The sequence below is a fragment of the Methylobacterium sp. J-067 genome (assembly GCF_022829465.1).
In the GTDB taxonomy this organism is placed as follows: domain Bacteria; phylum Pseudomonadota; class Alphaproteobacteria; order Rhizobiales; family Beijerinckiaceae; genus Methylobacterium; species Methylobacterium litchii.
In genome coordinates, this window is sequence record NZ_JAKSXZ010000050.1 from 1 (window position 1) to 104,608 (window position 104,608).

96 protein-coding genes, 2 tRNA genes, 1 pseudogene and 2 riboswitches are annotated in these 104,608 nt (G+C 68.7%); of the genes and pseudogenes, 52 read left to right on the forward strand and 47 right to left on the reverse strand.

Annotation, left to right across the window (positions count from 1 at the left end; all coding sequences use genetic code 11):
- Positions 1–41: 41 nt before the first annotated feature.
- Positions 42–118 (forward strand) — tRNA-Met (locus MKK52_RS04090).
- A 73-nt stretch (positions 119–191) separates the two neighbouring features.
- Positions 192–1,067, forward strand: coding sequence for a polysaccharide deacetylase family protein (locus MKK52_RS04095; RefSeq protein ID WP_243952487.1), 876 nt, complete (start codon positions 192–194; stop codon positions 1,065–1,067).
- Between the two features lie 33 nt (positions 1,068–1,100).
- Here the strand turns inward: MKK52_RS04095 and MKK52_RS04100 are convergent, their stop codons facing one another.
- Positions 1,101–1,904: a TrmH family RNA methyltransferase gene (locus MKK52_RS04100; RefSeq protein WP_243952488.1), complete on the reverse strand. Its 804-nt coding sequence runs from the start codon at positions 1,902–1,904 to the stop codon at positions 1,101–1,103.
- Positions 1,905–2,529: 625 nt separating this feature from the next.
- Here MKK52_RS04100 and MKK52_RS04105 point away from each other — a divergent pair.
- Entirely contained in the window at positions 2,530–3,642 is a 1,113-nt protein-coding gene (locus tag MKK52_RS04105; RefSeq protein ID WP_243952489.1) for a replication protein RepA, read from the forward strand.
- Positions 3,643–3,725: 83 nt separating this feature from the next.
- A complete protein-coding gene (locus tag MKK52_RS04110) occupies positions 3,726–4,232 on the forward strand; it encodes an HTH domain-containing protein (RefSeq protein WP_243952491.1) in 507 nt (168 codons plus the stop codon).
- A 63-nt stretch (positions 4,233–4,295) separates the two neighbouring features.
- Here MKK52_RS04110 and gspG read toward each other — a convergent pair whose 3' ends face one another.
- Positions 4,296–4,736 (reverse strand): type II secretion system major pseudopilin GspG, encoded by a 441-nt coding sequence (gene gspG, locus MKK52_RS04115; protein ID WP_243952492.1) that lies wholly within the window; start codon positions 4,734–4,736, stop codon positions 4,296–4,298.
- A gap of 196 nt (positions 4,737–4,932) precedes the next feature.
- On the opposite strand from gspG, the gene MKK52_RS04120 reads away from it, so the two are divergent.
- Positions 4,933–5,709, forward strand: a complete 777-nt coding sequence (locus tag MKK52_RS04120) for a hypothetical protein (protein WP_243952494.1) — start codon at positions 4,933–4,935, stop codon at positions 5,707–5,709.
- 5 nt (positions 5,710–5,714) lie between these two features.
- Positions 5,715–6,167 carry a prepilin peptidase gene (locus tag MKK52_RS04125; RefSeq protein ID WP_243952496.1) on the forward strand — a complete coding sequence of 151 codons (453 nt, stop codon included), beginning with the start codon at positions 5,715–5,717 and terminating at the stop codon, positions 6,165–6,167.
- A gap of 52 nt (positions 6,168–6,219) precedes the next feature.
- Here the strand turns inward: MKK52_RS04125 and MKK52_RS04130 are convergent, their stop codons facing one another.
- On the reverse strand, positions 6,220–7,434 hold the full coding sequence (locus MKK52_RS04130; RefSeq protein WP_243952498.1) for a type II secretion system F family protein: 1,215 nt from the start codon (positions 7,432–7,434) through the stop codon (positions 6,220–6,222).
- Positions 7,434–9,164, reverse strand: coding sequence for a GspE/PulE family protein (locus MKK52_RS04135; RefSeq protein WP_243952499.1), 1,731 nt, complete (start codon positions 9,162–9,164; stop codon positions 7,434–7,436). The genes MKK52_RS04130 and MKK52_RS04135 overlap by 1 nt, the downstream gene beginning before the upstream one ends.
- Before the next feature lie 187 nt (positions 9,165–9,351).
- Between MKK52_RS04135 and MKK52_RS04140 the strand changes: the two genes are divergently transcribed.
- From MKK52_RS04140 to MKK52_RS04150, 3 genes are read left to right on the forward strand one after another with little or no spacing between them, the layout of a single operon-like run.
- Entirely contained in the window at positions 9,352–10,437 is a 1,086-nt protein-coding gene (locus MKK52_RS04140; protein ID WP_243952501.1) for a hypothetical protein, read from the forward strand.
- The gene (locus MKK52_RS04145) at positions 10,434–10,964 is read left to right on the forward strand and encodes a hypothetical protein (protein WP_243952502.1); all 531 of its coding nucleotides are present in this window, start codon (positions 10,434–10,436) and stop codon (positions 10,962–10,964) included. The genes MKK52_RS04140 and MKK52_RS04145 overlap by 4 nt, the downstream gene beginning before the upstream one ends.
- Complete coding sequence (locus tag MKK52_RS04150; protein WP_243952504.1) at positions 10,961–11,461, forward strand: hypothetical protein; 501 nt, start codon at positions 10,961–10,963, stop codon at positions 11,459–11,461. The genes MKK52_RS04145 and MKK52_RS04150 overlap by 4 nt, the downstream gene beginning before the upstream one ends.
- Positions 11,462–11,473: 12 nt before the next feature.
- Here the strand turns inward: MKK52_RS04150 and MKK52_RS04155 are convergent, their stop codons facing one another.
- Positions 11,474–12,448 carry a DMT family transporter gene (locus MKK52_RS04155; protein ID WP_243952506.1) on the reverse strand — a complete coding sequence of 325 codons (975 nt, stop codon included), beginning with the start codon at positions 12,446–12,448 and terminating at the stop codon, positions 11,474–11,476.
- An 80-nt stretch (positions 12,449–12,528) separates the two neighbouring features.
- Positions 12,529–14,943: a type II secretion system secretin GspD gene (gene gspD, locus MKK52_RS04160; protein ID WP_243952508.1), complete on the reverse strand. Its 2,415-nt coding sequence runs from the start codon at positions 14,941–14,943 to the stop codon at positions 12,529–12,531.
- 536 nt (positions 14,944–15,479) lie between these two features.
- Here gspD and MKK52_RS04165 point away from each other — a divergent pair.
- Positions 15,480–18,176, forward strand: a complete 2,697-nt coding sequence (locus MKK52_RS04165) for an RICIN domain-containing protein (protein WP_243952510.1) — start codon at positions 15,480–15,482, stop codon at positions 18,174–18,176.
- Positions 18,177–18,192: 16 nt separating this feature from the next.
- Here the strand turns inward: MKK52_RS04165 and MKK52_RS04170 are convergent, their stop codons facing one another.
- On the reverse strand, positions 18,193–19,548 hold the full coding sequence (locus MKK52_RS04170; RefSeq protein WP_243952511.1) for an HlyD family type I secretion periplasmic adaptor subunit: 1,356 nt from the start codon (positions 19,546–19,548) through the stop codon (positions 18,193–18,195).
- Positions 19,548–21,287: a type I secretion system permease/ATPase gene (locus MKK52_RS04175; protein ID WP_243952512.1), complete on the reverse strand. Its 1,740-nt coding sequence runs from the start codon at positions 21,285–21,287 to the stop codon at positions 19,548–19,550. The genes MKK52_RS04170 and MKK52_RS04175 overlap by 1 nt, the downstream gene beginning before the upstream one ends.
- A gap of 533 nt (positions 21,288–21,820) precedes the next feature.
- On the opposite strand from MKK52_RS04175, the gene MKK52_RS04180 reads away from it, so the two are divergent.
- Positions 21,821–22,525 (forward strand): sugar transferase, encoded by a 705-nt coding sequence (locus MKK52_RS04180; protein ID WP_243952513.1) that lies wholly within the window; start codon positions 21,821–21,823, stop codon positions 22,523–22,525.
- Positions 22,526–22,908: 383 nt separating this feature from the next.
- Positions 22,909–23,202 (forward strand): hypothetical protein, encoded by a 294-nt coding sequence (locus tag MKK52_RS04185; protein WP_243952514.1) that lies wholly within the window; start codon positions 22,909–22,911, stop codon positions 23,200–23,202.
- A 5-nt stretch (positions 23,203–23,207) separates the two neighbouring features.
- Here the strand turns inward: MKK52_RS04185 and MKK52_RS04190 are convergent, their stop codons facing one another.
- Positions 23,208–24,815 (reverse strand): acyltransferase family protein, encoded by a 1,608-nt coding sequence (locus tag MKK52_RS04190; RefSeq protein WP_243952515.1) that lies wholly within the window; start codon positions 24,813–24,815, stop codon positions 23,208–23,210.
- Positions 24,816–25,012: 197 nt separating this feature from the next.
- On the opposite strand from MKK52_RS04190, the gene MKK52_RS04195 reads away from it, so the two are divergent.
- Entirely contained in the window at positions 25,013–25,246 is a 234-nt protein-coding gene (locus MKK52_RS04195; protein WP_243952516.1) for a hypothetical protein, read from the forward strand.
- A gap of 7 nt (positions 25,247–25,253) precedes the next feature.
- On the opposite strand, the gene MKK52_RS04200 is transcribed toward MKK52_RS04195, so the two are convergent.
- Complete coding sequence (locus MKK52_RS04200) at positions 25,254–25,994, reverse strand: DUF3750 domain-containing protein (protein WP_243952517.1); 741 nt, start codon at positions 25,992–25,994, stop codon at positions 25,254–25,256.
- A gap of 73 nt (positions 25,995–26,067) precedes the next feature.
- Positions 26,068–26,487: an RNA polymerase sigma factor region1.1 domain-containing protein gene (locus MKK52_RS04205; RefSeq protein ID WP_243952519.1), complete on the reverse strand. Its 420-nt coding sequence runs from the start codon at positions 26,485–26,487 to the stop codon at positions 26,068–26,070.
- 92 nt (positions 26,488–26,579) lie between these two features.
- On the opposite strand from MKK52_RS04205, the gene MKK52_RS04210 reads away from it, so the two are divergent.
- Positions 26,580–27,074 (forward strand): CBS domain-containing protein, encoded by a 495-nt coding sequence (locus MKK52_RS04210; protein WP_243952521.1) that lies wholly within the window; start codon positions 26,580–26,582, stop codon positions 27,072–27,074.
- On the opposite strand, the gene MKK52_RS04215 is transcribed toward MKK52_RS04210, so the two are convergent.
- On the reverse strand, positions 27,075–27,446 hold the full coding sequence (locus tag MKK52_RS04215) for a hypothetical protein (RefSeq protein ID WP_243952523.1): 372 nt from the start codon (positions 27,444–27,446) through the stop codon (positions 27,075–27,077). It abuts the gene before it with no gap.
- Between the two features lie 30 nt (positions 27,447–27,476).
- Between MKK52_RS04215 and MKK52_RS04220 the strand changes: the two genes are divergently transcribed.
- Both MKK52_RS04220 and MKK52_RS04225 read left to right on the forward strand, forming a co-directional pair.
- Positions 27,477–27,668: a hypothetical protein gene (locus tag MKK52_RS04220; protein ID WP_243952525.1), complete on the forward strand. Its 192-nt coding sequence runs from the start codon at positions 27,477–27,479 to the stop codon at positions 27,666–27,668.
- The gene (locus MKK52_RS04225) at positions 27,665–29,428 is read left to right on the forward strand and encodes an SLC13 family permease (RefSeq protein WP_243952527.1); all 1,764 of its coding nucleotides are present in this window, start codon (positions 27,665–27,667) and stop codon (positions 29,426–29,428) included. Before MKK52_RS04220 ends, MKK52_RS04225 begins: the two co-directional genes overlap by 4 nt.
- Positions 29,429–29,445: 17 nt before the next feature.
- Here the strand turns inward: MKK52_RS04225 and MKK52_RS04230 are convergent, their stop codons facing one another.
- Entirely contained in the window at positions 29,446–30,144 is a 699-nt protein-coding gene (locus MKK52_RS04230) for a glutathione S-transferase family protein (protein WP_243952529.1), read from the reverse strand.
- A 73-nt stretch (positions 30,145–30,217) separates the two neighbouring features.
- A complete protein-coding gene (locus MKK52_RS04235; protein ID WP_243952531.1) occupies positions 30,218–30,601 on the reverse strand; it encodes a hypothetical protein in 384 nt (127 codons plus the stop codon).
- A 292-nt stretch (positions 30,602–30,893) separates the two neighbouring features.
- Between MKK52_RS04235 and MKK52_RS04240 the strand changes: the two genes are divergently transcribed.
- From MKK52_RS04240 to MKK52_RS04265, 6 genes are all read left to right on the forward strand, one after another.
- Positions 30,894–30,970, forward strand: a tRNA-Arg gene (locus MKK52_RS04240).
- A gap of 387 nt (positions 30,971–31,357) precedes the next feature.
- A complete protein-coding gene (locus MKK52_RS04245; RefSeq protein WP_243952532.1) occupies positions 31,358–31,636 on the forward strand; it encodes a hypothetical protein in 279 nt (92 codons plus the stop codon).
- Positions 31,637–31,822: 186 nt separating this feature from the next.
- A riboswitch (cobalamin riboswitch) is annotated at positions 31,823–32,020 on the forward strand.
- A 112-nt stretch (positions 32,021–32,132) separates the two neighbouring features.
- A complete protein-coding gene (locus tag MKK52_RS04250) occupies positions 32,133–34,259 on the forward strand; it encodes a TonB-dependent siderophore receptor (protein ID WP_409564617.1) in 2,127 nt (708 codons plus the stop codon).
- A complete protein-coding gene (locus MKK52_RS04255) occupies positions 34,259–35,440 on the forward strand; it encodes a DUF1624 domain-containing protein (protein WP_243952536.1) in 1,182 nt (393 codons plus the stop codon). Before MKK52_RS04250 ends, MKK52_RS04255 begins: the two co-directional genes overlap by 1 nt.
- A gap of 106 nt (positions 35,441–35,546) precedes the next feature.
- Positions 35,547–35,945, forward strand: a complete 399-nt coding sequence (locus MKK52_RS04260) for an NUDIX hydrolase (RefSeq protein ID WP_243952538.1) — start codon at positions 35,547–35,549, stop codon at positions 35,943–35,945.
- Positions 35,946–36,146: 201 nt separating this feature from the next.
- The gene (locus tag MKK52_RS04265; protein ID WP_243952539.1) at positions 36,147–37,637 is read left to right on the forward strand and encodes a PAS domain-containing protein; all 1,491 of its coding nucleotides are present in this window, start codon (positions 36,147–36,149) and stop codon (positions 37,635–37,637) included.
- A 71-nt stretch (positions 37,638–37,708) separates the two neighbouring features.
- On the opposite strand, the gene MKK52_RS04270 is transcribed toward MKK52_RS04265, so the two are convergent.
- Positions 37,709–38,029: a hypothetical protein gene (locus tag MKK52_RS04270; RefSeq protein WP_243952540.1), complete on the reverse strand. Its 321-nt coding sequence runs from the start codon at positions 38,027–38,029 to the stop codon at positions 37,709–37,711.
- A 783-nt stretch (positions 38,030–38,812) separates the two neighbouring features.
- Here MKK52_RS04270 and MKK52_RS04275 point away from each other — a divergent pair.
- The 3 genes from MKK52_RS04275 to MKK52_RS04285 all read left to right on the forward strand — a co-directional run bounded on the left by MKK52_RS04275 (position 38,813) and on the right by MKK52_RS04285 (position 41,134).
- Positions 38,813–39,181 carry a hypothetical protein gene (locus MKK52_RS04275; RefSeq protein WP_243952541.1) on the forward strand — a complete coding sequence of 123 codons (369 nt, stop codon included), beginning with the start codon at positions 38,813–38,815 and terminating at the stop codon, positions 39,179–39,181.
- Between the two features lie 29 nt (positions 39,182–39,210).
- Positions 39,211–40,320, forward strand: coding sequence for a helix-turn-helix transcriptional regulator (locus MKK52_RS04280; protein WP_243952542.1), 1,110 nt, complete (start codon positions 39,211–39,213; stop codon positions 40,318–40,320).
- Between the two features lie 337 nt (positions 40,321–40,657).
- Entirely contained in the window at positions 40,658–41,134 is a 477-nt protein-coding gene (locus tag MKK52_RS04285; protein ID WP_243952543.1) for a hypothetical protein, read from the forward strand.
- Positions 41,135–41,166: 32 nt separating this feature from the next.
- On the opposite strand, the gene MKK52_RS04290 is transcribed toward MKK52_RS04285, so the two are convergent.
- The 3 genes and pseudogenes from MKK52_RS04290 to MKK52_RS04300 form a co-directional block, all read right to left on the reverse strand.
- Positions 41,167–41,454 (reverse strand): hypothetical protein, encoded by a 288-nt coding sequence (locus MKK52_RS04290; RefSeq protein ID WP_243952544.1) that lies wholly within the window; start codon positions 41,452–41,454, stop codon positions 41,167–41,169.
- Positions 41,455–41,493: 39 nt separating this feature from the next.
- The gene (locus MKK52_RS04295) at positions 41,494–41,655 is read right to left on the reverse strand and encodes a YqaE/Pmp3 family membrane protein (protein ID WP_243952546.1); all 162 of its coding nucleotides are present in this window, start codon (positions 41,653–41,655) and stop codon (positions 41,494–41,496) included.
- A gap of 89 nt (positions 41,656–41,744) precedes the next feature.
- Positions 41,745–41,936: pseudogene (locus MKK52_RS04300) on the reverse strand (transposase); the annotation flags it as partial.
- 359 nt (positions 41,937–42,295) lie between these two features.
- Between MKK52_RS04300 and MKK52_RS04305 the strand changes: the two are divergent.
- From MKK52_RS04305 to MKK52_RS04320, 4 genes are all read left to right on the forward strand, one after another.
- A complete protein-coding gene (locus MKK52_RS04305; RefSeq protein ID WP_243952548.1) occupies positions 42,296–43,309 on the forward strand; it encodes a Hint domain-containing protein in 1,014 nt (337 codons plus the stop codon).
- Positions 43,310–43,354: 45 nt separating this feature from the next.
- Entirely contained in the window at positions 43,355–44,248 is an 894-nt protein-coding gene (locus MKK52_RS04310) for a class I SAM-dependent methyltransferase (protein ID WP_243952550.1), read from the forward strand.
- An 81-nt stretch (positions 44,249–44,329) separates the two neighbouring features.
- Positions 44,330–48,064, forward strand: a complete 3,735-nt coding sequence (locus tag MKK52_RS04315; RefSeq protein ID WP_243952552.1) for a glycosyltransferase — start codon at positions 44,330–44,332, stop codon at positions 48,062–48,064.
- A 124-nt stretch (positions 48,065–48,188) separates the two neighbouring features.
- Positions 48,189–48,944, forward strand: a complete 756-nt coding sequence (locus tag MKK52_RS04320) for an FkbM family methyltransferase (RefSeq protein ID WP_243952554.1) — start codon at positions 48,189–48,191, stop codon at positions 48,942–48,944.
- Positions 48,945–48,994: 50 nt separating this feature from the next.
- Here MKK52_RS04320 and MKK52_RS04325 read toward each other — a convergent pair whose 3' ends face one another.
- Complete coding sequence (locus MKK52_RS04325) at positions 48,995–49,219, reverse strand: hypothetical protein (RefSeq protein WP_243952556.1); 225 nt, start codon at positions 49,217–49,219, stop codon at positions 48,995–48,997.
- Between the two features lie 319 nt (positions 49,220–49,538).
- Here MKK52_RS04325 and MKK52_RS04330 point away from each other — a divergent pair, with 319 nt between their 5' ends.
- Both MKK52_RS04330 and glxR read left to right on the forward strand, forming a co-directional pair.
- Entirely contained in the window at positions 49,539–50,309 is a 771-nt protein-coding gene (locus tag MKK52_RS04330; protein WP_243952557.1) for an HpcH/HpaI aldolase family protein, read from the forward strand.
- Between the two features lie 27 nt (positions 50,310–50,336).
- On the forward strand, positions 50,337–51,236 hold the full coding sequence (gene glxR / locus MKK52_RS04335; protein WP_243952558.1) for a 2-hydroxy-3-oxopropionate reductase: 900 nt from the start codon (positions 50,337–50,339) through the stop codon (positions 51,234–51,236).
- Positions 51,237–51,250: 14 nt separating this feature from the next.
- Here the strand turns inward: glxR and MKK52_RS04340 are convergent, their stop codons facing one another.
- The 9 genes from MKK52_RS04340 to MKK52_RS04380 all read right to left on the reverse strand — a co-directional run bounded on the left by MKK52_RS04340 (position 51,251) and on the right by MKK52_RS04380 (position 63,508).
- Entirely contained in the window at positions 51,251–52,345 is a 1,095-nt protein-coding gene (locus MKK52_RS04340) for an ABC transporter ATP-binding protein (RefSeq protein ID WP_243952559.1), read from the reverse strand.
- A gap of 1 nt (position 52,346) precedes the next feature.
- Positions 52,347–54,068: an ABC transporter permease gene (locus MKK52_RS04345; protein WP_243952560.1), complete on the reverse strand. Its 1,722-nt coding sequence runs from the start codon at positions 54,066–54,068 to the stop codon at positions 52,347–52,349.
- Between the two features lie 10 nt (positions 54,069–54,078).
- Complete coding sequence (locus MKK52_RS04350; protein WP_243952561.1) at positions 54,079–55,173, reverse strand: ABC transporter substrate-binding protein; 1,095 nt, start codon at positions 55,171–55,173, stop codon at positions 54,079–54,081.
- A gap of 103 nt (positions 55,174–55,276) precedes the next feature.
- Positions 55,277–56,254, reverse strand: coding sequence for a 2-hydroxyacid dehydrogenase (locus MKK52_RS04355; protein WP_243952562.1), 978 nt, complete (start codon positions 56,252–56,254; stop codon positions 55,277–55,279).
- 188 nt (positions 56,255–56,442) lie between these two features.
- Positions 56,443–57,573, reverse strand: a complete 1,131-nt coding sequence (locus MKK52_RS04360) for an L-talarate/galactarate dehydratase (RefSeq protein ID WP_243952563.1) — start codon at positions 57,571–57,573, stop codon at positions 56,443–56,445.
- A gap of 32 nt (positions 57,574–57,605) precedes the next feature.
- Positions 57,606–58,970: an MFS transporter gene (locus MKK52_RS04365; RefSeq protein ID WP_243952564.1), complete on the reverse strand. Its 1,365-nt coding sequence runs from the start codon at positions 58,968–58,970 to the stop codon at positions 57,606–57,608.
- Between the two features lie 299 nt (positions 58,971–59,269).
- Complete coding sequence (locus MKK52_RS04370) at positions 59,270–60,685, reverse strand: class II fumarate hydratase (protein WP_243952565.1); 1,416 nt, start codon at positions 60,683–60,685, stop codon at positions 59,270–59,272.
- A 68-nt stretch (positions 60,686–60,753) separates the two neighbouring features.
- The gene (locus tag MKK52_RS04375; protein WP_243952566.1) at positions 60,754–62,094 is read right to left on the reverse strand and encodes a cation:dicarboxylate symporter family transporter; all 1,341 of its coding nucleotides are present in this window, start codon (positions 62,092–62,094) and stop codon (positions 60,754–60,756) included.
- A 118-nt stretch (positions 62,095–62,212) separates the two neighbouring features.
- Entirely contained in the window at positions 62,213–63,508 is a 1,296-nt protein-coding gene (locus MKK52_RS04380) for an adenylosuccinate lyase family protein (RefSeq protein WP_279597637.1), read from the reverse strand.
- Between the two features lie 200 nt (positions 63,509–63,708).
- On the opposite strand from MKK52_RS04380, the gene MKK52_RS04385 reads away from it, so the two are divergent.
- Positions 63,709–64,470, forward strand: a complete 762-nt coding sequence (locus tag MKK52_RS04385; RefSeq protein ID WP_243952568.1) for a GntR family transcriptional regulator — start codon at positions 63,709–63,711, stop codon at positions 64,468–64,470.
- A gap of 198 nt (positions 64,471–64,668) precedes the next feature.
- Here MKK52_RS04385 and MKK52_RS04390 read toward each other — a convergent pair whose 3' ends face one another.
- Positions 64,669–65,820 (reverse strand): DUF2336 domain-containing protein, encoded by a 1,152-nt coding sequence (locus MKK52_RS04390; protein ID WP_243952570.1) that lies wholly within the window; start codon positions 65,818–65,820, stop codon positions 64,669–64,671.
- Positions 65,817–66,629: a response regulator gene (locus MKK52_RS04395; RefSeq protein ID WP_243952572.1), complete on the reverse strand. Its 813-nt coding sequence runs from the start codon at positions 66,627–66,629 to the stop codon at positions 65,817–65,819. The genes MKK52_RS04390 and MKK52_RS04395 overlap by 4 nt, the downstream gene beginning before the upstream one ends.
- A gap of 401 nt (positions 66,630–67,030) precedes the next feature.
- Here MKK52_RS04395 and MKK52_RS04400 point away from each other — a divergent pair, with 401 nt between their 5' ends.
- The 6 genes from MKK52_RS04400 to MKK52_RS04425 all read left to right on the forward strand — a co-directional run bounded on the left by MKK52_RS04400 (position 67,031) and on the right by MKK52_RS04425 (position 69,018).
- The gene (locus MKK52_RS04400) at positions 67,031–67,273 is read left to right on the forward strand and encodes a hypothetical protein (protein ID WP_243952573.1); all 243 of its coding nucleotides are present in this window, start codon (positions 67,031–67,033) and stop codon (positions 67,271–67,273) included.
- Positions 67,274–67,325: 52 nt separating this feature from the next.
- Positions 67,326–67,508 carry a hypothetical protein gene (locus tag MKK52_RS04405; protein WP_243952574.1) on the forward strand — a complete coding sequence of 61 codons (183 nt, stop codon included), beginning with the start codon at positions 67,326–67,328 and terminating at the stop codon, positions 67,506–67,508.
- A gap of 89 nt (positions 67,509–67,597) precedes the next feature.
- Positions 67,598–68,041: a DMT family transporter gene (locus MKK52_RS04410; protein WP_243952575.1), complete on the forward strand. Its 444-nt coding sequence runs from the start codon at positions 67,598–67,600 to the stop codon at positions 68,039–68,041.
- Positions 68,042–68,090: 49 nt separating this feature from the next.
- The gene (locus tag MKK52_RS04415) at positions 68,091–68,276 is read left to right on the forward strand and encodes a ribosome modulation factor (RefSeq protein WP_243952576.1); all 186 of its coding nucleotides are present in this window, start codon (positions 68,091–68,093) and stop codon (positions 68,274–68,276) included.
- Between the two features lie 110 nt (positions 68,277–68,386).
- On the forward strand, positions 68,387–68,653 hold the full coding sequence (locus tag MKK52_RS04420) for a hypothetical protein (protein WP_243952577.1): 267 nt from the start codon (positions 68,387–68,389) through the stop codon (positions 68,651–68,653).
- Between the two features lie 83 nt (positions 68,654–68,736).
- Positions 68,737–69,018 (forward strand): hypothetical protein, encoded by a 282-nt coding sequence (locus MKK52_RS04425; RefSeq protein WP_243952578.1) that lies wholly within the window; start codon positions 68,737–68,739, stop codon positions 69,016–69,018.
- Here the strand turns inward: MKK52_RS04425 and MKK52_RS04430 are convergent.
- The 3 genes from MKK52_RS04430 to gmd form a co-directional block, all read right to left on the reverse strand.
- Positions 69,015–71,300, reverse strand: a complete 2,286-nt coding sequence (locus MKK52_RS04430; protein WP_243952579.1) for a glycosyltransferase family 4 protein — start codon at positions 71,298–71,300, stop codon at positions 69,015–69,017. The genes MKK52_RS04425 and MKK52_RS04430 overlap by 4 nt on opposite strands.
- Positions 71,301–71,463: 163 nt before the next feature.
- Complete coding sequence (locus tag MKK52_RS04435) at positions 71,464–72,444, reverse strand: NAD-dependent epimerase/dehydratase family protein (RefSeq protein WP_243952581.1); 981 nt, start codon at positions 72,442–72,444, stop codon at positions 71,464–71,466.
- A gap of 7 nt (positions 72,445–72,451) precedes the next feature.
- Positions 72,452–73,435, reverse strand: coding sequence for a GDP-mannose 4,6-dehydratase (gene gmd, locus MKK52_RS04440; protein ID WP_243952583.1), 984 nt, complete (start codon positions 73,433–73,435; stop codon positions 72,452–72,454).
- A gap of 269 nt (positions 73,436–73,704) precedes the next feature.
- Between gmd and MKK52_RS04445 the strand changes: the two genes are divergently transcribed.
- From MKK52_RS04445 to MKK52_RS04455, 3 genes are all read left to right on the forward strand, one after another.
- Complete coding sequence (locus MKK52_RS04445; protein WP_243952584.1) at positions 73,705–74,943, forward strand: class I SAM-dependent methyltransferase; 1,239 nt, start codon at positions 73,705–73,707, stop codon at positions 74,941–74,943.
- A 133-nt stretch (positions 74,944–75,076) separates the two neighbouring features.
- Positions 75,077–77,266: a glycosyltransferase gene (locus MKK52_RS04450; RefSeq protein WP_243952585.1), complete on the forward strand. Its 2,190-nt coding sequence runs from the start codon at positions 75,077–75,079 to the stop codon at positions 77,264–77,266.
- A gap of 107 nt (positions 77,267–77,373) precedes the next feature.
- Complete coding sequence (locus MKK52_RS04455) at positions 77,374–80,019, forward strand: glycosyltransferase (protein ID WP_243952586.1); 2,646 nt, start codon at positions 77,374–77,376, stop codon at positions 80,017–80,019.
- A gap of 9 nt (positions 80,020–80,028) precedes the next feature.
- On the opposite strand, the gene MKK52_RS04460 is transcribed toward MKK52_RS04455, so the two are convergent.
- The 7 genes from MKK52_RS04460 to MKK52_RS04490 all read right to left on the reverse strand — a co-directional run bounded on the left by MKK52_RS04460 (position 80,029) and on the right by MKK52_RS04490 (position 88,671).
- Positions 80,029–82,137: a TonB-dependent receptor gene (locus MKK52_RS04460; protein ID WP_409564618.1), complete on the reverse strand. Its 2,109-nt coding sequence runs from the start codon at positions 82,135–82,137 to the stop codon at positions 80,029–80,031.
- A gap of 132 nt (positions 82,138–82,269) precedes the next feature.
- Positions 82,270–82,466, reverse strand: a riboswitch (cobalamin riboswitch).
- A gap of 237 nt (positions 82,467–82,703) precedes the next feature.
- Positions 82,704–83,045 carry a monovalent cation/H(+) antiporter subunit G gene (gene mnhG / locus MKK52_RS04465; protein ID WP_243952587.1) on the reverse strand — a complete coding sequence of 114 codons (342 nt, stop codon included), beginning with the start codon at positions 83,043–83,045 and terminating at the stop codon, positions 82,704–82,706.
- Complete coding sequence (locus MKK52_RS04470) at positions 83,042–83,326, reverse strand: K+/H+ antiporter subunit F (protein ID WP_243952588.1); 285 nt, start codon at positions 83,324–83,326, stop codon at positions 83,042–83,044. The genes mnhG and MKK52_RS04470 overlap by 4 nt, the downstream gene beginning before the upstream one ends.
- The gene (locus tag MKK52_RS04475; RefSeq protein WP_243952589.1) at positions 83,323–83,808 is read right to left on the reverse strand and encodes a Na+/H+ antiporter subunit E; all 486 of its coding nucleotides are present in this window, start codon (positions 83,806–83,808) and stop codon (positions 83,323–83,325) included. The genes MKK52_RS04470 and MKK52_RS04475 overlap by 4 nt, the downstream gene beginning before the upstream one ends.
- Complete coding sequence (locus MKK52_RS04480; RefSeq protein ID WP_243952590.1) at positions 83,805–85,409, reverse strand: monovalent cation/H+ antiporter subunit D; 1,605 nt, start codon at positions 85,407–85,409, stop codon at positions 83,805–83,807. The genes MKK52_RS04475 and MKK52_RS04480 overlap by 4 nt, the downstream gene beginning before the upstream one ends.
- Entirely contained in the window at positions 85,406–85,759 is a 354-nt protein-coding gene (locus MKK52_RS04485) for a Na+/H+ antiporter subunit C (RefSeq protein WP_243952591.1), read from the reverse strand. Before MKK52_RS04485 ends, MKK52_RS04480 begins: the two co-directional genes overlap by 4 nt.
- Positions 85,759–88,671 carry a monovalent cation/H+ antiporter subunit A gene (locus tag MKK52_RS04490; protein ID WP_243952592.1) on the reverse strand — a complete coding sequence of 971 codons (2,913 nt, stop codon included), beginning with the start codon at positions 88,669–88,671 and terminating at the stop codon, positions 85,759–85,761. Before MKK52_RS04490 ends, MKK52_RS04485 begins: the two co-directional genes overlap by 1 nt.
- A gap of 142 nt (positions 88,672–88,813) precedes the next feature.
- On the opposite strand from MKK52_RS04490, the gene MKK52_RS04495 reads away from it, so the two are divergent.
- The gene (locus MKK52_RS04495) at positions 88,814–89,107 is read left to right on the forward strand and encodes a hypothetical protein (RefSeq protein ID WP_243952594.1); all 294 of its coding nucleotides are present in this window, start codon (positions 88,814–88,816) and stop codon (positions 89,105–89,107) included.
- A gap of 4 nt (positions 89,108–89,111) precedes the next feature.
- Here the strand turns inward: MKK52_RS04495 and MKK52_RS04500 are convergent, their stop codons facing one another.
- The 4 genes from MKK52_RS04500 to MKK52_RS04515 all read right to left on the reverse strand — a co-directional run bounded on the left by MKK52_RS04500 (position 89,112) and on the right by MKK52_RS04515 (position 92,130).
- Complete coding sequence (locus MKK52_RS04500; RefSeq protein ID WP_243952595.1) at positions 89,112–89,594, reverse strand: hypothetical protein; 483 nt, start codon at positions 89,592–89,594, stop codon at positions 89,112–89,114.
- Between the two features lie 126 nt (positions 89,595–89,720).
- On the reverse strand, positions 89,721–90,575 hold the full coding sequence (locus MKK52_RS04505; RefSeq protein ID WP_243952596.1) for a MipA/OmpV family protein: 855 nt from the start codon (positions 90,573–90,575) through the stop codon (positions 89,721–89,723).
- 132 nt (positions 90,576–90,707) lie between these two features.
- Entirely contained in the window at positions 90,708–90,986 is a 279-nt protein-coding gene (locus MKK52_RS04510; RefSeq protein ID WP_243952597.1) for a hypothetical protein, read from the reverse strand.
- 103 nt (positions 90,987–91,089) lie between these two features.
- The gene (locus MKK52_RS04515) at positions 91,090–92,130 is read right to left on the reverse strand and encodes a helix-turn-helix domain-containing protein (protein WP_243952598.1); all 1,041 of its coding nucleotides are present in this window, start codon (positions 92,128–92,130) and stop codon (positions 91,090–91,092) included.
- A 351-nt stretch (positions 92,131–92,481) separates the two neighbouring features.
- Between MKK52_RS04515 and MKK52_RS04520 the strand changes: the two genes are divergently transcribed.
- The 3 genes from MKK52_RS04520 (at position 92,482) to MKK52_RS04530 (ending at position 94,909) form a co-directional block, all read left to right on the forward strand.
- Positions 92,482–92,943, forward strand: coding sequence for a MucR family transcriptional regulator (locus MKK52_RS04520; RefSeq protein ID WP_243952599.1), 462 nt, complete (start codon positions 92,482–92,484; stop codon positions 92,941–92,943).
- Between the two features lie 12 nt (positions 92,944–92,955).
- The gene (locus tag MKK52_RS04525; RefSeq protein ID WP_243952600.1) at positions 92,956–93,378 is read left to right on the forward strand and encodes a thiol-disulfide oxidoreductase DCC family protein; all 423 of its coding nucleotides are present in this window, start codon (positions 92,956–92,958) and stop codon (positions 93,376–93,378) included.
- 103 nt (positions 93,379–93,481) lie between these two features.
- Entirely contained in the window at positions 93,482–94,909 is a 1,428-nt protein-coding gene (locus MKK52_RS04530; RefSeq protein ID WP_243952601.1) for a phosphomannomutase, read from the forward strand.
- Here MKK52_RS04530 and MKK52_RS04535 read toward each other — a convergent pair.
- Positions 94,898–97,840 (reverse strand): bifunctional [glutamine synthetase] adenylyltransferase/[glutamine synthetase]-adenylyl-L-tyrosine phosphorylase, encoded by a 2,943-nt coding sequence (locus tag MKK52_RS04535; RefSeq protein ID WP_243952621.1) that lies wholly within the window; start codon positions 97,838–97,840, stop codon positions 94,898–94,900. The genes MKK52_RS04530 and MKK52_RS04535 overlap by 12 nt on opposite strands.
- A 390-nt stretch (positions 97,841–98,230) precedes the next feature.
- Here MKK52_RS04535 and MKK52_RS04540 point away from each other — a divergent pair, with 390 nt between their 5' ends.
- Entirely contained in the window at positions 98,231–98,674 is a 444-nt protein-coding gene (locus tag MKK52_RS04540) for a hypothetical protein (RefSeq protein ID WP_243952603.1), read from the forward strand.
- A gap of 343 nt (positions 98,675–99,017) precedes the next feature.
- Here MKK52_RS04540 and MKK52_RS04545 read toward each other — a convergent pair whose 3' ends face one another.
- Positions 99,018–100,010: a class I SAM-dependent methyltransferase gene (locus tag MKK52_RS04545; RefSeq protein WP_243952604.1), complete on the reverse strand. Its 993-nt coding sequence runs from the start codon at positions 100,008–100,010 to the stop codon at positions 99,018–99,020.
- 438 nt (positions 100,011–100,448) lie between these two features.
- On the opposite strand from MKK52_RS04545, the gene MKK52_RS04550 reads away from it, so the two are divergent.
- Positions 100,449–100,673 (forward strand): hypothetical protein, encoded by a 225-nt coding sequence (locus MKK52_RS04550; protein WP_243952606.1) that lies wholly within the window; start codon positions 100,449–100,451, stop codon positions 100,671–100,673.
- Between the two features lie 76 nt (positions 100,674–100,749).
- On the opposite strand, the gene MKK52_RS04555 is transcribed toward MKK52_RS04550, so the two are convergent.
- Positions 100,750–100,923: a hypothetical protein gene (locus tag MKK52_RS04555; RefSeq protein ID WP_243952608.1), complete on the reverse strand. Its 174-nt coding sequence runs from the start codon at positions 100,921–100,923 to the stop codon at positions 100,750–100,752.
- Between the two features lie 196 nt (positions 100,924–101,119).
- On the opposite strand from MKK52_RS04555, the gene MKK52_RS04560 reads away from it, so the two are divergent.
- From MKK52_RS04560 to MKK52_RS04580, 5 genes are all read left to right on the forward strand, one after another.
- The gene (locus tag MKK52_RS04560) at positions 101,120–101,365 is read left to right on the forward strand and encodes a hypothetical protein (protein ID WP_243952610.1); all 246 of its coding nucleotides are present in this window, start codon (positions 101,120–101,122) and stop codon (positions 101,363–101,365) included.
- Between the two features lie 363 nt (positions 101,366–101,728).
- Positions 101,729–103,006: a tyrosine-type recombinase/integrase gene (locus MKK52_RS04565; RefSeq protein ID WP_243952611.1), complete on the forward strand. Its 1,278-nt coding sequence runs from the start codon at positions 101,729–101,731 to the stop codon at positions 103,004–103,006.
- Positions 103,003–103,560: a hypothetical protein gene (locus tag MKK52_RS04570; protein ID WP_243952613.1), complete on the forward strand. Its 558-nt coding sequence runs from the start codon at positions 103,003–103,005 to the stop codon at positions 103,558–103,560. The genes MKK52_RS04565 and MKK52_RS04570 overlap by 4 nt, the downstream gene beginning before the upstream one ends.
- Positions 103,561–103,653: 93 nt before the next feature.
- Positions 103,654–103,845, forward strand: coding sequence for a helix-turn-helix transcriptional regulator (locus MKK52_RS04575; RefSeq protein WP_243952615.1), 192 nt, complete (start codon positions 103,654–103,656; stop codon positions 103,843–103,845).
- A gap of 200 nt (positions 103,846–104,045) precedes the next feature.
- The coding region (locus MKK52_RS04580; RefSeq protein WP_243952617.1) for a hypothetical protein at positions 104,046–104,608 on the forward strand (563 nt) is incomplete at its 3' end.

The window sequence follows — 104,608 nt, forward strand, 5'->3', positions numbered from 1 at the left end:
CGCAAAGACAACACACCATTCCCTCTCACGACACCGCTTGGCGCGGGGTGGAGCAGTCCGGTAGCTCGTCAGGCTCATAACCTGAAGGTCGTTGGTTCAAATCCAACCCCCGCAACCAAACACACGAACAACCCGCCCGTCGAAAGACGCGGCGGGTTTTTCGTGTTCGGCCTGCGCCCTATCTTGGCCGCATGACATTTCCTCATCACGGCCGATACCCCTACAGCGCCCTGCCGGAGCGGCCGGTCTATGACTGGCCCGGCGGCAAGCGGCTTGCGGTCTATGTCGCCCTGAACCTCGAGACCTTCGATTTCGGATCGGGGCTCGGGGCGGAGCTGGCGCCGGGCGGGCCGCAGCCGGACGTGCTCAACTACGCGTGGCGCGATTGGGGGAACCGGGTCGGGGCTTGGCGGATGCGCGACCTGTTCGACGCGCTGCACATGCCGGTCAGCGTGCTGGCGAACAGCCGGCTCTACCGGGATTGTCCCGGCCTGATCGAGGCGTTCCGGGCGCGGGGCGACGAGATCGTCGCCCATGGCCGCAGCAACGCCGAGCGGCAGGGTGTCCTCGACGAGGCGGCCGAGCGGGCGCTGATTGCGGAGGCGACGGAGGTGCTCACCCGGGAGGAGGGCAGGGCGCCACAGGGCTGGCTCGGCCCATGGATCTCGCAATCACACGCGACGCCCGACCTCCTGGCCGAGGCCGGCTACCGCTACCTCCTCGACTGGTGCCACGACGATCAGCCGACCTGGTTCGCCACGCGCGGCAACCCGATCCTGGCGATCCCCTATCCGCAGGAATTGAACGACATCCCGGCGATCGTCGCGCGCAAGGAGACCGGCCGGGAGTTCGCGCAGGCGATTCTCGACGGGTTCGAGGAGATGCTGGCGCAATCCGCCTCGGCGCCATTGGTGATGGGCATCGCCCTTCACCCCTACATCACCGGCCAGCCCCACCGCCTGGGCCCGCTGCGCCGGGCGCTCGCCCACATCGCGTCCCACCGCGACAAGATCTGGCTGACGACGGCCGGCGCCATCGCAGCCCATCCGGGGATTCCAAAGGGCTAAGCCCTTTGGCGGGGTGTCGGGGCGGTGCCCCGACTACTTGCGCCCCAACGCGTACAGGGTGATGGCCGCCGCGTTCGACACGTTCAAGCTGCGGATGGCCCCCGAAAACGGGATCCGGGCGAGGGTATCGCAGCAACTGCGCGTGCGCTCCCGCAAACCCTTCCCCTCGGCCCCCAGCACGATGACGAGGGGCCGCGGCGCGTTGAGTGCCCCCAGCTCCACCTCCGCATCGGAATCGAGCCCGACTCGGGTGAACCCCCGCTCTCCCAATGTGATCAGCGCCTCCGCCAGATTGCGGACGGTGATGAACGGCACGTGCTCCAACCCGCCGGAGGCGGATTTCGCGAGCACGCCCGTCGCGCCGGGCGCGTGGCGCACGGTGGTCACGATGCCCGTAACACCGAAGGCGGCGGCGGTGCGGACGATGGCACCGACGTTATGCGGATCGGTGATCTGGTCGAGGGCGAGCAGCAGCGCGTCCTCCGGCATGGCGTCAAGGGCGGGGCCGGGGAGGGGATCCGCCTCCAGATAGAGTCCCTGGTGGACGGCATCGGCCCCGAGCAGCCGCCCGATCTCGGCGGGGCGCACGAGCTCCGGCGCGATGCGCAGGGCGTCCCCGAAGGCCTCCTGCAACCGGAGGATGGCGTTCTCGCTCGCGAGGAGGCGGCGCAGGCCGCGCTTCTCGTTGGCCAGCGCCTCGCAGACCGGATGCCAGCCATAGAGGACGATCGCGTCGTCGCCGGCAGGCCGGGGCGGGGGATCGCCGGGATGGGCCGGGCGGCCGTGATGACGGGGCCGGAAGGGCCGTCCGGGTTTGCGGGTGTCGGGTGGCGCCACGGGGAGGGCGGGCTCCTTCGAACCATGCCTGGAGGAATGAGCCTTGGGTGAAGCCTTCGCCTCGGGTTTCGTCAAGTCGGGGGTTCGTCCGGTCGCTTCACGCGCCCCGTTCTGTGGACGAAACGGGGTTATTCCCTTCAAAACATGTTCATTCCTTCCAACCGTTCCGTCCGGTTTGGCGAACGAGCCTCGCGCGCATTAGGAAAACTATCAAACCATCTTTATCAGAGAGTCTGTTCAGCAGGTTATATGCCCGCGCCGTTCCCCCTATCCAACCAAGGGGTTAAGGCCCGTTCCGGTATCCGACTCTGCGCGGATGCGTATGGAACTCTGCGCGGTGGCGTATGGGAGTCTGCGCCAGCCCGACGCCCCGGCGCATGGGATTCTGCGTGGCCGCGTATGCAATTCGGCGTCGATCGGCAGGGAAGGGTGTGAAGTCCGGGGACAAGGGGGCGTATCGAACTCTGCGTGAGGCTCGGAACGAGCCGGCCGCCTCGCCGCACCTGTGCGGGGAAACGTGGATTGCCGGGACAAGTCCGAAGCGGTCACGCCCCGCGCCCGCGAATCGTGCCATGTCCTGTCGGGGGTCCGTCCGATGCGGGCCGGGGTTCGAGCACGGGACGCAATGGGGATCGAGGCAATGGTCGCGGAGATCCGCGATCCCGACCTCCTGGCCGAGCTGGAGGCCGCCCGGGGCGGCTTCCTGTTCGCGCCGATCGTCGCCCACCTGCACCACCGGCAGCGGGAGCGCGACGCCACGCGCGCCGCCCAGGGCGAGGAGGAGGCCCGCCGGGCCGACCTCTCCCGCGACCAGAAGCGGCGGGACGCGGTGCGCCTCGTCATCGAGAACGAGCCCGCCCTGCCGGAGAACCTCCAGCACATCCATTCGGTGCTGGCCCTGTGCGGCCTGCCCTATCGCGATCCGGGGGCGGTGCGGGAATTCTCGCGGACCTACGGGCGCAACTCGCTGAACCTCATCGCCGGGCGGCTCAAGGACCCCACGACGGGCGCCTTCGCGCCCCAGGGCCTGCCCTACGGGCCGAAGGCGCGGCTGATGCTCCTGCACCTCTGCACGGAGGCCGTGCGCCAGCGCAGCGCCGTGGTGCAGGTGGCCGACACTCTCTCGGGCTTCATGCGCGAGATGGGCTTCGCCGTGACCGGGGGCGAGCGCGGCACGATCCGCCAGTTCAAGGAGCAATTGAACCGGCTCGCCGCCTGCACCATGCAGATCGGCCTCTGGGACGGGCGCGACAGCGCCACCACCCTCAACGTGCCGCCGTTCCGCAGCCTCGAACTCTGGCGCTCCCGCGCGGGCGAGGGGGACGAGGTGCAGGATGGCGGGCGCACCGTGCGCTTCGACCAGGAATTCTACGAGACCCTGATCCGCCACGCCCTGCCCGTCGACATGCGGGCGGCGAAGGCCTTCTCCGGCTCGGCGCGCAAGCTCGACCTGCTGTTCTGGCTCGGCTACCGCCTGCGGGCGCTGCCCCGGCCCCTGCGGCTCACCTGGAACAACCTGCACCAGCAATTCGGGGCGGAAAACGCCTCGATCCGCAGCTTCCGGCAGGGGTTCAAGGCCGACCTCGCCCACCTGCAGGAGGTGTTCCCGAAGCTGCCGGCGAGCCTCGATGAGAACGGGCTCGTTCTCTCCCCCGCCGACGAGACCGCCCTCCTCGTTCCGCCCCGGAAGGGAACGAAACGGAAGATCGCAGGGAAGATGATGGAAGATATGGAATAAGCGGAGGGAATGGCGTTCATTCCGTTGCGCCGGAGCCGTGTATTCCCTTATTCCATGCAGGGAATTGACGCGGTGGGAACGGAATGGGCCTCTCGGAACACGAGGCGGAAGAGCGGCTGGCGCAGCTGAGGCGCCAGCGGGAAACCCTCGACCGCGAGATCGCCGACCTCGTCCTCTACCTCGAACTCGGCCGGCGGCTGAATGCCGGGATCCCCCGGCCGGCGCCCACGCCCGCCCCCGCGCCCGCGCCTGCCCCGGAGCCCGTGGAGGAGAGGGAGGCCCCCGCTCCGCCGACCCGGGTCCGCCGCCCCGCCGCGCCCGAGCCCGTCGCCTTCGCCGAAGATCCCACCGGCGCCCGCCGCTACGGCCGCGCCCTCGTCGAGGCCGCCTGCGCCGTCCTCCACGAGGCCGGGCAGCCCCTCCATGCGCGGGAGATCCACGATGCCCTGATCGCGCGCGGCTTCGCCATTCCGGGTCGCGATCCCGTGGCGGCCCTCAACACCCGGCTGTGGAAGCGCTCGGGCGAGGGCGGGCCGCTCCGGCGGCACGGGGAGGCCGTGTACGGGCTGGCCGGTGAGGGGGACCCATAAAAAACAAAAGGCCCAGGGGCCTTGCCCCTGGACCCCACCAAAGGACTCGTCCTTTGGGATCCCTCAGTTGCTGGCGACGTCGGCGCTCTCGCCCGAACCGCCGGCCTTGCCGTCGCTGCCCAGCGAGTAGACCTCGTAGGGCGACGCGCCGAGGCCCGGTGAGCGGTAGAGGTAGGGGTGGCCCCACGGGTCCACCAGGCCGCGCGCGTCGCGCACATACGGGCCGCGCCAGCCGGGGCCGGTCGGCTGCACCAGCGCCTGGAGGCCCTGGTCGGAGCTCGGGTAGCCGCCGAGGTCGAGGTAATACAGCTCCACCGCCTGCGCGATGTTCTTCACCTGGATGCGCGCCGTCTCGCCCTTGGCCCGGCCGAGATAACCCAGCACCTGCGGCGTCACCATCGTCGCGATCATGCCGATGATCGCCAGCACCACCAGCAATTCCACCAGCGAGAAGCCCGCCTCCCCGGCCTCCTCGGCCTCGGCGCGGCTCATGCTCCCGTTCATTTCCCGGCTCCGATAATCACGACGTCTATAGGCCGGCATGATGGCCGGGCTTTCTAAAGATTTCGCTGGCGCGACAGGGGTCGATCGGTGGTTTTCGCGGCAGGTTCCGGCGGTGGTTTTTACCTTTGTTAACGCCGTCCTGCGACAAAACCCTCGTACTCTCGGAGGGACGGGCCCGAAAGGGCCGGCAGAGACGATGAGCGGTTTGCGCGCGAGCCTTGTTCTTCCCATCGGCGCCAGCCTTCTGCTCGGCCTCCTGGGCGCGAGCCCGGCGCTGGCGGAGCCGCTGACCCTCGCCCTGCCGGGTCCGCTGCCGCCGGTGCGGGTGCTCACCCTGCTGGTGGGGCTGCATCTCGTCGGCCTGTGCTTCGGCCTCGGCGGGGCGACGATGCTCGATTTCTGGATCCTGCGCTGGATGCGCTGGGGGAGCCTGCCGCCGGAGATCGCGCGGATCTTCCTGTTCGTCAGCAAGGTCTGCACGGTGGGCATCGTGCTGCTGTGGCTGTCGGGGCTCGGCTTCCTGGCGGTCTACGCGGCGGAATCGCCGGAGAAGTTCCAGAACCCGAAGCTCTGGGCGAAGATCACCGTGGTGGTGGTGCTCACCCTGAACGGGCTCATCATCCACAGCGCCGTCCTGCCCGGCATCCTGCGCGATGTCGGCCGCCCGATGCTCGACGGCATCTCGGGCGCGCGCACGGGCATCTTCCTCGTCTCCGGCGCGGTCTCGGGGGTGTCGTGGTACACCGCCTTCGTGCTGGGGCTGATGCGCGAATTGAACAACGTCGTCGCCTACGGGACGCTGATCGGCCTCTGGCTCACGGGCGTGGCGGCGGGCTCCGTCGGCGCCTACACCCTCTGGCTGCACCTGCGCGAATGGAGCGCCCTGCGCCGGGGCAGGGCGGTCCCGGCCGCGTCCCGTCCGGCACGCATCCCGGCGAGCCAGTTCGTACGGGTCGGCGCCGCCCGAGCCTGAGGCCCGTGCCCCCCGCCGACCTCCTTCTCGCCCTCGCGCCTTTACCGCTGACGCTGACGCTGCCGATCGCCTGGATCGACTGGCGGCGGCGGATCATCCCGAACGGGTTGAACCTCGCGCTGCTCGCCGCCGGGCTCGGGCTCGCGGCCTGGCATGATCCGGAATTCGTGTGGCTGCGCGTCGGGGAGGTCGCGGTCGCCTTCGGCCTGTTCTGGGGGGTGAGGGCGCTCCATGCCCGCCTGCGTGGCCGGATCGGGCTGGGGCTCGGGGACGTGAAGTTCCTCGCCGCCGCCACGGCCTGGACGGGCCTCGCCGGTCTCCCCTTCGTCCTCCTGGTGGCGAGCCTGTCGGCGCTTCTCGTGGTGGTGCTCGCCCGCCTCGACGCGCGGACGCGCCTGCCCTTCGGCCCGTTCCTGGCGCTAGGCCTGCACGCCGCCCTGGTCCTGACGCCGGCCTGAAAGGGGATCCCAAAGGGCAAGCCCTTTGGCGGGTGCAGGGCAGCGCCCTGCTCTACTGCGCCAACTGCCCGACGCTCAGGATCGCCGCCATCACCGACACGATCAGCCCGCCGATCAACCCGCCGATGGCGACGGTGACGAGGGGGGTGAACAGGGCGAGCATCCCGTCGATGCGCTGGCGGGTCTGGGTCTCGTGCATCTCGGCGGCGTGGCCGAGCACGCTGCCCAGCCGGTTCACCTGCTCGCCGCTGGCGATGAGGTTCAGGGTGGAGGGGGCATAGGGGCGCAGGCGTCCGAGGCCGGAGGCGAGGCTGCCGCCCTCGACGAGGCGCTGCCCGGCCTCGTCGAGGGCGAGGCGGAAGACGCGGTTGCCGGCGAGCGGCTTGGTGGCGGCCACGGCGTCGGGCACCGGCACCTGCGCCTGCAGGAGGGTGGCCAGCACCCGGCAGATCCGCCCAAGCTCGATGCCGATCACGACCTCGCGCACCAGGGGCAGGCGCAGGGCCAGGGCCGAGCGGGCGGCGGCGAAACCGGGCCGGCGCCAGCTCCGCGCCAGCAGGGCGAGGGCGGCGGCGAGTCCGCCGAGGAGCACGGGCCACCACGCGGAGACGAAATCCCCCAACGCCCCGGCGGCGCGGATGGCGAAGGGCGGGGCCTGCCCGCTGCCCTCGAACATCGGGGCGAGGGCCGGCACCAGCACGCCGACGATCATCGCGATCGTCCCGATCGCCATCAGCACCAGCAGGCCGGGATAGATCATCGCGGAAGCGAGGTGGCGGCGCACCGCGTCGCGGCGGGCGATGGAGGCGGTGAGCGAGGCGATGACGTCGGTGAGGGTGCCGGTGGCCTCCCCCGCCCGGATGATGTCGACCATGTCCTGCGGGAAGGCCTGCGGATGCGCGCCCATGGCCCGCGACAGGGAGGCGCCGCCGACGACCCGCTCCAGCAGGTCGGTGAGGATGGGTCGCAGGGCCTTGGAGGCCTGCCGTTCGGTGAGCCGGAGGGCGCGGTCGACGGTGAGGCCGGCGCCGAGCAGGGTGCCGAATTCCCGCAGGAAGGCGACGCGGGCGGCGTCGTTCACCCGGTCGCGGCCGAACAGGTCGCGCTTCCAGAAGGCGTCCGGCCCGGCGGCGGCGGCCTCGATGGCGAAGACCCGCAGCCCCTCGCCCTGCAAGAGCGCCACGGCCCGCTGGCGGGTCTCGGCCTCGACCTTGCCCGCGCGGGTGCGCCCGTCGGCGGCGTAGGCCCTGTAGGCGAAATGGCCCATCAGGCGATCCCCTCGAGGACGCGGCCGACCTCGTCGAGGCTGGTGCGGCCGGCCATCGCCAGCGCCCGTCCGCTCTGCGAGAGGGAGGTCATGCCCCCGGCCCGGGCATGGGCGGCGAGGGCCTGCTCTCCGGCGCGCTCTGCGATCATCCCGCGCAACGCCCCGTCGAGGAGCATCACCTCGGACACGACCATCCGGCCCCGGTAGCCGGTGCCGTTGCAGGCGGGGCAGCCGCAGGGGCGGCGCAGGGTCAGGGGGCTGCCGGGGGGCAGGCCCAGCGCGATCCGGTCCCGCGCGGTGCCGGGCACGGTCTCGGCGCAGTCGTCGCAGAGGCGGCGCACGAGGCGCTGGGCGACGACACCGTTCAGGGTCGCGGCGATGAGGTAGGGCTCGACGCCCATGTCCATCAGCCGGGTCACGGCGGCGGCGGCCGAGTTGGTGTGCAGCGTCGAGACCACGAGGTGGCCGGTCAGCGAGGCCTGCACGGCGATCCGCGCGGTCTCGCCGTCGCGGATCTCGCCGACCATGACCACGTCCGGGTCCTGGCGCAGGATGGAGCGGAGCGCGGCGGCGAAGTCGAGGCCGATGCCGGGATGGGCCTGCACTTGGTTCACCCCGGCCATCCGGTATTCCACCGGGTCCTCGACGGTGACGACCTTGAGATGCGGCCCGTTGAGGCGCTTGAGCGCCGCGTAGAGGGTGGTGGTCTTGCCCGAGCCGGTGGGGCCGGTGACGAGGACGAGGCCGTTCGGCCGGCTCGTCATAGCCTCGATCTGCGCGATGGCGGGGGCGTCGAAGCCGAGATCGGAGAAATCCTCCACCCGGCGGGAGCCGTCGAGGACGCGCAGCACCACGCTCTCCCCATGGGCGGTGGGCAGCGTCGAGACGCGGATATCGACCTCCTGGCCCCGGTCGGGGGCCTTCATGCGCCCGTCCTGGGGCAGGCGCCGCTCGGCGATGTTGAGCCCGGCCTGGATCTTGATGCGGGTGGTCAGCGCGAGCTGCACCGATTTCGCGAGCCGCTCGGATTCGATGAGCACGCCATCGACCCGGTAGCGCACCCGCATGTCGGCCTCCTCGGCCTCCAGGTGGATGTCCGAGGCCGAGAGTTCGAAGGCCTTGCGCACGAGGCGGGCGGCGAGCCTCACGATGGGCGCCTGGCTCGCCACATCCTGCAGGCGGGCGAGGTCGTCATCGACGGCACCGTCCTCCTCCGGCGCGGCATCGCCGTAGACGGCCCGGTGCGCCCGCTCGAACCCGCCGGGGCCGAGGAGGCGCCGCTCCACCGGCCGGTCGGCGAGGTGTTCCAGCGCCGGCACGGTCTCGGGGTCGAAGGGATCGACCACGGCCACGGTAAGCCCGTCCGGCCCGGCGGCGACGGGCAGGATGCGGGCGCGGGCGCAGTACTCGGCGCCGATCGCCTCCGGCAGGACGGGGGCGGGCGGGATCTCCTCGGGGTCGAGGATGGACAGGCCCGTCGCCTCCGACAGGGCGGTGACGAGGGTCGCCTCGTGGATCAGCCCGAGCTCCACCAGCAGGACGGGCAGGGCGCGCCGGCCGGGCAGGTCGAGGGCGGCCAGCGCCCGCTCGTGCCCGGCGGCATCCAGCGCCTCCCGTTCCGCGAGGAAGGCGATGAAGTCGCGCGCCGCGTCGCGGGCCCCGCGCCGGTCGCCGCGCCGGTCGGGCACCGCCCGCAGCGGGCGGCTCTTGGCGGCCCAGATGTTCAGCATCGCCCGGTCGTCCTGTCGTCGTGTCCCCGGCCGCCGGAGAGATCGTTGCGGAATGCGATGGGGCCCTCAACTCTCGGATCTCGCGGCGATCCCCACGCGGTGGAATCAGGTTTCGTCACTACAACCTTAAGCGGTTAGCAATACCGGAGGCTTAACGAAGGCTCATGCGATGAACCGGAGCCTGACCGTGAGCGCCCCATCCGCCGTTCCGTCCGCGTTCCGCCACTGGCTGGCCGGAGCCCAGGCGGCGCGGCTGCGGCCATTCCTCGATGCGGCGGTGCACCTGTCGGGCTTCTCCGAGCCCCGGGCCGACCGCCTGCCCACCGCCCTGACCGTGCGCCTCGGCGCGCCGGGGGACGAGGCGGTGACGGTGATCGACCGCCGCGAGGGCGAGGCACGGACCTACCGGTTCGAGGCCGGGGCGGCGGACCTGTCCGAGCGCATCGCGGCGGTGGCCGGCGGGCGCGGGGGCATGCGGGCCAAGGTGCTCCTCGACCCCGCCGCCTGCTTCATCCGCTGCCTCGACGTGCCGAGCGCCGCCCTGCCGCGGATGCGCGCGCTGCTGGCGGAGGAATTGGAGGCCGGCACGCCCTTCCGGGCGGCGAGCGTCTACAGCGACTGGTTCGTGGAGGGCGAGGATGTCGCCGCGCGCGCCCTGCGGGTGCGGCACGTGGTGGTCAAGCGGGCGCGGCTCGATCCGGTGCTCGACGCCCTCGCCGCGGCCGGGCTGCCGGTCGGGCCGGTGGCGGTGGGCCGCGCGGAAGACCAGACCCTGCCGGTCGATCTCTTGAGCCACGGGCACCGGGCCCTGCCGGCCCTGCTCGGGGGCGCGGGCAAGGGCGACGTCGCCCTGTGGCTCGGGGCGGGGCTGCTGCTCGCGGTGGCGTTCTGGGGCTGGCGGGCGCATCAGGACGCGACGCTCGCCGCCCTCGACGAGGGCTTCGCCGCCGCCCGGCACGCCATCGTGGGCGTGGCGCCGCCGGTCCAGGCAGGTCTCTCGACCATCCTCGCGAATCGCGCCCCGCCGCTGGCCCGGACCTGGGATGCCCTGGCCGCCGCCCTGCCGGAGGGCGCCTCGGCGGTGAGCCTCCATTGCGACGGGACGGGGGCGCTCGTCACCCTCTCGGTGCGGGACGAGGCGGGCGCGCTCGCCGCCCTCGGCCGGGTGCCGGGGTTCGCGCCGCCGGTCCTCCAGGGAGCGGTGGACGAGCCGGGGGGCACGCGGCGCCTCACCCTGCACCTGCCCCGCGCCGCCGGAGGAGGCCGCCCGTGACGCTTCTGCCGGACCTCGCCCTGCGGCCGCTGCTGGTGCGGCTCGCCGGATGCGGGCTGCTCCTCGCCCTCGGGGCGGGGGCGGTCTCGTCCTCCCTCGACGCCTCGTCCGCCATCGAGACCGCCCGCGACCGCCTGGACCGGGCGCGGGAGCGCGCCGCCCGGCCGGAATCCGTCCCGCCGCTGGTCGCGGCGAACGGGGATGCGCTGCTCGCCGCCTTCCGCGCCCGGCTCGACGCCCTGGCGGCGGACCGGGCGGTGGTGATCGACGCGGCGACCCTCGATCCCGATCCCGCCCGCCCGGACCTGCCGCGCCTGCGCGGGATGCTGCGCGGCACGGCCGAGGGCCTGCACGGGCTGGTTCACGCCCTGGAGACCGGCGCGCCCCTCGTCGCCCTGGAGGAGGCCGACCTCGGCATCGAGCGCCCGGCCGACGCGGAGATCGGCCGCCCGACGCTCATGCGCCTCACCCTCGTGGCGCGGGGCGTGGTCGCGCCGCCCGCCCCCTCGCCCCGGAGGACACCGTGACGGCCCTCACCCGGATGCTCGCCGCGAGCGGCTGGGGCGCGCGCTGCGCCTTCGGCCTGGCCGGTCTCGCGGCGCTGGCCGCCGTCGCGATGCCGGCGGAGGAGATCCCGGCCGTAGCGCGGGCGGCGTCCATCGCCGCCGCCCCGGCCGAGGGTTCGGCGGTGCGCCGCCCGCCCTTCGACCCCGAGCGCCGCCCCTGGACGGCGCAGGGCAGCCGCGACCTGATCCTGCGGCCGGATCCGGCGGTGCCGGTCCTGGTCCTGCGCGGCCTCCGCCTCGACGGCGGGCAGGCGAGCGCCTTCATCGACGACGGCAGCGGCGCCCAGGGCTGGCTCGCGGCGGGCGAGGGAAGGGGCGACTGGCATGTCGTGGAGATCGGGCCGGACCGCGTCTCGGTGCTCCAGCGCGGCCGCAGCTTCGAGGCCGAGTTCCTGGGCCGCCCGGCGACCCTACGCCCGGCCCCCTTCGAGGATGCCCCGGCCGCCCTGAGGCGCTGAATCCCCTGCGGTCTAGATGTCCCGTCCTTTGAAGGTGCCGGGGTCGGAGGGCCATGCCGGTTCGGATCGCGATCTCTGGACGCGCCGCAGGAGCCGGCCATCGATTGCCGCGAGGCCGCCGCCGATCAGGGCCATGCCCGCGTAGTGGCGGACGCCCAGATGTTCCCCCAGCACCACCGCCCCCAGCAGGATGGCCGAGACGGGGATGAGGAAGGTGACGAGCAGCAGGTTCGTTGCGCCCACGCTGCCCAGCAGGCGGAAATACAGCACATAGGCCAGGGCCGTGGACAGGCTCGCGGCGCCGAGCACCGCGCCCCATACCGGAAGGCCGGGCGATGCCAGATGCCATGGCCGGTCGATGACGAGGACGAGCGGCAGGAGGAGCAGTGTCGAGCCCGTGACCTGCCCCGCCGCTGTCGCGAGCGGGGTCACCCCCATGCGGGAAAACCTGCGACCGAAGATCCCGGCGAAGGCGTACGACAGGGCAGCGGCCAGGATGGCCAGCTGCGCGAGGACAGCCGCTCCGAATCCGACGAGGGCGGAAGGACCGACCATCACTGCGACGCCCAGGAACCCGATGACGACGCCGGTCAAGCGATGTCCCGTCATGCGCTCGTCGGTGGTGAGGAGATGCACTGCAACGACGGTGAAGAGCGGGGTCGTGGCATTCAGGATGGCGGCAAGGCCGGACGCGATGTGCGTCTGCCCCCAGACGATCAGGCAGAAGGGTACCACGTTGTTCAGCACGCTCATGCCCGCGAAGGCGGCCCAGATGCGCGGGCTGGACGGAAGCCGCGCGCCCACGAGCGGCAGGCTCACGTTGAGGATGAGTGCGGCGAGGCCGACGCGCAGGGCGACGAGCGTCAGAGGCGGCAGCGCCGTGAGTGCGACGCTCGTGAAGACGAACGAGCCGCCCCACAGGAGCGACAGGACGAGCAGGATCGCCCATTCGGCGGCGGACATGGCGTGGTTTGCGGCAGGTGGCACGGCGGGTCTCCCGAGGAGACCGCTGCCTACGTCGTCCCTGCGGCGACGGGCTTCCCGTTTCCTGCTCGGGAATCCGTCCGCTAATCCATCATCCGCCGGAGCACGCCCTCGGTGCCGGGCAGCGGCATCGCCATGGGCGGGGGCGGGGGGACCGGGCGCACCGGCATCATCGCCCGGAACTGCTGGCGGAAATCGTCCGCGATCTTGTCCGCCTCGGCGGCGCCGCGGATGACCTTCGGGCGGATGAACACGATCAGCTCGGTGCGCACCCGCTGGTCGCTGCGGTTGCGGAAGGCGGGGCCGATGAGGGGCAGGTCGCCCAGGATCGGAAGGCTCTCGTTCGAGAGCTGCGACTTCTCCTGCACGAGGCCGCCGAGCGCCAGGGTGTGGCCGTCGTTCACCGCCACGCTGGTCGCCACCCGCCGCTGGCGGATGGTCGGCGAGTTGATGGTCGAGGTGGTGGTCGGCACCACGTCGCTGACCTCCTGGTTGATGTCGAGCACCACGAGGCCGTTCTTGTTCACCCGCGGCGTCACCGAGAGGATGACGCCCGTGTCCTTCAATTCGATCTGGTTCAGGATCGGCGCGCCGGCGGCGAGCGCGCTCTGGCCGCTCTGCTTCACGATCGGCACCTGATCGCCGATCTGGAGCTTGGCGGTGCGGTTGTCGAGCACGGTGATGTTGGGCGAGGACAGGACATGCACCGTGGTGATGCCCTGGAGGGCGTTCAGCACCACGTTGAAGTTCGATCCGCTCATCAGGTAGCTGAAGCCGGGGATGGCCTGCGTCGCGGCGCTGATCAGCGCGGCGGTGCCGCTCACGGCGGTCCCCGTGCCGGTGACGGGCACGGCCGAACCCGCGAGGCCGGCGGTGGCGTTGGAGGCGAGGTTCAGCCGGTCGCCCCGGTTCTGCAGGAACCATTGCACGCCGAACTGCAACTGATCGTTCAGCGTCACCTCGGCGATGACGGTCTCGAGCAGCACCTGCGTCGGCATCGCGTCGAGGCGGCCGAGGATGCGCAGGATCTTGTCGTACTGGTTGCGGGTCGCGGAGATGACGAGGCTGTTGTTGGTCTCGTCGGCGACGACGCCGATCATGTCCCGGCGCGGCAGGCCGGCGGCCATTCCGCCTCCCACGCTCCCCGCCATTCCGTAGCCGCCGCCCGCATCGGCGCCGTAGCCGCTCGCGAAACCCGACGCGAAGCCGGCGCCGCCCGCCCCGCCGAAGCCGCCGCCGGCGCCGCCGTTCAGCCCGCCGCCCTGCTGCGGCCCGGCCCCCTGGCCGAACCCGGCGCCGCCCAGCGGCGGCGTCCCGGCGAGGCTCCCGCCGCCGCCCGCGAGGCCACCCGAGGCATTGCCGGAGAGGCCCGACGGCGCCCCGACCGCGCCGGACGAATCGCCGCCGAAGCCGGATGTCCCGAACCCGGCCCCGATCACCGACCCGTCCCCGCCGAAGCCCGCGCCGCCGGCGGTGGCGCCGAGCCCGCCCGCACCGAACCCGGCGCCGGAGGAGACGTTCACGCTCGCGCCGGTCTCGGCGGCGACGACGCCCTGAAGCACGGCGGCGAGTTCCTTCGCCGAGCGGTTCTGGATCCGGTAGACGAAGAGCTGCCGCTCCCGGTCGGCGGCGAGGGATTCCAGCTCGCCGAGCCAGACCCGGGCGCGGTCGAGATAGGCCGACCGCGAGGTGACTACGAGCACGGCGCTCAGGGCCTCGTTCGGCACGAAGCGGATGACGTCGCCGGTCCCGGCGGTCTCGCCGCCGAAGATCTGGGTGAGGTCGCGGGCGATGGCCCGGGGATTGGAGCTGCGCACCGGCAGCATCGCCGTCGACATGCCGCGCATCCAGTCGACGTCGAAGACCGCGATGGTCTGGCGCAGGGTGCGGATCTGGCCGGCATCCCCGCTGAGGATCAGGACGTTGCGCGCCCGGTCGGCCCGCAGCACCACGTCGCGCGGGGCGACGGCGGCCAGGATCGCCTGCATCTCGGCGGCCGAGATCCAGCGCAGGGGCACCACCACGGCGCCGGCCTCGGCGCCGACGCCGCGCACCGGCTGCAGGGTGCCCGCCCCCGCCGCCACGATCTGCGCCATGCGGCCCCGGCGCCTCAGGGCGAGGCCCCGGCTCGACAGGGCGCCCTCGAACAGCGAGAGCAGGGCGGCGCGGCTCACCGGGCCGCCGGTCTGGAGGGTGATCGGCCCGCCGGCCTCCGCGTCCAGGGTGTAGCCCCAGCCGAGGGTGTCGGTGAGCACCGCCTTGGCCGCCACGGCCAGGGGCACGTCCACGAGGTCGAGGCTCACCATCCCGGCGGGGAGGGAGTCCGGCGTGGCGCTCTCGCTGCCGACCAGCCGGTCGTTGCCTCGGACCACGATCCCCGCACTCCCGCGCAGCCCGGCCCCGGATGCGGGGATGTCCGAGAGGGGCTCGGCGGCCGGGGCCGCCGTGGCCGCGGCGCACAGGAGTGCCGCGCCGATCATCTGTGCGCGACCCTTCATACGACCCACGGTCCCCACTTCGGCTCTGCGTCCCAGGGACAGGTTTATGATTTCGTGGTTAATAAATCGCTTATCTGCAACTTACGAACGTTTCCAGCAGCGAGTAAGCTCCTAAAAAGACAGAGCAAGTCAAAATTGAGCGGAAACTGAGCGGGCGGCCGCGCTGTTTGGAGTTGCATCAACTCTCCGCCGAAGATGCAATCTCTGGTTACATCACGACGACAGTCCATCACCCCGCGACCCACCCGCAACGCGGTGCGGAACGGTCGGGATCGGGCGGCGCACCCCCGACTTACTTGCCGCACGGGCCTCGCGCGGGGGCCGTAGGACCCGCCGAATCGATTTACCCTGGCGCCGGGAATCGGCGGGAAGGGATAGTTTTCGACAATGGTCTTCGCTTAAAGCAAGACTGTTCATCGCGATCAAATTGTCTATTGCGCAATCCATTTGCCGCGAAAGCAGTTCATTCCGCTCAAGGCGCCGGGCGGAGATCCTGAAAGCAACGCGCCGTTCCATTCATTGCCCAGAGGAACACCATGTCCCGTGCCGCTCCCCGGCTCCGCAGCGCCCTGCTCTGCGCGACCGCGCTCGCCAGCGGCCCCGCCCAGGCCGCCCTGTACGGCATCGTCGTCAATCCGGTCGCCGACCCGCTGCTCGCGGGCCTGTCGATCCCGGCCTCGGCCCCGAGCGCGGGCCTGTTCTCGCCGGTGCGCGACTGGCCGATGAACGCCGTCACCCTCGGCCTGCTGCCGAGCGGCAAGGTCGTGTCCTTCGGCACGCCCGGCGGGAATCCCGGCGTGCAGGACGGCCGGACCTTCGACATCTGGGATCCGACCCTGGGCTTCGTCGGGGGCAGCCACAAGACCCTGCCGGGCATCACCGGCGTGAATAGCTTCTGCGGCGCGCAGGCCTTCCTCGGGGACGGGTCGCTGCTCGTGGCCGGCGGCATCTTCGACAACGGCAACGACAAGGGCAACGTCGTCCTGAACAACCAGGCCTCGGGCCTCGGCGCCCTGCCGGCCAAGCTCGCCAACGACCGCTACTATTCCACGATGATCACCCTGGCCGACGGGCGCCAGCTCATCATGGGCGGGTCCTATCCCTATCTCGGCGGGTTCAGCGACCCCCAGGGCAGCATCGACAAGGGCTACATGACCGGCATGACGCCGGAGATCCTGGCCGGGGGCCAGTGGAGCAGCCTGTTCGGCGCCAACAGCCGCGACGCGTTCGGGCCGGACAACAGCCGTTGGTGGTATCCCCGCGCATGGGTCGCGCCGAACGGGCAGGTCTTCGGCATCTCCGCCGACAAGATGTGGGTCCTGAACGCCTCCGGCACCGGCTCGGTGACGACGTGGGCCTTCAAGCAGCCGCAGCGCAGCGCCGCCAGCGCCACCGACGCGCCGAATGTCGGGCCGGTCTCGACGGCGGTGATGTACGACACCGGCAAGATCCTCCAGGTCGGCGGCAACAGCTACACGAATGGCGACGGGTTCCTGTCGTCGAGCCTCGCCACCACGGTCGACGTGAACGGCACCACCCCCGTCGTCGCGGACACGGCGCCGATGAGCGTGGGCCGGGCCTGGGCGCAGGCCACGGTGCTGCCCACGGGGCAGGTCGCCGTCACCGGCGGCAGCAAGTACAATGACCAGGCGGGGGACAACGCGGTCCTGCAATCGGAGATCTGGGATCCCCGCACCGGCAAATGGTCGGTCGGCGCCTCGGGGGCGGTCTATCGCGGCTACCACTCGACGGCGATCCTGATGCAGAACGGCGCCCTGCTGATCGCCGGGGGCGGCGCGCCCGGCCCGGTGAACAACCAGAACGCCGAGATCTACTACCCGCCCTACCTGTTCACCGCCGCCAACGGCACCGCCGCCCTGGCGACGCGGCCCCGGATCGTCAGCCTCGCCTCGATCACCCCGGGCTACGGCCAATCCCTGTCATTCGAGCTGAACTCGCCGAACGGCCTGTCGCAGGTGGTGCTGGTCGGGCTCAGCGCCGTCACCCACAGCTTCAACGCCACGCAGCGGCGCTACGTGGCGAGCTTCAGCGTCTCCGGCCAGGGCGTCACCGCCCGGATGCCGGCCTCGGGGGCCATCGCCCCCCCCGGCTATTACCAGCTCATCGCCATCGACACGAAGGGCGTGCCCTCGCCGGGGGTGATCGTCGGCCTCGGCGGCGTCACGGCGCCGGTCCAGGTGACGACCCCGGTCGCCCCCTCGGCCGTGGCCTCCAACGGCGGCGGCACCGGGACCGGCGGCACCGGCACGGGCGGGACCGGAACCGGCGGGACCGGCGGCACGGGCACCGGCACCGGGGGCAACGGCGGCACGGGAGGCCTCGGCGCCACGATCGGCCCGATCGGCCTCGCCCTCAGGGCTTCGCATTCGGGGCAGTGCCTCGCCGTCCCGGCGGGCAACACGGCCGACGGCGCCCCGGTGACGCAGCAGCCCTGCACGGGGGCGGCGGAGCAGACGTGGCAGGTCCAGGCCGGCAATGGCGGGCGGACCCTCGTCAACGCGGCGACCGGCAAGTGCCTCGACATGACCCTCGCGGCGGCGCCGGGGCCGGGCTCGCAGGTCTACCAGTGGACCTGCAACGGCGGCACCAACCAGGGCTGGAACCCGCGCGGCCAAGGGGCGGGGCAAGGGGCAGGGCAAGGGGCGGGTAACGCCCTCGTCTCGGCCTACAACGCCAACCTCTGCCTCGACGTGAGCGGCGCCTCCACGGCGGCGGGGGCGGGGGCCATCGTCTGGTCGTGCCACGGCGGCGCGAACCAGACCTTCACCCCCGGCCCGGCGCGGATCGCCCTGAAGGCCGCCCATTCCGGCCAGTGCCTCGCGGTCCCGGCGGGCAACGGCAACGACGGCGCCCCGGTGACGCAGCAGATCTGCACCGGCGCCGCCGAGCAGGCGTGGCAGGTGAAGCTCACCGGCGGCGGCCAGACCTTCGTCAACGCCGCCAACGGCAAGTGCCTGGACCTGACCCTGGCGGCGACGCCGGGACCGGGCTCCCAGGTCTACCAGTGGGGCTGCCACGGCGGCACGAACCAGGCGTGGCTCGGCCAGACGCAGGGCAACGGCTCCTCGCTCGCCTCGTCCTACAATGCCGGCCTCTGCCTCGACGTGAACGGCGCGGCGGTCACGAGCGGCGCGGGGACGATCGCCTGGACCTGCCAGGGCAGCGCCAACCAGACCTTCGGCGCGGTGGCGGTGACCTCCGCGACGCAATAGGCCCCGGCGGGGCCCCTCACCGTTCCTTCCAGGCCTTCGCGATCTGGTCGGTGAGGGGCTTCGTCAGATAGGAGAGCACCGAGCGGTCGCCGATCTGCATGTAGGCCTCCACCGGCATGCCCGGCACGAGGCGCAGGGCGCCGAGGGCCTCCTTGGCGCTCGGCTCCAGGCGGACGCGGGCGGTGTAGTAGGATTGCCCGGTCTTCGGGTCCTGGGTCACGTCGGCCGAGACCCGCACGACCTCGCCCGCCACCTCCGGCGTGGTGCGCAGGTTGAAGGCCGAGAAGCGCAGCATCGCGCTCTGCCCGAGGCGGACGTTGTCGATGTCCTGGGGCTGGACCCGCACCTCCACGAGGAGCTGGTCGGCCTGGGGCACGATCAGCATGGCGGGTTCGTTGGGGGTGACGAGGCCGCCCACCGTGTGGACCGTCAACTGGTGGACGACGCCGTCCTGCGGGGCGCGCATGTCGATGCGCGTCAGCTGGTCCTGCGCCGCCACCCGCTTCTCGATGAGCTCCGACCACTTGCCCCGGATCTCGGCGAGGTCCTTGCCCACCTCGGTGCGCATCTCCCGGTCGATCTGGTAGATCTGCAACTCGGTCTCGGCGATCTTGCCGCGCGAGGAGGCCGTGGCGGCGACGAGCTGCCCGCGCTCGCCCTCCAGCCGCGCCGCGTCGCGCTCCAGCCCCGTCACCCGCGAGATCGGCACGAGGTTCTTGGCGAAGAGGTCGCGCACGCCCGTGAGTTCCTGCTGGATCAGGGCGATCTCGCGGTTCTTGGCGGCGGCCTGCTCGCCGAGGCCCCGGATCTCCTGGCCCAGCTGCGCGATGCGCTCGGTCAACTGCGCCTTCTGGCCCTCGCGGGCGGCGACCCGCGACTGGAACAGCCGCGCCTCGCTCTCGATCAGGTGGGCGATGGCGGGGTTGCCGCGGGCGCGGGAGACGAGGTCGTCGGGGAAGACGACCGCCGTCGCCCCGTCGCGCTCGGCCTCGTCCCGCGCCCGGCGGGCGGCGAGCTCGTCCAGGGCGTTCAGGACGATGTCGAGGTTGGTGCGGATCTGCGTCCCGTCGAGGCGCACGAGGATGTCGCCCGCCTGGACCCGGCTGCCCTCGCGCACGAGGATCTCGCCGATCACGCCCCCGGTCGGGTGCTGGACCTTCTTCACGTCCGACTCGACCACGAGCAGGCCGGGGGCGATCACCGCCGCCGAGAAATGGGTCAGGGCCGCCCAGCCGCCGATGCCCGGCACCAGCACGAGGCCGAGGCCCAGCGCCGCGATGAGGTGGCGGCGGATCGAGGGGAGGGCCAGCGCCGGGGGCGGCGCGAGGGGCGCCCCGAGGGAGCCGATGGCGGGGATGGTGGTCGTGCTCATCACGCGCTCTCACGCAGGGACGCGACGGCCTGGGCCGGGGAGGGGGCGGGAACCGGGGTCGCCGGACGCAGGACGTGCTTCAGCACCTCCTCCTTGGGCCCGAAGGCCTGGACCCGTCCGTCCGACAGGACGAGCACCATGTCGAGGGCGGCGAGCGCGCTCGGCCGGTGGGCGATCACCACGCAGATGCCGCCCCTGCGGCGCACGCCGACGATGGCCTCGGTGAGGGCGGCCTCGCCCTCCGCGTCGAGGTTCGAGTTGGGCTCGTCCAGGACCACGAGGAACGGGTCGCCGTAGAGGGCGCGGGCGAGGCCGATGCGCTGGCGCTGCCCGGCCGAGAGGCCCGCGCCGTTCTCGCCGATGCGGGTGTCGTAGCCCTCCGGCAGGCGCAGGACCATGTCGTGGACGCAGGCCGCCCGCGCCGCCGCCAGCACCTTGGCCGGATCCGCCCCGTCCTCGAACCGGGCGATGTTCTCGGCCACCGTGCCGGGGAACAGCTCCACCTCCTGCGGCAGGAAGCCGAGATGCGGGCCGAGGGTCTCGCTCGACCATTGGTCGAGGGCCGCGCCGTCGAGGCGGACCTGGCCGCGCATCGGCGCCCAGATGCCCACCAGGGCGCGGGCGAGGGAGGACTTGCCCGAGGCGCTCGGGCCGATCATCCCGAGCCCCTGGCCGGCGGCGAGGGCGAAGGTCGCCTCCTGCACCGCCAGACGCCGGGAATTGGGGGGCGAGACGGCGATCCCCTCCACCGACAGCGAGCGCACGGGGGCGGGCAGGGCGTGGGGCCGGGGCGCCTCCGGCAGGCGGGCGAACAGGTCCGACAGGCGGCGCCAGCTCTGCCGTGCGGCGGCGAAGCCCTTCCAGTGGGCGATGGCGAGCTCGGCCGGGGCGAGGGCGCGGGAGACGAGGATCGAGGAGGCGATGATGATGCCGCCCGTGGCCTCGTTGTGGATCACCAGCCACGCGCCCAGCGCCAGCACGCCCGATTGCAGGGCGGTGCGGAACACCTTCGACAGGGCGCCGTAGCCGCCGACCGCGTCCGAGGCGCGCTGCTGGGTGAGGGCGTAATCGCGGTTCACGAGGCCCCAGCGCCGGCCGAGCCGGCCCTGCATGCCGAGCGCCGCCAGGGATTCGGCGTTGCGCCGGGAGACCTCCGCGAGGACGCTGCGCTGCTGGGCGTGGACGGCCGATTGCGCGGTGGGCTTGCGGGTCGCCCGGTCGTTGAGCAGCGTCACCGCCACCAGGACCAGCATGCCGACCACCGCCGCCACGCCGATGAGCGGATGGAACAGGAAGCAGATGGCGAGGTAGACCGGCATCCACGGCAGGTCGAACAGGGCGGACGGCCCGCCGCCGGACAGGAAGGCCCGCAACTGGTCGAGGTCGCGCAGGGCCATCGTCCCGTCCGGGCCCGAGCCGCCCCGCAGGGGCGCGCGCACGGTCACGTCGAAGACCCGCCCGCTCAGGGTTTCGTCCAGCGCCATGCCGATGCGGACCAGCACCCGCGCGCGGATCGCCTCCAGCAGGCCCTGCATCACGTAGAGCATGAGGGCGAGCACGCAGAGGCCGATCAGGGTCGGCACCGACCGGCTCGGGATCACCCGGTCGTAGACTTCGAGCATGAAGAACGAGCCGGTGAGATAGAGGATGTTCACCAGCGCGCTCATGCACGCCACGCCGATGAAGGCCATCCGGCAGCGCTCGAGCGCCGCGACGAGCGTGGGAGGACTGCCTGTCATCACAACCGTAACTCGCGTGGAGTGGCGTTTCGGGCGTATTACTTGTGCGGATGCTTGCAAGTACGCCGGATCGTCGCCGTTGCCGACGAATCGGGACCATGATCGCGATTGGTTAAGAATGTTCTGCGGCGGCTGCGCGTCGGCGCCGCAGGGGGACCGGACCCGGCCGGGCGCCCCAACCCGCTGAGAAACAGCCGAGTTTCCGGACGCCGAAAATTTTTTGGGCCAGAATGTTTTCCAAACCGGGCCGTGCGCGCCGGGCTGCCTCGGACCCTCCCGGGTCGTTCCCGAGCCGGAATACCGCAGTGCAACGTGGGCCTTGCGGGCGACTGCCGCAGTATTCAGCTAAGCTCTAGAATTTAAAGAATATAGTCCTGAAATTCTAAAGTTGCGAAACCGTTCCACACCCAAATTCGAAAAATTAGGCAAAATGCCCCAAGTCTCGCCTTGAGTTGTGCAACGCAATCTGGCATTCGAAACTTAATAACCGGTAAAATTTGACGGCCACATTTGTGCGTCGAGAAGGATGCGGCATGCTGCTTCACAACCTGCCTCTGGTCGCGTGGCGATCCCGCAAGGTCGCCGCCGACACACAGACCGAGGCTGGGTATGGCCGCAGCCTCATCCTGGACCGGGCGCCGAAGCGTCTGTTCGACCTCAGCGTCGCCCTGGCCTGTCTCTTCCTGCTGATGCCGCTCTTCGTGCTGGTCGGGTTCCTGGTCTGGGCCGTCGACCGCAAGTCGCCGTTCTACAGCCACCGCCGCCTCGGGAGAGGTGGAAAGACCTTCGGCTGCCTGAAGTTCCGCTCCATGCGCATGAACGGCGACGAGATCCTGCGCCGCCACCTCGCCGAGAATCCCGCCGCGATGGCGGAGTGGACGCAGAACCGGAAGCTCAAGAACGACCCCCGCATCACGATCATCGGCCACGTCCTGCGCAAGACCAGCCTGGACGAGCTGCCGCAGCTCATCAACATCCTGCGCGGTGAGATGAGCCTCGTCGGCCCGCGCCCGATCGTCGATGCCGAGCTGGAGAAGTACGGCGACGCGGCCTCCGCCTATTTCGCCGTGCGTCCGGGCCTCACCGGCGCGTGGCAGATCAGCGGCCGGTCGGACACGACCTATGACGAGCGCGTCCGCCTCGACCGCCAATACGTCGAGTCGCGCAGCTTCGCCGGCGACATCGCGATCATCCTGCGGACGGTCCCGGCGGTGTTCCTGGTCAAGGGCTCCTACTGAGCCCCACGCCCAGCTCGGATCCGGTTCGACAAACCCCCGCGCGGTCGCCCGCGCGGGGGTTTGTCGTTGCGCGGCCCGGCGCTTCGCGCCTGGGATACCGCATCATGAATGAAATCCATTCCACTGATCTATGTGATCGTGGCTGTGATCCGTTTTCCGTCATGTTGCAGGACGGGGGCGCGGCTCACGCCGTGGCACTGGTGTGAATTGTTTCGATGTCGTAAAATTGTCTTTCTTTTTGTAGGTCGATTACGGACGACACATACCTATATGAGTTTCTTTAAGGATGCGGCTCATGGTTGCCGAATCAGGCACGGATGAGACGCCCGGATCTCGCTGCCTAGCCGTCACGATGCCGTGGAATCGGAAGCCGGAGTAAACCGATGGAGACGACGGGAGTTCTGGGACTCTTCGGCCTGTTCGGGATCGTGTGCGGCTTCTACGTCTCCGTCGTGGGCTTCGCCGTGACCGCCGTGGCGATCGTGAGCGTGCTCGGCGTCATGGCCCTGTTCGTCGGGGGCCCGATGGGCGGCTGGATGCCGGCGGGCGCCTTCGTCGCCATGCAGGTGGGCTACTTCCTCTGCCTCGTCGGCACGGCCGTCGTCGGCCATCTCCGGGGCCTGTCGCCCAAGGATTCGCGCCGCACCCAGCGCGACCTGCACATCCACCACGAATAGGGGCCTCACCCCCCGGACGGGAGGGTGAGCACCGCCATCCGGCCCGATTCGTCGACCACCACCGGCACGAGCGGGCCCGCGCCGCAGGCCTCGGCCGGCACGCGCACCCGGTAGCCGATCCGCCGCTGGCCCAGGCCCGCGAAGCCCGGCTGCCCGGTCAGGTCCCGGCGCAGGCGGCGGGGCCGCTCCACGGCGACGCGCCGCCCGCCGCAGAACAGCGCCAGCTGCATCCCCCGCCCCGGCCGCGCCGGATCGAAGGCGTAGGCGCTCACCAGGATCTCGTTCGCCCCGATGGGCTCCAGGCTCTCGACCCGCGCCAGCAGGGTGTCGGGCAGGGCGAGGCCGCGCGCGGCGATGGCCGTGCCCGCGGAGGCGGGCGACGCGAACGCGTCGGGGGGCAGGGCGGCGAGGGCGCCCTTGGCCCGGAACTCGGCCCAGTCGTTGCGGGCGGTCTCGGTGCTGCCCCAGAGGGCGCAGGCCGTGAACACGACGAGGAAGGCGGTCACGCCCCGCGTCAGGGCCACCGGGCGCGCCCCGTCGAGGCGCGCGCGCAGGCGCCGGTACAGGGCGACGTCGAGGGGCCCGAGGAGGGCCGCGACCGCCAGCGCCCCGGCGAGGCTCACCGCCGCGTAGGCGGCCCCGTTCCAGTGGGGCGGGCAGGCCCAGTTGGCCAGCATCAGCACCGGCGGGTGGGCGAGATAGAGGACGTAGCTCCAATCCCCCAGGGCGATCAGCCCCCGCGCCGCCCGGCCCTCGCGGCGGATCGGCGTCGCGGTGACGGCGCCGCCGACCAGCAGCACCGCCGCGATGCCGCCGAGCCAGCGCGCGGCGGCGGTGTCCACGAAGAAGCACGCCGCCGCGAAGGGCAGGATGAGGAGCGCCGCCAGCGGGCGCACCCAGCCCGCCGCGATCAGGCGCGGCAGGAGCAGCCCGCCCGCGAAGGGCACGCAGGCGGCCGTCACCGGCACGAGGTAGAGCGGCGGCGGCATCATGTTGCGGCTGTCGGGGGGCAGCAGCGGGAAGGCCACGGCGAGCAGCACGAGCCAGCCGGCCGCGACCGGCACGAGGCGCCGCGCCTGCCCGGCCAGGGCGAGGAGGAACAGGCCGACGTAGAACGTCACCTCCAGGACGAGGGTCCATTCCACGTTCAGCGGGGACGAGCGCGGCCCCCCCGGCGCGAGGGACAGGGCGAGGACGGAGAGGCCGCCGAATTCCAGGCGCAGGGCCGCGAACACGGCCGCGAACAGGGCCACCACCGCGAAATAGGTCGGGAAGATGCGGCTCACCCGGTGGGCGAGGAAGACGAGGGGCGGATCGCGGGTGACGAGCCGCGCCATCAGGAACCCGGACAGGGCGAAGAAGATCGCCACGCCCCAGACGCCCATCAGCCCGTCGAGGGCGGCGAAGGGCCGCCCGGCCCCGCGCAGGGTCTGCCCGTAGACCGCGACGTGGTGGACGAGGACGAGGCCCGCCGCCAGCGCCCGCAGGAGCTGCAGGTTGGTGAGTTCCCCGCCCGCCCGCGCGATGCCCTCGGCCGGCGCCACCGCGCCGGGCGCGGAATGGGGCGCGGCGGCCGCGATCTCGGGAACGTCCCGGCTGAGGCGTGTCGGCATGGTCCTGGTCCCGGGCGGCACCGGTCCCCGGCCGCCGCGCCCGTGCCCGATGGGCAAGAAACATGGCTCCCGTGTGGTCGGCCCGGCCCGGGGATGGAGCGGGGATGGGGCGGCCGGCCGCACGGAACGTGATCGGCGCTGCCCGGTTGGCCTCCCACATCCACCCCGATCGACACCCGAAGGACCAGGACACGACCATGGCCAAGGCGAGCAAGCACAGCATCGGCTCGGGCGCGCAGGGCAAGGGCTCCGGCTCCGGCGCGATGACCGAGTTGCCGGACGGCGTCCTCCCCGAGAACATGGTGCTGAGCAACCGCGACAAGGCTCAGCACAGCGACGAGCGCGGCCTCGACGGCAAGAACGTCCAGACCGAGCAGTACCAGGACCATGCGGGCAACCGCCGGAGCGACGACGACCAGCAAGCCGGCTGAGCCCGGTTCAGATCCCGATCCGGCCGAGGCCGGGGAGCTTCAGGCCGGGGCGGCGCAGGTCAAACCCGGCCACCGCCCCGAGGAGGTTCACCTCGACCCCCTCCACCCAGGCCACCGTCAGCCCGACATAGCCGCCGAGGTTGATGCGGAAGCCGGTGCCGGAGGGGGTGGGGCCGACCCAGCGCCCGTCATAGGGGAAGTCCTTCCCGATGGCGGTCGCGGGCAGGCTCGCCCGCATCTCGGGCACGGCGCTCATCACCGTCGCCACGAAGGTGTTGGAGTTCGGCCCCGGCCAGAGCCGGTAATCGCCGATCTTCGCGTAGCGGTAGGTGGCGATGGTCTCGCGGATGCGCGGCAGCATCCGTTCCGCCTCCGCGCCGTCGGCGGCGAAGACCACCTCCGGCACGCTGCCGAACCAGCGCCCGTCCGGCACGAAGCGGTCCACCCAGATCGGCAGGCCCCAGGCGGTGTAGTCGAAGCGCCGGTAGGCGCGCTCGCCCGGCCCCTTCACGACGATCCAGCTATGGGTGGCGACGATGCCGCGCCAGCTCACCGTCCGCGCGGAGAACACGCGCACCACCGCCTCGGGCTTGCGCGCGGCGGGGGGCAGCAGCCCCGCGCTCGACCGGTCGGCCGAGCGCCAGTCGGCGATGTCGTTGCGGAGGTAGTAGCGCGCCGCCGAGACGGCGATCGGCGCGAGGAACACGATCACGAAGGCGAAGAAGGCGATGCGGAGCACGGATCTCATCCGGGGAGGGGGACCCGGCTGATCTAGGCACCCGCGACGGCCGGCGGCAGGGCCGTGCGACCGCGCGTGTGCCTCAGAGCCACAGCAGGATCGCCCCGATCACCAGCACCACCGCGAGCCCGGCGAACAGGACCACCCGGCCGACATCCTCGTCCCCGGGATCCGCGCGGCCCGGCCCCGGCGCCGGAGGCGGCTCCGCCCCGGCGGCGGGGCCGTCGCCACGCCCGGCCGAGGCGAGGGCGGGGGGCGGATCGGGGTCCGGCGCGGCGAGGGTGAAGCGCGGGGCGGCGACGGTCTCGCCGCGCGGGCCGAACGCGTCCGGCTCGACGCTCACCCCGGCTGCTTCCAGTTCGAGCATCACGAGGACGAGGGCGTCGACATCGAGGGCCTCGACCGGCAGGGCCGCCTGAAGCTCGCTGGCGGTGAGTTCCCCGCGCTGCCGCCCGAGGGCGATCAGCCGGTCCAGGGTCGCGCGGTCGATCGGTGCAGCCATGGACATCCGTCAGCGGGGTCGGGGAGGGGGCGTCTCGCCGGGAATGTAGGGCGGAGGGAGAACCCGGCCGAGGCTGCCCTAGATCGAGGACCATGCGCGACGGCCCCCGGCCGCCGCGCCCTGCCGAGAGCGCGATGCCCGACCTGCCCGCCGAACACCTGCGTGTCGCCGACGTGATGGCCCGCGACGTCGAATTCATCGAGCCGCAGGCGAGCGCGCAGGCGGCGGCCGTGCTGATGGGCGAGATCGAGGTCGGGGCCCTGCCGGTCGGCTCGGCCGCGCACTGCGTCGGCATCGTCACCGACCGGGACCTGCTCTACCGCGTCGTCGCCCGCGGGCGCGATCCGACGTCCGTCTCGGTGCAGGACGTGGCCTCGCGCCCCGTCCTGTCCTGCGCCCCGGACGACACGCTCCGCGCGGCCCTGGACGTCATGGGGGCGAACTATGTGCGGCGCCTCCCGGTCCTCGACGGGAACCGGCGCGTCGTGGGCTGGCTGACCCTCGCCGACGTCGCGCGCCACCTGCTCGTGAACGACGACGCGCTACAGGTCTCCCTGCGGGACCGCCTCGAAGGAACGGGGCGCTGATCACACCCGATACCGGCGCTCCGCCGCGCGGACCAGCGTCGAGGGCAGGGCGCGGGCGGCCGCGACGTAATCCGCGAAGGCCGAGGCCGCCGGCCCGGCCTCCCGCGCGGCGACCAGGCACAGGATGAAGGCGATCAGATCCGTCTCCGGCCGCGTCAGCCCGGCCAGGGCCGTGCTGAGGGGCGGCGGCGCGCGCAGGGCGTCCGCGAAGGCGCTCAGCGTCCCGTCGTCGGCTCCGGCGGTCGCGAGCCAGTCCCGCACCGGGCCCGGCGCCCCCGCCGCGCCGCCGGCCAGCGCGGCCACGGCGGCGAAGCGGGCGATGGCCGCCCGGTCCTCTCCAGTCAGCGCGGCGAGGTTGACGCTCAGGGGCATCAGGGTCTGATGCCGGTTCTGCAGGAAGCCATGAAGGACCTTCTGGCCGACCGCATCCAGGATCTGGCGACGGCCGGGGGCTATGTCGCGGTGGCGGCGATCGATCGCCTCGCGCTCCCCTGCGGTTGTCCGGTGGTCCTGTCGTCCCGCGACTCGCTCCAACGCCCGTCCCTTCCAGCCCGCGCCGCTGCGGCGGCGCCCCGAACAGGTGCTCCCGAATGACCGTCGATCAAGTGCTCGCCTTCGGCCTGATCGGCGTGACGGTGGCCGCCTTCGTCTGGGACCGCCTGCCCTACGACGTCGTGGCGCTGACCGCGCTCGCCGCGGGGATCGCGCTCGGCCTCGTGCCGGCGGACAAGGCCTTCTCGGGCTTCTCCGACGACATCGTCGTCATCGTGGGCTCGGCCCTCGTCCTCTCCGCCGCCATCGCCCGCTCGGGGGCGGTGGAGACCCTGATGCGCCCGCTCATGCCGCGCCTGACGAGCCCCGGCCGGCAGGTGCCGATCCTCGTGGCCGGGGTCCTGCTCCTGTCGATGGTGACGAAGAACGTCGGGGCGCTGGCGATCTTCATGCCCATCGCCCTGCAGCTCGCCCGCCGCAGCGGCACGCCCCCCTCCGCGCTGCTGATGCCGATGGCCTCCGCCTCGCTCATCGGCGGCATCGTCACGCTGGTCGGCACCTCGCCGAACGTGATCGTCTCGAAGGTCCGCGCCGACCTGACCGGCAAGCCCTTCGGCATGTTCGACTATGCCCCCGTGGGACTCTGCGTGGCGGCGGCCGGGTTCGCCTTCCTGTGCCTCGGCTGGCGCCTGCTGCCCCGGCGGGACGGCGGCACGCGCTCCATGGAGGCCGCCTTCACCCTGGAGCGCTACACGACGGAGGCGCGCCTGCCGCCCGGCCACCCGGCCATCGACGGCACGGTGGCCGCCCTGGAGGCGCAGGGGGACGGCGAGGCCGGCATCGCCACGATCCTGCGCGAGCGTTTCCGGCGCTACCCGGCGAGCCCGGATTTCCGCCTGAAGGCCGAGGACGTCCTCCTCCTCGACGGCGAGCCCGACGCCCTGGAGCGCTTCGTGGCCCGCACCGGGCTGACCCTGGCCGGGGCCGCGCCCACCGCCGAATCCGTGGTGATGGAGGGCGTGGTGACGGCGGAATCCGGCCTCGTCGGGCGCACCGCCGCCCAGCTCGACCTCGCCGACAGCGCGGGCCTCGCCATCCTCGCGGTCAGCCGGCGCGGCCGGCGCATCGAGCAGCGGCTCTCCTCCGTGCGGTTCCGGGGCGGGGACGTGGTCGTGGTGCGCGGGCGCGCCGCCGCCCTCGCCCCCGCCCTTGGCACCCTCAAGGTGCTGCCCCTCGCCGCGCGGGAGATCGCGCTGGGCCGCAACGACCGGAGCTGGCTGCCCGCCGCGATCCTGATCGTGGCGATGGGCCTCGTCGCGCTGCACGTCGTGCCGGTGGCGGTGGCGTTCTTCGGCGCCGTCGTGGCCGTGCTGCTCCTGCGCAGCATGACGCCCCACGAGGCGTATCAGGCCGTGGAATGGCCGGTGCTCGTGCTGCTCGGCGCCCTGATCCCGATCTCCGAGACGGTCAGCACGACGGGCGGCGCCGACCTGATCGCCGCCCACCTCACCACGCTGGTGCAGGGCTTCTCGCCCGTGACGGCGCTCGGCGCCATCCTGATCCTGGCGATGGCGGTGACGCCGTTCCTCAACAACGCCGCCACCGTGCTGGTGATGGGCCCGATCGCCGCCAAGCTCGCCACCAAGCTCGGGCTCAACCCCGATCCGTTCCTGATGGCGGTGGCTCTGGGCGCGGCCTGCGACTTCCTCACGCCCATCGGCCACCAGTGCAACACCCTGGTGATGGGCCCCGGCGGCTACCGCTTCGGCGATTACGCCAAGCTCGGCTTCCCGCTCTCGCTCATCGTGATCGCGGTGGGCCTCCCCATGATCGCCCTGGTCTGGCCCCTGCATCCGGCGTGAGGCAGGACCGCCCGGCGCTAGCCGGCGAGCCCCGCCAGTTCCTCGAGTCCGCCGCCGTCGGCGTAGGCCTTCCGGAAGCTGTCCCGCGCCTTCCACCGCTGCCAGAACCGGTCGAGCTGCTCGAAGCGCTCATCGAGCGGCGTGGCCACCGGCCCGAACTTCGAGAAGGCGATGGCGGTGCAGAGGGTGATGTCGGCGAAGGTCGGCTCGCCCCCGCCCAGCAGCCAGTCGCGGCCATCGGCGAGATGGCGATCGACGAGGGCCGCGTGGGACAGGGCCTCCTTGCGGCAATGCTCGCCCCATTGCGGGTTGTGCGTCAGTTCGAGCTTCGGCCCGAGCCCCTGGTGCAGCACGTGGAACTGGGTGGTGAGCCGGTAGAGGATCTGCACCCAGACGCGGTCGTCCCACATGGCATCGAGCCCCTGCTCCAGGGGCGTCGCGCCGGTGATCCTGCGGCCCTCGTGCAGGGCATCGAGGTAGCGCACGATCGCGGCCGATTCCGACAGGTAGGTGCCATCGGCCAGTTCGAGCGTGGGCGTCTCGCCCCACGGATTCATCTTGAGATGGCGCCAGCCGCGCTGCTCGCCGCCCGGCGCCATGTCGTAGATCACCTCGTCGTAGGCCTCGGCGATGCCCTTCTCATGCAGGAAGAGGCGCAGGCGCTGGGGGTTCGGGAAGGCGGACGGCGACGTGTAGAGGCGCGCTTTCGTCGACAAGGATCTTCTCCGCTGGATGGGGCACCCGGTGAAGCAGGGGTTTGGCTCACCGGATCAACCTTTCAAGGCGGTATCACGAAAAGTCGCAGGGCCGCGCCTCTGCGGTGGGTGCCCCCTCGGTGCTCGTCATCGCCCTCGGGGAGCCGTGATCCGATGCGCCGACGCAGCCCCCGTTCGCGGCGATGATCTCCTGCGCCGCCGCGATGGTCGCCGGGGCGCGCTGGCGGCCGAAGAACTGGGTCGTGCAGTTCGAGACGACCTGATTGTGGATGCCGCGCGGCACCTGCGTCGCGACAATCATCCCGAGCCCGTATTTGCGCCCCTGCGCCACGAGCTTGATGCCGCTGCCGAGGCTCGGCACCGCGCGCTGCGACGGCAGGAAGGTCTGGGCCTCGTCCACCCCGTAGAGCATGCCGCGCAGGGAGGGGGGCTTCTTGATCCAGCCGAACAGGGTCACTGCAGGCGGTTCACGAAATCCTCCCGGGCCGCGTCCGAGGCGAGAGCGGAACGACACTATAGCGGCAAAAACCACCGTCCGGCTCAAAACCTGTGTTGGGCCTCCAGCCGCGGCACATCCGCGGCGCACGTCTTGCGCCGTCCCTGCGCGGACCCATCGGATCACGCGACGCCGTGCGCACCCGACACGGACCTTTGCCTTTGGGCCGCTCGCGACTCCATAACGAGCCCGAGAGGGCCCCACACCACCGTTGCGCTCCCCGCGCGCTTGGGCTAGGTGAATGGCACGGTCAGCACCCGTAGCTCAGCTGGATAGAGCGTTGCCCTCCGAAGGCAAAGGTCACACGTTCGAATCGTGTCGGGTGCGCCAACAGTTCTATCGCGACATATTAATTGAAAACTGCCGCCGCCAAGTCGTAATCTGACTCTGGTATCGCAGCGCAAGATTAGTCCGTTAGATTGGCGGCCATCTTATAGCTGCAAGCCACTGACTGATCTTGGAATATGGTTATATTATCTAGCGAAATACAATAAATCCGCTTGCTTAAGGAGCGGTTGTAGTTATTCGACCTTCTCTGTCTTCCCGCATCTTGGGCCATCCTCGGTAGGGGTCTCACATACGTCCCGCATTCGCAGCCGTTCTCCTCGTCTCGTTGACGGCGTCAGCGGTCGCTGCCCCGCGACTGAGCATTGGTCGGCAACGAGCAAGACCGCGACTGCTATTACGGGCGATATCGACCTGTCCCCGACGAAGCTCGTGGCCGCGGGCAAGACCTTCCCGCTGACCGTCGCCGCCGACGTCGCGGCCTTCGGGACGAACGGGGGCCCAAAGCCCGCGCGCATCATGCGCGTGACCCGTGAAGTCAATCCTGTCCTGCTGAGCGGGAACACCCTGTGCTCGCCGGCGGCACGCTGGATCGCACTCTATCGGAGCGATGCCGGCAAGGGGCTCACCCTGGCGGTGTTCTCCGGCCAGATGCAGCCACAAGGCGAGAACGATCCCAACCTCTGCGCCACGTACTACTACACGCGCTGAGGGCGACCGCGAACGGACGTGCTGGCCGTTGACGTCACCGCCTTGGCGAGCGGCGTGGGCACACTCTAAGCCGCAGCCGACTGATCGATGTCACATCCTGGAACGAGGATGCAGCCCAGCGCGGGCAGCGACCGCCTCGGATCCGTATGGATGGATCCCCTCGCGTTGACTCACGGGTTCGTGAAGAGTTAGCTGGACCGTGACGGTTCCCTTCGGGGATCGAAAGGGAACGCGGTAGGGTGCAAGCCTGAAGCCGCGGCTGCCCCCGCAACTGTAAGCGGCGAGCCCTTCACCACCACGTCACTGGATGAGCCTCGTCCGGGAAGACGGTGCGAGGGCGACGACCCGTGAGCCAGGAGACCTGCCGTCAGCCGTGGTCACACGCGAAACACGTCGGGCGGGGTGTCCTGACGGGTGTCGAAGCGCCGCCCGTGGGGGTGGTCGCCCAGGCCTCGTTCGCGGTGACGTGCCACTGCCGTCCCGAGGTCTCAGGCCCGTGTTTCGTCCCACTCTGCCCTGGCGACGCTGCGCATCCGTCGCGTCGCTCGCACTCGCCCTTCAGGGGGTATCCCCCGCGACTGCCCAGGAGCCGCGAGCTGACGCCGCCCCGGCTTCGGTCGTGCTCGATCCGCTTTCGGTCGAGGGCAGCTACACCGCCGCGCCAACGTACCAAGTCAAGGATCTCTACAGCGGTACCAAGACGATCACACCGCGGCTCTCGCTGCCGCAGCAGGTCGACGTCGTGCCCCAGGAGGTGCTGCGCGACACCGCCGCGACCCGCGTCGAGCGTGCGCTCGACTACGTGCCGGGCGTCAACAAGCAGAACGACTTCGGCGCGCAGAACTTGGCGCTCTACTCGGTGCGCGGCTTCGCCACCCAAGACATTTTCTTCAACGGCTTCAACATCGCCCGCGGCTACAACGGCTCGCCGGACACCCAGAACGTCCAGTCCATCGAGGTGCTGAAAGGGCCGAGCGGGGCGCTGTACGGGCGTAGTGACCCGGGCGGCACCGTCAACATCCTGACCAAGCAACCCGTGGCCTTGCCCTTCGTCGAGATGGGCACACTGTTCGGCAGCTTCGGCACGGCGCGCACCACGGTCGATGCCGGCGGACCGCTGAACGAGGAGGGCACCGTCCTCTACCGCTTCAACGGCGCACTCGCCCGGCAGTACAGCTTTCGCGACTTCGTCGACGGCGACCGCGTCTTGGCCGCGCCCGTGGTGAGCTGGCTGATCAGCCCGGACACCAAGCTCACTGTCGAGGCGCAGTACCTGCGCAACCGCCAGACCTTCGACCGTGGCACCGTCGCGGTGAACAACCGCCTCGGCCTCGTCCCGCGCTCGCGCTTCTTCGGGGACCCGGGCGATAACTCCGTGTCGGAGGCCGGAATCGTACAGATCCGCCTGGACCACGCCTTCAATGCCGACTGGCAGCTCAGGGTCGCCGGGCACTTCAACACCGGCAGCCTGACCGGCCTGCAGACCGGCGCGACCGGCCTCTTCGATGACGGCCGCACCCTGCTGCGCGAGTTCCGCCGGCACGACTTCACCTGGGGCGTGGCCATCGGGCAGGCCGAACTCGTCGGGCACTTCGACACCGGGCCGTTCGCGCACACCGTGCTGCTCGGCCTGGAGCACGAGCGCTACAACAGCACCGAGAACCTCCTACGCTCGACCCCGCGGATCGACCCCTTCGCCATCGATCTGTTCAACCCGGTCTACGGCCAGCCCAAGCCGCCTTTCACGCGGCGCTACAGCGCGAGCGAGAACGTCGGGAACACCGCCGTCTACGCGCAGGATCAGATCGCGCTCAGCCCGGAATGGAAGCTGCTCCTCGGCAACCGGACCGACTTCTACAATCAGACTTTCCGCGACAAGGTCGGCAACGAGCGCACGGAGCAGGACCGGACCGGCTTCTCACCGCGAGCGGGTCTCGTCTACCAGCCGCTCTCCTTCCTCTCGTTCTACGGCAACGTGGCGGCCTCGTTTCGACCCAACACCGGCTTCGACATCGCGACCCGGCCTTTCGCCCCCGAGACCGGCTTCGGCTACGAGGCCGGGGTCAAGCTCGACCTCTTTACCGGCCTGAGCGTGACGGGCGCGGCCTTCCACATCGAGAAGGAGAACGTCCTCACCACCGACCCGCGGGACTTCTTCTTCCAGATCGCCGCCGGGGCCGTGCGCAGCCAGGGCTTCGACCTGAGCTTTGTCGGACAGGTGACGCCGGAGTTCCGGGTGATTGGCGGCTATGCCTTCATCGACGCCGCGGTCACGCGCGACGAGGTCCTGCGGGTCGGCTCGCCGCTCCTTAACATCCCACGCCACTCCGGCAGCCTGCTGGGCGTCTACGAGGTCCAGGCGGGTGACTGGAAGGGCTTTGGGTTCGGCGGCGGCGTTCGCGCCATCGGTTCGCGCCTCGGCGACAGCGGCAACGAGCGGTTCCGGCTCCCGGGCTACGTGCTGACCGACGCTCTGGCCTACTACCGCTACGAGAACCTGCGGTTCGGGCTGAACGTCGATAACATCTTCGACGAGACCTACTACGAGCGCTCCTACAACGCCTTCTGGATCGGCGTCGGCGAGCCCCGGCGGGTGACCGTCAGCATGACGGCGCGGTTCTGATGGGCGTGCATCCGGGAACGCTGGAGGCGGCGACCGAGGAATCGGCCAACACCGGACGCATCGCCTCCATCGATGCCCTCCGTGGGCTGGTGATGGTGCTGATGGTCCTCGACCACCTGCGTGAGACGTGGTTCCTGCACGTACCGGTCGCCGACCCGATGGATGGCAGGACCGCCCAGCCGGCCCTGTATTTCGCCCGCCTCGCGGTCAGCCTGTGCGCGCCGATCTTCATCGTGCTGACGGGGGTGTCCGCCTACCTGTTCAGCACCCGGCACACGCTGGCGGAAACGCGTTCCTACCTCGTGAAGCGCGGTCTCGTTCTGATGGCGCTGGAGGTGTTCTTCCTCTCGGAACTGTACTGGGGCGTCGCCAGCCCGACGCTGTGGCTTCAGGTGATCTGGTGCATCGGCGTGTGCATGATCGTCTTGGCGGCGCTGATTGGCCTGCCGCGGTGGTTTCTCCTCGCCGTCGGGCTATTGCTCGTTTGCGGGCACAACCTCCTCGACCCGATCCAGCTCCAGCCCGATGATCCCTTCTTCGTCATCTGGGCCATGCTGCACCAGCGCGACGTCATCGCGCTCCCATTCGGGTTGGTCGCGAAGACGACCTATCCGGTGCTCCCATGGATTGGCGTCATCATGCTCGGCTACGCCCTCGGTCCGTGGTTCCTGCCCGGCCTCGTGCCATGGACGCGCGAGCGCCGTTTCGCTGCCGTCGGCGTGGCGATGCTGGTCATGTTCGCGCTGCTGCGCCTTGCGAACGGCTACGGGGACAAGCCCTGGTACGTCGTCGACGAGGGCGTCTCGCGAACCGCAATGAGCTTCTTCGCACTGACGAAGTATCCGCCCTCACTGCTGTTCCTGCTCCTGACGCTTGGGATCGGAGCGCTGTTGCTCGACGCGTTGGAGCGGATGGGCGAGCGCCCGGTCGTCGCGGCGCTGGCGGTGTTCGGCGGTGCGCCGCTCTTCTTCTACTTGCTTCACTTGACAGCGCTGCGGCTGCTCTACCATGTCGCGTTCGCGATATGGGGTGCGACGCAAGGCACCCTGTTCGGCCTCAGCGATTATGCGTGGGTCTTGGTGTGGTACGCGGCGCTGATCGCGCCCTTCTACTTCCCGACGGCCTGGTTCTCGCGCCTCAAGGCGTCACGACGTGACCTCGCCTGGCTCAAGTACCTGTAGGGTCAAACCTATCAGCTTGGCTATGCGACAGTCTGCTTGCGACCCAATATGGCCATTCTCAGCGCGTCAGCGTGATCCCAGAGGCGTCCTTCGAGCGGGGATAGTCATGGGGGACGGTGCCGCGTTTCACGGAGCAAAACTGGCTCTACTATGCGACGGATCCATCCTCACTTATCTCCGTGATGACAAGGTCGGGATCCCGTTTCCAGGCTTTTGGGATCTGCCTGGTGGGGGCCGGGAGGGCACCGAAGGCCCAATCGAATGCGTGCTGCGCGAATTGGATGAGGAGTTTGCGCTACGTCTCTCGCCTGAACGGCTCAAGTGGAGCCGTTTCTACCCTTCAGCCGATCCGTCCGAAGCGGGGGCATTCTTCTTTGCTGGAGCGATCCGAGCCGATGAAATTGCTTCCATCCGCTTTGGTGATGAGGGCCAATGCTGGGGGATGATGGGCCTAGATGAATATCTGGCTCACGATTTGGCGGTCCCCGTTTGGTTTCACGTTTGAGGGATATGCTGAGGGAACAGCGACAGCTTTTGCGCGACGAATCCTCCTTCTGAAGGTGTTCCGCTCGATCACGCGCTGCCGACCTCGGTGTATCGCTCTGTGGATCACAAAGCGCCTAGGACGTTTCGTACCCTTCGTGGTCAAGTTCCCACGGGGTATACCGGCACGGCTCAGGGTGATCGTAGGTGGGGAAGGACCGCGTTGCCGAACTACACCGAGGAAGCCCGCATCATTCGCGAACTGACGCGAGCGGGCTCTGGGCCCGACCCGTTTTCATCGGCCGTTCGCGCCACGCGCATGCCGATGCTGATCACCGACCCGCGGCGGGACGACAATCCGATCGTCTTCGCGAACGCCGCTTTCGCTCGGCTGACAGGCCACGACCGCGACGCCATCATTGGGCGGAACTGCCGCTTCCTTCAGGGGCCTGAGACCGACCGTGCCGACGTCGCGCGGTTGCGGCAGGCGATCGAGGGCAGGGTCCCGATCGAACTCGAACTGCTGAACTACAGACGCGACGGCTCCACTTTCTGGAACCGCCTCCTCGTCTCCCCCGTCTTTGGAGAGGACGGCGAACTGACCTACTTCTTTGCATCCCAGTTCGACGTCACCCTGGAACGTGAGCGATTGGTTCGCCTCCAGCGCGACCGGGACGACCTGGAGGCGGAGGTCGCGCAGTGCAACGTCGCGTTGCAGGCGAGCGAGGAGCGTCTGCGCTTCGCCCTGGATGCGGGGCAGCTCGGCAGCTGGAGCCTCAACCTCGAAACGGGACATTTGACGGCGTCCGACAGCTGCAAGGTGATCTGCGGCCGCCAGCCGGGCGATCCATTCACACTCGCGGAGTTGCAGGCCTCCATTCATCCGGACGATCGGGCCGTCCAGAGGGACGCGATCGAGCGCGCCATCGCGAACCGGTCGCTTCTCGATGCCGAGTATCGCCTGACGACGCCGGCCGGTCAGGAACGGTGGGTCCAGATCAGAGGACGAGCGCACTACCGGGCGGACGGCACGCCGCTCCTCATCACGGGGACCTCGCAGGACATCACCGACCGACGGGCGATTCAGAGCCAGCGGGCACTGTTGACCCGCGAACTCCACCACCGGGTGCAGAACACGCTGGCTTCGCTACAAGCCATCGTCGCGCAGACCATGCGGCGGGCCTCCTCCATCGAGGACGCCGCCGCGACCCTGACGGCGCGCATTCAGGCGATGGCGGCCGCCAACACGCTCCTGATCACCGAGGATTTCGGCAGCGTCTCAATGCGAGACCTCGTCAAGCGCTCGCTCGCCCCGTTCGGCGTCGAGGATGCGGAGCGTTTTCGTCTGTCAGGGCCGGACCTGCGCCTGCCCCCGCAAGTGGTGGTCGCCTACGCGCTGGCCCTGCATGAGTTGGCCACCAACGCCACCAAGTACGGCGCGCTGTCCAACGCCGCCGGTGTCGTCGAAGTCGCGTGGAGCCTCACCGGCCAAGCCGACCATCCGCTCCTGCACATGATCTGGCGGGAGCACGGAGGTCCACCGGTCAAAGCACCCCGTCAGACGAACTTTGGAACGCAGCTCATCAAGCGCGTTCTGGCCACGGAGATCGGTGGGCGCGTCGACGTCGATTATCGCGTCGACGGGGTCGTCTTCACGGCTGTCGCTCCATTGGCCAACGCCATCGATGGGAATCGACACTCCCCGTCGAAGTAGCTCATTCGAGCTCACAACCAGTAGCCCCTCGTAGACCCCGGCGAAGAGCGTTCGCCGGGACTTCTCATGCGTTATTCGAATCCGCCGCCGGTCGTGTTGCCGAAGTGCATCCCGATCGGTTCGCGCTCGGGAAACTCGGCGTTGCCGAGGGCGCTGCTGCGCCGGATGTGAGCGACATCTCTCAGACCCGTCGAGACCGGCAGCGATCCTGTCTGAGCCGCTTCGGCCGGCTCCAGGGGCGCATCGACCGCGAGGATGTGTGTGTTGACCCGGAGCGGCTTTGCGGACGCCTGCAACGGCCCCATCGCTGTTGCACCTAATCCGATCAGAGCGATCAACGACGCAGAACGCACGATGAACTGAATTCGGTGATGAGTCATCGCATCCTCCATCTCGCAAGACGTCCGTCTTGCTTGCGGCCAGCAATCGATGCTGGGGGCATCAACATTGATGCCTCAGATTTAGAGTATCTCCGCCGAGATAAACTCGCGTACCCAGTTTTAGGTATATCGTCATCGACCCCAGGTTCGCTCGCTCACAAATTGGCGATCGCGCGATCAGGCTAGGACGGGGAAGCCGCCTCAATCGTAGATCTGCCGCCAATGGCCCTTGGTACTCACCTTGCCAAGTAAGCTTCGGTCGATGCGGCTCGCCTGGTTACCATAATCCACACTGCGAATTCCTGCGGCACCCGATGAGATCAGTCCTTCGTGCGAAACATGCGCGCGAATCCCTTCCACAATCCGCGTGCTCGTCGAAGATTGCCGATCCATCGCCGCCTCTTGGGCCGACAGACCGCTCGAAATAATAAATTATCTAGCATTCCTTCCCTTGAATACGAACAGAAACGGCAAATCACGATTTTTTGAGTTTCATCACAATTAATTTCATTTTTTCTTGTAACGAAGTTGTTCGCGCCCACGCCACGGAGCGATCTGATGCAGAGGCTTCGCACGCCCGTCTCGTATTGTTGTCTTCGCGGCGGCACGGCCCCGCCCAACAGTGTAACATCGAGGATTTTGGGTAGGCATTCCGCAAGTCGAAGACACGCGCGTCATGTCGGGAATTCGACGGCCCGGACCAATCGCGGACATGAGCGATCCGGCTCAAGGCTCCCTGTCGTCGGCCATGCTTCGTCACGTGAACCGCTTCGGATGAGATCAGGGAGCATGCCGATGGTCCGCCACGTCACTCTATCGCTCACCGAGATCGACAGTGATCGGGTCGAGGCCAAGGCTTCCGAAGTCGGCGTTGATATCCTCGCGGAGTATCGCACCCTTTCCCAGACCCTGCGCCAGAAGGGCTGGGCGGAAGCGGCTGCGGTGGACGCAGCCCGCGACCGAGGCGTGCGCGCCGTGCACCACTGTGTGTTCCAACTCTACGGGGCTGCGGCGACAGAATTGGACGCGATCATCGCCGAGCTTAGTCAGATAGTGGAACATCCCTATCGGGATACGCTCGACCCGCCGCGTTTGACCGCTGTCACCGAGGCATATCCCCGCGCGGGAAATGCCGATGAGGCCCGACTTCACGACGAGCGATGAACCTTACCCCTTCACCGACGGGCTTTACGATGACCCTGGACGATGCGGCCATCAAGGAAATCGAAGACGCCCTCATCAGGTCGGCGCTCAGTCACGAGGCCTGTACGTCGGCGATCGATCACATCGCAAAGCATACCCACTCACGGGGCGCAGCGATCCTGCCCATCAAAGGCCGCGTCCCTGGGTTGCCGATCAGCCCCTCCTGCGAAGATCTGATGCACGCGTATTTCAAGGCGGGATGGGCCGAGCACGACCATCGCATCAGCGGCATCCCAAAGCTCTTGAGCACAGGGATCTTGGTCGATCAGGATGTATCCTCGCCTGAGTTCATGAGAAAGAGCCCGTACTACAACGACTTTCTCGGTCGATTCGGGTTCAAGTGGTTCGCGGGTGTGCGGATCACGGCGGGAGACGATATCTGGTGCCTCACCCTCCAACGGTCGAGCGACGAAGGGTTCTTCACAGCAGACGAGCAAGCGACCGCGCTGCGCTTGAGCGCGCCGATTGAACGGGCGGCTCACTTTGCTCAGATCGTCGCCGAAGCCCGCTTCAACGGCATGACGGATACGCTGGATACGCTCACCGTCGCGGCCTTACTCGTGAACCGCGTCGGACGCGTGGTCCACGTCAATCGGTTGGCGGACCAACTCCTTGGATCGTTGTTGGATCTCGAACATGGGCAACTGTCCGTCCCCAACGACCGGCAGGCGACCGTGGCAGTCCGGAGACATCTCGAGGCGGCGATCTGGGACAACTTCAAGGCTCATGACGCGGCGCTTGCGCCCGTCACAGTGAGCGCTTCGGGGCGACCCGCTCTCGTGCTGAGCGCGATGCCCCTTCGCAGCAACGGGCTGGAATTTTTTCGCGGTGCACGCGTGATCGTGACGATCAAGGATCTGAGGAAGCCCCCCGAGTTCACACATGGCTCTCTCAGGACAACCTATGGATTGACCGGCCGCGAAATCGATCTCTGCCAACGGCTCATGAACGGCCACAGCATCAAGGCCGTCGCAGACGAGCTCGGTATCAGTCTCCTGACAGCGCGAACACATCTCAAGCGGATCATAGCGAAGACCGAAACCAATCGACAGAGCGAACTCATCGTCTTGCTCACTCAGTTCAGCCGCATGTCAGATTGACCGCGTTTCGACGTAACCCTCCGAGATCGTCTGTCGGAGCCCCATGATCATGCGATGCCCACACCAGGACACGAGGCGGTTCGAGATCGCGCTCGATCGCGACCAAGGTCCTGAGGGCGAGACCGTCAACTGTACGACGGACGCTCGTGATAGCGATTTCATCGCAGCGCCAAAACTTCGCGAACAGACACACTGGGAGATCAAAGCGCCCGATTGACGTCGAGAGTCGGCGCTACAGCATCACGGCGGAAACGGGAGGCCTGTTTTGTCCGACTTTGCAGCCCCTGCGATTGGCGATTGTGCCCCGTATACCTCGGACGCTTCTCGGCCTGTAGTGATGGGCGGAGCCGGAGCGCACCCGCGCGTCGGACGGCGAGGGCGCACCGCACTCGATCGGATCGCCGATGCGATCGCCCGCTTCCGGCTATCCTCGTCGCTTGTCACCGTCAGCCGCTTTGCGGTTCCGGTCTGCCTCTGGATGATCTTCGTCAACGTGGCGAGCCACTATCGTGACGCGGGCCGATTGCCCGACGACGCTCTTGCCGACGTCGTCCAAGCCGAACTGGCCACGCGTCGCTGTCCCGGACTTCGGCTCGATCCGGCCGGTTTTCATGAATACGCCCGGGCGCACGGCATCAATCATGCCGACCTCTACCAAAAGCGCTCGCCTCACCTCCAAAAAGTCGCGGAGCGCCTGGATCGAGCCCTTCGGGCCGACACCGAGACCCAATGCCAGCGGATGATCGAGCTCTATGAGACGGCCGCGCCGCACCTGATCAAGCCCGTTCAGGCCCTGTCTGCGACGCGTTCCTGAATGGCCGCGGCGCACCAGCGTTCGGGGCGCCGTCAGCCCGTGCCGAGGCGCCGACGGTTCGCCTGGACCTTCCGCCGGTAGCCGCGCACGACCTTGCGTGGCGTGCCGCCCATGGCGATGGTCAAGGCGGCCTCACCGGCGGCCTTGACCTTCTCGGTCACCATCAGGCGGGCTTCCTTTCGCGCCTTCGGACCGCCGAACATGAACAGCGTCATGCGCTGACCGATGACCATCTGCGCCTCGACGCCAAGCATCGCGAGTTCGGTGCCCATCGTCAGGAGCGATGCGGCCGTCTTCGATGATCTGCGGCTGGAGCGCATTGCACTTCTCTGGTTCCCGGTCTCTCGGATCAACGCGCGTCAGGCCGCTTCCTTCCGCGTGACCACCAGGGCCCAGATCGTCGCCGGGATCCAGCCGATCAGGGTGATGTGCAGAAGGATGCACAGGATCCCCTGGATGACTTTCCCGCGCAGGAACATGGCGAGCCATGGCGCGAGAATGCAGATGATGATCATAACCATAGAGTGTCGGTCTCCAGAACTGAGACCGAACATCCCCCAGGAAGGATCGTTCCTGGCCGATCAATCGTCGGTCACCAGCATCCGCACGGACGGTTCTCCTCGTCGAGCGCCTTCAGACACCGCGCGTCCGAGACCTTCAGGCCGCCGAAGCGCGAGCGCTACGTGGAGAACGTCGCGTCGCCGATGCCGTGGCGGCGACGGATCTCAGCCACCGGCAGCCCAGCCTGCGGCTGCTTCGGGATGCCGATGATCTGCTCTTCGCGGAACCGGCTCTTCTTCATGGTCCGTCTCCTACTCGACGGACCCTCGCTTCAGAATGAGGGCAGGCCAGGGGCAAGGTCAGGCGGGTAGCGGCACCTGATTCTTTGGGCCGACCGCATGCCTCATTTGCCTCTTATCAACAGTAGCAAAAAAGGCACTTTCTGTCGATTCTTTCATCTAACGGCTGCCTAGCAATCATGGCCACGAAGAGGATTGCCCAATTATCCCGAAACGTGCCGGGATAATCATCCCTTGACCTCGATAGCCGATTTTTGATGTTTCCAATTGTAGTCAACGATCCAAGCGTTGGCACTTTGCAAAAAGAGACGGTCGACTTATTCTGAGGTCGACTGTCCAAAGGAAACTTTGGGGAGCGCCGATGGCTATTACCTTCAACAACACCGTCTACCAGGCAGGCTTTGCCGGAACAGACGATGGCGCTCCGAGCGCATCCTTCCAAGTTGATGATGCTTCCACAAATCCTCTCACCGTAAATGGAACGGTGAGTGCCGCTGGTGATCCTATAACGGTTACTGGTATTCTGCCGGGCGCCACGACATCGTCGACGACGACGTTTTACGCGACGCAGTTCGACAACTCGTCCATGATCCAGTTTTCGGATACGCAGACCGGAGCAGATAGCTCCTCGACGCGCCTCATTCTGTCGAACTCACAGGTGTTCGGATCGGGTTCGGCGAACCGGACGCGGTTCACTTCTGACGGCGACACGTCACTCAACAGCTACGCCGCGCCCGTCTGCTTCACGACAGGTACGCTGATCCGCACCAGCCGTGGCGATGTGGCCGTGGAAGATCTCGTTGTCGGCGACCGTGCCGTCACGGCCTCGGGCGCCCTCCGGCCCATCACCTGGATCGGACAACGCAATCTCGACGGCGCCGGCAAAGCGCTACCCCACGACCAGCAGCCGGTCCGCATCCGCAGAGGCGCTTTCGGTCCTGGCCTACCCGCCCGCGATCTGCGTCTGTCCCCCGGACACCCCGTGCTCGTTGGCGCGGACGCCGACCACCATGGCGGCGCGCTTGTCCCGATCATGTGCCTAGTCAACGGCACGACCATCGCCCGCGAGCCGGCCACGAACGTGACCTACTGGCACGTCGAACTCGACGCCCATGACATCCTGCTTGCCGAGGGTCTTCCGGCCGAGAGCTACCTCGATTGGGGCGATCGCGATTTCTTTGCGGCGCAGTCCGACCATGCCCTGCACAACCCGGACTTCGTCGTGCCGGGCCTGTCCGCCCGCTGCCGCCCCGTCGCAGTGGACGGCGCCCTCGTCGAGGCCGAGCGTGGTCGGATCGATGCGGTGTTCGCGGGTGAACTCGCTGGGCATTGCGCTTGGGATGAGACTGCGACCCTCGGCGTCCTCGTCTCCTGATCAACACTTCGGGCAATGGGCGCGTCGGGCAGGGGATAAGGGCTTATGCAACCCGGATCACTCTCGCTCGACGCGTTCCTGGCGCGCCGGGCGAGCGACCGTCGGTTGGCGCGTCTCACGCACGATGTGGGCTTGCCGGAAGGTCGCGGCCTGGAGTTCGGCCCGGCCGACAACCCGATACCGCTGCCCGACGGTCTGTCCATCACCTACGTCGACCGCAGCCGTGATGTCGGTGCGGGCTTTGCCGGAGCGGTACCAATCGATCACGCTTGGTCCGGGTCGGGCGCGCTTACGGCTCTTCTCGGCCGCGATGATTACGACTTCGCGCTGGCCGCCCAGGTCGGCCAGTACGTCCCCAACCTGCTGGGGTGGCTGCGGGGGATCCACGCCGCGTTGCGCCCAGGCGGAGTGCTCAACCTGTCGCTGCCGGACAAGCGGTTCATGTTCGACGCCGCTCGGCCGGTCAGCACCTTGGCTGAGTTGATCGAGGCGGATCTGCTTGCCTATGAGCGGCCGAGCCCGCGTCAGATCTTCGGTCATACCCACGATGTGCGTGCCATCACGCCTGAGGGGATCTGGATGGGCGAGGACCCGGTGCATGCGCCGCGGATGGCAGGTGAAGCGGCCCTACCGCATGCCTATGCCGAAGCGGCCGCTGCGCTGGCCGCTGGCGCCTATGTCGCCTGCCACTGTTGGGTTCTCACGCCGCTTGCATTCCTTGATCTGGTCGAAGGCGCGACGCGACTCGGCCTGTTTCCCTTCGTGCTGAACCATGTCTCAGCCCCACAGCCGGATGGGTTCGAGTTCTACGTTTCGATGCGACGGGAAGCCCAAACGGAGGCAGGGGCCTTGCTCGGCTTGCAGGTCGGGGCAATCGACCATCTCCGGGGCTTGCTGGAGGCGCGACGCCATACCGCAAAGTTGATGGCTGGGTTCTAATCGACACTCGGCGGATATCCCCTCATCGAGACACACCCAACGGGCGCACCCCAGCGCTGATGCACCACTGCAGAACTAGATATGCTGATTGTTGCAAGAAATGCTGCGCGCCGCTCTTTCCAGTCAATCAAGCTAAAAATTAAAAGAAAGTACAAGAATTTAAAAGGATTTAACGCTCAGCTTTATATTTCTAAACTTGAAAAAAGATACGGTTCCCTGCCGGCTGATTTCATTCCAAGTCAGTATCGCGCGCTGCACAGTGATCTCAATCACATGAGACAGCCATGGGAGCTTGAGGCTCATTACCTTCTGCACGGACGCCGGGAGAAACGGACCTATCAGTTCGACCTGGGCGTGTATGAAGAAGAATTCAAGCAGCTCTTTGTCGGCGAGACCGCCGCGAATGATGCATCATCTCGGACTGTGCGGAACTGTAGCCTCAAAGGTATGCTCGACGCTGCGGGGGTATGGCCAGGGCCTTGGCTGGACCGTTTCATGCTGTTCGAGTTCGCGCTCCTGAATGCGGCGTGGCTCCCCCGTCAGCCCGTATCCCGCGCGGATGGGATAAGGCTGTTCCTCCAGCATGGTATCGAGCGCCTTGCGCCAATTGCCATTCGGGAGGCGTTTGACCCGGCATTTTATCGCGTCGCCGCGACCAGCCTGTCGCCCACGGCGAGCGATGCCGACCTCTACCGCGAATGGCTCAACCGAGGAATCCTACTCGGGGCCTTTCCCAACGAGGGTAGGGCGCTTTTCGCGTTGATTGGCGAAGACACGTTCCCAGCCGCCTTCGACGAGACCCTCTATCGCGCCCGAGTGCCGAGCAAAGCGGGCCGGCCAGGTTCAGGACGCTTCGCGGCCTTGGAGCATTTCATCACGACGGGGTTCGCTGTCCTCAAGGCCGAGGTGGTGCGGGGCCCAGGATCGGCCAAGCTATACGAGCAGATCGGGGAGCATCACCTCATGCGCGGCAACGCCGCGTTGGCGGTCGAGGCCTTCAACCGCGCTCTCGCGATCCGGCCTGATGTCCTCCGCATGCGCCATCGCCGCGGCGATTCCCTGCTCGTTCTGAACCGGAGGGAGGAGGCGGCCGAAGATTTCATTGCTGCTGCCGAAGCGCCTGATGCGAGTGTCTGGAGCCACATCCACGCCGCGGAATGTCTGGTGAAGAGGCCGGAGGGAGCGCCTGCGGCCCTCGATCGCCTGATGCGTTCGGCCCCGTCCTGCCGGAACTCCGTCGCGTGGCGCGCCGCAGGCCACCGCGTCATCTCGGAGGTCTTCGCTGCCGCCAGCCGCCGGGCGACAGATCTCTACGCCGAGGGCCGTCGCGCCGAAGCCGACACCTGCCTCACCGAATGTTTGGATCGCCTGACGCAGGTGATCCCGGTTATCGATCCCCTCCCAGCGCGGCTTCCGGGCCCGCCGGAGGGCGTCGTGGTCATCCTCGCCAACCGTAGCCTCCCACAATGCGACCATTACCGAGTCGTGCAGAAGCGCATGCAACTGGAGCGCATGGGCTGGACGGTGGAGATCTATGCGCAGTCTGAGGTCGAGGCGTGCAGGCTGGCTCTGGATCGGGCATGCGCGGTGATCTTCTACCGCGTCGTCGCTTTCCCCGCAGTGCTGCATGCAATCCTGTACGCACGTGCCCTTGGCATCCCGACGATTTACGAGATCGATGATCTCCTCTTCGATCCAGCTCTCTATCCCGATCCTTTCGAGAGCTTTGAAGGACAGATCACGAGCGCTGAATATATTGGACTGCAGTACGGGGTGCCTCTGTTTTGGTACGCCATGCGGCAATGCGAGGTCGGACTCGCGTCAACCCCGGCTCTCGCGCAGGCGATGCGACCTCTCGTGCGCTCCGGAATCTGCCACGTGCTCCGCAACGGATTGGACGAGCGCAATGCTCCGTTCCTCGACCGGCCCCCAATGCCGTTCTGCCCATCCACCGTGACGATCTTTTACGGATCTGGGACGAAGGCCCACAATCGGGATTTCAATGACATCGCGGCACCGGCTCTGCTCGACGTCCTAGGCCGCCAGCCGCATGTTCGTCTCGTCATCGCTGGTTATCTCCAGCTCGACAGGAGGTTCGCCCCCTTCGCCGATCGGGTCCTGCAGCTCGGCTTCAGTTCGGACGTCTCCGCGTATTGGGAGACCCTGTCCGGGGCCGACATCAACCTGGCGGTCCTGGCGCCCAGCCCGATGTCGGACGCCAAGAGCGAGATCAAGTGGCTGGAGGCCGCCATGTGCGGCATCCCCTCCGTCGTCTCCGCGACCCAGACTTATCGCGATATCCTCGTCGATGGCGAAGACGCGTTTCTGGCACAGACCCCAAAGGACTGGTCACGCGCCATCGATGCCCTGGTCCGGGACGCCGATCTGCGCGGGAGGGTCGGCCGGCAAGCCCGAGCCAAGGCCGTGCGAGAGTACGGGCTCGACGGGGCAACCGGAATTCTCTCCTGCTTCCTTCCGCCCCCCGCGAAAGCCCGCAAGGCCGGTGATCTTGCCAAGAGCGGACAAGCCCCGGGCATCGCGCGCGTGACGGCGCCGGTTGCCTCGACTGAGACCGGGTTACGGCGCAAACCGCGCCTTCTCGTCGTCGCTGTTTATTTCCCGCCGCAAACCGTCGGCGGTGCGACGCGCGTCGTGCGCGACAACGTCGATTACTTCCTCGACCACGCCGCCGACGCGTTCGAGATCGCGGTTGTCGCCACCGATCACGGTGTCGAACCGGCTTATCGAACCCGGATCGACGCCTATCGCGGCGTACCGGTCTATCGCATCGCGGCGCCCCAGTTGGAATACGGGGAGTGGCGCGGGTTCGATCCGGGAATGAAGGCGCCGTTCGAGGCTCTGCTTGATCGGTTCGAGCCGGATCTTGTGCATTTTCACTGCGTGCAGCACCTGACGGCATCGGTGGTGGAGGCCGTCGCCGAACGAGGCCTGCCCTATCTCATCACGTTGCACGATGCGTGGTGGATCTCGGATTACCAGTTCCTTGTCGATGAGGACGGGCAGTTGCGAACCCCATCCTTGGACCCCTTGCGGGACAGCCTGAACCGCCGCGTCACACCCATCGCGTCGGTCGCGCGCCGGCGCGGGCTGGCCCGCTTGATGGATGGCGCGGCCGGGCTCCTGACAGTCTCGAACACATTCGCTCAGCTCTATCGTGCCGCGGGCCATCCCCGAACGATCTCGGTTCCGAATGGCGTCTCGATCCTGCCACGGGTCGACCGCCGGCCAAGCGCGACCAGGCGCGTGCGCCTAGGGCAAATCGGCGGTCGCACGGTCCATAAGGGCGCGGTTCTGATTGAGGCTGTGCTGCGCGCGCACGCATTCGATCAGCTCTCGATGACCGTCGTCGATCACGCGCACGACGGCGACTACCTGCGCGAGGAGGTCTGGGGGACGACACCGGTCCGCATCATCGGGAGGGTGGCACAAGAGCGGATTTGCGACCTCTACGCGGACCTTGATGTGCTGCTGGCCCCCTCACTCTGGCCGGAGAGCTTCGGGCTCGTAACGCGCGAGGCCCGGACCGCCGGGCTCTGGGTGGTGGCGAGCGACCGCGGCGCTATTGGTGAGGAGATCGTCGACGACGTAGACGGCTTCCGCATCGACGTGAGTGGTCCCGACGCGTTACTGCGGGTGCTGAGGCTGATCGATAAGAACCCGCAGCGCTTTCTTCACAGTCCGCCTCCGCCCTCGGTATCGCCGCGAACCATGGCGGATCAGGGCGCGGACCTCGTGGCTCTCTACGCGGGGTTCTGGCCCGATCCGAGGGCGATCTGGACGGAAGCAACATCGTGAGGCGTCGTTTCGAGCCCCCGATTTTGACGTTACTGTGGAAGCGAGACCGATACGCATCTCCTCCTCCGACGAAAGTAAGAACTTGAGCTTTATAAAAATCGATTTCGCCGGACACTCGTTTCAGTTGGACGCCTCCGACGATATGGATCTCGTTGCCCGGCAGATCGCGTCCGGCGGTTACGAGGCTCCACTGCCCTTCCTGATGATGGCGACGCTCCTGCGCACGGAGGGTCTTTTCGTCGATGTCGGCGCCAACACCGGCGTCTACACGGTCATGGCCGGCACGGTAGTGCGCGACCGAAGGATCATTGCGTTCGAACCCCTGCCGACCGTCGTTGAGATCCTGAAGCGTAATCTCGCTGTCAACGATCTCACTGCACGGGTGACGCTTATCGAGGCGGCCCTGAGCGAGCATGCCGGCACGGCCGACCTTCATCTCCCCGATCCCGGACACGGACTGATCGAGACGAGTGCGTCTCTCGAACAGAGCTTCCAGAAGCCGCACTCGACAATTCAGGTTCCCGTAAAGCGCCTCGACGATTTCGCGATCACGGATACGATTGGCGTAATCAAGGTCGATATCGAAGGCCACGAACACGCCTTCCTACGTGGCGCCCGCGAGACCATTCTCCTGCATCGGCCCATTATCTTTGCTGAAGTCGTCAAGCCGGCACGGCGGAGTGCGATCGGCGCCTTTCTTCACGACGTCGACTACATCGATTTCCGGCTTAGGCCCGACATGGCGATCCATGACGGTGAGGTACTCTTTGACGATGCCGCCTGGAACCACGCCCTGGTTCCTTCCGAGCGCCTGACCAAGTTCAAGGAAGCCTGCGACGCCTGCAACCTTCCGATGCTGAGACGCTTCCAACTCGTATGATGGGACAAGGGCAAAACCTATACGGAAATCGCCCGGATCCTGACCTTGAACTACCGCAGCGTCGTGAGCACCACCGCCGTCATGCGGGTTCCGGGGCGAGGGCTGGGTGAGGGGCAGCGTGCGAGGAAGATCCCCGGGATGATCCGGCCCTTCTGGCCGAACAGCTCCACGGCCTCTCCGCAGCTTGCCGGCACATCCTTCTCGTAGGCGGCGAGGGAGGCGCGGGCCTGCAGCATCGGCGCGTCGCGATCGATCTCCGCGGGATCGACTCCCATCGACCGGATCGCGCCCTTGAAGCGTTCCGCGTCCGATTTGAGCGCGCTGCAATGGAGGTTCACGAAGCCGACAAAGCCGGCAAGCTTGGCCGCATTGCGCTTTTCCGCAGGGATGTCGCCGGCCTCCTGGCCCCGCGGCGTCCGACCCGTACGCGACGTTCGCCTGGATTGATGCACGTTTCACATTAATCAATCCAATTTTGGCGTTTGACCGAATACATCTCTCCATTCACGCTCGTCCGAGCAATGGCCGCATCGGGGGAGCCCCTGAAAGAATGGCCAGGCGCGAATTGCGCGACATCGTGGAGAGAAACAGACGATGATCCAGTGGAGGAACACGCTCAAGGGAGCTCTGCAGGCCGGCGAGCAGCAGATCGGTCTCTGGTGCAGCTTGGCCAACACCATTTCCACTGAGGTCGTCGCGGGGGCGGGGTTCGATTGGCTGCTCCTCGATATGGAGCATTCGCCGAACGACCTGCGGGATGTCTACAGCCAGCTTCAGGTCATGACCGGCGAGGGCACCCAGCCCATGGTGCGGGTGCCGAGCGCCGACCCGATCGTCATCAAGCGGATCCTCGACGCGGGCGCCCAGTCGCTCCTGATCCCGAACGTCGACGATGCCGAGCAGGCCCGCATCGCCGTGGCGGCCACCCGCTACGCACCGCGCGGCGTGCGCGGCTTCTCTCAATCGCCCCGGGCCGCCCGGTTCGGGCGCATCCCGGATTACCACGCGACGTGTGAGGCCGAACTCCTCGTGGCCGTTCAGGTCGAGTCGCGCCACGCGCTCGACAATCTCGAGCAGATCGCAGCGGTGGACGGCGTCGACTGCGTCTTCATCGGGCCCGGCGACCTCTCGATGAGCCTCGGCTATCTCGGCCAGCAGAATCACCCCGAGATCGTCCGCATCATCGAAGAGACGATCCGGCGCATCGTGCGCACGGGCAAGGTCGCCGGCATCCTGACCGCCAACGAGGACCTGGCCCGGCGCTACATCGCGGCGGGCACGCGCCTCACGGCGGTCGGCTCGGATGCAGGTCTCCTGGCCCGCGCCTCGGAGGCCCTGGCGGCCCGGTTCAAGGATGACGCCTGACCCGGCGCAACGAAGAGGACGACGCGCATGAAGATCGGATTTATCGGGCTCGGCATCATGGGCCGCCCCATGGCGGCGAACCTGATGAAGGCTGGCCACGACCTCTTCCTGAAATCCGGATCGAAACCGGTGGCGGAGGATCTGGTCTCGGCCGGCGGCCGCGTCTGCGAGAGCGCCCGCGCCGTGGCCGAGCAGGCCGACGTGATCATCACGATGGTGCCGGACACGCCGCAGGTCGAGGCGGTGCTGTTCGGTCCCGCCGGTGTCGCAGAGGGCCTGAGCCCCGGCAAGCTGGTGATCGACATGAGTTCGATCTCGCCGATCGCCACCAAGGACCTCGCCCGCCGCATCAACGAACGCGGCTGCGACTACCTCGATGCACCGGTCTCGGGCGGCGAGGTCGGGGCGAGGGCCGCCTCGCTCACCATCATGGTCGGCGGGCCCGAGGCCGCCTTCGCGCGGGCGATGCCGCTGTTCGAGGCGATGGGCAAGACCATCACCCTCGTCGGCGGGAACGGCGACGGCCAGACCACCAAGGTGGCCAACCAGATCATCGTCGCGCTGAACATCGAGGCCGTGGCCGAGGCGCTGGTCTTCGCCGCGAAGGCCGGAGCCGACCCGGCCCGCGTGCGCCAGGCCCTCATGGGGGGGTTCGCCGCGTCTCGCGTCCTCGAGGTGCACGGCGAACGCATGGTCAAGGGCACCTTCGACCCGGGCTTCCGGATCGAACTGCACCAGAAGGACCTGAACCTCGCGCTTCAGGGCGCCCGGACGCTCGGCGTGCCGCTGCCCAACACGGCGACCGCGCAGGAGCTCTTCAACACCTGCGCGGCGCAGGGCGGCCAGGGGTGGGACCATTCCGCGATGGTCCGGGCCCTGGAGCTCATGGCGAACCGCACCCTGGCCGGCCCGCCCGCGGTCGCCTGACCCCGCCGGGGAACTCAGTGTTCCAGCAGGATGCAATGGTCCGGGTCGGCCGACAGCGAGGCCGCCTGACCCTCCGACCAGGGTTGCATGCCGGTCTGGCGGACGACCAATTCACGGCCGCCCCACTCCACATGAACCTGGGTGAGGTCGCCCAGGAAGATGGCCCGCTTCACCGTCACCGGCCACACGTTCGTCTCATGCGCCGGGGCCTGCGGCGTCAGCTTGAGATGGACCGTCCGGACGGAGAAGCTCGGCCGGTCGCCGACGGCGCGGCCGTGGGCCGATCCGTGGATGAGGTGGCCGCCCGGGGTCTCCAGGGCGATCGCGTCGCCCCGGGTCAGGTCCGGCCTGATCCGGCCCTGGATGAGGTTGGCCGAACCGACGAAGTCGGCGACGAACTCGGTGCGCGGATAATTGTAGATCTCGGAGGGCGGGCCGCTCTGCTCGATCTGCCCGGCGCGCATCACGACGATCTTGTCGGACATCGCGAGCGCCTCCTCCAGGTCGTGCGTGACGTAGAGCGAGGTGACGCCGAGGCGGTGCTGAAGCTCGCGCAGCTCGATGCGCATGTCGCCCCGCAGCTTCGCGTCGAGGTTCGACAGCGGCTCGTCGAACAGCAGGACCGACGGCGAGAAGGCGCAGGCCCGCGCCAGCGCCACCCGCTGCTGCTGCCCGCCCGAGAGCTGCGAGGCGTGGCGGTCGGCGTACGGCCCCATCTGGACGAGGTCGAGGGCGGCGCCCACCCGCTCGCGGATCTCGGCCGCCCCCTTCTGGCGCACGCGCAGGCCGTACGCGACGTTCTCGAAGACCGTCATGTGCGGCCAGATCGCGTAGGACTGGAACACCATCGACAGCCCCCGCGCCTCGGCGGGAACGTCGATGCCGCGCGCCCCGTCGTAGACGGTGCGGCCGCCGATGCGGATCGCGCCCGCGCTCGGCTTCTCCAGCCCCGCGACCGCGCGCAGCGTCGTCGTCTTGCCGCAGCCCGAGGGCCCGAGCAGCGTGAGCTGCTGGCCGGCGGCGACCGTGAAGCTGACCGGACCGACCGCAGCCACCGCGCCGTAGCGGATGACAAGGTCCTCGACCTCGATGTGCTGTCCCGGGCTCATGCTAGGCTCCGATCCGCCCGTAGCGGCGGGTGATGGCGAGGAAGACGAGCATCGCGACCCCGACGAAGGCGGTCTGGATCAGCGCCATCGCCGCGGTGAGTTCACTCGAGGAGGAGAAGAACGCCTCCACGATGGCGGGGGTCAGCACCTTCGAATCGGGCCCCATCAGCAGGATCGAGGCGCCGAGCTCCCGCACGCTCGCCACGAAGATGAGCAGCCAGGCGGCGAACAGGCCGGGCTTCAGGAGCGGCATGGTGATGGTGCGCAGCCGCTGGCCCCAGCTCGCACCGCACACCTCGCCACATTCCTCCAGGCTCTTGTCGAGCTGGACCAGCACGCCGCTGATCGCCCGCACGCCGAGCGGCAGGAACACGGTGAGATAGGCGATCAGCAGGATCCAGATCGTGCCGTAGACCGGTATCGGGAACACCAGCCACGCCCACATCATGCCGAAGGCGAAGACCAGCCGCGGCACCGCCTGCGGGAACATCACGATGTATTCGAGCATGCCCCGCCCCGCGAGGCGGGAGCGCTGGATCAGCCATGCGAGCAGCCCTGTCACGACGACACCGATCGTCGCGGTCAGCACGCCGAGGAACAGGCTGTTCCAGATCGCCTGCCGCACGGCGTTGAGCGAGAGCGCGGTGCGGTAATGCTCCAGGGTGAAGTTGTCGGCCGAGGGCAGCGCCACCGCGAGCCGCTGGACCGAGGCGTAGCCCAGCGTCGCGATCGGCAGGACGACCGAGAGGACGACATAGGCGATGCACAGCGCGAACAGCGCCCAGCGCAGGCCCCCGACATCCATCGGGCGCGGCCGGAAGGCCTTGCCGGTCACGGTCACGTAGCTGCGGCCGCGGGTGACACGCCGGTAGGCATAGAGCATCGCGAACATCACGACGAACAGCGACACGCCCATGGCGGCGGCGAGCGGCAGCTTCGGGGGGTATTGGGAGACGAGCTGATAGATCGCCGTGGTGATCACGTAGAAGCGGTTCGGCGTCCCGAGCACCAGCGCGGCCGCGAACGACCCGAGCATCTCGGCGAAGACGAAGAGCGCGGCCCCGAGCACGCCGGGGGCGACGAGCGGCAGGGTTACCTTCAGCATGGTGCGCAGCCGGCTCCCGCCGAGGATCTGGCTCGCCTCCTCCAGCGACGGATCCATCGACTTCATCACGGCGCTGATCATCACGAAGGCGACGGAGCCCTCGAACAGCGCCATCACCCAGGCGATCCCGACGGGCCCCGTGATGTCGACGATCGCCCCGCCGCCGCCCAGCGCACGCCAGATCTGGTTGATGAACCCGCTCTCGGGCGCGCCGAGGAAGTTCCAGGCCAGCGCGCCGAGCAGCGGCGTGACGTAATAGGGCACCGCCATCAGCTGCTCCAGCGTGCCGCGGAAGGGCACGTTGGTGCGCGTCAGGATCCAGGCGAACAGGAAGCCGAACACCATCGCCATCGCCGTCGCGGCGAAGGCGACGACGAGGGTGTTGAGCATCACCTCCCAGTAGTTCGGGAGCAGCGCGTAATTGTCGAGGCCGTAGGCGGTCGGCGGCCGCACGTTCGGGTCGCCGACGTCCAGGGAGGCCTGGATCAGGTAGTAGATCGGGTAGAGCACGCACAGCGCGGCGGTGATCGCCACGGCATAGCCGACGACCTTCTGCGTCGGGAAATGCCGGCGGTGCGCGACCATCGGCAGGGGCGGGGCGTCCGTAAGCGCGGTCATGGCCGGCGGCTCACAGGCCCATCATCCCGTTCCATTCCTTGACGAAGGCGGAATGGGACTGGGCAAGCTTCTCGATGTCGGGAAACAGGAGCTTGTACTCGCGCAGGTTGGCCCCGCCGGGCATCGGCGGCGCGTCCCTGCGCAGGGAGGGATAATAGTAGAACGGGTTGTTCTGGTAGACGGCCTGCCCGCGCTGCGACATGAGCCAGTCCAGGAACAGGCGGGCGGCCTGCGGGTGCGGCGCCTTGGTGGCGAGGCCGGTGGCGAGCGTCGCGGTCGGCGCCCCATCCTCCGGCACCACAAACCGCACCGGAGCGCCCTTGTCCTTGGCGAGTTGGTAGCCGGCCCATTCGGCCATGCCGCAAATCTTGTCGTCGCCCTTTGCGAGTCGGTCGAAGATCTGGGCGCGGGAATCGAAGCCGCGCGGGCGCTGCTTGGCGAAGTCCTTCCAGAAGCCGTCGCCGTAGAGCCGCCGCAGCTCGTACCATTGCACGAACTGCGATCCGCTCGTCACCTGCTTGGTGCTGATCGTGCCGCGCCACTTCGGGTCGAGCAGATCCTTCCAGCTCTTGGGCGCCTCGGCCTCGGGCACGCGGTCGGTGTTGTAGGCGATGCCGATGGGCAGCACGCCGGAATGGAAGAAGTAGCCGGGCGGATTGTCGAGCGCGGTCTCAGGATAGGCCTTCGCTTGCGGCGAGACGTAGAGCTCGAAGCCGTCCCTCTTGCGGAAGTCCATGGCGGTCGGGACTTCCGAAAACTGGATGACGTCGGCGGCGAAGCGGCCGGCTGAGCGTTCGGCCAGGAGCTTGCTGTAGAGCGCGCCGGTCTGGGCGCGCAGGTAGTTGCCCTTGATCTTCGGGAAATCGGTCGAGAAGGCCTTCATCAGCGCCGCCGCCGCAGGATCGCTGTCGTGCGTGTAGAAGAGGATCTCGCCCTCCTTCTCGGCGGCCGCGACGTCGGCGCCTGTCTCGAAGCCGTGGACCGTGGTGGTCGCGTGGCCCTGCGCCCAGGCCTGCCGCAGGAGCGCGGGCGCGAGCGGGAGGGCGAGGCCGCTGGCGAGCAGGCTGCGCCGGGACGGCCCGCCCTTCGTCAATTCCGTCATCATGTCCTCCCGTATCGTTGTTGTTTGGACGCCGCCTCCGGTCTTCGCCGGGGTTCGGCCCTTTGGGGTCCGCGCGGGGCGCGGCCTCGCCGACGGCCGTCTGGCCCTATGCGGCCGTGCGCGGCCCGGCGGTTTCCGGCACCGGCGTCAGCGGTTCCTTCCCGGCGAACCACGCGACGAGGTTGTCGACGACGAGGCGGGCCATCGCGTCCCGGGTGTGATGCGAGGCGGACCCGATATGGGGGAGCAGCACCGCATTGGCGCAGGCGAGCAAGGCCTCGGGCACCCGCGGCTCGTGCGCGAACACGTCGAGCCCGGCGCCCGCGATGGTGCCGTCGGCGAGCGCCCCGGCCAGGGCTGCCTCGTCGATGATCGAGCCCCGGCCGACATTCACCACGATGCCGTTCGGACCCAGGGCTTCCAGCACCGCACGCCCGACCAGGCCGTCGGTCGCGGCCCCGCCCGGCGCCGCGATGACCAGCGTGTCGACCGCAGCGGCGAGGTCGAGCACGTCCGCGTAATAGGGGTAATCGACCTCGGGCTGGTTGCGGCGGCCGCAATAGCTGACGGGCAGGCCGAACGCCTCGACCCGGCGGGCGATCGCCTTGCCGATCCGGCCGAGCCCGAGGATGCCGACGGAACGCCCGCGCAGGCTCGCCGTGGGGGGAAAGGCGCCCGCGAGCCAGGCGCCGCTCCGCAGGAAGCGCTCCGCCTCGCCCGTCCGGCGCACGGTCGAGAGCAGGAGGGCGAGGGCGATGTCGGCGACGTCGTCGGTGAGGACATCGGGCGTGTGGGTGACGACGATGCCGCGCCGGGCCGCCTCGGCGGCGTCGATGTGGTCGTAGCCGACGCCGAAGCTCGCGACGATCTCGAGATGGGGCAGACGGTCGAAGAAGCGCGCGTCGATCGGGTCATGGCCGCCGCCGGCCGCGATGGCCCGGATCGATGCCGCCTCGCTTCCGGCCAGCCCGGAATAATCCGTATCGTTCGGGATCCGGACGGGTGTGAAATGCTGGGAAATCCCCGCATCGATCAGTGGCTTGGAGATGCCGTAATGCAGCACATGAGGCGCCGGCGAATGCATGGCGATAACTCCCCTCCCGGCCTATCCACTTGCAGTGAGCGGATATTTGCTTTGATGACCAAGCCAACATTGTTGCTCGATCATGTCTAGTTCAAATCTTGCATCAATTGTTGCGCTTCGAGCATCAATCGCCGACGACAGGACCTGGATTGCAACCGGGCACTGTCGTCACCGTCCTCTCGCAGCGATCAGTGCAGGCTGCCGAACCCCGCCACGTCCCGCGTCCAGGCCAGCGCCTGTTCGCTGAGGCTGATGCCGAGACCGGGGCGGGTCGGCACGAGCATCCGTCCATCTTGCAATTCCAGACGCTCGTTGAACAGCGGCTCCAGCCACTCGAAATGCTCCACCCACGGCTCCCGCTGCATCGCGGCGGCGAGGTGGATGTGCAGCTCCATCGAGAAGTGCGGGGCGATGGTCATGCCGGCGAACTCGGCGAGCGTCGCGACCCTCAGATAGGGGGTGATGCCGCCCACGCGGGGGGCATCCGGCATCAGGAAGTCGGCGCTGTTCTGGCGGATGAAGTCCCAGTGCTCGGACACGCTCGTCAGCATTTCGCCGGTGGCGATCGGCGTGTCGAGGGCGGCGGCGAGCGCCGCGTGGCCGGCGGCGTCGTAGCAATCGAGGGGTTCCTCGATCCAGATCAGGTTGAACCGCTCGAAGATGCGGCCCATCCGCATCGCGGTCGGCCGGTCCCATTGCTGGTTGGCGTCGACCATCAGCGGGAAGGCGTCGCCGAGATGTTCGCGAACGCGGGACACGCGCTCGATGTCGAGGGCCCAGTCCGGCTGACCGACCTTCAGCTTGATGCCGCCGATCCCCTTCTCGCGGGAGCGGTCGGTGTTCACCAGAAGCTCCTCCAGCGGGGTGTGCAGGAAGCCGCCGGAGGTGTTGTAGCAGCGCACCGAGTCGCGCTGCGCCCCGAGGAGCTTGGCCAGAGACAGGCCGGCGCGCTTCGCCTTCAGGTCCCAGAGCGCCACGTCGAAGGCGCCGATCGCCTGCACGGCGAGGCCGCTGCGCCCCACCGAGGCGCCCGCCCACGCGAGCTTGTCCCAGGCCTTGGCGATGTCGCTCGGGTCCTCGCCGAGGAGCGCCGGGGCGATCTCGCAGGCATGGGCGAACTGCCCCGGCCCGCCGGCCCGCTTCGAGTAGCTGATCCCGAGGCCGCGATGCCCACCCTCGGTCTCGACCTCGCAGAACAGGATCGCGATCTCGGTCATCGGCTTCTGCCGGCCGGTCAGCACCTTGGCATCGCTGATCGGGGTCTTGAGCGGCAGGTAGACCGAGCGCAGGCGGATGCCGGTGACTGTGTCCTGGGCCATGATGTCCTCCAAAAGGGTTGGGAATGCCGCGCTCAGGCCCGGGCGGTGCCGACATCGCGCGGGAGGACCGGCTCCGCATCCACCGCGCGCCCGTCGCCGCGGATCTCGAGGCGGTTCAGCGGCCCGACGATGACGAGGTAGGAGAGGGCGCCGATCAGCGCGACCACGCCGATGTAGACGAGGGCGAGGTCGAAGGAGCCCATTTCCTTGACGATGATGCCGATGGCGAGCGGCGTGACGATGCTGGCGAGGTTGCCGCACAGATTGAAGATGCCGCCGCTGACGCCCATGATCTGCTTGGGCGAGACGTCGCCGACGATGCACCAGCCGAGGTTGCCGATGCCCTTGGCGAAGAAGGCGACGCTCATCACCACGATCACGAACACGTCGGATTGGACGTAGTTGGCAAGGATGATCGTCGAGGAGAACAGGAGCCCGACGATGATCGGGAGCTTGCGCGCCGTCGTGAGACTGAAGCCGCGCCGGAGCATCCAATCCGACCACAGGCCACCCGCCAGGCCGCCGAGGAAGCCGCAGATCGCCGGGATCGCCGCCACGAGGCCGACCTTGAGGATCGACATGCCCCGCGCTTCGAGCAGGTAGGTCGGGAACCACGTTAGGAAGAACCACGTGATCGTGGTGAGGCAGAACTGGCCGATATAGATTCCGACCATCATGCGGTTGCTGATCAGCGCCTTCACTTCGGACCAACGGATCCGGTCGCGCTTGTCCCCCATGTTCGGCAGACCGCCGCCGGCCTCGATGTAGTCGAGCTCGCCCTGGTTGACGCCCCGGTGGTGGCGCGGCTCGTGGACGTAGAGCAGCCACACGATGCCGAGGACGATGCCGACGCCGCCGGCCCAGTAGAAGATCGCCTGCCAGCTATGGGCGTGCAGGATCCACGTCATGATCGGCGTGAAGACGGCGAGCGCGAAATATTGCGCGGACTGGAAGATCGAGGTGGCGAAGGCCCGTTCCTTGGTCGGGAACCACATCACCGTCAGGCGGCTGTTGGCCGGGAAGGCGGGCGCTTCGGCGATGCCCATCAGGAAGCGCAGGGCGAACAGCGCGAGGAAGGTGAACGAGACGGCGTGGACGAGGCCCTGCATCATCGTGAGGGCCGACCACAGGATCAGGCCGATGCCGTAGACGAGGCGGGTGCCGTGTTTGTCGAGCACCCAGCCGCCGGGGATCTGCATCGCCGTGTAGGCCCAGCCGAAGGCCGAGAAGGCGAGACCCATCGTGATCGCATCGAAACCGAATTCGGCGCGCATCGCCGGGGCCGCGACGGAGAGGGTGGCGCGGTCGACGTAATTGAATGTCGTTGCCAGGAAGATCAGCGCCAGGATCACGTACCTGACATTGGTCTTCTTCAGGGCGTGCCCTGGTTGAGCCATGGCGGTCCTCCGATGTCGAGGCCCGTCTCGTCGCTCACGGAGCAACGGCAGCCTTCGTTCAACGGAATGGGTGGCAAAGGACTGTTTTCGTGTCCAACGTCATTTTTGGATCGATTGTTGCGCAATCGGCATCAATGCGAGGAGACACCTTGGATTTCATGGATCTGAGCGGCTGGCGACCGACGGGACTGCATGATCGTGATCCAAAAGTCGTTCGTCCGTTTCGGACGCGAAGCGGCCAACGGACCGTGGCCGGGAGACATCATCGAAGATGTTCGGAATGACTGAGACCTGAACTCTCAGTATTCCTGGGAAGGGGCGGATGAGGTCATCGCGGCCGGGTCTACGATGCGGTCATACTCGTCCGCGGTCATGTCGCCCAGGGCGACCGCCGCAGCGCGTGGAGTCAGCCCCTCGGCCATGGCCTTGCGGGTGATGGCCGCGACGCGGTCGTAGCCGAGCGTGGGATTGAGCGCCGTCGCGAGCAGCAGCGCGTTCGCGACGTTCTCGGCGAGCCGGGCCCGGTCGACGTCGAGGTCCCGCACCAACTTCTCGGCGAAGACGTGCGCGGCGTCCGCCAGAAGCCGAATCGACTGCAGCAGGTTGTGGATCAGGACAGGCTTGGCAACGTTCAACTCGAACGTCCCGGACGCACCGGCCGCCGTGATCGTCGCATGGTTGCCGACGACCTGAAAGGCGGCCTGGATCAGGGCCTCGGCGATGGTCGGGTTGCGCTTGCCGGGCATGATCGAGGACGACAGTCCGTCGTCGGGGATCACGAGTTCGCCGAGGCCGCAGCGCGGCCCCGAGCCGAGCAGGCGGATGTCGTTGGCGATCTTGATGAGGGACACCGCCAGCACGTTGAGCGAGCCCGAAACCTCGACGAGAGCGTCGTGGGCGCCCATCCCCTCGAACTTGCTCGGATTGGGCGTGACCGGCAGCCCGGTGAGGTCCGCGACCTCCTCGCAGAAGGCCGCGTCGAACCCGGCCGGGGCGTTGAGGCCCGACCCCACGGCGGTACCGCCCTGGGCGAGTCGATGGAGCCGCGGTGCCGTGGCCTCGATCCGCTCGATCCCATGGCCGACCTGACGCGCGAAGGCGTCGAAGGTCTGTCCCATCGTCATGGGCACGGCGTCCATGAGATGCGTCCGGCCGATCTTCACGACGTCCTTGAACCCGTCTGCCTTGGCGGCGAGGGTGTCACGCAGCCGCCCCAGCGCCGGCAGCAGCCGGTCGCGCAGTTCCAGCCCGGCACTCAGGTGCATCACGGTCGGGAAGCTGTCGTTCGAGGATTGCGACCGGTTGACGTGGTCGTTGGGGTGGACCGGCCGGCGCGTGCCCAAAGGCTGCCCCAGGATCTCGTTGGCCCGGTTGGCGATGACCTCGTTCGCGTTCATGTTGGTCTGGGTGCCCGAGCCGGTCTGCCAGACCGGCAGCGGGAAATGCCCGTCGAAGCGCCCCTCCCAGACCTCCCGGGCCGCCGCCTCGATGGCCCTGGCGAGGGGCTCGTCGAGGGTCCCGAGACGGCGGTTGGCGCGGGCCGCCGCCAGCTTCTGGAGGCCGAAGGCGCGCACGAGGCAGGTCGGGAAGCGTTCCTCGCCGATCTGGAAGATACCGAGGGCGCGCTGCGTCTGGGCCCCCCAGTAGCGGTCGGCCGGGATCTCGACGGGACCGAAGGCGTCGTGTTCGGTTCGAACGTTCGCAGGCTCGCTCATCGGCGTTGTCCTCGTCTGGATCCGGGAATCCCTAACGCAAGCGCCCCGCATCGGGGTGATGGGGCGGGTCACGCCGCCGCTGCGCGCTCCGCACGCAGGCGGGCCATCGCGTCATGGGCCATGCTGGCGTCGAACTCCCCGGCGAGCTTGGCGGTGACAACGGTGGCCACGCTATTGCCGATGACGTTCGTCGTGGCGATGGCGATGGACATGAAGCGGTAGACGCCGAACAGGATCGGCAGGCCCTCCAGCGGCAGCACGCCAGTCGCCGCCACCGTTGCGGCGAAGACCACGAAGCTGCCGCCCGACACCGTCGCCGCGCCCTTCGAGGTCAGCAGCATGATCGCCAGGATGCCGAGCTGCTGACCGAGGTCGAGGGGCACATGGTAGGCGTTGGCCAGGAAGATCACGCCCATCGACATGTAGATCGAGGTGCCGTCGAGGTTGAACGCGTAGCCGGTGGGCAGGACGAGTCCGACCGACTGGCGCGAGCAGCCGTAGGTCGGCAGCTTCTCGAGGAGGCGGGGCAGCACGCTTTCCGAGGAAGCGGTGCCGAGCACGATGTAGATCTCCTCGCGGATGAAGTTCAGGAACTGGAACAGGTTGATCTTGAAGATAGCCGAGATCGTCCCGAGGACCACGACGATGAAGACAGCGACCACCGCGTAGAAGCTCAGGATCAGGTAGAGCAGCGACAGGAGCACGTTGGTGCCGCTCGATCCGACCGCGAAGGCCACGGCCCCGAACGTCCCGATGGGCGCCGTCAGCATGATGAGGTGGATGAACTCGAAGAAGGCGTCCGAAATCTTGTTCAGGCCCGCCTCGATGGGCGCGCGCTTCTCGACCGGGAGGTGGAGCAGCGCCGCCCCGAAGATCAGGGCGATGACCAGCACCTGCAGGAGTTCGCCTTTGGCGAAGGCGCCGATGAAGTTGTCGGGGAAGACGTTGAGGATGAAGTCGAGCGTCGAGTGCGGGGCGGCGGCGCCGGTGGGCGCCTTGCCCTGGGCGAGGTTGGCGCGGGTCGCGTCCGCCATGCCCTGGCCGACCCCGAGCAGGTTGCCCGCGAGGAGGCCGACGCCGAGCGCGAGGGTCGAGACGATCTCGAAGTAGAGCATCGCGATCAGGCCGACCTTGCCCACCCGCTTGAAGTCACCCGCCGACGTCACGCCGACGACGACGCACAGGAAGACCAGCGGGGCGACGGCGGTCTTGATCAGCCGCAGGAAGATGTCGCCGAGGATCTTGAGCGGGACGGCGACCTCGGGAACGAGGAAGCCGGTGGCGGCGCCGAGCAGCATCGCGACGACGATCTGGAAGCCGAGATTGGTCCAGAGCGACTTTTTCTTCTTCATGGGGACCAAGGGCGTCGAACTGGGGACGACGTGCGGGTCGGTGCTGGCGGTGGGCATGGCTTCCTCCGGGCAGGTTCGGGCGGCTGCGCACTCTCGTTGTCGTCAGGCGGGCGGTCCCGACGGTTCGGTGCGGTCAGCGGGTGGGGCAGGATCTCGGTGGGGAAACGGACGTGGCTCAAGCGCCGCGGGGGACTGAGGCCAGGACGCGGTCGACCATTGCGGGGGCGGCCCCCAGGTAGTGGGCCGGGTCGGTCAGGCGTTCGATGGCGGCGCGGTCGAAATGCGCCGTGACCTCGGGCACCTGCGCCAGCGCCTCGGCCAGGGTGCCGCCCTTCTCGTTGACGACGCGGCAGGCGGCGTAGACGAGGTCGTGGGCCTGCTGGCGGCCGGTATGGGGGGCGAGCGCCATCATCACAGCCTCGGCGACGATCAGGCCACGGCTGATCCCGAGATTGTCGCGCATGCGCGCCTCGTCGACGATCAGGCCGCCGAGAGCGAACTTCGCTTGGTGCAGGGCGCCGGCGGTGAGCACGAAGCTCTCCGGCAGGGCCATCCACTCGGCGTGCCAGGGGCCGGTGGCCCGCTCGAAGTCCTGGACCATCGCGTCGAGCATCAGCCCGGCATGCTGGCGGACGCCCTTGGAGGCGGCGAGCATGAGCTCCGAGGAGATCGGGTTGCGCTTCTGCGGCATGGTCGAGGAGGCGCCTCGCCCGGTGACGAAGGGCTCATAGACCTCCGCGAACTCGGTCGAGGCCATGATCATGATGTCGAGCGCGATCTTGCCGAGCGAGCCGGTGATCAGCGCCAGCAGGTTGAGCGTCTCCGCGAACCCGTCGCGGGCCACGTGCCAGGTCGAGGCGGGCTGGCCGAGACCCAACTCCCGGCAGAACGCCTCCTGCACCGCCAGACCGTCCCCGCCGAGCGAGGCCAGCGTGCCCGCCGCACCGGCGAACTCACCGACCAGCACGCGAGGCTTCAGCTGCTCCAGGCGCTCGGCGTGGCGGTCGAACATGGCGAGCCAGATCGCGGTCTTGTAGCCGAAGGTGACGGGCAGGGCCTGCTGGAGGTGGGTGCGCCCGGCCATCGGCGTGTCGCGGTAGCGCCGCGACAGGTCCGCCAGGATCGTGCGGAGTTCGGCGATGTCGGCCTCCACGATCTCCAGCCCGGCCCGGATCTGGAGGGCGTTGGCCGTGTCCATGATGTCCTGGGTGGTGGCGCCCCAGTGGACGTAGCGGCCGGCCTCGCCGCATTGGTGCACGAGCTGATGCACGAGCGGGAGGATCGGGTAGCCGACGTTGTCCGTCTCCCGGCGCAGCAGATCGAAGTCGAGGGCGTCGAAGTCACATTGCGCGGCGATGACCTCGGCGGCCTCGGCCGGGATGACGCCGCAGGCCGCCTCGGCTTTCGCCAGGGCGATCTCGGCCTCGATGTAGCGCTGGATCAGAGCGTGGTCGGAGAACACCGCCCGCATGGCGGGCGTGCCGAAGGCGTCGCGGAACAAGAGGGAATCGAGGGCGGTGGTGGCGGTTGGGGGGAGCTGGCGGCCCACGGTTTCCTCCTGGCGAACGCGCCCGTATCTTTTATGTTCGGACATTAATAACGGTATGTCATGTCCGGACATTATGTCAATCGGCATGGCGTAAGCGGAGGACCGGCGGATGGAACGGTGCGATGGGTGAGACGCTCTGGGCGCAGGTGGCGCAGGACCTGACGGCGGGGATCAGCTCGGGGCGTTTCCCGGTCGGTTCGTTGCTGCCGACGGAGCTCGATCTCTGCGCGCATTACGGGACGAGCCGGCACACGGTGCGCACCGCCATTCGGCAGTTGCAGGAGCAGGGGCTGGTCTCGCGCAACAAGAAGGCTGGGACGCGGGTCGAGGCCACCGCCCCGACCAGCGGATACCGGCAGGCGCTGGCCTCCCTGGAGGACCTCGTCCAGTTCGGCGAGGCCCATGTCCGCGAGGTCCAGGCGACCGGCCCGGTGACGGCCGATGCCGGCCTCGCGGCGGAACTCGGGTGCGCGCCGGGAACGCGATGGTTCCGGATCTCCAGCCTGCGCCTGGACGGCAGGCCGGGCAGCGCCCCGGTCGGCTGGACGGACGTGTACGTCGACCCGGCCTATGCCGATCTCGGCGAGATCGTCCGCGCGGCACCGCACCTTCTGGTCATCACCCTGATCGAACAACGGCACGGCCGAAGCTGCGCCGAGATCCGGCAGGACGTGGATGCCGTCGCCCTACCCCCCGCGCAGGCCGCGACGCTCGGCGCCCAGTCCGGGAGCCCCGCGCTCCGGATCGTCCGGCACTACCTGGACCAAGCGGGCAAGGTCATGGAGATCTCATCGACCCTCCACCCAGCGGGCCGGTTTTCCGTCTCGCAGCGCATGCGCCGGATGATCGACGCGAACGATGTAGCGCGATCCGAGGCGCGGTAGCTTCGCAAGCGGAGACATCGGCTCTTCAAGCGAACGGACTTTCCTGATGAGGCCTTGCTAGGGCGATGAGAGTTGCCTCGCAGTTGTACAAACGTGACCGCCGCGACGTCCGCTTCGGAGCAACGGTGAGTGATGGCTGCGTGACCGAGATGGGCGCATCGCGGAACGTCCGGTTCACGTCTCCGGTCAGGTCGCTCCTCACACCCCTCCGTCATCGCTCGCCGCGGCGGCGAGGAAGGCGCCCGTCCCCGCCGGGATCGACGCGGAGCGGGCGACCATGCGGGCCGTCCGCGGTGCGATTTCGAAATGCAGGCGATGGGCGACGCCGAGGCATTCGGGGGAGACCGGGCCGCCGGCGGCCGCCTGCAGCAGCGCCTTCAGGAGCGACCACGGGTGGCCGAGCCCCCGCAGGATCATCGTGAGGGCATGAGGCGTCGGCGCGGCGTGGCAGGCGATCAGCACGCCGACCGGTACATCCACATCCCGCGCCAGGGTCGCCAGCACGTCTTCGAGGCGTCGGCGCGCGAGCCACTCCGCGAGCGTCGAGGAGCGGGTGGGTTTCGGCCCCGGCGCCTTGGCCGCGACGGCCGCCGAGGCGGCGTGGCGGTCGAGATGCGCGGCGCACACCAGCGTGCGGAAGGTCCGCGCGACATGGTCCAGGAGCGTGTCGGCTTCCCCGCCGCTGAACTCCCCCTCCTCGGTCAGGGCCTGCGCCGCCGCCTGCCGCGCGAGGGCCGCCAGGGTGGCGCGGCCGCTTTCGGACAGGTCGGCCCGGTTCGCCAGCGCGAGCAGCAGCGGAAGCGAACGGGCGGCCTCCGGGAGGAGGCTGTCCAACGCGTCCGCGGCCAAGACCGCCCCCGGATTGGTGAGCAGCCCCGTGACGACACGCGGCTCCCCGCCCTGGAGGAGGAGTCCTGCCACGACCGGCCCGAGGCTGCGCCGCCGCGCGACGGCCGCCTGTTGCTCCGGCCCGATGCCGTGGAGGATGTCGAGCAGCCAGTCGTCGTCGAAGCTGGGACATTGCGCCAGGAGCGGCACCGAGACGGCGGGGGAGGGGTCGCGGGCCAAGCGGGTGGCCGTGATCCGGGGCGCCCGCCGGAGCGGCGTCAGGCATTGGGCGAAGGTCGCGCGGGCCTCCTCGTCGACCTGTTCGAGCAGGCTCGCCAGGAGGTGATCGAAGCTCGGCTTGTCCGTGGCCGGCAGCCGCGACCAATGCCGCGTGAGGGCCGCCGCCGACCGCAGCACCAGCTCGGATTGGCGGGCGCGGTCCTTGCCGAGGATCGCGGTTTCGATGTCGCGCACCAGCAGGTCGAGACGCGGCAGCGGCATGCGGCCGGGAGAGGCGTTCATCGCGCGGCCGACGCCGCCGCGAGGTCATCCTCGTGGCGTTCGTACTCCTTCCGCAGCGCTTCCAGGAGATAGGGCTGCCACAGGCCGTAGGTCTCGTAGACGGCCCGGTCGATGTCGGTCGCGGTGAAGGGAAGGCGCAGGGTCGTGCTGGCGCCGAACAGCGAGAGCTTCGACGCGGACATGTCCTCGTTCGGTCCGACCACCATGACGATGCGCGCGCCCGTTCCGTGGGCGTCGATCCGGCAGGCGACCTCCGAGGGCGGCATGTCGGGGATGGACGGGCCGACGACCACGAGGTCGATGGCCTGCGTCGCGGCCGCCTTCACGGCGCTGCGGCCGTCCTTCGCCTCGATCACGCGGAAGCGGAAGGAGGTGGCGGCGAAGATCTGCTGGGCGACCTGCCGGGTCTTCGAGCCGGGCTCGACGAAGAGCAGCGTCAGCTCCCGGCACAGGAAGGCGGCGGCCTGCAGCACATGCCTGACATTGCGCTGGCCGAGGGGCTTCAGGAGGACATCGTAGGCATTGAGCCGCCGCGCGATCGTCGGCCAGCGCGCCGCCAGCAGATCCGCCACGAGGACGATCACGCTGTGGGCGCCGGCCCCCGCGCGCCAGGTGGTGATCATCTCGGCATTCGTGCCCGGCAGGATCGTCTCGATGAACAGGATGTCCGGCGAGGTCTCGGCGATCGCCCGCCGCAATTCGAGGCCGTTGGTCGCCTCCCGGACACAGGCGTCCGGAAGAACGGCGACGATCGCCTCCAGAAGTGTCAGGCGCGTTTCCTCGTCCGCATCCGCGATCAGGATCTTCATGACGCCACCTTCATCGCCGAGGGTCCATGCGAGGCGGCGGCGTGCGGGGGTCGGGAAGATCCGTGTTCGGTCGAGATCGGGGCGCTCTCGCGGATCGGCCGGCTGATTTTCAAAGCTGAGGCTCTGTGATCGTCGGCGCGGGCGCGCGTTTCCGAATTCGACGATGGTGACACGGCGGATCTTAAATTTATCCATACCGTGCAGACACAGACAGCAGTTGTGTGCTCGACGAAAGCCGATCCGGCACGCATCCCGAGACGCGGCGTGGCCGCGTTGCAATCCCCTCCGCCGCGCCCCACACTGAGGGCGGTGAGCCGATCTCAGGCATGGTACGGAGGCGGCATCGGGGCGCCGGACGCCGGCAGACCGACCGAATGGCCCTTCAGAGGATGACGCGTACGATGCCGATCCAGGCACTCAACGAGCGGAAAAAGCTGTCGAGCGACTTCAACGACGCCAACGATGCCTTCATCGACGCCGTGCTGGGCGCGCTCCAATCCGGCGAGATCCCCCTCGATCTGGCCCGCGCCTACCTCGCCCATCCGGTCGCCATGATGCATGCGGACGGCGCGCAGGCCGTGGCGAACTACTTCGACCGGATCCTGGCGCAGCGGCCGAACATCGATTGGACGCCGGGGGACTGAGCGTCCCCGGCCCGAGGTTCCGAGCGCGAGCGGGTCTTCCAAGGAACGGGATATGGCCGACAACTACAGCAAAGAGCGGATGCAGGCAGAGGCGGCCTTCGCGAAGACGCAGGATCGCCCCGGCGGGAAGACGCCCGTCGCGCCGAGCGTCAGCGCCGCCGACCAGAACACCGCCCGCCTCAAGGCGGCCCGCCTCGAACGGGACGCCCTCAAGGCGCGGTCGGGCAAGCCATAGGCGGCGGCGTCCGGACGCGGCCCCACCGCGCGAACGAACTTCCGGGGGCTCCGGCGCCTTGGTCGAGGATCGGACAGGAGATCTCGGCCATGTGGTACCTCTACGGCTTCGTGCTGCTGGCCGGCGTCGCCAACGCCGTCCAGGCCGGACAGAACGGCGCGCTCTCGAAGGGATTGGACGAATCCCTGACCGCCGGCCTCGTCGTGGTCGCCGGCACGGCCACCTGCATCCTCCTCGTCGGCGTCCTCTCCGGGAAGCTCGCATGGCCGACCTCGGCCCAGGCGCTCGCGATGCCGTGGTGGGCGTGGTTCGGCGGCATCCTCGGCGGCGGCATCATCCTCGCGCAGTTCGTCGTCGCCCGGCAGATCGGCGCGGCGCCGTTCCTCGGCCTCCTCGTGACGGCCGGCGTGGTGACCTCGATCCTGCTCGACAATTTCGGGTGGGTCGGCTTCGAGCGCCACCCTGCGAGCCTCTGGCGGATCCTCGGCGGGTGCCTGATGGTGGGCGGCGTCGCCCTGGTCGCCCTGTTCTGACCGCTCGGCCCCGCGACGCCCTCGTCTTGCCGATCCCTGGGAGAAGGCCATGACCGAACCACCGGACGACAACCTGGACCATTATGCACTGGGCTTCTACGCGCCCGGCAAGCACATCGCCCGCGAATCCTGCCCCTATGCAGAGGGCACGGAGGCGCAGGCGCGCTGGCTGGCTGGCTACGATGCCGCCGTCCGCGGCGAGGCCCTGGAGGATCGCGCTGAGGGTTCGGCGTGAGGTCGGGCTCGCGTCCCTGTGACCTTCCCGGCCTTCGCACGTTGGCCTGAGACGGAGGCGCTCGGCTTCGGAGCCGTGCGACGCCTCATCGAGCCTCGAAGGACACCCCCATGAAACGCATCCTGATCGCATCCGTCCTCATCCTGTCGCCGTTCGCGCTCGCCGCGACCGCGGAGGCCCAGGGCACCATTCCCGGCGCCCAGCGCGGAGCGGAGGACGGCAACCGCGCGGCGGGGCCGATCGGCGGCGTCGTCGGTGGAGCGGTCGGGGCCGCGACCGGCACGGTCGGCGGCGTCCTCGGCGTCGATCCGGAGCGGGATCGCCGGGACGAGCGGATGGAGCGCCGGGAGGAGCGTCGGGAGATGCAGCGGCGTTAAGGGCCGGATTCTTGCTGCCGCCGGCCGAGGGCCGGCGGCAGCGCCGGAACCGCCCTTGTTAAGGCCCTCCGCCCGGAGCCCCGATGACCCGCCCCCGCCGTATCGGCCTGCCGTGGTACGCCCCGGAGAATTACGACGCGCTTCGTGCGAGCCTCGACGACGGCGCGCGGCTCCCTCCGGCCTACGAGACATGGCGGATCGCGACCGAGCAGATGGAGCGGGAGGTCCAGCGCAGCGGCGTCGAGGTCGTCCGTGTCCCGATCGAGCCGGACGCGTTCGCCCTGTGGTGCGTCCGCGACGGCGGGAAGCCGGACGCCGCCGCCCGCTCCCGCTATGCCGCCGAGGTCATCGGCCGGGACGGCTAGCGGCAGCCCGCCGCCTCGCGCCGTGCCGCCCTGGCCGTCGCGATGGCCCGCAGGCGCTCGGCCGCCGCCCGCCCGGTCACGTCGCCATTCAGCCGCGCCTCTAGATCGGCCTTGGCCCGCAGGCCGAGGGCGCGCGCCGCGTCCGGATCGTCGAACAGGCGACGCATCAACCGGGCGGCGTGGGCGATGTCCGGCTCGGCCCAGCGCATTCCGGCCTCGTAGGGCGGGATGTCCCGGTCGAGGGTGACGAGCTCGCAATCGACCAGCAGGCTGTTCCCGTCGTCCATGAAGTCGAGGTTCCCCGAATACCGGGTCGCGATGACCGGGCGGCCGAGGAGCATCGCTTCGGCCATGGTGAGGCCAAGGCCCTCGCTGCGGTGCAGGGACACGTAGGCGTCGGCCGCCGCCATGAGGCTCAGGGTTTCCTCGTGCGCGGTCGTCCGGTCGATGACGGTCACGTTCGCTCCCGCCGCCGCCGTCAGCCGCGCGAGTTCGTCGGGATGGCGCTCGCCGAACGAGGTCTTGATCACGAGACGGGCCGGCTCCCCGCCGGGGAACGCCCGGGTGAACGCCTCGATCAGGCCGAACGGGTTCTTCCGGTCCATGACGCTCGTCATGTGGAACACGAAGACGAACACGAACTCGTCGTCGCGCAGCCCGAACGCCGCCCGGGGCAGGGGGGTGAACGGGGCGATCTCGACCCCCGGGGGAAGGACGTGGACCGGCTGCCGGTACTGGCGGCGCAGGGCGGCGGCCACGAACTCCGTCGCGGTCCAGAACTCGTCGCAATGCAGGGCCGCCTCGTTCCAGGCCTCCGGCACCGCGTCGAATTCCCAGTACCAGTAGCCGATCCGGTAGGTCCGCTCCGGGCGCGGCCGGAGGCCGGCCTGCGGGTACGCGCGCAGGAAGTAGGGTTCCGGCTGCAGGTGGATCAGGGTCGTGTCGTGGGCCTCCATCCCCTGGAAGCGGCCGGGAAGCGGCTCGTCCGTGTCCCGCGTCGTCGGGGCGTTGCGCAGGCTCAGCGCGACGCCCTGGCGGCCGAGGCCCTGGACGAGGTTCTCGACCGAGATGCGCAGGCCGGACGGGTAGGCGAAATGGCCGATGACGTTGAGGCCGGGCCGCACGATCTCCCGGGCGAGGGCCTCGCTGGACCGTTCGGCCAGCCAGGCCAGCGGCAGGGCGTGCAGACCGGCGCCGGGGCTTTGCAGGAAGGCGAGGAGGCCGCGGGCGGCTGCCTCGTCGGTCATCGCCTCCGGACAACGCCGCTGCCAGTCCGGCCGCGCGCCATAGGCGAGGCGAACCTGGTCGGCCTCGCCCAGCCGCGTCGGAAAGCGCTGCGCAAAGATCGCGGGATCGTGGCAATCGTGGGTCTCGGCGACCCATTCGGCGAGGCGCAGGATGCCGAAGACGGTGCCGCCGTCCGGGACCGCCGCCTGCCAGTCCGGCGTCAGGGCCCAGGTCTCGCAGAGCGCGGCCTGCGCGTCCTGCGCGCTCCGGATCAGGAACCACCAGATCTCCTCGCGCGTCACGCTCCCCTCCCGCAGGGCGGCGAACAGCGTCCGGCACGCCATCCAGGCGCCGGTGGGCATCAGGAACAGGGGCTCCCGGCGGCGCAGGTCGGCATCGGACGCGAGACGATGATGCGCCCGCATCTCCGGCTCCGCCGCGAGGGCGGGCTCGATCCAGGGAGCATGCTCCGGGCTCAGCCCAAGGCGCGCGAGGCCCTCCGTCGTCGCGAAACGCGCGAAGGGGCCGTCCGGGCCCTCGTGCAGCGCGCGCGGGAAGCGCACGCGCAGATCCCGGTGGCGCAGGAGTTCGAGCACGATCCGGATTCCCGCGTCCAACGCGGGCTGCAGCCGGGACGGCTCGAAGGTCCCCAATGTCGGATCGAGGCCGGGCCCGGCCGCCGCCGCGATCATCGCCTCGTCGAAGATGTCGAGGCGCCGCCCACCGTGGGGGCGCGGGGAGGGGTGCCAGCTATCCCCGGACGCAGCCAGCGTCCGCCCCTCCCGGAGGCCGTGTTCGAGGTAGTGGGCGAGGGGATTGCCCCCGAGGAGGGCCACGTCGGGGTTGGCGGCGAGGTAGGCCTTCGTGTCGAAGTGCGGTCCCGCCGCGCGCCCCTCGGCTGCGCCGTACAGCATGAAGTGGGCGAGGGGGCCGTCCGGGAACCCGGCGACGTCGGGATAGGCACAGAGGTACCATTCCGGGTCGAACAATCCCGAGTCGGTGATCAGTTGGTCGAGGCGCTGGCGGCGGGACCGCGCGCGGCGTGCCCCGCTCAACGAAACGATCTTGCGCAACATGCCTGGGACGCCCCCGCGGGTTGCAAAGGCAGCTGCCGTTCCCGGACGCGGCCCGCAAGACGACCGGCAAGACGACCGCTGAGGTTCCGCCGGGCTGGGGCTGCGCCATGTCAGGGTCCGCTCCGCCGCCTGGGCGAGCCCTTCACGGTCTCGCGGCGCAGGCCTGCCGGGCGGCGTTGAGGATATCGGTCAGGGTCTGTCGCCAGGGGATGACGGGGGCCCAGCCGGTGGTGTCCCGCAGCTTCTGCGCGTTCCCGGCCGCGATGGCGATCTCCGAGGGGCGCTGACGGTCCGGCGCCGCCACCGCCTCGAAGGGGACGCGGGCGAGGGCGCGCAGTTCGGCCAGGATCTCGGCGATCGTGCGTGGCTCACCGCTGGCCACGTTGAAGACGGTGCCGTGGGCGATGGCCTCGGAGTTCGCGATCACCGAGGCGTAGGCCCGCACCACGTCGCGGGCATCGAGGAAGTCTCGCTTCGCGTCGAGATTGCCGACCATGAGCCGAGGCGGGGCGAGTCCGGCCTCGATCCGGGCGATCTGGCTCGCGAAGCTCGCGACGACGAAGCGCTCGTCCTGGCCGGGGCCGGTATGGTTGAACGGCCGCAGCACGATCGAGCGAACGCCGCTGTTGGCGAAGATGTCGGACAACATCTCCTCGCCCACGAGCTTGGTTCGGGCATAGGTCCCGGCGGGGAGGGGGGTGATGTCCTCCACCACCGTCTCGTGGTTCAGGAAGGCGCGGCCATAGACCTCGCCGGAACTCACGAACAGGAAGGTGGCGGTCGGCGCGGCGAACTGGACCGCCTCGACGAGGTTCATGAGCGCCGTCACGTTGGCGCGCCACGTCCCGAGGGGCCCGGTCGGCGTGTAGCCGATCGAGGCCTGCCCCGCGAGGTGGAGGATGTGCGTCGGCCCGAAGCCGGCGATCAGGGTCTGAAGAGAGGCGGCCTCTTCGAGATCGACGGAGTAGAAGGAGGCCCCAGGCGGCAGCGTGTCGAAGGATCCCCGGCCGATTCCCAGGACGTCGTAATCCTCCGAGGCGGCGAAGGCTGACATCGCATGGCGGCCGACGAAGCCGGCCGCACCGGTGACGAGAAGTCTCTTACGCAGGGGTGCGGCCGCCATGAAGGGATCAGACTGCTCGGCGCAGCCGCTCGAGATCGGCCGTCACCATCTCCTCGATCATCGCTTCGAGGGGCGTCTCGGGCTGCCAGCCGAGCACCGACTGCGCCTTGGCGGGGTTGCCGAGGAGCACGTCCACCTCGGCCGGGCGGAACAGCGCCGGATCGATCACGAGGTGATCGTCGATGTTCAGGCCGACATGCCGGAAGGCGATCTCACACATCGCGCGCACCGTCGTGGTCCGCCCCGTCGCCACGACGTAATCGTCGGGCTGGTCCTGCTGCAGCATCAGCCACATCGCCTTCACGTAATCGCGGGCGTGGCCCCAATCGCGCTTGGCGTCGATGTTCCCGAGCCGCAGCTCCTTGGCCATCCCGAGCTTGATCCGGGCGACGCCATCGGTGACCTTGCGGGTCACGAATTCCACGCCGCGCAGCGGGCTCTCGTGGTTGAACAGGATGCCGTTCGAGGCATGCAGCCCGAAGCTTTCCCGGTAGTTGATCGTCATCCAGTGGGCGTAGAGCTTGGCCACGCCGTAGGGCGAGCGCGGGTAGAACGGGGTGTTCTCGCTCTGCACCGTCTCCTGGATGAGACCGAACATCTCCGAGGAGGACGCTTGGTAGAAGCGCGCCTGCGGGCAGATGGTGCGGACGCTCTCCAGGATGTTGACCGCGCCGAGACCGGTGATCTGTCCGGTCAGAAGCGGCTGCTGCCAGGAGGCCGTCACGAAGGATTGAGCCGCGAGATTGTAGACTTCGTCCGGCTGAACTTCCTGAACAAGACGCAGGATGCTCGACAGGTCCAGCAAGTTGCCGTCATGCAACCTGACATCGGCCGCACAGCCGAGCCACTTCAGGCGGTGGTCGAACACGCCCGCATGACTGGATCGGCGGACGAGGCCGTGGACGGAATAGCCCTTCTGCAGAAGAAGCTGGGCCAAATAGGCCCCGTCCTGGCCGGTGATGCCCGTGATAAGGGCGCGCTTGCTGCTCATCGCAATCCCAATGCCTAGGTCCGGAAGCTGCTACGATCCTTGCGGGGATGGGTCAAGGCTGTCATCCGGACAAAAAAATCTCAGCGCCGAAGCGGGCACGAGCCTGCATCAAAGAGCATGAGCGCGGTTCGTGCAAATGCCGGCCGAGCAGCCGAGGCGATGCCGTGCGGCCGGATTGGATCAATACGCGTCCTAGACTGCCGCGGCGCGGATGGCCTATAGGGGCATCCATACTCAGAACCCTGACTCTCTGAGTGCAGGAGGGCCAATTGGCGGAAAGCTACACAGCACTCGAGAGGTGCCGCGTCAGTGGGTCGAAGTCGCTCATCACGGTGCTCGACCTCGGCGAGCAGGCGCTGACGGGTGTGTTCCCCGCTGACCAGGCCCAGCCCGTCACCGCAGGGCCGCTGCGCCTTGTCTGGTGCCCCGATTCGGGGCTCCTGCAACTCGCTCATTCGTACGACCTCGGCGAGATGTACGGGGACAATTACGGCTACCGCTCCGGCCTCAACCAGAGCATGGTCAACCACCTGACGGTGAAGATCCGGGAGCTGGAGCGTTTCGCCGACCTGAAGCCGGGCGATGCGGTGCTCGACATCGGCAGCAACGATTGCACGTCGCTCAAGGCCTACGAGACCACCGGATTGAAGCGGATCGGCATCGATCCCTCGGGTCAGAAGTTCCTGGAATACTACCCGTCGGACGTCCGCCTCGTGCCGGATTTCTTCACGGCCGAGAACTACTGCTCGACCGGCGCGCCGCCGGCCAAGATCGTGACGTCCATCGCGATGTTCTACGATCTCGAAAGCCCGGTGAGCTTCGCCCGGGAGATCGAGAGCATCCTGGCGCCGGGCGGCCTCTGGCACTTCGAGCAGAGCTACATGCCCTCGATGCTGCGCATGACCTCCTACGATACGGTCTGCCACGAGCATCTCGAATACTATTCGCTGGGCGTCGTGAACCGGATCCTCGCGGAGGCGGGCCTGCGTCCCGTCGACGTCAAGATGAACGCGGTCAACGGCGGCAGCTTCGCGGTGACGGCCGTCCGCAAGGACGATCCCCGGCGGGGCAGCGAGGCCGTGGTGGCGTGGCTTCTGGAGCAGGAAGAGCGGATGGGGCTCACGACGCCCCGCCCCTATCGCGAGTTCGAAGAGCGTACCTTCCGCCATCGCAGGGACCTGCGCCGGCTGCTGGAGGCGCTCAAGGCCGACGGCAAGGTCGTGCTCGGCTACGGGGCGTCCACCAAGGGCAACGTGGTGCTCCAGTTCTGCGACATCGGGCCGGACCTCCTGCCCGCCATCGCCGAGGTCAACCCCGACAAGTTCGGCAAGTTCACCCCCGGCACCGGCATCCCGATCGTGTCGGAGGCCGAGGCGCATGCGATGAAGCCGGATTACATGCTCGTCCTGCCCTGGCACTTCCGCGACGGCATCGTCCGGCGCGAATCCGAGTTCCTCGCCCGGGGCGGGCGGCTCATCTTCCCGTTCCCGGAAATCGAGATCGTCTGAGGCGGCACGGCTCCGCAGGCCTGGAAGGGCGCCGGTCCGAGGGGGGCCGGCGCCTTCTTCGTATCGCGGTGTTTCAGGAGCCGGCGGTGGGACCGGATGCGCCGAGGCATGACGATCCGGGCGAGATGAATTGATGAAGGCGAAGCCAGTACTGCAGATCTTCAAGAATACGGCCGCCGCCGCGACGGGCCTTCGCACGCGCGCCTTCGGTCTCGGCCTCCCCCTGCGGAAGGTGCGGAAAGCCCGCGAGATGGCCGCCTGCCAGGCCCTCTTCGATCTGGAGTATTACTCCAACAAGACGCAGGTGACGTTCAGGAACAAGAAAGACGCCCTGCGGCATTTCCTGTCGGCGCCCTTGTCCGATCTCGCCTCGCCGCATCCTCTGTTCGATGTGGCCTGGTATCTCCAGAAATACCCCGACGTCGCCCTGGAGCGGATCAATCCTCTGATCCATTTCGTCGCCCATGGCGCGATCGAAGGGCGTAGCCCGTCACGGTATTTTGATTCGCAGTATTACCTTGCGACATACCCGGATGTGGTGAAATCCAGGGCCAACCCGCTCATCCATTTCCTCGAACGCGGCGCCGCGGAAGGCCGCAATCCCTCGGCGCAATTCGACACGCGATGGTATCTCGACACCTATCCCGATGTCGCGGCGGCGAAGCGCAACCCGCTCGTTCACTACGTGGAGCATGGCGAGGCCGAGGGGCGCCGCCGCGCGGGTGAGGCCACGTTCCGGCTCGACGCGAAATACTCCCTGCCGGCCGAGGACTTCTCGGCATGGCGCTACCACCTCGATCACACGATGCGGAGCCGGGAGCCCGCACCCCGTCGTCCTGCGCCGACGCTGGACGCGTCGCCTCGCACGGGAGGGGCCAGCCTCGGGAAGATCCTGATCGCCATCAGGGCGGACGGCGCCGGCGCGGAGCGTAACGCGACGCGCGAAACGGCGGGGAGCATCGCGGATGCATCCTCCGATTGCACGTCCCACGTCGTTGACCGGTTCACCTACGGCGCGATCGACGACCTCGTGCGGCATGTCGAGGAGAAGCACGAGGACGCGACCTTCGTGCTCCTCATGGAGGCCGGCGACACGATCGACGCGAAGGGCTTCGCGCGCCTCGTGGCGTGGCTGAACGACCGCGTCTCGGTCTGTGTGTTCGACAGCTACTTCGAAAGGGATGATCGGATCGTCCCGATCTTGCAGCCCGGTGCGAACAGGGGGCAATTGCGCGAGGTCGATGCCGTCTTCTCGCGCTTCGCCATCCGCGCGGATCTCCTGAAACGCGCCGCGCACCCGTCGCGGACCCAAGACCCGCATGCGCTGCTCACGGCCGCTCTCGATATCCTGGCGGCGGGCCGGCAGTTGAGCGGGTTCGTGCATTGTGCCTTCCCGGTGCTGCGGACCCCGGATCTCTCCGGGGCCATCGCCGACCTGCAGGCCTCGCGGGTGGCCGCTCCCCCCCCGGTCGGTCCGGTGCCGGAGGCCTCGGTCTCCGTGATCATCTGCACGCGGAACAAGGCTCACCTTCTCACGCAATTGCTGGAGAACCTCGTCGGCGTCTCCAGCCGGATCGTGAAGGAGATCGTGATCGTCTCGAACAACACCGACAATCTCCGCGCCAAGGAGAACTTGCGGGTCTGGTCGGAGCATCCTCAGGTCAGGATCGTCGAATACAACCAGAAATTCAATTTCTCGGACCAGTGTAACGTCGCCGCGCTGGGATGTTCCGGTGAGTTTCTCTTGATGCTGAACGACGACATCGTTCCCATCACGACGGATTGGCTGGCCAGGATCGTCGCCCGGTTCGAGGATCCGACCCTCGGCGCGGTCGGCCCGCTGCTCCTCTATCCCGACGAAACCGTCCAGCATGGCGGGATGTTTCTCGGCCACCACGGGGCCGCGGGCCATACGCTGCGGCATGCCACGCTGCCCGAGGCCGATTATCTCGTGACGGCGACGAGCCCGCGCGATGTGTCCTGCGTGACGGGTGCCGTGATGCTACTCCGGCGCTCGATCTTCGAGGCGTTGAACGGCTTCGATGTCCAGCTTTCGACGATCTTTCAGGATGTCGACCTGTGCATCCGGATCGTCAACAGCGGCTATCGCATCCTCTACGATCCGAGCGTCGTCCTGCTGCACATGGAATCCGTGTCGATCAAGGCTCTGATCGCGCAGCCGGGCATCCAGGATCAGCGCGGGCGCGAGTACGAGTATTTCTGCCGCCGGCATGGCCGCCAAGGTCAGGGCAGCGACGTCTATCACAATCCCTCGTTCTCGGTGGAGGACGAAAGCCTTCGGACGTTGAGCCTCGTCGATTGATCCCGGTCGGGTTCGCGGTGCAGCAAGGACGAGGATCGGCGGGTGGCTGGCCGATCACACTCAGCAATCACATCGGCGGGCCAGGACAGGCGAGGGGCGGGCGATCGATGCAAGGGGCTGCGAAGGACAAGACCCGGATACTCTATCTGGCGCCCTATACCTGCGAGAGCACGAGCCGCAGCGGTCTGCAGCGGGTCGCCGTTCAGGTGGCGCGGGCGCTTCTCGGCATGGCGGATGTCGAGTTCGTCAAATGGGATCCAATCGATGGGCAGCTGCGCTACTTCAATGCCCGGGACCTGACGAACTTCTTTCGGACGAGTCCCTGGCCCGAGGGCGTCCGGATCAACCCCTTCGCGGAGCGCCGCCGCTACCGCTTCGATGAGACCCTGGGCGAGGACAAGGCCGGAACCTGGCTGCTGATGCCGGAGATCTCCTACCTGTCCCCGGGCGGCGCGGAGTTCTACGCCCGGATCGTCGCCCAGGCCCGTGAGTACGGGATCGGGACCGCGACGATCTTCTACGATCTGATCCCCATCACGAACCCCGATTACCAGAGCGCGGGGAGCCTTCTTCACGAGCGCTACGTCCGTGAGCTTCTCACCGTCGATCTGGTCTTGCCAATCTCGCACTATTCTGCGGAGGTCCTCAGGGCCTACGAGAGCGAGCATTTCAAGCTGGACGATGCGGGCCGTGTCCGGATCGGCCATACGATTGCGGCCGTGCCCCTCGCGACGGTCAACGACGATGCGCGGATGGTGCCGGCGCATCCCGATCCCGCCGCGCGCAACCTCGTCGTCCTGCTCGGCACCGTCGAGCCGCGCAAACGGCAAGTCGAAGTGCTGCGGGCCTTCCGCCACGCCCGCCTCCACGAGCGGTTCGGGCTGCAACTGGTCGTCGTCGGCTCCCTCCACCCGAAGGTCGCCGAAGCCTTCACCGCGCTGGTGGAGAGCGATCCCGGCATCACGTATCTCGGCTATGCCGACCAGGCGCTGGTCGCCGATCTGTTCAGCCGCGCCCGGTTCAGCGTCTTCGCGTCGAACGACGAGGGTTTCGGGCTGCCCATTTGCGAAAGCCTCGCCCACGGCGTGCCCTGCCTGACGGCGGATTTCGGCGCCATGCGCGAGGTCGGATGGGGCGGCGGCTGCCTGCTCCTCGACGTCAACGACGAGGCCGAGCTGAAGCGCGGCCTCGAACGCCTCGCGCAGGACGACGCCCTCGTCGCACAGCTGCGCTCCGAGATCACCGAGCGCCCGTTCCGGACCTGGGTCGATTACGGCAACGACCTGCTCGGCGCGATGGAGGCCTATCGCGACGAGACCGTCCGGCGCGAGGAAGACGACGCCACGCGCGCGCTTCGGGCGTTCCTCTCGACCCGCCCCCCGGCCCGGACCCTGCCGATCCTCGGCGAGGAGTGGAGCCTCGTCGATCTCAAGGACGGTGATCGCAGGCTGGGCCTTGCGGGACCGGCGGGCCCCGGCCACCGCTTGGCCGTCGTCTTCTCCGGGTCCATCGATGCGGTGGATGGGCTGGACGCGGGCGACCGGGCGCGGGTCTTCGGCGCCGATGTCTGGGCCGTGGCGGACCGGCCTGCCTTCGAGGGCCTCGTCGCCAAGGCGAGCGCGGCCGCTTATCCGGGCCTGCTCCCGTCGGATTGCGTCATCGGTTCGGAAACGGATGCCGAGGCGGCGATCGTCGCGGCCATCCTCGGCAAGGCGCGGGCGCATCGCCGCCGCCGCGTGATCGCCGCCCGCGAGGCGGCCCTGCAGATCGCCGCCGAGGGGGCGCCGGAATTCCGGCAGGATCCCCTCCTCGGCATCGTCATCTCGACCTACAATCGCGGGCCGTTCGTCGCGGAGAACGTGCGCTGGCTGCTCTCGCAGATCGGCCGTTACAAGGGGCGCGTGACCCTCACGGTCGTCGACAACGCCTCGACCGACGACACCGAACTGCGCTTGGCCGGCTTCGCGGGCGCGCCTCATCTGCGGATCGTCCGCAACGCCGCGAATGTCGGCATGCTCGGCAACCTTCAGGTCTGCTCGACCCTGACGGGCGCCCAGCATGTCTGGATCGTGGGCGACGACGATTTCATCCTGCCGGAGGCGCTCCACACCGTCCTGGAGGCGGTGGAGACGAAGCCGTATCTGCCGTTCGCCTTCGTCAACTTCGGCGTCTATCACCGGGTCGCCCTGGGGCCGACCGATACGGCCGAAGGGCTCGTCAAGGACCCGGTGCAACTCGCCCCCGACCCGTCACCGACCGGCCTGTACCGGGTCAACGCGATCGCGGCGGAACACGACAACCTGTTCACGGCGATCTATCCGATCGTCTTCCGCGCCGACATCCTGGCGGCCTGCTTCAACTACACCTTCACGGGCAAGCCGTTCTCGTCGCTGATCGAGTCGATCCCGACGACCAAGCAGATCCTGGAAAGCTACGGCGAGACCGAAGCCCTCTGGATCGCGCCGATCGGGATCGTCGGCAACGCTCACAATTCGTGGTCGCGCTACCGCGTGCCGTGGCACGGGGTGCTGATGCCCCTGGCCTTCGAGCTCGCCCGGGAGGCGGGGGTCGACAGCGCCAAGCTCTACACGTGGTCGCAACTCCATCGCGGCCTGTTCGCGGAGGCGTGGGGCCTGTTCCCGGACCAATCGCTGAAGGACACCTTCCCGCCGGCCATCGCGGATGTGAGCCGCCGGATCTTCCGCGCGGATCTCGAGGCGTCGGGGCCGCCGGCCCGGACGCCCCAGCCCTAGGGCGCCCGGTCAGAACCGCCCGGCGATGGTCAGACGCACGGCGGTCGGCTCCACGGGGTGGAACACCCGATCGATCAGCCCCTCGGCCGGCTCGCCGGGCAGGCGCGAGACATAGGCGTAGGTGATCTGGTCGGACCGGCTGTTCGTCAGGTTCAGCACGTCGAGCGAGACGCTGACGCCGTTCTCGAAATTGTAGCCGAACCGGCCGTTGAGGAGCGCCGTCGGGCGCGAGCGGATCGAATTGTCCTCGATCAGCGGGCGCGGCCCGAAATAGCGGAAGCGGAGCGATCCGAACCAGCCCAGCGGCTCGCCGAAGGTGATGCCGGCCGAGGCGATGGTGGTCGGCGCCTCCGGCACCCGGTTGCCCACCGGGTCGACATCCGAGAACCGGGCATTGGTGATCGTCAGGTCGCCCTCCAGCGAGAGCCAGGGCGTCACCGCGTAGCGGTTCGTCCATTCCACGCCGAAGCGGCGGGTCGGGCGGCTCGGCTCCGTCGTGCCGGTGTCGCCCTGGAACAGGTTCTCGGAGGCGAAATCGAGCCGGAACAGGGCGAGGCTCGTCTCAAGGCCCGCGATGGACCGGTTGCGCAGGCCGATCTCGTAGCCCGTCGAGGGGACGAGGAAGGGCGAGCGGGTGGTGTTGAACAGCGAAGACGTCGGATCGACCGTGGCGGTCACGCCGCGCACGTCGTTCGAATGGAAGCCGCCGCCGTAGTTCAGGTAGAGTTCGGTGTCGAACCATGGCCCGAGCACGAGGCCGAGCTTCGGGTTGACGATGGCGTCCCGCGCCTTGCCCGAATTGGCCGGCGTGTCCGAGACGACGCTGGCGTAATAGCCGTCCGCGCGGAAGCCGAGGCTGGTGCGCAGCCAGTCGGTCCAGCGCACGCGGTTGTCGAAGTAGAACGCCCCGCTCGTCTCCAGCACCCGGTCGTCGAGGATGCCGGAGCGGAACTGCCGGTTCGTCGTGTTGAACAGGCCGACGCGGATCGAATCCGTGCGGGTCTGGACCCCGATCTCGTTCTCCATCGGCAGCCCGAACAGGTCGCCCTGGAAGATGTGCAGCGCCTCGCCGCCGCCGATGATGCGCTGGTCGAGCTGGTGGAACTGGTCGCCGTTGACCGGGTCGTTGAGAAAATATGTGAAGTCGTTGAACAGGTTGAGCTGCGAGCGGATCACGTAGGCCGAGGCCCGCGTCACGCCCGTGTCGTCCGTCGCGCTGAACCGGCCGGAGAGGGAGAACCGCGAGGTGTCGCCGCCATCGGTGGGGTTGAGCGTGCCGTAGCGGTCGAGCTGGCCGGAGACGACGGCGCGTTCGGGGATCTGGTTGGTGGCGGTCCAGCGGGCGGCATAGGCCATGCCGGTGACGGAGAACCCGTCGAGCGCCGTGCCCTGGCTGTAGCGGGCGACCGTGCTGATCTTGCGCAGCGCATCCGGCACCGCCCAGGGCCCGTCGTAGAGTTGCGCGTCCGCCGCCACGAGGAGGCGGCCCTCGGCCAGCGGCGCCGAGGCGATGGACAGCGCCCGCTTGTAGCCGAAGCTGCCGATCGACGTGAGCGCGAGGTTCTGCGGGGTGCTGTCGAGATAGTCGATCCGCACCGAGCCGGCGGAGGCGAAATCGCCGTCGCGGACGAAATACGGGCCCTTGTGGAATTCCACCGCCCCGACGAGCTCGGGGATCAGGAAGTTGATGTCGGCGTAGCCCTGGCCATGGGCATGGGTGCGCATGTTGAGCGGCATGCCGTCGAGGAACAGGGCGATGTCGGTGCCGTGGTCGAGGTTGAAGCCGCGCAGGAAGAACTGGTTGGCTTTGCCCTCGCCGGAATGCTGCGTGACGATCAGGCCCGGCACCGCCTCCAGCACCTCGCCGGGGCGGGTCACGGGCCGGCTGTTGATCACAGCGCCCGACACGAGGCCGGCGCTGGCGGAATCCACGGTGAGGAGCGGGCCGCCGATGCCGGTGGTGCCGCCGGCATAGCCGGCGCTCGCGGCGGGCGTGGCCGGGGCCGGGGAGGGGGAAGCCGGCTCGGCGGTGACGGAAATCTCGTCGAGGGTCGCCTCCAGCGCGGCGGCCGGGGCGGGGAGGGCGGCGAGGCCGGAGACGGCGAGGGCGGCACGCAACGATCGGCGTGAGGGACGGATCACGGGAGCCTCAGGGGCGGCAGTGGCACGTCACCGCGAAGGACTCTCCGCGCCCGGCCCCACGGCCCGGCGCTTCGACACCCGCCAGGACACCCCGCCCGACGCGTTTCGCGTGTGACCACGACTGACGGCAGGTCTCCTGGCTCGCGGGTCGCCGCCCCTGCACCGTCTTCCCGGATGAGACTCATCCAGTGACGTGGTGGTGCCGGGCTCGCCGCTCACAGTTGCGGGGGCAGCCGCGGATTCGGGTCGCCCCGCACCGCGTTCCCTTTTGATCCCCGAGGGGAACCGTCAAAGCCGAGCTTACGGAGAGGCGGGAGGCGGCGTCAACGCGGTCACCGCCGCTTCCCGGGGCACTGTGCTTTCCCGGTCGCGGCGAGGCGGGGGGCGTGACTGGCGGAGGTCGGCCTCCTCTGAAGTATCGGTGTCGCACCGACGTCCGGATGACAGGTGAGGGGGCGTACGTCAGGCCGGGAACAGTTTCCGAAGACTGTCGCCGTGGTGGCCAATGACACGGGGACCGGCGACGTGTGCCGAGGGGGCCCTCAGGATTTCGGCGGCGCGCCCGGCCGCCCCTCGTGCCGGTCGCGGTGGGCGGCGGCGCGGGCGAGGAGCAGCAGCGTGACCGGCGTCGTGACCGTGAGGAACACGCCGATCAGCAGGTCGCGCAGCACGAGGCGCCCCTCGATCAGCGACAGCAGCAGCACCGAGCTGCACAGGATCAGCGCCATGCCGAGGGTCGCGCCCAGCGTCGGCGCGTGGACGCGCTCGTAGAAGGTCCTGAGCCGGATCAGGCCGATGGCGCCGGTGAGCGAGAAGGCGGCGCCCGTCAGGGCGAGGCCGACGACGAGGAGGGCGGCCCAGACGGGCAGGCCGGCGCCGGTCACTGCACCACCTCGCCCTGCATCAGGAACTTGGCCAGCGCCACCGAGGCGGTGAAGCCGAGCATCCCGACGATGAAGGCCGCCTCGAAATACAGGCCGCTGCCGGTGCGCATCCCATGCACCACGATCGCCAGCATCCCGTTGAGATAAAGGGTGTCGAGGCCGAGCACCCGGTCCTGCGCGCGGGGGCCGCGCAGCATCCGCCAGGCGGCGATGGCCATGGCGAGGACCAGCATCGCCTGGGCGAGGCCGAGCCCCCAATCGAGGATGGTCACGGCGCTCATGCGAAGATCTCCATCAGGGGACGTTCGTAGCGGTCCTTCACTCGGCGGATCCAGGCCTCGCCGTCCGGGAAGTCGAGGACGTGCAGCAGGAGCCGGCCGGTGTCGGAATCGTACTGCACCCAGAGGGTGCCCGGCGTCGCCGTGAGGATGATCGACAGGAGCGACAGGGCGAAGGGCTCGCGCAGGTCGAGGGGGATCGCCACGAACCCCGTCCGCCGCGCGCCGGTTTGCCGGCCGAGGATGATCCGCGCGACGTCGATGTTCGAGCGGACCATATCCACGAGCACGATCCCCGCCAGCCGGAGGAGGGCGCCGGGGGCCTTCACCCGCACGGGCCGGGCCTGGAGGGCGTTCATCACCGCCGGGACGGTCAGGCCCACGGCCAGCGCCAGCAGCAGGCTGCCGGGCGTCACCGGGGCGTTGAGGAGGAGCCACGCCAGGGCGAGGCCGGCAGAGAGCCAGGGATGGGGCAGGAGCCTCACGGGGCGGACCCTCCCAGGACGGCGCGGACGTAATCCTGCGGCTGGGTCAGCCAGCCCACCGTCGCGTCGGCATAGGCGAGCGCCGGGCCGCCCCAGACGGAGAGGGCGAGGCAGGTCGCGAGCAGGCCGGCCAGCGCCGCGACCTCGGAGCGGGCCAGCGTCGGCGGCTTGTCCGCGTCGCGCACCCAGAGGTTCAGGATGCCGAGCCGCACCAGCGGCATCAGCGTGAACAGGCTCGACAGGGTGAGGGCGGCGATCAGCCACCAGCCGGTGGGGGAGGGCGCGTCGGCGGCGCCCACGAAGATCGCGAGCTTGCCGACGAAGCCCGCGAGCGGCGGGATACCCGCCAGCATCAGCGTGCAGAGCAGGAAGCCGACGCCGAGGATCGCGACGCCCGCCGGGATGACGCTGCCGACCTCGACGGAATCCTCGTCGTCGAACGGGTCGCGGTACTCGTCGGCGAAGACCGGCGCGGCGGCCTCGGCCGGATCGCGCCCGCGCTGGAGGATCTCTGCGAGGAGGAACAGGGCGCCCGCCGCCAGCGTCGAGCCGACGAGGTAGTAGAGCGCCCCCGCCAGCGCCCGGTCGTTGCCGGAGCCGAGGGCGGCGAGCACCGTGCCGGAGGAGACCATCACCGCGTAGCCCGCCGCGCGGGTGAGGTCGCGGGCGGCGAGCAGGCCCACCGTCCCGAAGGCGAGGGTCGCGAGCCCCGCCGCGAACAGCATTGTCTGGCCGAAGCCCGCCGAGACACCCGCGCCGAAGACGAGGAGGCTCAGGCGCACCACCACGTAGATGCCGACCTTGCTGAGGATCGCGAGGATGGCGGCGGCCGGCGCGGTGGCCGCCGCGTAGGTGGAGGGCAGCCAGAAGCCCAGGGGCCACGCGCTGCACTTGATCAGGAAGGCGAGGCCGAGGATGGCGCAGCCGATCTCGAACAGGGCGAGTTCGCCCGCCGTGGGCCCGGCGAGGCGCCGGGCGAGGTCGGCCATGTTGAGCGTGCCCATCGTGCCGTAGATCAGGCTGACGCCGACGAGGAAGAACAGCGAGGCGACAAGGTTCACGGCGATGTAGCCGAGCCCGGCGCGGATCCGCGTCTCCCCCGAACCGTGCAGGACGAGCCCGTAGGAGGCCGCGAGCATCACCTCGAAGAACACGAACAGGTTGAACAGGTCGCCGGTCAGGAAGGCGCCGTTCACCCCCATCAGCAGGAGCAGGAACAGGCCGTGGAAGCGCGGCCCCGCCCGCCCCCAGCGGGCGAAGGAGAAGACCAGCGCGCAGAGCCCCAGCACCGAGGACAGGGCGAGCATCATCGCCGAGAGCCGGTCGGCCACAAGGACGATCCCGTAGGGCGCGGCCCAGTTGCCGAGGCGGTAGACGCGCGGCGCGTCCGAGACCGAGACGACGAGGGTCACGGCGATGGCGATCAGGGCGAGGATCGTCGCGAAGGATAGGCTCGCCTTCAGCGCGCGGCGGCGCTCGTCGAGGAGGAACATCGCCCCGGCCACCGCGATCGGCAGCACCACCGGCAGGACGGTGACGTGGTCCGACCACGCGGTCTCGACGGCGAGGTTCGTCACGGCCGGGTTCATGCGCGGGTTCATGGGCGGGGCTCTTCCTGGTGCGGCTCGCGCCCGTCGACATGGTCCGAGCCGGTCACGCCCCGGGCGGCCAGCAGCACCACGAGGAACAGGGCGGTCAGCGCGAAGCTGATCACTACGGCGGTGAGCACCAGGGCCTGGGGCACGGGATCGTCCACGGAGACGATGTCCGGCCCGGCGCCGAGGACCGGCGGCGCCCCGACGGTCAGCCGCCCCATGCCGAAGATGAACAGGTTCACCGCGTAGCTCAGGAGCGACAGCCCGAGCACGACCTGGAAGGTGCGTGGCCGCAGGATCAGCCAGATCCCGGCGGCGGACAGCACCCCGATCCCGAGGGAGAGGACGAGTTCCATCAGGCGCGCTCCCGCTCGGCCTCGACCCCCCGCGTCCGCCGCAGGGACTGGTGGGCCAGCGCCACGAGCATCAGCACGCTCGCGCCGACGACGAGGACCATGATGCCGAGATCGAAGATCAGGGCGGAGGCGAGCGGCACCTTGCCGAGGATCGGCGCATCCCAATAGGCGAAGGCGGCGGTGAGGAACGGGTGCGCGAACAGCCAGGAGGTCGCCCCGGCGAAAACCGACACGAGGAGGCCGATCCCGATCCAGAGGATCGGCTGGATGCGCAGGCGCGCCTCCACCCATTCGGCGCCGTTGGCCATGTATTGCAGCATGAAGCCGATGGTCAGCGTGATGCCCGCAGCGAAGCCGCCGCCGGGTAGGTCGTGCCCGCGCAGGAACAGGTGCAGGGCGAGCAGCACGACGAAGGGAAACAGCCACGTGATCACCGTGCGCGGCACCATCAGCGCATCGGCGGCGGTGTGGCCGGGCTCGCGCCCCTCGCGGCCTCGATCGTAGGCGTCCTGCCGGATCTGCTGGGCCGGGCGCGCGCGGCTGTCGGGGGCGGGGCGGAAGCGGCGGAGCAGGGCGAAGACGGTGAGCCCGACCACGCCCAGCACGCAGATCTCGCCCAGGGTGTCGAAGGCCCGGAAATCGACCAGCAGCACGTTGACGACGTTGCGCCCGCCCGCCTGCGGATAGGCCTCCTCCACGAACCAGCGGCTGATCCCCTCGACGGGGGGCCGGGTCATCACCGCGTAAGCCAGCCCGGCGAGGCCGGACCCGGCGCAGGCCGCGATGGCGAGGTCGATGAGGCGCCGCCGCCGCGCCCGCCCCCGCTCGGAGGCTGGCGCGGGGATCGCCGCGTCGCGCTTGGGCAGCCAGCGTAGGCCCAGGAGCAGCATCACCGTGGTGACGATCTCCACGAGGATCTGCGTCACCGCGAGGTCCGGGGCCGAGAGCCAGAGGAAGCTGAGGCAGCTCACGAGACCCGCCCCGCCGAGCAGGATCACCGCCGAGAGCCGGTGGTATTTCGCCCGCTCCGCCGCGCCGACGGCGCAAGCCGCGCCGACCAGCCAGAGCAGGGCGAAGGCGGGATCGAAGGCGGTGGTCCGCCCCGGCGCGAACAGGTCGAGCCCCCGCCCGAGGCCCGCCGCCGTGGCGGCCAGCAGGGCGGCGAGGAACAGGATGCGCAGCTGCGGCTGCAGCCTCTCGGTGCCGAGCCGCGCCTCGAGCCAGCGGGCGCCGCGCACGAGGTTGGTCATGCCGCGCTCGAACAGCCAGCCGCCGTCGAGCCGGTCCATCAGCCACGGGCCGCCGCGCGGGTTGGTGTCGATGCGCTTGCCGAAGGCCATGTAGAGCGCGACGCCGCCTGCCAGCGCCAGGACGCTCATGGCCAGGGGCGCGTTGAACCCGTGCCAGAGGGCGAGGTCGTAATCGGGCGTGCGGTCCCCGAGCACGGCGCGGGCGGCGCCGGCCAGGAGCGGCCCGATCGTCAGGTTCGGCACGAGGCCGATGGCGACGCAGACGAGCACCAGCGCCTCGATGGGGATGCGCATCCAGCGCGCCGGCTCGTGTGGCGCGTGGGGCAGGTCCCGCGCCGGGGGGCCGAAGAAGGTCTGGCGGATGAAGCGCAGGGAGTAGAGCACCGTGAAGGCGCTCGCCAGGGTCGCCAGCACCGGCAGGGCGAGGTTGAGGGCGTGGTCGCCCCGGTTGTCGACCGCCTCGGCCAGGAACATCTCCTTGGAAAGGAAGCCGTTGAGCAGCGGCACGCCGGCCATGGCGGCGGCGGCGACCATGGCGAGCGTTCCGGTGTAGGGCATGGCCCGCCACAGCCCGCTGAGGCGGCGCATGTCCCGCGTGCCGGTCTCGTGGTCGATGATCCCGGCGGCCATGAACAGCGAGGCCTTGAAGGTCGCGTGGTTCACCGTGTGGAAGATCGCGGCCACCACCGCCAGCGGCGAATCGAGGCCGAGCAGCAGGGTGATCAGCCCGAGATGGCTGATGGTGGAATAGGCGAGCAGCCCCTTCAGGTCGTGCTGGAAGATCGCGCTCCAGGCGCCGACCAGCATCGTCGCCATGCCGGCGGTGCCGACGATCCAGTACCAGCTCTCCGTGCCCGACAGGACCGGCCACAGGCGGATCATCAGGAAGATGCCGGCCTTCACCATCGTCGCCGAGTGGAGGTAGGCGCTGATCGGCGTCGGCGCCGCCATCGCCCGGGGCAGCCAGATGTGGAACGGGAACTGCGCCGACTTGGTGAGCGCCCCGGCCAGGATCAGCACCAGGGCCGGCAGGTAGAGGGGGCTCTCGCGGATCGCCGTCCCCGAGGCGAGCACCGCGTCGAGATCGTAGCTGCCCGCGATCCGCCCGAGGATGACCATGCCGACGAGGAGGCACAGGCCCCCGGCGGCGGTGATGGTGAGCGCCATCCGCGCCCCATCGCGGGCCGAGGCGTTGTCGGACCAGTAGCCGATCAGCAGGAACGAGACGATGCTCGTCAATTCCCAGAAGACGACGAGCTGGAGCACGTTGCCCGAGAGCACGATGCCGAGCATCGCGCCCACGAAGGCGAGGAAGTAGCAGAACAGGCGCGGCACCGGATCGGCGGCGGCCATGTAGTACTGCGCATAGAGCACCACCAGCGCGCCGATCCCGAGGATCAGCAGCGAGAAGATCCAGGCGAGTCCGTCGAGGCGCAGGACGAAGCGGACGCCGAGGCTCGGCAGCCAGTCGACGGCGAATGTGACGGGCTCCGGCCCCGCGGCGAGGGGCGAGAGCCACGCGAGGCAGGCGAGGCTCGCCAGCGTCGCGAATCCCGTCACCCCGGCGGCGGCCCCGCGCGCGTGGCTCGGCAGGCAGATCGCCACGACGCTGCCGAGGAAGGGCAGGGTCGCGGCGGCGGCGAGGAGGAGTTCGGGCGGCATCGTCAGAGGGAAGAGCGCACTTTCCGCGGCCAAGCAACAGTGTTGCCGCCGTGGAACGCGCAAAGCCCGGCGCCACGCCTTGCCGGCGGGCGGCGCCGGCCCATCTCACCGGCTCCGGACGATCGTCCGTAGGGAGGTCGCCATGCGCGTCACGTCGCTTGCGGTGGTTCTGGGCCTCGCCGCCGCAGGGCCGGCCCTCGCGCAGGGGGGCGGCGAAGCGGTCCCGGTCTGCGAGAACCTCGTCGCCCTGCGGCAATGGTCGGCCGGGGCGGGGGACGATCCCGTCCGGGCGGCGGCACAGGCCGAGAAGCCGCCCGGCTGCCGCCTCGTCGCGCGGGAGACGCTCGGCGCCGTGGAGCGCCGCTCGACCTTCGGCGGGGCGATCTACGAATGCCTCGCCCAGGCCGGCGGCGCCTGCGTCTGGGTGATGCCGTAGGGCCTCAGCCCTTCAGCCGCTTGTTGCACGCGCTGTAATAGCCGCCGCCCTTCTGGATCCACTTCATGTCGCCGAGCGTGCCGGCGGCCTTGGCGGCGTTGTAGCTGTCGAGGCAGGTGTGCATCCGCTGCTTGCCGGCCGACTCGCTCGCGTATTTCGGATCGACCTTCGCCGGGAAGGCGGCCGTGCCGGTCGCGGCGGCGGTGGCCGCCGGCGCGGGGGAGGGGGCCGGCGCGGGGGCGGCGGTCTTGGTGCCGCCGGCCGGGGCCATCGGGTTCGGCACGGTCGCGGCCGCCTGGGCCGGAGCGGCCTCCGCGCCGCATTCGGCCCTGCGGAAATCGTTCCACTTCCGGCCGTTCAGCGTGCCGTCCTGCTTGGCGGCCTGGTACTTGGTCGAGCACTCCTTCGTGGTCAGGGCGAGGGCGGGGGTGACGGACAGGCCGAGGGTGACACCGAGCAGGGCGGTGGCTAGGGGTGAGCGGACCATGACGGGATCCTCCAGGTCGCGGGCGCGTGCGAACCGGAGCGGACGCTACTTGCGGCTGTGATTTCGACAAGCGCGCAACCGTCATTCGCAGTTGAAAACTGCGTGTGCGGAGAGGGGCTTGTGGCGCTACAGGAGCGGCTTCGCCTTGAACGTGTAGTCCACGCGCAGGCCGAAGGTGAACTGGTCGGGGTTGCCGTAGGGGCGGTCGACCAGGGGGCTTTCGCCGGAGGCGCCGAGGATGCGGCTGTAGCCGCCATAGGCGGTGTAGGACCACGTGTCGTCCTGGCGGAACGTGACGGCCGCGAGGAGTCCGGCGGAATAGAAGCTGCCGGGGTCGTAGGGGGCGACGCGGCCGTTGACGGCGGCCTCGATCGGGCTCACCCCGAAATAGGTCCGCGCGAAGCTCGCATCGCCGATGTTGAAGCGCGGCCCCGCCGAGATCAGCCACCGCCCCACGGGCAGGAGGTAGTCGGCGGCCACGGTGCCCACCGTGCCGTGATGCCCGTAGACCCCCTGGCGGACCTCACCGCGCAGGCGGATGGCGGAGACGGGGTAGATCTCCACGAACAGGCCGGGCTCGAAGGCCATCCGCGCGTCGCGGAACCCGAACAGGTGCGCGCGGTCGTCGCCGTAATAGCGGCCGGGGACGAAGCGCAGGGTCGGGCCGGTGCGGAACGCCTCGGTGTCGTAGAGGGTGAAGCTGAAATTGTCGTCCGGCGCGGAGAAACGGCGCGGCTCGCCGGACTTGCGGATGTCGAGGCCGGGATAGCCCACGGCGGTGTAATCCGCCGCCCCCGGATAGCGCGGGATCGCCTGGGCCGTGGCGCTCACGGTGATCTCCCAGGTCTCGGCGTCCACGTAGGTGAAGGCGGCCGGGCGCGCGGGCATGTCCTGCGCGACGGCGGGGGTGACGGCGGCGGCGAGGGGCAGGCAGGCCACCCCGGCGCGCAGGCCGGATACGAGACTCGACGCGTTACCCACCGAACGGACCTGCCTTTCTCGGCGCGCAGATTCCCGCGCGCGCCGCGGCACGCCAGACACATTGTCTCGATCAGCGCCGTTTCGGTCCGGGCTGCGGCACCATGGCCGCGCGGGGGGGCGTCGTGAGGCGGCTCAGCCGCGCCGCAGCAGGACGATGGTCTCGCCCTGGGCGAGGGTGGGGGCGTCCTGCCGGGGGGCCGAGGGCCGGCCGAAGGTCTGGGCCCAGGTGAGGGTGATGACCTGCGCGCTCCCGGACGTCTCCTCGCGCTGCATGCGCAAGGCCCGGCGGCGGGCGGCGCCGATCCAGCGCCGGATCCGGGGATTGCGGGTCCGCGACGATTCCGGCGCCCACATCTCGTCCTGCCGCCGCCTGAGCCAGGCCACCGGCCGCTCACCCTCTCTCCGCACCATGGACATCCATCCAGCACAACCTGGAGATATGTCGCGCGAAGCCGGGTCCCTCGCGACCGGCGCCCGTCCCAAAGTGTTCAGCGGGCGTCCCAATGCACCGGCCTCACACGTCGAGTCGGAGCACCCAATCGTAGAAATCGTCCCAGCCGCCGGCAGGCAGCGCATCCGGGGCGCCCCCGCCCGGCCCGGCCCCGGACCCGCCGGCCCGCACGTCCACCGGGCTGAGGCCGAACTCCGCCCGGAACGCCTGGGTGAAGCTCACCGGACTGCCGTAGCCGTAGCGGTAGGCGATCTCCGAGACGCGGATCCCGTGCGGCCCGGCCTCCACGAGGTCGCGGTAGGCGCGGGCGAGCCGGCAGCGGCGGATGTATTCGAGCACGCCGCCCAGCGGCGCGAACAGGCGGTAGAGCCCGCTGCGGGAGATGCCGAAGCGGTGGCAGAGGTGGCTCACGCTCAACAGCGGCGAGCCGATCTCGGCGTCGATGTAGCGGCGGATCACGAGGAGCACCGGCGCGCGCTCCGCCGGGCGCCCGCCGCGATCCGCCCCGGCCGCCGTGCGGGCCGCCATGCCGACGAGGATGGCCGTCGCCTCGGAGGCGGCCCGCGCCTCGTCGGCGGTGAAATGCGGCGCGTTCGTCCCGAGGGAGCGCAGGTGGTCGCTCACCAGGGTGCCGAACGGCGTGCGCCCCCGCAGGATCGTCCCATGCGCCTCCTCCAGGCCCTGCCCCTCCTCCGGGAACAGGGCGCGGGGCATGATCAGGGTCATCGCCCGGTAATCGGTCGAGCGCATCGCGAGGGGCCGCGACAGGTCCAGGAGGGCGATGTCGCCGGTGGCAAGGTCCGTCTCGCGCCCGGCGGCCTCCACCTCGGCATGGCCGTCCATGCGCATCTGGATGGCGATGTGATCGACGCCCATCCGCGCGACGAGGCCACGCGAGCGCTCGATGCGCAACTCCGAGGCGGCGGTGAAGCCGACGATGGCGTTGCCGAGGTGGTAGACCTCCGACCGGCCCCGGAATTCCGGCGTGTCCTCCTTGCGGATGCGCACGTCCCAGAACGGGGCCACGGCCTCGCGCCAGGCCGAGACCTTCCGCGGGCCGAGGGTCGAGCCCTCCAGACGGAGATTGGGTCCGCGTACCGTCATCGCTGGTTCGAACGTCGCTCCGGTCCGCCTGCTCGACCGGGCTGGACCCGTGTCCGGTCAAGGTCTTACCGAGGGATCAGCCCGGCACAACACAGTTGCCATGGATTTGGTGTCAATTGCAGACAATCTTTCTACCCAGGGGCAGGGCGGGCTCGACAGCACCGGCCGCGCCCAGGACCGCCCGGCGACGCGGCAGGCCTGCGACGGAGCTATGCACCTTCAAGTTGTATGTTTAAGCACAGGTTCGGCATTGAACTGGCATGGGGGTCGCTTTAGTTATCTCTATTGTTCAAGCCGAAAGCCTTCTCCATGACCGGATCAGCCCCCGACAAAACTTTAGAGTTTATTGAGATGACCGGCGAGATTGTCGCCGCTTATGTCTCCCACAATCACGTTGCCGTGACCGATCTGCCTGCGCTCATCGCCAGCGTGCACGCCTCGCTCAACGGCTTCGCCGACGGGAGCGCCCTCCAGGGGGCCGAGGAGCCTTCGAACAAGCCGTCGGCGGCGCAGATCCGCAAGTCGGTGAAACCGGAGGGCATCGTCAGCTTCATCGACGGCAAGACCTACAAGACGCTGAAGCGTCACCTGACCTCGCATGGCCTCGACCCGGACAGCTACCGGGAGCGGTTCGGCCTGCCGGGCGACTATCCGATGGTGGCCCTGGCCTACAGCGAGAAGCGCTCCAGCCTCGCCAAGTCCCTGGGCCTCGGCCGCCCCGGCGAGCGCGCCGCGCGCAAGGCTCCCGAGCCGGTCGCCCCCGAGCCCGCCGCCGAGGCCGCCCCCGCGAAGGGCCGCCGCAAGGTCGCCTGACGGGCCGCCGCGATGGCCGGCCCCCCCTCGTCTCCCCTCGGCGGATCGGACAAGGACCTCACGGTCTATTACGACGGAAGCTGTCCGCTCTGCCGCGCCGAGATCGACCATTACCGCGGCTGCGAGGGCGCCCGGCGGCTCGACTTCGTCGATGTCGGGCGGAACCCGGACGCGGTCCTGGGCGAGGGCCTGGACCGCACGTGCGCCCTGCGCCGCTTCCACGTGCGCGACGGGGCCGGGACCCTCGTCTCCGGCGCGGCGGCCTTCGCGCGCCTGTGGCGGGTCCTGCCGGGCTGGCGCTGGCTCGCGGGACTCGTGGACCTGCGCGTCTTGGGGTTTCGCCCCGTCCTGCCCGTGGCGGAGGCCGCCTACCGCCTCTCCCTGCCGCTGCGGCCCTGGCTGGCGCGGCTCGTCGGGCGGTGGCGGCGCGACTGAGGGCGGCATTCGGCACCGGCCTGCAATCGCGCTTTGTTGCGGCGCCCTCTTCGCGTAATTCGTGGCGACACCCTGCTTTGCCATCGATGCCAAGGGAGCCGCTGTGAGCAGCCTGAAATTCGGAACGAGCGGCCTGCGCGGCTTGGTCGTGGACCTCGTGGGAGGCCCGAGCTTCGCCTACGCGCAGGCCTTCTTCCACGCCATCGCGGCGGGCCACCCCGGCGAGCGCACCGTGGTGATCGGACGGGACCTGCGGGCCAGCAGCCCAGAGATCGCGGCCACCGTGGCGGAGGCGGCGGCGGCCTCCGGCTTCGCGGCCGTCGATTGCGGCGCCCTGCCGACGCCGGCCCTGGCCCTCGAGGCGATGCGGCGCGGCGCCTGCGCCGTCATGGTGACCGGCAGCCACATCCCGGAGGACCGCAACGGCCTGAAGTTCTACCGGGCCGAGGGCGAGATCACCAAGGCCGACGAGAGCGCCATCCTGGCGGCGCTCAAGGCCGTCGCGGAGACCGGCGGGCCGTCGGCGGCCTCCCCAGCCACCCAGGAGCAGGGGGCGATCGAGCGCTACCGGCAGCGCTACCGGGACGCCTTCCCGGCCGACGCCCTCGCCGGCCTGCGGATCGCGGTCTACCAGCAGAGCTCGGTCGCCCGCGACCTGCTCAGCGACCTGCTCGCGGCCTTCGGCGCCGAGGCGATGGCCATCGGCCGCTCGGAGACCTTCGTGCCGATCGACACCGAGGCGCATCGCCCGGAGGACATCGCCTTCATCCGCGAGGTGATGGCCTCCGGCGCGTACGATGCCCTGGTGACGACCGACGGCGACGCCGACCGGCCGCTGATGGCCGACGGCGCGGGTCGGATCGTGCGCGGGGATATCCTGGGCCTGATCACGTCCCGCCACCTGGGCATCGACACGGTAGTGGTGCCGGTGACGGCCGGCTCGGCCCTGGAGCGCACCGGCGGCTTCCGCCGCGTCGTGCGGACGAAGGTCGGCTCGCCCTTCGTCATCGCCGGCATGGAGGCGGCGCGGGCGGACGGGGCCGCCCCGGTCGCCGGGTTCGAGGCCAATGGCGGCTTCCTCCTCGGCTCCGACGTGGTGGTGGGCCATGGCCCCCTCGCGGCCCTGCCGACCCGCGACGCGATGCTGCCGATCCTCGCCACCCTGGCGGCGATGCGCGCCTCCGGCGGGACGCTGGCCGAGCTCGTCACCTCCCTCGACGCGGGCGAGATGGCGAGCGACCGCCTCCCGAACACGCCCTCGGACCTCAGCGGCGCCTTCCTGGCCCGGCTCGACGACGCGGCCTTCCGGGCGGACTTCCTCCGCGCGCTTGGCACCCCGCAGGCGGTCGACCGGCAGGACGGCGTGCGGATCGAGCTGGACGGAGGGCGGACGATCCACTTCCGCGCCTCCGGCAACGCACCGGAGCTGCGCTGCTACGCCGAGGCGCCCTCGGCCGACGCCGCGCAGGAGCTGGTGCGCTGGGGGCTGGCGGCGGCCCGGGATGCGATGGGCGGACGTTCAGGGGCCTGATCGCGAACGCCGCCCGCTCCGGGCGGCGAGCATCCCCTTGAGCGCGACCAGCCGGGTGCGGACGCTCCTGCGCTGGACGCGCAACTCGGCCGCGAGCGTACGGGCATCCGGCAGGTTCATGGCGTGGGCGATGCGGCGGGCGGCGTTGGCCGGGGGCGGCTTGGTCGCGTCCTCCAGGGTCAGGCGCTGCCACTGGGCGGCGGCGTCGAGCACCGCGTGGGCCTGCGCCAGGGCCTCCGCCGCCTCGGGCGGGATCAGGCCGCGCTCCCCCGCCCGGTGCAGGACGTGGCCGGCCGCGCAGCCGACGCAGTCCGTCAGATGGCCCGCGAGGATGAGGGCCTGGGCCAGGAAATCGAGGTCGAACAGCCCGCCCGGCGCCAGCTTCAGATCGTGCGGGCCGGCAAAGCCGCGCGCCTTCGTCACCAGGGCGCGCATCGCCCCGGCCTCGGCGCAGAGGGAAGCCGGGTCGCGGGGGCGCGTCACGACATCGGCGATGATCCCCTCCACCTCGGCCGCGAGGCTGGCATCGCCCGCCACGATCCGGGCGCGGGTCAGCGCCATGTGCTCCCAGGCCTCGGCCTCGCCCTCCTCCGAATAATAGGCGGCGAAGCCCTTCACCTGCACGGCGGGCGGCGCGTGGCTGCCGAAGGGGCGCAGCCGCAGGTCCACCCGGTAGAGCCGCCCGCGCCGCGTCGGCACCGTCAGCGCCGCGACGAGGCGCTGGGCGAGGCGGTTGTAGGCCACCACCGCGTCGAGGGGGCGCGGGCCGTCGCTCATCCGGGCGTCGGGGTCGAAATCGTAGACGACGACGAGGTCGAGGTCGGACGCGGCGGTGAGCTGGCGCGAGCCGAGCCGCCCCAGCGCCAGCACGCAGCAGCGCCCGCGCGGTACGGAGCCGTGCTCCTCCGCGAAGCGTCGCGTCTCGGCCTCCAGCACGAGGCCGACCGCCGCCTCGGCGATTCCCGAATAGGCGTGGCCCGCCTGGGCCGGCGTGATCAGGCCGGAGACGAGGCGCGCCCCCGTGACGAAGCCCATCCGCCGCGCCGCGTCGCGGCAGCGGTCGAGGAGATCCTCGTAGGTGGCGGGCGCGCCGACCAGCGCCCGGTATTGGCCGGCGAGGGCCTCCGGCCCGGAGACCGGCGCGATGAAATCCGGCTCCAGCACCGCGTCGAGGACGTGGGGGCTGCGCCCTACCGTCTCGGCGAGGAGCGGCGAGGCGCCGAGCAGGTCCGCGAACAGCCCGCGCAGGCGCTCGTGCGAGCGCAGGATCGCCAGGAGTTCCGCCGCCGCCGGCATTCGGGCGAAGGCCCGGTCGAGGGTCAGCAGCGCCGCGTCCGGGTCCGGCGTGCCACCGAGCGCCGTCAGGAGGGCGGGCAGGAAATCCGACAGGATCTCGCGGGCGCGCCCGCCGCGCAGGGCGCCGTGGCGGCCGAGATGCCAGTCTCGCACGATGCCATGGGCGCGCGCCGCCTCGCGGAAGCCGAGCCGTTCGAGCCCCGCGAGGGTTGCGGGCTCGGCCTCGCCGGGGCCGAAGGCGAGGGGCGCCGCCGCCTCGCCCGCCCCGCCCTCGAACAGCAGGGCGTAATGCCCCTGCACCCGGGCCGCATGGGCGAGCAGGGTCTCGTCGAAGGCCGCGCGGGTGGCAAAGCCGCAGAAGCGCGCGAAGCCCTCCAGGGCGTCGGGATCGGAGGGCAGGCGCTGGGTCTGCTCGTCGCGCAGCATCTGCAGGCGGTGCTCGATGGTGCGCAGGAACGTGTAGGCCTCGGTCAGTTCGTCCCGCGCCCGCGCGTCGATCCAGCCCGCCGCGCACAGCCCGCCCAGGGTCTCGACGGTGCGGCGGCTGCGCAGGGCCGGCTGCCGGCCGCCGAAGACGAGCTGCTGCGTCTGCGCGAAGAACTCGATCTCGCGGATGCCCCCGCGCCCGATCTTGATGTCGTGCCCTTCCACCGCGATCTCGTCGTGGCCGCGCACGGCGTGGATCTGCCGCTTGAGGGCGTGGATCTCGGCGATGGCCGCGAAGTCGAAGTGGCGGCGCCAGATGAAGGGGCCGAGTTCGGCCAGGAACGCGTCCCCGGCCTCGATGTCGCCCGCGATCGCCCGCGCCTTGATGAAGGCCGCGCGCTCCCAATCCTGCCCGATGGACTGGTAGTACTCGAAGGCATAGGCCGTGGAGAGGGCGAGCGCGGTCGAGCCCGGATCGGGCCGCAGCCGGTAATCGACCCGGTGGACGTAGCCGTCCGCCGTGCGCTGGGACAGGAGCTTCCCGAGGTCCTGCGCGACCTTGCCGAACACGGCCTTGGCCTCTGCCCCGGCGACGGCTTCGGCGCGCGCCGCGTCGTAGAAGACGACGAGGTCGATATCGCTCGAATAGTTGAGCTCGCCCCCGCCGAGCTTGCCGAGCCCGAGGACGAATAGCCCGCTTGCCCGGGCGGGGTCATCGGGATCGGCGAGGCGGACCCGCCCCCCGGCGGCGGCCCGGCGCAGCAGCGCATCGAGCCCGGCGGCAACGGAGGCGTCGGCGAACTCCGTCAGGGCCCGCGTGACCGCGTCGAGGTCCCACAGCCCGCCGAGGTCGGCGAGCGCCACGAGGAGCGCATGGGCGATCCGGTTGGCCCGGAACCGCTTGCCGAGGGCGGCGAGGTCGGCCTCGCTGGCGCACGAAGCCCCTGCCGCCCGCTGCCCGGCGACGAGATCGGCATGGGCCGCCTCCGGCGCCTGCTCCACCAGGGCGACGAACCGCTCCGGCGCCCGCGCCACGCTCTGCCACAGGAACTCGGAATGCTCCGCGAGGCCGAGGAGCAAGTCCCGCAGGGGCGGCGTCAGGAACCCGTCGGGAAAGGCGGTCGCGATCTCCGCGAGCCGCTCGCGGGCGAGGGGGGACGCGACCGCGGGACAGCACGGCCGCAGCCGCTGGCGCAGGGTGCCGTCCATCCGCATGAGAGGGCCTCCGAAAGCATTCGCCGAGGGCTAAACCCACCCGTGCGCAGACCGCGTCCGCCGCACCGTGTCAATCGAGACGACTCAGAAGAGAGGTTGCACACGATAGCTCGCGCTTCGATCGATGCATTGTCGGGACGGCTCAACCTCGGCGCGACCTGTGCGAGCCGTTGCAGGCTGAGGGCTGGCTACGGATGGGGTTGGGCATTCGAATGATGATGGGCCGCTCGGCAGACATTCCCGCGGGATGGGCTGCGCCCCCTCAAACACACCCGTACTTTATCTTAGCCATCCGTTAGAAAGCTGGATGAAGCATCGACCTGCGAGCTTGACGGCAAGAAAGATTCGACTGCTATTAGGCGAGTCAGCTAGACAGGCCTTTCGATGCGCATTGACTTTTTAACACTTTTCGTCGGCAGCTTTGTAGCATTCTCTTATACTGCCGAAGCACAGCCGCTGCGCACAGTCGAGAAGGTCGTAGAAAGCGGGAAAATACAGCAGATAGAACGCCTCGTAGGCCTCGATGCAGACTGCCATCCGATTGCGAAGCCCACGATTTCATTGCTGCAAGAACCATCGCAAGGTCGTGTCACTGTCGAAAACATTTCAGTTTATCCTAGTTTTCCGCCTCAGAATCCGCGCTATAGATGCAATACCAAGAAGGTGATCGGCCAAGGTATCTTCTACAAATCGCGCCCATCCTCAAGTGGAGAGGACGCCTTCATTGTTGAGTTTGTAGACCTGTTGGGGACACCGCATCGACATCGATATCATGTAACGATTCGTTCAAATGGAAAGCCCGAAACAGCAGATCAAAAGTCACTGTGAGGGCATCATCTGACGGTGGTAAGGGCTGAGGCTCTGCCGAGAAGGATCTGTGGGGCATCGCCCTATTGCCGCGGCGGCCGCTTTCGCCGCGCTCGCCGATTAGCCCTGATCGACGTAGACGACGTCCGTGCTGTCGAGCCCCTAGGCGAAAGACCCCCCGGTCCGGCCCGCAGCCAAGCACAGCACCCCGCGCAAACTATGCTTGTGCTGGGCGGCCGTCTCGGGCAGCCGCGTCAAGTGGGGGGGCGACCCGTGTCCGTTCTTCATCGCTGACATCGGACCGATAGGCGCGACAGGATTGCATCCTCGCAAAACTGGCGCAGCTGCAGGTCCGTAACAGCCGCTAAGCCCGCCTGTAGATAAAGGCCGCCTGATCCCCCCTGCCGCTGCGGTTGAGATCTTGGGCCAGATGGTCGAATTCCCGAAGCTTCTGTTTCGAGATCGTGAGGGCGGGCTTGTCGAGGCGGTCTGTGATTCCGTTCCGGACCAGTGAGATGTTCTGCAGGTATTGCTCGCTGCCCCAAAACTGAAAACCCGAGGAATCGTCGATCGTCTCGACCAACTTGAGCCCGTTGTTGTCGCCCATGATCGCCATGCCCTCCCGGGAGGGGATGATGAGATGGCGGGGCGGGTCGAGCTGAACCCAGTTGGCGCCGTAACGCTCCCACGCTTCGGACGATGTCGTTGGCAGTCGAATGATGCAGACGCCATCGGGGGACAGTTTGCTGCGAATGACCCCGAGCGTCTTGGACGGCTCTCCGACATGCTCCAGGCAATGGTGGAGCATGATCACATCAAAGACGCCAGGGGTCTCTTGAAGCTCTCGTTTGAGTACTTTGACGCCACGGGAGGTCGTGATCTCACGCTCAATGAAGGGGTCGGCGCCCAGCAGGTCGGTGTATCCGCCCGCAGCAAGGACGTCTAAGAGCGCCCCGCCTCCGCAGCCTACGTCAAGAATACGAGCCGACTTCTTGATCTTGAGTTTCTTGAACAGGACAAGATTTTGGCTTGGCCGCTTCAGCCAGCAAAGTATTGCGCCGACGATGCTCCGTTTACCCAAAGCATGCATGTCGCGGCTGGAGATGAGTTTCCAAATAATTCGTTCGCGAAGGCTGATCTTACGGTCGGATCCCGTGGTCGAAAATGAGTAATAATCGGCTGGGTAGTAGCGAGACAGATCGGGTGGGACAGCCGCTATCTGCGCAGAGCTGCAATCGGAGCATGTCACGTATTTGAACTCGTCCCGCATACCAAACATCATCTCGCGCGCGATAAACGGCTCGCCGAGAGATGTTGAGTCGCAGACACGACAAACGTTATTCGTGAGATTGCCCATGTGATAGCGTGTTGAATGTCAACGAACTTGATCTCGCGAGATACAAGATCAATTCGTGTCAACGAATATAATTACATAGGAATTTAACACCGATCTTATGACTGCGTCAATGGCCTGACGATGCCGAAATTCCGAATTTAATCATTCAAGTTTTTCACCCAAATGAGTATAGCGCCTCGGCCGCAACGATGCGGATGTAACAGAGACCGTATAGGCGCGCAGAAGGCCGGGAGGGCGCCGATCTCGGCCGGAAGCCCTGCTTCACGCGGCAGCCGCGCGACACGGTGCGGGAGGGGCGAGCGCAGGGCCAGGGGCTGTTCAGCGGCGGGGCTCAGCCGGCAGACAGTCTACCACCCTGGCCCGATGGCAAACGGCCGAAGGGGTCTGATGGCCTTCTGTCGCATCGCGCGGTGCGCCCGCAGCTCCCATCTCGGGGACATGCAGGACGCACCCTTCAACATCATCATTCGCGGACGAAACTACGAGTGCCGCGTCTTCGGGGAAACCGAGGGCGAGACTGCCACGGCGGCCGAGACCATCCTGCTCCAGCTCCGCGAGGAGGCGGCGGTTTTTCCGGCGCAGCTTCACATCGAGTGTCGGGATCTGGAGGTGGCGAAGCGTATGGCGGCTTACTTCGCTGACATCACCGTCGAGTCGAACTGAGTTCGGCCCGAGGCAAGCCAGCAGCCGTCGCGGGGGCGGCCCTCGCGCGATCTGCCAAGAGCCGGCCCCTTTGTCCTCAGCCCTCGCCAGGTTCGGGACGGTCTACGTTCTGCTCCCGCTCATCGTCGGTGTAGCCCGCGAGCCAGTCGGCACTTTCCTGCGAGCCCGCGCGGTAGGGGTCGGCGGTGTAGGGCGCCCCGGATTGCTTGGCCGCCTTGCCTTCATCCCACTGAGCCGAATGGGTTGCCATCGTCGCCTCCTCTGAGCATTTGCCGAGAGACAACGCCGGAGGTGGGGACGGGATGCCGCCCGCCTCAGACTTTAGCCGCGCTGGGCCATCGGCGGCTTCCGTGACCGCATGTGCGCCCCATTCAAGACGGCGCTGGGCTCATCCCAACTTATCGCGTCCTGCCGCGTTGTTCGTCCCTGACCGCAGGAGAACAGCCATGGCCTACGTGACGATTGAGAAAGATGGCGAACCCTGGATGTATTGCCACTCGATGCATGACGCTGACTTGGAGCGTCAAATGTCCGAAGCGAGAGCGAAGGCGCCAAGCTCGACCTTTACCCATCGCCTTTCGACGCCCATCGAAAGCCAGCATTGCTCGGATGCCATGGATGCCGAGGGCGGTTTGATGGAGGACACGTTCAAGTTCTTCGCCGTGCCCGTCGTGGATGATCTCGCGGCCTGATCGAGTCCTCCACTCCACCACTATCCGGCGGCCATGCAGACGCGTCGGATGGTGGTGCCAGTCACGACCGGCTGGCGGGGGGGCGCATCGCACGACAGTTGGGGTCCATCCCCCAACATCGTCCAGGCTAACTGAGTGCAGCTGCAATTGATTGTGGGGCTGAGCACCGCTGGCGCGCCCTACGGGAATCGAACCCGTGTTTTCGCCGTGAAAGAGACGCTGTGACGTCTACCTGCGTCAATTCCTGAACCGAAAACCGATCTTCCAACAATTAGATGGTCGAATGCCGCCTAGGCTTGTCTACCTGAGCCTAGCGCTGCATATTGGACATCTGTTGGACATCGCCTGCAAAGGAGCCTCGCTGTGGCCCGCAGTGTTCGTGACGCCAACCTAGAGACACGCACCGCTCGCCAGCGGCTGCTTCCGCGCGGGAAGCCATACTATCGCGGCTTGGAGCCGGGCCTGCACCTCGGCTACCGCCGCCCTCAGAAGGGTGCCGGGAAGTGGGTCGCCCGTCACTACATCGGCGACAAAGATTATGAGGTCGAGACGCTAGCCGTCGCCGACGACTACTCCGACCCGGATGGCGTAGCTGTGCTGAGCTTCCGGCAGGCGCAGGACCTTGCTCGAAACCGGATGGTCTCTCGGGCTCACAGTGCCGCCGGCAAGACCGGCCCCCTTACCGTCCGGGATGCGCTGATCTCCTACGTCGAATTTCTCGACGCGAACCGAAAGACCGGTGTGGATGCTCGTCACCGCTCTGAAGCGCACATCCTGCCGACCCTCGGTGACATCGAGGTGGAAGCGCTCACCACGAAGCAGATCGAGACGTGGCTTTCCAACCTAGCGAAGGCCGCTCCACGGGTTCGCTCAAAAGCCGGTGGCGAACAGCGACACCGGATGATCGCAAACGACGACGAGACGAAGCGCAAGCGCCGCTCGTCGGCCAATCGGACTCTGACGATCCTCAAGGCTGCGCTGAACCGAGCGTGGAGGGGAGGTGGCATTTCCTCCGATCTGGCTTGGCGGCGCGTGGAGCCATTCGAGAACGTTGATGCCGCCCGCGTTCGCTACCTGACGATTGCGGAGGCCAAGCGCCTGATCAACGCGGCCGAGCCGGGCTTCCGCGCTCTAGTGCAAGCCGGTTTGGAAACCGGCGCCCGCTACGGTGAACTCTGCGCTCTGGAGGTGCGAGACTTCAACTCCGACTCTGGGACGGTCGCTATCCGCACCTCGAAATCTGGCAAGCCGCGTCACATCGTGCTGACGGATGACGGAGCGGCTTTCTTCGCGCGCCACACGGCCGGGCGTCACGGTGCGGAGCGGATGTTCCTGAAGTCGAATGGCGATCCTTGGGCGCCGTCGCATCAGAACCGCCCGATGGGTGAGGCTTGCACCAACGGTAGCATCACGCCGCCGATCAGCTTTCACGGATTGCGCCACACCTGGGCGTCGTTGTCCGTCATGGCCGGCGTCCCGCTGATGGTGGTGTCTCGCAACCTCGGCCACGCGGACACGCGCATGGTCGAGAAGCACTACGGGCACCTCGCGCCCAGCTACGTCGCAGATGCCATCCGCGCGGGCGCGCCGCGTTTCGGCGGCGTCGGCGACAACGTGCAGCCAATCCCGTTGGTCCGATGACAGGGCCAAGTTTTACACCTGCCGGTTTGTTACGTCTGGAAACCCTCTTAAACGAGGTTGAGACGGAAGATCTCGGCTCATTGTTAGCCAGCGGGTCGATTTCGGCGATGTACTATTCAGATGCAACGAGCTTCTCGGTTATTCCGCCCCAAGTATGGTTGGGTGAACACGCAAGAATCATTCTCACTGGTGGTGTCATATCTGCGGAAGTTGCGGCGCAGGTACTCGGAATATGGACCCGAGGGCAGGATCTACCCGTCTTTGTCCGCGAGGTTGAGTTGGACCGGTACCTTGAACCGGCATCAAACCAAGACCTCCACGACGGCGCCGCAACCGCGGAATTAGGCAAGCCGCTATCAGAAGCAGATACCGTCAAGGCAATTGAGATGCTGCGCTATGAAAGTGTGACGCAAAGGATGACGAAGCCCGAGAGGAGAGAGTTTCTAAGTCAGGCTTTTCCTGGTCGCCACATCACCGAGCCAGTTTTTCGGCGGATTGAGAGGGAAGCACCAGCGAAGATTGGGCGTCCCAAAAAGGATGACCGTAAAGTCTGACGGAAAATGCGAACATCACGCTTATCATCGTTTTATTCTGAATAGTTCTGCATAATCTTACATGCACCGCCCCGAACACAGGCAGGTGCAGAGATGCAAGTTTGGACAATTGAAGAGTGGTGTGAGCGCAGGAAGATCTGCCGAGCCACTTTCTACAATCTGCTCAGGGCCGGCAAAGGGCCCCGCATCATGAAAGTCGGGCGCTCCGTCCGGATCAGCGAGGCCGCTGATGCCGATTGGCTGCGCGCATGTGAGGTCGATGCTGCTCAGAAGGAAGCTGCTTGAGCCATGAAGAAACCCGCGCATCGCGGGGCGACGGCGGGTCTCTCGAATGCTTTCCGGCAAGTCAGCGTTAAGAGATATGCGCCAGATCACGCCCCTCTTCAAGCCCGTATTCTGATCCACCGCTTTGGCCTCCCGCCCGCAACGGCGGCGATGCTGGCCGAGCTTGCTTATCCCGTCCTCGACTCATGGAGGGCGCAGCGATGAGCGCTCGTAATCCCTACGGCATGTTCCCGACCGCTTATGGCGTATCCGTCCCGGTCTTTAAGCCGTCGTCGGATGCATCATCCGACCCCGACCACTTCCTGTTCGATCTGGAGGGGACCGCAGTGATGGCAGGCATCCATGATGCCGCCGAGCGCTGCCGTTTCGTGGCGGATGCAAGGCGTCTGAGTGGTTGTCCTCGCTTTGAGAACTACGGCGGTCACAGCGTGCCGCACTCGCCACTGCCGAGGCCGAAGGAGCCTGCCTACCCTAAGGTAGCTGGGATGGAGGCCGACATACCGGTCGAAGCATGGACGACCGGCATTCTCGACTGTTCGCGGTGGATCGACCGCGCCGACTTCCTCTTGGACATCATCGGCGACAACCAAGTGCTGGCCACCGCGTGGGTCAATGACACCTGCATGGCAGAGGTGAGTGCGCTAGGCTTGTCCATCGTAATGACGGCCGCTCTCGAACATCTCTGCGAGACGGAGATCGACTGTCTTGAAGCGGCGGCGATGTACGCGCTGACCGAGCACGACGAATGGCGCCAAGCTGGTAT

Excerpts from the sequence above, each read along its gene's own strand:
- MKK52_RS04135 (WP_243952499.1), bottom strand. The coding sequence starts at position 9,164 with ATGCTGAACATCTGGGCCGCCAAGAGCCGCCCGCTGCGGGCGGTGCCC.
- MKK52_RS04550 (WP_243952606.1), top strand. The coding sequence starts at position 100,449 with ATGCAGGACGCACCCTTCAACATCATCATTCGCGGACGAAACTACGAG.
- MKK52_RS04470 (WP_243952588.1), bottom strand. The coding sequence starts at position 83,326 with ATGAGCGCCGTGACCATCCTCGATTGGGGGCTCGGCCTCGCCCAGGCG.
- MKK52_RS04190 (WP_243952515.1), bottom strand. The coding sequence starts at position 24,815 with ATGCCGACACGCCTCAGCCGGGACGTTCCCGAGATCGCGGCCGCCGCG.
- MKK52_RS04385 (WP_243952568.1), top strand. The coding sequence starts at position 63,709 with ATGGGTGAGACGCTCTGGGCGCAGGTGGCGCAGGACCTGACGGCGGGG.
- MKK52_RS04435 (WP_243952581.1), bottom strand. The coding sequence starts at position 72,444 with ATGGCGGCCGCACCCCTGCGTAAGAGACTTCTCGTCACCGGTGCGGCC.
- MKK52_RS04520 (WP_243952599.1), top strand. The coding sequence starts at position 92,482 with ATGACCGGCGAGATTGTCGCCGCTTATGTCTCCCACAATCACGTTGCC.
- MKK52_RS04170 (WP_243952511.1), bottom strand. The coding sequence starts at position 19,548 with ATGAGCACGACCACCATCCCCGCCATCGGCTCCCTCGGGGCGCCCCTC.
- gspG (WP_243952492.1), bottom strand. The coding sequence starts at position 4,736 with ATGAACGGGAGCATGAGCCGCGCCGAGGCCGAGGAGGCCGGGGAGGCG.
- MKK52_RS04120 (WP_243952494.1), top strand. The coding sequence starts at position 4,933 with ATGAGCGGTTTGCGCGCGAGCCTTGTTCTTCCCATCGGCGCCAGCCTT.
- MKK52_RS04510 (WP_243952597.1), bottom strand. The coding sequence starts at position 90,986 with ATGGTGCGGAGAGAGGGTGAGCGGCCGGTGGCCTGGCTCAGGCGGCGG.
- MKK52_RS04390 (WP_243952570.1), bottom strand. The coding sequence starts at position 65,820 with ATGAACGCCTCTCCCGGCCGCATGCCGCTGCCGCGTCTCGACCTGCTG.
- MKK52_RS04310 (WP_243952550.1), top strand. The coding sequence starts at position 43,355 with ATGCAACCCGGATCACTCTCGCTCGACGCGTTCCTGGCGCGCCGGGCG.
- MKK52_RS04105 (WP_243952489.1), top strand. The coding sequence starts at position 2,530 with ATGGGGATCGAGGCAATGGTCGCGGAGATCCGCGATCCCGACCTCCTG.
- MKK52_RS04260 (WP_243952538.1), top strand. The coding sequence starts at position 35,547 with ATGGGGGACGGTGCCGCGTTTCACGGAGCAAAACTGGCTCTACTATGC.
- MKK52_RS04225 (WP_243952527.1), top strand. The coding sequence starts at position 27,665 with ATGACCGTCGATCAAGTGCTCGCCTTCGGCCTGATCGGCGTGACGGTG.
- MKK52_RS04110 (WP_243952491.1), top strand. The coding sequence starts at position 3,726 with ATGGGCCTCTCGGAACACGAGGCGGAAGAGCGGCTGGCGCAGCTGAGG.
- MKK52_RS04450 (WP_243952585.1), top strand. The coding sequence starts at position 75,077 with ATGAAGGCGAAGCCAGTACTGCAGATCTTCAAGAATACGGCCGCCGCC.
- MKK52_RS04195 (WP_243952516.1), top strand. The coding sequence starts at position 25,013 with ATGGCCAAGGCGAGCAAGCACAGCATCGGCTCGGGCGCGCAGGGCAAG.
- gmd (WP_243952583.1), bottom strand. The coding sequence starts at position 73,435 with ATGAGCAGCAAGCGCGCCCTTATCACGGGCATCACCGGCCAGGACGGG.
- MKK52_RS04365 (WP_243952564.1), bottom strand. The coding sequence starts at position 58,970 with ATGGCTCAACCAGGGCACGCCCTGAAGAAGACCAATGTCAGGTACGTG.
- MKK52_RS04210 (WP_243952521.1), top strand. The coding sequence starts at position 26,580 with ATGCGCGACGGCCCCCGGCCGCCGCGCCCTGCCGAGAGCGCGATGCCC.
- MKK52_RS04350 (WP_243952561.1), bottom strand. The coding sequence starts at position 55,173 with ATGATGACGGAATTGACGAAGGGCGGGCCGTCCCGGCGCAGCCTGCTC.
- MKK52_RS04255 (WP_243952536.1), top strand. The coding sequence starts at position 34,259 with ATGGGCGTGCATCCGGGAACGCTGGAGGCGGCGACCGAGGAATCGGCC.
- MKK52_RS04420 (WP_243952577.1), top strand. The coding sequence starts at position 68,387 with ATGAAACGCATCCTGATCGCATCCGTCCTCATCCTGTCGCCGTTCGCG.
- MKK52_RS04330 (WP_243952557.1), top strand. The coding sequence starts at position 49,539 with ATGATCCAGTGGAGGAACACGCTCAAGGGAGCTCTGCAGGCCGGCGAG.
- MKK52_RS04395 (WP_243952572.1), bottom strand. The coding sequence starts at position 66,629 with ATGAAGATCCTGATCGCGGATGCGGACGAGGAAACGCGCCTGACACTT.
- MKK52_RS04485 (WP_243952591.1), bottom strand. The coding sequence starts at position 85,759 with ATGGAACTCGTCCTCTCCCTCGGGATCGGGGTGCTGTCCGCCGCCGGG.
- MKK52_RS04280 (WP_243952542.1), top strand. The coding sequence starts at position 39,211 with ATGACCCTGGACGATGCGGCCATCAAGGAAATCGAAGACGCCCTCATC.
- MKK52_RS04370 (WP_243952565.1), bottom strand. The coding sequence starts at position 60,685 with ATGAGCGAGCCTGCGAACGTTCGAACCGAACACGACGCCTTCGGTCCC.
- MKK52_RS04455 (WP_243952586.1), top strand. The coding sequence starts at position 77,374 with ATGCAAGGGGCTGCGAAGGACAAGACCCGGATACTCTATCTGGCGCCC.
- MKK52_RS04490 (WP_243952592.1), bottom strand. The coding sequence starts at position 88,671 with ATGCCGCCCGAACTCCTCCTCGCCGCCGCCGCGACCCTGCCCTTCCTC.
- MKK52_RS04295 (WP_243952546.1), bottom strand. The coding sequence starts at position 41,655 with ATGGTTATGATCATCATCTGCATTCTCGCGCCATGGCTCGCCATGTTC.
- MKK52_RS04290 (WP_243952544.1), bottom strand. The coding sequence starts at position 41,454 with ATGCGCTCCAGCCGCAGATCATCGAAGACGGCCGCATCGCTCCTGACG.
- MKK52_RS04220 (WP_243952525.1), top strand. The coding sequence starts at position 27,477 with ATGAAGGACCTTCTGGCCGACCGCATCCAGGATCTGGCGACGGCCGGG.
- MKK52_RS04410 (WP_243952575.1), top strand. The coding sequence starts at position 67,598 with ATGTGGTACCTCTACGGCTTCGTGCTGCTGGCCGGCGTCGCCAACGCC.
- MKK52_RS04200 (WP_243952517.1), bottom strand. The coding sequence starts at position 25,994 with ATGAGATCCGTGCTCCGCATCGCCTTCTTCGCCTTCGTGATCGTGTTC.
- MKK52_RS04180 (WP_243952513.1), top strand. The coding sequence starts at position 21,821 with ATGCTGCTTCACAACCTGCCTCTGGTCGCGTGGCGATCCCGCAAGGTC.
- MKK52_RS04340 (WP_243952559.1), bottom strand. The coding sequence starts at position 52,345 with ATGAGCCCGGGACAGCACATCGAGGTCGAGGACCTTGTCATCCGCTAC.
- MKK52_RS04095 (WP_243952487.1), top strand. The coding sequence starts at position 192 with ATGACATTTCCTCATCACGGCCGATACCCCTACAGCGCCCTGCCGGAG.
- MKK52_RS04285 (WP_243952543.1), top strand. The coding sequence starts at position 40,658 with ATGGGCGGAGCCGGAGCGCACCCGCGCGTCGGACGGCGAGGGCGCACC.
- MKK52_RS04175 (WP_243952512.1), bottom strand. The coding sequence starts at position 21,287 with ATGACAGGCAGTCCTCCCACGCTCGTCGCGGCGCTCGAGCGCTGCCGG.
- MKK52_RS04545 (WP_243952604.1), bottom strand. The coding sequence starts at position 100,010 with ATGGGCAATCTCACGAATAACGTTTGTCGTGTCTGCGACTCAACATCT.
- MKK52_RS04535 (WP_243952621.1), bottom strand. The coding sequence starts at position 97,840 with ATGGACGGCACCCTGCGCCAGCGGCTGCGGCCGTGCTGTCCCGCGGTC.
- MKK52_RS04525 (WP_243952600.1), top strand. The coding sequence starts at position 92,956 with ATGGCCGGCCCCCCCTCGTCTCCCCTCGGCGGATCGGACAAGGACCTC.
- MKK52_RS04215 (WP_243952523.1), bottom strand. The coding sequence starts at position 27,446 with ATGCCCCTGAGCGTCAACCTCGCCGCGCTGACTGGAGAGGACCGGGCG.
- MKK52_RS04325 (WP_243952556.1), bottom strand. The coding sequence starts at position 49,219 with ATGGGAGTCGATCCCGCGGAGATCGATCGCGACGCGCCGATGCTGCAG.
- MKK52_RS04570 (WP_243952613.1), top strand. The coding sequence starts at position 103,003 with ATGACAGGGCCAAGTTTTACACCTGCCGGTTTGTTACGTCTGGAAACC.
- MKK52_RS04355 (WP_243952562.1), bottom strand. The coding sequence starts at position 56,254 with ATGCATTCGCCGGCGCCTCATGTGCTGCATTACGGCATCTCCAAGCCA.
- MKK52_RS04480 (WP_243952590.1), bottom strand. The coding sequence starts at position 85,409 with ATGAACCCGCGCATGAACCCGGCCGTGACGAACCTCGCCGTCGAGACC.
- MKK52_RS04275 (WP_243952541.1), top strand. The coding sequence starts at position 38,813 with ATGGTCCGCCACGTCACTCTATCGCTCACCGAGATCGACAGTGATCGG.
- MKK52_RS04185 (WP_243952514.1), top strand. The coding sequence starts at position 22,909 with ATGGAGACGACGGGAGTTCTGGGACTCTTCGGCCTGTTCGGGATCGTG.
- MKK52_RS04380 (WP_279597637.1), bottom strand. The coding sequence starts at position 63,508 with ATGCGGGCGGTGTTCTCCGACCACGCTCTGATCCAGCGCTACATCGAG.
- MKK52_RS04540 (WP_243952603.1), top strand. The coding sequence starts at position 98,231 with ATGCGCATTGACTTTTTAACACTTTTCGTCGGCAGCTTTGTAGCATTC.
- MKK52_RS04515 (WP_243952598.1), bottom strand. The coding sequence starts at position 92,130 with ATGACGGTACGCGGACCCAATCTCCGTCTGGAGGGCTCGACCCTCGGC.
- MKK52_RS04165 (WP_243952510.1), top strand. The coding sequence starts at position 15,480 with ATGTCCCGTGCCGCTCCCCGGCTCCGCAGCGCCCTGCTCTGCGCGACC.
- MKK52_RS04315 (WP_243952552.1), top strand. The coding sequence starts at position 44,330 with ATGCTGATTGTTGCAAGAAATGCTGCGCGCCGCTCTTTCCAGTCAATC.
- MKK52_RS04405 (WP_243952574.1), top strand. The coding sequence starts at position 67,326 with ATGGCCGACAACTACAGCAAAGAGCGGATGCAGGCAGAGGCGGCCTTC.
- MKK52_RS04360 (WP_243952563.1), bottom strand. The coding sequence starts at position 57,573 with ATGGCCCAGGACACAGTCACCGGCATCCGCCTGCGCTCGGTCTACCTG.
- MKK52_RS04495 (WP_243952594.1), top strand. The coding sequence starts at position 88,814 with ATGCGCGTCACGTCGCTTGCGGTGGTTCTGGGCCTCGCCGCCGCAGGG.
- MKK52_RS04130 (WP_243952498.1), bottom strand. The coding sequence starts at position 7,434 with ATGGGCCATTTCGCCTACAGGGCCTACGCCGCCGACGGGCGCACCCGC.
- MKK52_RS04400 (WP_243952573.1), top strand. The coding sequence starts at position 67,031 with ATGCCGATCCAGGCACTCAACGAGCGGAAAAAGCTGTCGAGCGACTTC.
- MKK52_RS04560 (WP_243952610.1), top strand. The coding sequence starts at position 101,120 with ATGGCCTACGTGACGATTGAGAAAGATGGCGAACCCTGGATGTATTGC.
- glxR (WP_243952558.1), top strand. The coding sequence starts at position 50,337 with ATGAAGATCGGATTTATCGGGCTCGGCATCATGGGCCGCCCCATGGCG.
- MKK52_RS04345 (WP_243952560.1), bottom strand. The coding sequence starts at position 54,068 with ATGACCGCGCTTACGGACGCCCCGCCCCTGCCGATGGTCGCGCACCGC.
- MKK52_RS04500 (WP_243952595.1), bottom strand. The coding sequence starts at position 89,594 with ATGGTCCGCTCACCCCTAGCCACCGCCCTGCTCGGTGTCACCCTCGGC.
- MKK52_RS04375 (WP_243952566.1), bottom strand. The coding sequence starts at position 62,094 with ATGCCCACCGCCAGCACCGACCCGCACGTCGTCCCCAGTTCGACGCCC.
- MKK52_RS04575 (WP_243952615.1), top strand. The coding sequence starts at position 103,654 with ATGCAAGTTTGGACAATTGAAGAGTGGTGTGAGCGCAGGAAGATCTGC.
- MKK52_RS04205 (WP_243952519.1), bottom strand. The coding sequence starts at position 26,487 with ATGGCTGCACCGATCGACCGCGCGACCCTGGACCGGCTGATCGCCCTC.
- MKK52_RS04305 (WP_243952548.1), top strand. The coding sequence starts at position 42,296 with ATGGCTATTACCTTCAACAACACCGTCTACCAGGCAGGCTTTGCCGGA.
- MKK52_RS04270 (WP_243952540.1), bottom strand. The coding sequence starts at position 38,029 with ATGGAGGATGCGATGACTCATCACCGAATTCAGTTCATCGTGCGTTCT.
- MKK52_RS04415 (WP_243952576.1), top strand. The coding sequence starts at position 68,091 with ATGACCGAACCACCGGACGACAACCTGGACCATTATGCACTGGGCTTC.
- gspD (WP_243952508.1), bottom strand. The coding sequence starts at position 14,943 with ATGAAGGGTCGCGCACAGATGATCGGCGCGGCACTCCTGTGCGCCGCG.
- MKK52_RS04555 (WP_243952608.1), bottom strand. The coding sequence starts at position 100,923 with ATGGCAACCCATTCGGCTCAGTGGGATGAAGGCAAGGCGGCCAAGCAA.
- MKK52_RS04425 (WP_243952578.1), top strand. The coding sequence starts at position 68,737 with ATGACCCGCCCCCGCCGTATCGGCCTGCCGTGGTACGCCCCGGAGAAT.